108 protein-coding genes, 2 tRNA genes and 2 pseudogenes (2 of these 112 running past the window's edge) are annotated in these 111880 nt (G+C 68.2%); 57 read left to right on the plus strand and 55 right to left on the minus strand.

Annotated elements, in window-relative coordinates:
* Window positions 1-13, plus strand: the end of a protein-coding gene (locus tag ABJD39_RS09790) for a DUF7385 family protein (protein ID WP_348607765.1). 233 nt of this gene lie to the left of the window's left edge; only the last 13 of its 246 coding nucleotides appear in the window; its start codon lies off the left edge, out of view; it ends in the stop codon at window positions 11-13.
* 51 nt (window positions 14-64) lie between these two features.
* Here the strand turns inward: ABJD39_RS09790 and ABJD39_RS09795 are convergent, their stop codons facing one another.
* The 4 genes from ABJD39_RS09795 to ABJD39_RS09810 are packed head-to-tail and all read right to left on the minus strand — an operon-like array spanning window position 65 to window position 3046.
* Window positions 65-1036 (minus strand): D-2-hydroxyacid dehydrogenase, encoded by a 972-nt coding sequence (locus ABJD39_RS09795; RefSeq protein ID WP_348607768.1) that lies wholly within the window; start codon window positions 1034-1036, stop codon window positions 65-67.
* 48 nt (window positions 1037-1084) lie between these two features.
* Window positions 1085-1507 (minus strand): peptide-methionine (R)-S-oxide reductase MsrB, encoded by a 423-nt coding sequence (gene msrB, locus ABJD39_RS09800; RefSeq protein ID WP_348607771.1) that lies wholly within the window; start codon window positions 1505-1507, stop codon window positions 1085-1087.
* Window positions 1508-1548: 41 nt separating this feature from the next.
* Window positions 1549-2355 carry an aldo/keto reductase gene (locus ABJD39_RS09805; RefSeq protein ID WP_348607774.1) on the minus strand — a complete coding sequence of 269 codons (807 nt, stop codon included), beginning with the start codon at window positions 2353-2355 and terminating at the stop codon, window positions 1549-1551.
* A 37-nt stretch (window positions 2356-2392) separates the two neighbouring features.
* Window positions 2393-3046 (minus strand): HAD family hydrolase, encoded by a 654-nt coding sequence (locus tag ABJD39_RS09810; RefSeq protein WP_348607777.1) that lies wholly within the window; start codon window positions 3044-3046, stop codon window positions 2393-2395.
* Window positions 3047-3242: 196 nt separating this feature from the next.
* Between ABJD39_RS09810 and ABJD39_RS09815 the strand changes: the two genes are divergently transcribed.
* The 6 genes from ABJD39_RS09815 to ABJD39_RS09840 all read left to right on the plus strand — a co-directional run bounded on the left by ABJD39_RS09815 (window position 3243) and on the right by ABJD39_RS09840 (window position 8317).
* On the plus strand, window positions 3243-4313 hold the full coding sequence (locus ABJD39_RS09815) for an NAD(P)/FAD-dependent oxidoreductase (protein WP_348607780.1): 1071 nt from the start codon (window positions 3243-3245) through the stop codon (window positions 4311-4313).
* 110 nt (window positions 4314-4423) lie between these two features.
* Window positions 4424-5446, plus strand: a complete 1023-nt coding sequence (locus ABJD39_RS09820; protein WP_348607783.1) for a beta-ribofuranosylaminobenzene 5'-phosphate synthase family protein — start codon at window positions 4424-4426, stop codon at window positions 5444-5446.
* Window positions 5447-5470: 24 nt separating this feature from the next.
* On the plus strand, window positions 5471-6307 hold the full coding sequence (locus ABJD39_RS09825; RefSeq protein ID WP_348607786.1) for an RAD55 family ATPase: 837 nt from the start codon (window positions 5471-5473) through the stop codon (window positions 6305-6307).
* A 94-nt stretch (window positions 6308-6401) separates the two neighbouring features.
* Complete coding sequence (locus ABJD39_RS09830) at window positions 6402-7229, plus strand: CopG family transcriptional regulator (protein ID WP_348607789.1); 828 nt, start codon at window positions 6402-6404, stop codon at window positions 7227-7229.
* Window positions 7230-7961, plus strand: coding sequence for a hypothetical protein (locus ABJD39_RS09835; RefSeq protein ID WP_348607792.1), 732 nt, complete (start codon window positions 7230-7232; stop codon window positions 7959-7961). It abuts the gene before it with no gap.
* Window positions 7962-7993: 32 nt separating this feature from the next.
* A complete protein-coding gene (locus ABJD39_RS09840; protein WP_348607795.1) occupies window positions 7994-8317 on the plus strand; it encodes a transcription factor S in 324 nt (107 codons plus the stop codon).
* Window positions 8318-8400: 83 nt separating this feature from the next.
* Here ABJD39_RS09840 and ABJD39_RS09845 read toward each other — a convergent pair whose 3' ends face one another.
* Window positions 8401-9399 carry a hypothetical protein gene (locus ABJD39_RS09845; protein ID WP_348607798.1) on the minus strand — a complete coding sequence of 333 codons (999 nt, stop codon included), beginning with the start codon at window positions 9397-9399 and terminating at the stop codon, window positions 8401-8403.
* 191 nt (window positions 9400-9590) lie between these two features.
* On the opposite strand from ABJD39_RS09845, the gene ABJD39_RS09850 reads away from it, so the two are divergent.
* A complete protein-coding gene (locus ABJD39_RS09850) occupies window positions 9591-10010 on the plus strand; it encodes a hypothetical protein (protein ID WP_348607801.1) in 420 nt (139 codons plus the stop codon).
* Here the strand turns inward: ABJD39_RS09850 and ABJD39_RS09855 are convergent.
* Window positions 9993-10604, minus strand: coding sequence for a dienelactone hydrolase family protein (locus ABJD39_RS09855; RefSeq protein WP_348607804.1), 612 nt, complete (start codon window positions 10602-10604; stop codon window positions 9993-9995). The genes ABJD39_RS09850 and ABJD39_RS09855 overlap by 18 nt on opposite strands.
* Before the next feature lie 91 nt (window positions 10605-10695).
* Between ABJD39_RS09855 and ABJD39_RS09860 the strand changes: the two genes are divergently transcribed.
* Together ABJD39_RS09860 and ABJD39_RS09865 are read left to right on the plus strand one after the other, a co-directional pair.
* Window positions 10696-11523: a PspA/IM30 family protein gene (locus tag ABJD39_RS09860; RefSeq protein WP_348607806.1), complete on the plus strand. Its 828-nt coding sequence runs from the start codon at window positions 10696-10698 to the stop codon at window positions 11521-11523.
* Between the two features lie 184 nt (window positions 11524-11707).
* A complete protein-coding gene (locus ABJD39_RS09865; RefSeq protein ID WP_348607808.1) occupies window positions 11708-12049 on the plus strand; it encodes a ferredoxin in 342 nt (113 codons plus the stop codon).
* A gap of 6 nt (window positions 12050-12055) precedes the next feature.
* Here ABJD39_RS09865 and ABJD39_RS09870 read toward each other — a convergent pair whose 3' ends face one another.
* A complete protein-coding gene (locus tag ABJD39_RS09870) occupies window positions 12056-13702 on the minus strand; it encodes an ABC transporter substrate-binding protein (protein WP_348607811.1) in 1647 nt (548 codons plus the stop codon).
* Window positions 13703-13836: 134 nt separating this feature from the next.
* Here ABJD39_RS09870 and ABJD39_RS09875 point away from each other — a divergent pair.
* Window positions 13837-13921, plus strand: a tRNA-Leu gene (locus ABJD39_RS09875).
* A gap of 310 nt (window positions 13922-14231) precedes the next feature.
* Here the strand turns inward: ABJD39_RS09875 and ABJD39_RS09880 are convergent.
* Both ABJD39_RS09880 and ABJD39_RS09885 read right to left on the minus strand, forming a co-directional pair.
* On the minus strand, window positions 14232-14750 hold the full coding sequence (locus ABJD39_RS09880) for a cytochrome b N-terminal domain-containing protein (protein WP_348607814.1): 519 nt from the start codon (window positions 14748-14750) through the stop codon (window positions 14232-14234).
* Between the two features lie 109 nt (window positions 14751-14859).
* Window positions 14860-15229, minus strand: a pseudogene (locus ABJD39_RS09885) (tautomerase).
* 86 nt (window positions 15230-15315) lie between these two features.
* On the opposite strand from ABJD39_RS09885, the gene ABJD39_RS09890 reads away from it, so the two are divergent.
* Window positions 15316-15504, plus strand: coding sequence for a hypothetical protein (locus tag ABJD39_RS09890; protein ID WP_348607817.1), 189 nt, complete (start codon window positions 15316-15318; stop codon window positions 15502-15504).
* 308 nt (window positions 15505-15812) lie between these two features.
* Here ABJD39_RS09890 and ABJD39_RS09895 read toward each other — a convergent pair whose 3' ends face one another.
* Both ABJD39_RS09895 and ABJD39_RS09900 read right to left on the minus strand, forming a co-directional pair.
* The gene (locus tag ABJD39_RS09895; RefSeq protein ID WP_348607820.1) at window positions 15813-17165 is read right to left on the minus strand and encodes an LLM class flavin-dependent oxidoreductase; all 1353 of its coding nucleotides are present in this window, start codon (window positions 17163-17165) and stop codon (window positions 15813-15815) included.
* 102 nt (window positions 17166-17267) lie between these two features.
* The gene (locus tag ABJD39_RS09900; RefSeq protein ID WP_348607822.1) at window positions 17268-17840 is read right to left on the minus strand and encodes a hypothetical protein; all 573 of its coding nucleotides are present in this window, start codon (window positions 17838-17840) and stop codon (window positions 17268-17270) included.
* 677 nt (window positions 17841-18517) lie between these two features.
* Here ABJD39_RS09900 and ABJD39_RS09905 point away from each other — a divergent pair.
* On the plus strand, window positions 18518-19543 hold the full coding sequence (locus tag ABJD39_RS09905; protein WP_348607825.1) for a DUF1611 domain-containing protein: 1026 nt from the start codon (window positions 18518-18520) through the stop codon (window positions 19541-19543).
* Entirely contained in the window at window positions 19540-20610 is a 1071-nt protein-coding gene (locus ABJD39_RS09910; RefSeq protein WP_348607826.1) for a dipeptide epimerase, read from the plus strand. The genes ABJD39_RS09905 and ABJD39_RS09910 overlap by 4 nt, the downstream gene beginning before the upstream one ends.
* A 108-nt stretch (window positions 20611-20718) precedes the next feature.
* On the opposite strand, the gene ahbB is transcribed toward ABJD39_RS09910, so the two are convergent.
* Complete coding sequence (gene ahbB, locus ABJD39_RS09915) at window positions 20719-21795, minus strand: siroheme decarboxylase subunit beta (RefSeq protein ID WP_348607827.1); 1077 nt, start codon at window positions 21793-21795, stop codon at window positions 20719-20721.
* A 125-nt stretch (window positions 21796-21920) separates the two neighbouring features.
* Here ahbB and ABJD39_RS09920 point away from each other — a divergent pair, with 125 nt between their 5' ends.
* Together ABJD39_RS09920 and ABJD39_RS09925 are read left to right on the plus strand one after the other, a co-directional pair.
* The gene (locus ABJD39_RS09920; RefSeq protein WP_348607828.1) at window positions 21921-23030 is read left to right on the plus strand and encodes an anthranilate phosphoribosyltransferase; all 1110 of its coding nucleotides are present in this window, start codon (window positions 21921-21923) and stop codon (window positions 23028-23030) included.
* Window positions 23031-23154: 124 nt separating this feature from the next.
* Window positions 23155-23679: a hypothetical protein gene (locus ABJD39_RS09925; RefSeq protein ID WP_348607831.1), complete on the plus strand. Its 525-nt coding sequence runs from the start codon at window positions 23155-23157 to the stop codon at window positions 23677-23679.
* A gap of 24 nt (window positions 23680-23703) precedes the next feature.
* On the opposite strand, the gene ABJD39_RS09930 is transcribed toward ABJD39_RS09925, so the two are convergent.
* Window positions 23704-24708, minus strand: a complete 1005-nt coding sequence (locus ABJD39_RS09930; RefSeq protein WP_348607833.1) for a succinylglutamate desuccinylase/aspartoacylase family protein — start codon at window positions 24706-24708, stop codon at window positions 23704-23706.
* Between the two features lie 157 nt (window positions 24709-24865).
* On the opposite strand from ABJD39_RS09930, the gene ABJD39_RS09935 reads away from it, so the two are divergent.
* Window positions 24866-25417, plus strand: a complete 552-nt coding sequence (locus ABJD39_RS09935) for a peptidylprolyl isomerase (RefSeq protein WP_431357843.1) — start codon at window positions 24866-24868, stop codon at window positions 25415-25417.
* Window positions 25418-25516: 99 nt separating this feature from the next.
* Here ABJD39_RS09935 and ABJD39_RS09940 read toward each other — a convergent pair whose 3' ends face one another.
* The 7 genes from ABJD39_RS09940 to ABJD39_RS09970 form a co-directional block, all read right to left on the minus strand.
* A complete protein-coding gene (locus ABJD39_RS09940) occupies window positions 25517-26821 on the minus strand; it encodes a hypothetical protein (protein ID WP_348607836.1) in 1305 nt (434 codons plus the stop codon).
* Window positions 26822-26876: 55 nt separating this feature from the next.
* A complete protein-coding gene (gene trpG, locus ABJD39_RS09945; RefSeq protein WP_348607839.1) occupies window positions 26877-27470 on the minus strand; it encodes an anthranilate synthase component II in 594 nt (197 codons plus the stop codon).
* A complete protein-coding gene (trpE, locus tag ABJD39_RS09950) occupies window positions 27467-29203 on the minus strand; it encodes an anthranilate synthase component I (protein ID WP_348607841.1) in 1737 nt (578 codons plus the stop codon). The genes trpG and trpE overlap by 4 nt, the downstream gene beginning before the upstream one ends.
* Window positions 29200-29859 carry a phosphoribosylanthranilate isomerase gene (locus tag ABJD39_RS09955; protein ID WP_348607845.1) on the minus strand — a complete coding sequence of 220 codons (660 nt, stop codon included), beginning with the start codon at window positions 29857-29859 and terminating at the stop codon, window positions 29200-29202. The genes trpE and ABJD39_RS09955 overlap by 4 nt, the downstream gene beginning before the upstream one ends.
* Window positions 29859-30851 carry an anthranilate phosphoribosyltransferase gene (gene trpD / locus ABJD39_RS09960; RefSeq protein WP_431357880.1) on the minus strand — a complete coding sequence of 331 codons (993 nt, stop codon included), beginning with the start codon at window positions 30849-30851 and terminating at the stop codon, window positions 29859-29861. Before trpD ends, ABJD39_RS09955 begins: the two co-directional genes overlap by 1 nt.
* A gap of 162 nt (window positions 30852-31013) precedes the next feature.
* A complete protein-coding gene (locus tag ABJD39_RS09965) occupies window positions 31014-31400 on the minus strand; it encodes a hypothetical protein (RefSeq protein ID WP_431357844.1) in 387 nt (128 codons plus the stop codon).
* Between the two features lie 111 nt (window positions 31401-31511).
* A complete protein-coding gene (locus ABJD39_RS09970) occupies window positions 31512-32402 on the minus strand; it encodes a ubiquinol-cytochrome c reductase iron-sulfur subunit (protein ID WP_348607850.1) in 891 nt (296 codons plus the stop codon).
* 427 nt (window positions 32403-32829) lie between these two features.
* Here ABJD39_RS09970 and ppc point away from each other — a divergent pair, with 427 nt between their 5' ends.
* Window positions 32830-35532 (plus strand): phosphoenolpyruvate carboxylase, encoded by a 2703-nt coding sequence (gene ppc / locus ABJD39_RS09975; RefSeq protein ID WP_348607852.1) that lies wholly within the window; start codon window positions 32830-32832, stop codon window positions 35530-35532.
* Window positions 35533-35562: 30 nt separating this feature from the next.
* Here the strand turns inward: ppc and ABJD39_RS09980 are convergent, their stop codons facing one another.
* The gene (locus ABJD39_RS09980) at window positions 35563-35802 is read right to left on the minus strand and encodes a hypothetical protein (protein ID WP_348607855.1); all 240 of its coding nucleotides are present in this window, start codon (window positions 35800-35802) and stop codon (window positions 35563-35565) included.
* Between the two features lie 182 nt (window positions 35803-35984).
* Window positions 35985-36791: an aldo/keto reductase gene (locus tag ABJD39_RS09985; RefSeq protein ID WP_348607857.1), complete on the minus strand. Its 807-nt coding sequence runs from the start codon at window positions 36789-36791 to the stop codon at window positions 35985-35987.
* Between the two features lie 253 nt (window positions 36792-37044).
* Between ABJD39_RS09985 and ABJD39_RS09990 the strand changes: the two genes are divergently transcribed.
* The 3 genes from ABJD39_RS09990 (at window position 37045) to ABJD39_RS10000 (ending at window position 39941) form a co-directional block, all read left to right on the plus strand.
* Entirely contained in the window at window positions 37045-37419 is a 375-nt protein-coding gene (locus tag ABJD39_RS09990; protein ID WP_348607859.1) for a DUF5802 family protein, read from the plus strand.
* A gap of 121 nt (window positions 37420-37540) precedes the next feature.
* A complete protein-coding gene (locus ABJD39_RS09995; RefSeq protein ID WP_348607861.1) occupies window positions 37541-38446 on the plus strand; it encodes a Vms1/Ankzf1 family peptidyl-tRNA hydrolase in 906 nt (301 codons plus the stop codon).
* Between the two features lie 412 nt (window positions 38447-38858).
* Window positions 38859-39941: a class I SAM-dependent methyltransferase gene (locus ABJD39_RS10000; protein WP_348607864.1), complete on the plus strand. Its 1083-nt coding sequence runs from the start codon at window positions 38859-38861 to the stop codon at window positions 39939-39941.
* A gap of 38 nt (window positions 39942-39979) precedes the next feature.
* Here ABJD39_RS10000 and ABJD39_RS10005 read toward each other — a convergent pair whose 3' ends face one another.
* Entirely contained in the window at window positions 39980-41233 is a 1254-nt protein-coding gene (locus ABJD39_RS10005; protein ID WP_348607866.1) for a carboxylate--amine ligase, read from the minus strand.
* Between the two features lie 165 nt (window positions 41234-41398).
* On the opposite strand from ABJD39_RS10005, the gene ABJD39_RS10010 reads away from it, so the two are divergent.
* The gene (locus ABJD39_RS10010) at window positions 41399-41971 is read left to right on the plus strand and encodes a DUF5813 family protein (RefSeq protein ID WP_348607869.1); all 573 of its coding nucleotides are present in this window, start codon (window positions 41399-41401) and stop codon (window positions 41969-41971) included.
* Between the two features lie 48 nt (window positions 41972-42019).
* Here ABJD39_RS10010 and ABJD39_RS10015 read toward each other — a convergent pair whose 3' ends face one another.
* Both ABJD39_RS10015 and ABJD39_RS10020 read right to left on the minus strand, forming a co-directional pair.
* Entirely contained in the window at window positions 42020-42250 is a 231-nt protein-coding gene (locus ABJD39_RS10015) for an Lrp/AsnC family transcriptional regulator (RefSeq protein ID WP_348607871.1), read from the minus strand.
* Window positions 42251-42955: a potassium channel family protein gene (locus ABJD39_RS10020; RefSeq protein WP_348607874.1), complete on the minus strand. Its 705-nt coding sequence runs from the start codon at window positions 42953-42955 to the stop codon at window positions 42251-42253.
* 82 nt (window positions 42956-43037) lie between these two features.
* On the opposite strand from ABJD39_RS10020, the gene ABJD39_RS10025 reads away from it, so the two are divergent.
* Entirely contained in the window at window positions 43038-43274 is a 237-nt protein-coding gene (locus ABJD39_RS10025; RefSeq protein WP_348607876.1) for an Lrp/AsnC family transcriptional regulator, read from the plus strand.
* A gap of 68 nt (window positions 43275-43342) precedes the next feature.
* Here ABJD39_RS10025 and ABJD39_RS10030 read toward each other — a convergent pair whose 3' ends face one another.
* The gene (locus ABJD39_RS10030; protein ID WP_348613629.1) at window positions 43343-44392 is read right to left on the minus strand and encodes a thiamine pyrophosphate-dependent enzyme; all 1050 of its coding nucleotides are present in this window, start codon (window positions 44390-44392) and stop codon (window positions 43343-43345) included.
* Window positions 44393-44520: 128 nt separating this feature from the next.
* On the opposite strand from ABJD39_RS10030, the gene ABJD39_RS10035 reads away from it, so the two are divergent.
* Window positions 44521-44835: a hypothetical protein gene (locus ABJD39_RS10035; RefSeq protein ID WP_222913454.1), complete on the plus strand. Its 315-nt coding sequence runs from the start codon at window positions 44521-44523 to the stop codon at window positions 44833-44835.
* Between the two features lie 39 nt (window positions 44836-44874).
* Here ABJD39_RS10035 and ABJD39_RS10040 read toward each other — a convergent pair whose 3' ends face one another.
* From ABJD39_RS10040 to ABJD39_RS10050, 3 genes are all read right to left on the minus strand, one after another.
* Window positions 44875-45774 carry a DUF7537 family lipoprotein gene (locus ABJD39_RS10040; RefSeq protein ID WP_348607879.1) on the minus strand — a complete coding sequence of 300 codons (900 nt, stop codon included), beginning with the start codon at window positions 45772-45774 and terminating at the stop codon, window positions 44875-44877.
* A gap of 81 nt (window positions 45775-45855) precedes the next feature.
* Window positions 45856-46464: a dTMP kinase gene (gene tmk / locus ABJD39_RS10045; protein WP_348607881.1), complete on the minus strand. Its 609-nt coding sequence runs from the start codon at window positions 46462-46464 to the stop codon at window positions 45856-45858.
* A 77-nt stretch (window positions 46465-46541) separates the two neighbouring features.
* Window positions 46542-46751, minus strand: coding sequence for a hypothetical protein (locus tag ABJD39_RS10050; protein ID WP_348607884.1), 210 nt, complete (start codon window positions 46749-46751; stop codon window positions 46542-46544).
* Between the two features lie 475 nt (window positions 46752-47226).
* Between ABJD39_RS10050 and ABJD39_RS10055 the strand changes: the two genes are divergently transcribed.
* Together ABJD39_RS10055 and ABJD39_RS10060 are read left to right on the plus strand one after the other, a co-directional pair.
* The gene (locus tag ABJD39_RS10055) at window positions 47227-50388 is read left to right on the plus strand and encodes an adenosylcobalamin-dependent ribonucleoside-diphosphate reductase (RefSeq protein ID WP_348607887.1); all 3162 of its coding nucleotides are present in this window, start codon (window positions 47227-47229) and stop codon (window positions 50386-50388) included.
* A gap of 92 nt (window positions 50389-50480) precedes the next feature.
* Entirely contained in the window at window positions 50481-51359 is an 879-nt protein-coding gene (locus ABJD39_RS10060) for an alpha/beta fold hydrolase (RefSeq protein WP_348607890.1), read from the plus strand.
* A gap of 80 nt (window positions 51360-51439) precedes the next feature.
* Here the strand turns inward: ABJD39_RS10060 and ABJD39_RS10065 are convergent, their stop codons facing one another.
* A complete protein-coding gene (locus ABJD39_RS10065; RefSeq protein ID WP_348607893.1) occupies window positions 51440-53275 on the minus strand; it encodes a histidine kinase N-terminal 7TM domain-containing protein in 1836 nt (611 codons plus the stop codon).
* 383 nt (window positions 53276-53658) lie between these two features.
* Between ABJD39_RS10065 and ABJD39_RS10070 the strand changes: the two genes are divergently transcribed.
* From ABJD39_RS10070 to ABJD39_RS10095, 6 genes are all read left to right on the plus strand, one after another.
* Complete coding sequence (locus tag ABJD39_RS10070) at window positions 53659-54657, plus strand: hypothetical protein (protein ID WP_348607895.1); 999 nt, start codon at window positions 53659-53661, stop codon at window positions 54655-54657.
* Window positions 54658-54941: 284 nt separating this feature from the next.
* Complete coding sequence (locus tag ABJD39_RS10075) at window positions 54942-55295, plus strand: hypothetical protein (protein ID WP_348607898.1); 354 nt, start codon at window positions 54942-54944, stop codon at window positions 55293-55295.
* Window positions 55296-55687: 392 nt separating this feature from the next.
* Entirely contained in the window at window positions 55688-56161 is a 474-nt protein-coding gene (locus tag ABJD39_RS10080; RefSeq protein ID WP_348607900.1) for a hypothetical protein, read from the plus strand.
* Window positions 56162-56472: 311 nt separating this feature from the next.
* On the plus strand, window positions 56473-56655 hold the full coding sequence (locus ABJD39_RS10085; protein ID WP_348613732.1) for a hypothetical protein: 183 nt from the start codon (window positions 56473-56475) through the stop codon (window positions 56653-56655).
* A gap of 230 nt (window positions 56656-56885) precedes the next feature.
* On the plus strand, window positions 56886-58682 hold the full coding sequence (gene ilvD, locus ABJD39_RS10090; RefSeq protein ID WP_348607903.1) for a dihydroxy-acid dehydratase: 1797 nt from the start codon (window positions 56886-56888) through the stop codon (window positions 58680-58682).
* Window positions 58683-58798: 116 nt separating this feature from the next.
* Entirely contained in the window at window positions 58799-59719 is a 921-nt protein-coding gene (locus tag ABJD39_RS10095; RefSeq protein ID WP_348607905.1) for a class I SAM-dependent methyltransferase, read from the plus strand.
* A gap of 38 nt (window positions 59720-59757) precedes the next feature.
* On the opposite strand, the gene ABJD39_RS10100 is transcribed toward ABJD39_RS10095, so the two are convergent.
* From ABJD39_RS10100 to ABJD39_RS10110, 3 genes are all read right to left on the minus strand, one after another.
* Window positions 59758-61008, minus strand: a complete 1251-nt coding sequence (locus ABJD39_RS10100; RefSeq protein ID WP_348607908.1) for a lycopene cyclase domain-containing protein — start codon at window positions 61006-61008, stop codon at window positions 59758-59760.
* Window positions 61009-61108: 100 nt separating this feature from the next.
* Window positions 61109-62311, minus strand: a complete 1203-nt coding sequence (locus ABJD39_RS10105; RefSeq protein ID WP_348607911.1) for a hypothetical protein — start codon at window positions 62309-62311, stop codon at window positions 61109-61111.
* 1243 nt (window positions 62312-63554) lie between these two features.
* Entirely contained in the window at window positions 63555-63959 is a 405-nt protein-coding gene (locus ABJD39_RS10110) for a hypothetical protein (protein ID WP_348607915.1), read from the minus strand.
* A 309-nt stretch (window positions 63960-64268) separates the two neighbouring features.
* On the opposite strand from ABJD39_RS10110, the gene ABJD39_RS10115 reads away from it, so the two are divergent.
* Complete coding sequence (locus ABJD39_RS10115; RefSeq protein ID WP_348607918.1) at window positions 64269-65129, plus strand: hypothetical protein; 861 nt, start codon at window positions 64269-64271, stop codon at window positions 65127-65129.
* Window positions 65130-65509: 380 nt separating this feature from the next.
* Here the strand turns inward: ABJD39_RS10115 and ABJD39_RS10120 are convergent, their stop codons facing one another.
* The 9 genes from ABJD39_RS10120 to ABJD39_RS10160 form a co-directional block, all read right to left on the minus strand.
* Window positions 65510-65791 (minus strand): hypothetical protein, encoded by a 282-nt coding sequence (locus ABJD39_RS10120; RefSeq protein ID WP_348607921.1) that lies wholly within the window; start codon window positions 65789-65791, stop codon window positions 65510-65512.
* 345 nt (window positions 65792-66136) lie between these two features.
* Window positions 66137-66207: transfer RNA gene (locus tag ABJD39_RS10125), tRNA-Pro, on the minus strand.
* 91 nt (window positions 66208-66298) lie between these two features.
* Window positions 66299-67408, minus strand: a complete 1110-nt coding sequence (locus tag ABJD39_RS10130; protein ID WP_348607923.1) for a succinylglutamate desuccinylase/aspartoacylase family protein — start codon at window positions 67406-67408, stop codon at window positions 66299-66301.
* Window positions 67409-67470: 62 nt separating this feature from the next.
* Window positions 67471-68373 carry an RNA-guided pseudouridylation complex pseudouridine synthase subunit Cbf5 gene (locus tag ABJD39_RS10135; RefSeq protein WP_348613630.1) on the minus strand — a complete coding sequence of 301 codons (903 nt, stop codon included), beginning with the start codon at window positions 68371-68373 and terminating at the stop codon, window positions 67471-67473.
* Complete coding sequence (gene cmk, locus ABJD39_RS10140) at window positions 68373-68951, minus strand: (d)CMP kinase (protein ID WP_348607926.1); 579 nt, start codon at window positions 68949-68951, stop codon at window positions 68373-68375. The genes ABJD39_RS10135 and cmk overlap by 1 nt, the downstream gene beginning before the upstream one ends.
* 130 nt (window positions 68952-69081) lie before the next feature.
* Window positions 69082-69879 (minus strand): helix-turn-helix transcriptional regulator, encoded by a 798-nt coding sequence (locus ABJD39_RS10145; protein ID WP_348607928.1) that lies wholly within the window; start codon window positions 69877-69879, stop codon window positions 69082-69084.
* A 333-nt stretch (window positions 69880-70212) separates the two neighbouring features.
* Entirely contained in the window at window positions 70213-70836 is a 624-nt protein-coding gene (locus ABJD39_RS10150; protein ID WP_348607931.1) for a MogA/MoaB family molybdenum cofactor biosynthesis protein, read from the minus strand.
* A 45-nt stretch (window positions 70837-70881) separates the two neighbouring features.
* Window positions 70882-71343, minus strand: a complete 462-nt coding sequence (locus ABJD39_RS10155) for a hypothetical protein (RefSeq protein ID WP_348607934.1) — start codon at window positions 71341-71343, stop codon at window positions 70882-70884.
* Window positions 71344-71389: 46 nt separating this feature from the next.
* Complete coding sequence (locus ABJD39_RS10160) at window positions 71390-71566, minus strand: helix-turn-helix transcriptional regulator (RefSeq protein ID WP_431357881.1); 177 nt, start codon at window positions 71564-71566, stop codon at window positions 71390-71392.
* A gap of 211 nt (window positions 71567-71777) precedes the next feature.
* Here ABJD39_RS10160 and ABJD39_RS10165 point away from each other — a divergent pair, with 211 nt between their 5' ends.
* From ABJD39_RS10165 to ABJD39_RS10175, 3 genes are all read left to right on the plus strand, one after another.
* Window positions 71778-72818, plus strand: coding sequence for a zinc-binding dehydrogenase (locus ABJD39_RS10165; protein WP_348607937.1), 1041 nt, complete (start codon window positions 71778-71780; stop codon window positions 72816-72818).
* A complete protein-coding gene (locus ABJD39_RS10170; protein WP_348607940.1) occupies window positions 72808-73155 on the plus strand; it encodes a hypothetical protein in 348 nt (115 codons plus the stop codon). The genes ABJD39_RS10165 and ABJD39_RS10170 overlap by 11 nt, the downstream gene beginning before the upstream one ends.
* Before the next feature lie 65 nt (window positions 73156-73220).
* The gene (locus ABJD39_RS10175; protein WP_348607943.1) at window positions 73221-74123 is read left to right on the plus strand and encodes an alpha/beta fold hydrolase; all 903 of its coding nucleotides are present in this window, start codon (window positions 73221-73223) and stop codon (window positions 74121-74123) included.
* Between the two features lie 231 nt (window positions 74124-74354).
* On the opposite strand, the pseudogene ABJD39_RS10180 reads toward ABJD39_RS10175, so the two are convergent.
* Window positions 74355-76031 (minus strand): annotated as a pseudogene (locus tag ABJD39_RS10180) (ABC1 kinase family protein); the annotation flags it as partial.
* Window positions 76032-76036: 5 nt separating this feature from the next.
* The gene (locus tag ABJD39_RS10185) at window positions 76037-76399 is read right to left on the minus strand and encodes an Hsp20/alpha crystallin family protein (protein ID WP_348607946.1); all 363 of its coding nucleotides are present in this window, start codon (window positions 76397-76399) and stop codon (window positions 76037-76039) included.
* Window positions 76400-76506: 107 nt separating this feature from the next.
* On the opposite strand from ABJD39_RS10185, the gene ABJD39_RS10190 reads away from it, so the two are divergent.
* From ABJD39_RS10190 to ABJD39_RS10200, 3 genes are all read left to right on the plus strand, one after another.
* Entirely contained in the window at window positions 76507-76761 is a 255-nt protein-coding gene (locus ABJD39_RS10190; RefSeq protein ID WP_348607949.1) for a hypothetical protein, read from the plus strand.
* A 70-nt stretch (window positions 76762-76831) separates the two neighbouring features.
* Window positions 76832-78088: a molybdopterin molybdotransferase MoeA gene (locus ABJD39_RS10195; protein WP_348607952.1), complete on the plus strand. Its 1257-nt coding sequence runs from the start codon at window positions 76832-76834 to the stop codon at window positions 78086-78088.
* Window positions 78085-80034 carry a molybdopterin biosynthesis protein gene (locus ABJD39_RS10200; protein ID WP_348607955.1) on the plus strand — a complete coding sequence of 650 codons (1950 nt, stop codon included), beginning with the start codon at window positions 78085-78087 and terminating at the stop codon, window positions 80032-80034. The genes ABJD39_RS10195 and ABJD39_RS10200 overlap by 4 nt, the downstream gene beginning before the upstream one ends.
* A 70-nt stretch (window positions 80035-80104) precedes the next feature.
* Here ABJD39_RS10200 and ABJD39_RS10205 read toward each other — a convergent pair whose 3' ends face one another.
* Complete coding sequence (locus ABJD39_RS10205; protein ID WP_348607956.1) at window positions 80105-81166, minus strand: PhoU domain-containing protein; 1062 nt, start codon at window positions 81164-81166, stop codon at window positions 80105-80107.
* 281 nt (window positions 81167-81447) lie between these two features.
* On the opposite strand from ABJD39_RS10205, the gene ABJD39_RS10210 reads away from it, so the two are divergent.
* From ABJD39_RS10210 to pstB, 4 genes are all read left to right on the plus strand, one after another.
* Entirely contained in the window at window positions 81448-82488 is a 1041-nt protein-coding gene (locus ABJD39_RS10210; RefSeq protein WP_348607957.1) for a PstS family phosphate ABC transporter substrate-binding protein, read from the plus strand.
* Between the two features lie 70 nt (window positions 82489-82558).
* Window positions 82559-83518 (plus strand): phosphate ABC transporter permease subunit PstC, encoded by a 960-nt coding sequence (pstC, locus tag ABJD39_RS10215; protein WP_348607960.1) that lies wholly within the window; start codon window positions 82559-82561, stop codon window positions 83516-83518.
* 1 nt (window position 83519) lies between these two features.
* On the plus strand, window positions 83520-85175 hold the full coding sequence (gene pstA / locus ABJD39_RS10220) for a phosphate ABC transporter permease PstA (protein ID WP_348607963.1): 1656 nt from the start codon (window positions 83520-83522) through the stop codon (window positions 85173-85175).
* A 9-nt stretch (window positions 85176-85184) separates the two neighbouring features.
* Window positions 85185-86075 (plus strand): phosphate ABC transporter ATP-binding protein PstB, encoded by an 891-nt coding sequence (pstB, locus tag ABJD39_RS10225; RefSeq protein ID WP_431357845.1) that lies wholly within the window; start codon window positions 85185-85187, stop codon window positions 86073-86075.
* A gap of 100 nt (window positions 86076-86175) precedes the next feature.
* On the opposite strand, the gene ABJD39_RS10230 is transcribed toward pstB, so the two are convergent.
* Window positions 86176-87261, minus strand: coding sequence for a hypothetical protein (locus tag ABJD39_RS10230; protein ID WP_348607966.1), 1086 nt, complete (start codon window positions 87259-87261; stop codon window positions 86176-86178).
* 175 nt (window positions 87262-87436) lie between these two features.
* Between ABJD39_RS10230 and phoU the strand changes: the two genes are divergently transcribed.
* Both phoU and ABJD39_RS10240 read left to right on the plus strand, forming a co-directional pair.
* On the plus strand, window positions 87437-88108 hold the full coding sequence (phoU, locus tag ABJD39_RS10235) for a phosphate signaling complex protein PhoU (RefSeq protein ID WP_348607968.1): 672 nt from the start codon (window positions 87437-87439) through the stop codon (window positions 88106-88108).
* A gap of 410 nt (window positions 88109-88518) precedes the next feature.
* Window positions 88519-88986 carry an SPW repeat domain-containing protein gene (locus ABJD39_RS10240; protein ID WP_348607970.1) on the plus strand — a complete coding sequence of 156 codons (468 nt, stop codon included), beginning with the start codon at window positions 88519-88521 and terminating at the stop codon, window positions 88984-88986.
* 37 nt (window positions 88987-89023) lie between these two features.
* On the opposite strand, the gene ABJD39_RS10245 is transcribed toward ABJD39_RS10240, so the two are convergent.
* Both ABJD39_RS10245 and ABJD39_RS10250 read right to left on the minus strand, forming a co-directional pair.
* The gene (locus ABJD39_RS10245; RefSeq protein ID WP_348607973.1) at window positions 89024-89275 is read right to left on the minus strand and encodes a hypothetical protein; all 252 of its coding nucleotides are present in this window, start codon (window positions 89273-89275) and stop codon (window positions 89024-89026) included.
* A 511-nt stretch (window positions 89276-89786) separates the two neighbouring features.
* Window positions 89787-92012: a CDC48 family AAA ATPase gene (locus ABJD39_RS10250; RefSeq protein WP_348607976.1), complete on the minus strand. Its 2226-nt coding sequence runs from the start codon at window positions 92010-92012 to the stop codon at window positions 89787-89789.
* 273 nt (window positions 92013-92285) lie between these two features.
* Between ABJD39_RS10250 and larC the strand changes: the two genes are divergently transcribed.
* Together larC and ABJD39_RS10260 are read left to right on the plus strand one after the other, a co-directional pair.
* Window positions 92286-93689: a nickel pincer cofactor biosynthesis protein LarC gene (gene larC / locus ABJD39_RS10255; RefSeq protein ID WP_348607979.1), complete on the plus strand. Its 1404-nt coding sequence runs from the start codon at window positions 92286-92288 to the stop codon at window positions 93687-93689.
* Window positions 93689-93856 carry a hypothetical protein gene (locus tag ABJD39_RS10260; RefSeq protein WP_348607982.1) on the plus strand — a complete coding sequence of 56 codons (168 nt, stop codon included), beginning with the start codon at window positions 93689-93691 and terminating at the stop codon, window positions 93854-93856. Before larC ends, ABJD39_RS10260 begins: the two co-directional genes overlap by 1 nt.
* Window positions 93857-93934: 78 nt before the next feature.
* Here the strand turns inward: ABJD39_RS10260 and ABJD39_RS10265 are convergent, their stop codons facing one another.
* Window positions 93935-94675, minus strand: a complete 741-nt coding sequence (locus tag ABJD39_RS10265; protein ID WP_348607985.1) for a hypothetical protein — start codon at window positions 94673-94675, stop codon at window positions 93935-93937.
* Window positions 94676-94835: 160 nt separating this feature from the next.
* Between ABJD39_RS10265 and ABJD39_RS10270 the strand changes: the two genes are divergently transcribed.
* The 3 genes from ABJD39_RS10270 (at window position 94836) to ABJD39_RS10280 (ending at window position 98595) form a co-directional block, all read left to right on the plus strand.
* Complete coding sequence (locus ABJD39_RS10270; RefSeq protein WP_348607988.1) at window positions 94836-97274, plus strand: methyl-accepting chemotaxis protein; 2439 nt, start codon at window positions 94836-94838, stop codon at window positions 97272-97274.
* Window positions 97275-97330: 56 nt separating this feature from the next.
* Entirely contained in the window at window positions 97331-98023 is a 693-nt protein-coding gene (gene radB, locus ABJD39_RS10275) for a DNA repair and recombination protein RadB (protein ID WP_348607991.1), read from the plus strand.
* A 197-nt stretch (window positions 98024-98220) separates the two neighbouring features.
* Window positions 98221-98595, plus strand: a complete 375-nt coding sequence (locus tag ABJD39_RS10280) for a 30S ribosomal protein S8e (RefSeq protein WP_348607994.1) — start codon at window positions 98221-98223, stop codon at window positions 98593-98595.
* Window positions 98596-98757: 162 nt separating this feature from the next.
* On the opposite strand, the gene ABJD39_RS10285 is transcribed toward ABJD39_RS10280, so the two are convergent.
* The 5 genes from ABJD39_RS10285 to pyrG all read right to left on the minus strand — a co-directional run bounded on the left by ABJD39_RS10285 (window position 98758) and on the right by pyrG (window position 103719).
* On the minus strand, window positions 98758-99093 hold the full coding sequence (locus tag ABJD39_RS10285) for a cupin domain-containing protein (RefSeq protein ID WP_348607997.1): 336 nt from the start codon (window positions 99091-99093) through the stop codon (window positions 98758-98760).
* A gap of 389 nt (window positions 99094-99482) precedes the next feature.
* Window positions 99483-100412, minus strand: coding sequence for a hypothetical protein (locus tag ABJD39_RS10290; protein ID WP_348608000.1), 930 nt, complete (start codon window positions 100410-100412; stop codon window positions 99483-99485).
* 221 nt (window positions 100413-100633) lie between these two features.
* A complete protein-coding gene (locus ABJD39_RS10295) occupies window positions 100634-100969 on the minus strand; it encodes a DUF7126 family protein (protein WP_348608003.1) in 336 nt (111 codons plus the stop codon).
* Between the two features lie 150 nt (window positions 100970-101119).
* Complete coding sequence (gene guaA, locus ABJD39_RS10300; protein ID WP_348608006.1) at window positions 101120-102037, minus strand: glutamine-hydrolyzing GMP synthase; 918 nt, start codon at window positions 102035-102037, stop codon at window positions 101120-101122.
* Window positions 102037-103719: a glutamine hydrolyzing CTP synthase gene (gene pyrG, locus ABJD39_RS10305; protein ID WP_348608009.1), complete on the minus strand. Its 1683-nt coding sequence runs from the start codon at window positions 103717-103719 to the stop codon at window positions 102037-102039. The genes guaA and pyrG overlap by 1 nt, the downstream gene beginning before the upstream one ends.
* Before the next feature lie 133 nt (window positions 103720-103852).
* Here pyrG and ABJD39_RS10310 point away from each other — a divergent pair, with 133 nt between their 5' ends.
* The 4 genes from ABJD39_RS10310 to cofC all read left to right on the plus strand — a co-directional run bounded on the left by ABJD39_RS10310 (window position 103853) and on the right by cofC (window position 107754).
* The gene (locus ABJD39_RS10310; RefSeq protein WP_348608011.1) at window positions 103853-104788 is read left to right on the plus strand and encodes a complex I NDUFA9 subunit family protein; all 936 of its coding nucleotides are present in this window, start codon (window positions 103853-103855) and stop codon (window positions 104786-104788) included.
* 312 nt (window positions 104789-105100) lie between these two features.
* Window positions 105101-106282, plus strand: a complete 1182-nt coding sequence (locus ABJD39_RS10315; RefSeq protein ID WP_348608014.1) for a tubulin/FtsZ family protein — start codon at window positions 105101-105103, stop codon at window positions 106280-106282.
* Window positions 106251-107042, plus strand: coding sequence for a hypothetical protein (locus tag ABJD39_RS10320; RefSeq protein ID WP_348608017.1), 792 nt, complete (start codon window positions 106251-106253; stop codon window positions 107040-107042). The genes ABJD39_RS10315 and ABJD39_RS10320 overlap by 32 nt, the downstream gene beginning before the upstream one ends.
* 22 nt (window positions 107043-107064) lie before the next feature.
* The gene (gene cofC / locus ABJD39_RS10325) at window positions 107065-107754 is read left to right on the plus strand and encodes a 2-phospho-L-lactate guanylyltransferase (RefSeq protein WP_348608019.1); all 690 of its coding nucleotides are present in this window, start codon (window positions 107065-107067) and stop codon (window positions 107752-107754) included.
* Window positions 107755-107793: 39 nt separating this feature from the next.
* Here the strand turns inward: cofC and ABJD39_RS10330 are convergent, their stop codons facing one another.
* Window positions 107794-108462, minus strand: a complete 669-nt coding sequence (locus ABJD39_RS10330; RefSeq protein ID WP_348608022.1) for an alpha/beta hydrolase — start codon at window positions 108460-108462, stop codon at window positions 107794-107796.
* A gap of 462 nt (window positions 108463-108924) precedes the next feature.
* Between ABJD39_RS10330 and cofG the strand changes: the two genes are divergently transcribed.
* The 3 genes from cofG to uppS form a co-directional block, all read left to right on the plus strand.
* Window positions 108925-110070 (plus strand): 7,8-didemethyl-8-hydroxy-5-deazariboflavin synthase subunit CofG, encoded by a 1146-nt coding sequence (gene cofG, locus ABJD39_RS10335; protein WP_348608024.1) that lies wholly within the window; start codon window positions 108925-108927, stop codon window positions 110068-110070.
* Window positions 110071-110202: 132 nt separating this feature from the next.
* Window positions 110203-111141 carry a mechanosensitive ion channel family protein gene (locus tag ABJD39_RS10340; RefSeq protein ID WP_348608027.1) on the plus strand — a complete coding sequence of 313 codons (939 nt, stop codon included), beginning with the start codon at window positions 110203-110205 and terminating at the stop codon, window positions 111139-111141.
* Between the two features lie 99 nt (window positions 111142-111240).
* Window positions 111241-111880, plus strand: the 5' portion of a protein-coding gene (gene uppS / locus ABJD39_RS10345) for a polyprenyl diphosphate synthase (protein ID WP_348613632.1). The gene runs 296 nt beyond the window's last position; only the first 640 of its 936 coding nucleotides appear in the window; its start codon is at window positions 111241-111243; its stop codon lies beyond the right edge, outside the window.

Below are 111880 nucleotides of genomic sequence, written 5' to 3' on the forward strand. Positions count from 1 at the left end.
CATGACGCACTGAGCGGGCGCCCGCGGAGAGGGCCCTCGCGATCCAATTCGCCACCCCGGCGCCTCACACCACCCGGTTTCGCATCCCGTCCGGGTCGCCCTCGGCGAGACGGCGGTAGTTCTCTGCGATTATCTCACTCCACCGCTCGGTCTTGTGCGGGGTGCTCCCGGCCATGTGTGGCGTCACGATGACGTTCGAGAGGTCCCACAGCCGCGAATCCGTCGGCAGCGGCTCCTCCTCGAACACGTCGAGGGCGGCGCCGCGGATCAGGTGCGACCGCAGCGCCCCGACGAGCGCGTCCTGATCGCACACCTCGCCGCGGGCGACGTTGACGAGCACGCCGTCGCCGCCGAGGAGGCGCAACTCGTCGCCGCCGATCAGCCCCTCGGTCTCGTCGGTGAGCGGGCACGCGAGCACGAGGTAGTCGGCGGCGAGGCACACCTCGTGGAGGTCCTCGGGTCCCCGGGATTCGTCGACGACCGCCGGCATCGAGTCGAGGTCGCGCTTCACGCCCCACACGTCCATCCCGAACGCGGTCGCGAGTTCGGCCACGCGGGTGCCGATGGCGCCGACGCCGACGATCCCCACGGTCTTGCCGCGCAACTCGCCGCCCTCGCGGCGCTCCCAGCGCGATTCCGCCTGCTGGCGAGCGAGCGCGTGGAGGTCGCGCTCGAAGCTCAGCAGGTAGCCGAGCACCTGCTCGCCGATCGGTTCGGCGTGGACGCCCGCCGAGTTGGTAAGCGCGACCCCCCGGTCGGCGAGATCGTCCACCGGGAGGTAGTCGGTGCCCGAGGACAGCGCCTGCACCCACCGCAGGGAGTCGGCACGGTCGAGCAGGTTCTCGGGGAGTCGACCGACGACGAGCCCGTCGGCGTCGGTGACGTGCTCGTCGGTCTCGGCGGGCGTCGCCGCGGCGACGACGCGGTCGGCCGGGAGCCCGGCGTCGACGAGGCGGTCGCGGAGGTCGGCGCTACGGTCGGGGCCGACGGTGTGTGCGAGCAGGAGGGCGGGCTGGTCGGCGAACTCGTCGGTCATATCGACCGCCTCGCTCGCTCGCGAGAAAAGGTCCGCGGTGACTTCCGCTTACTCCTCGGGCTCGAAGTCCAGCGCCACGGAGTTGATACAGAACCGCTCGCCAGTCGGCTCCGGTCCGTCCTGGAAGACGTGGCCGAGGTGGCCGTCGCAGGTGGCGCACTTCACCTCGACGCGGGACATCCCGTGGCGATCGTCGTCCTCCAGCGTCACCGTCGACTCGTCGGCGGCGTAGAAGCTGGGCCAGCCGCAGCCGGAGTCGTACTTCGTCTCGGACTCGAAGATGACGGTGCCACAGCCCGCGCACTTGTAGACGCCGTCGTCCTTCCGATCGACGTGCTCGCCGGAGAAGCGCGCCTCCGTGCCGCGCTCGCGGAGGATCTCGTACTCCTCCTCGCTCAGTCGCTCGCGCCACTCCTCGTCGCTGTCGGGGACTTCCTCGGGCTCAGGGGTCGCGTCGGCTGAGTCACTCATACCGGGGGAAGGACGTCGAGACGCATGAACCCACGGTCGATTCACTCCGGAAACAGTTCTTCCTCGCGCTCGACCCCGTCGATCCGCTCGTGGTCCTCGGCATCGAGGTCGAGATCAGCCGCCGCGAGGTTCGCGCGCAGGTGACGCTCGCTCGACGCCTTCGGGATCGTGACGACGCCCTCCTTGTCGGTGAGCCACGCGATGCTCACCGCCTCCGGCGTCGCGTCGTGTTTCTCGGCGACCGCACGCACCGCCTCGATCTCCCGGACGCGGCCGCCGGCGAGCGGCGAGTACGCGACCAGCGGGTAGCCGTGCCCGACCGCGTGCTCGCGGAGCGCGGGACGCTGAAACAGGGGGTGGTACTCGGTCTGGTGGGCCGCGAGCGGGGCGTCGAGCAGATCGATCGTCCCGTCGAGTTCGTCGCGTTCGAAGTTCGAGACGCCGACGTGGCCGACGAGGCCGTCGTCGACCAGTTCGTCGAACGCCGCCAGCGTGCCCGCCGGATCGTAGCCGCCCTTCGGCCGGTGGACGTACAACAGGTCCACCGCGTCGAGGCCGAGCCGGTTCAGGCTGGCCCCCGTCGAGGGGCGCACGTCGTCGGGCGCGAGGCGGTCGATCCACGTTTTCGTCGCGACGGTCACGTCCTCGCGGGCGACGACGCCCGCCTCGGCGGCCTCGGCGGCCGCGGCGAGCCCCGCGCCGACGGTCGCCTCGTTCTCGTACACCTGCGCGGTATCGAGGTGTCGGTAGCCCAGCCGCAGCGCCGTTTCGACCGCGCGGGCGCCCTCGTCGCCGTCGAGACCCATCGTGCCGAGGCCGACGGGCGGGAGATCGATAGCCGTGTCCATACGCGGAGATCGGGGGGCGGCGGGAAAGCGTCGACGGTCAGTTACTGATCGCCTGGAGGTCCGCGAGCCCGTCGATGTCGTACGTCGGCGTGACCGAGAGCGTCCAGTCCTCACGGTGCGGGCGGCGGATGAACGCCGAGTCGATCCCGGCGTTGTCGGCCGCCTCGATGTCGGACTCGTTGTCGCCGACGAACAGCGCCGTCTCGGCGTCCAGGTCCGCGAGCGCGCGGTCGATGTAGTGACTGTTGGGCTTCTTGTGCCGGAGGCTCTCGACGGTCGGCTCGCGACCGTAGGCGGTGTCGAAGAGGTCGGCGACCCCGAAGTGATCGAGCAGGAACTCCACCGTCTCGTGTTGGTTCGAGGAGACGATGCCCTTCGGCGTAGAGAGATCACGTAACACGTCGATGTCGTCGTACAGGCGCTTGTTGCCCGCGCGGACCTCGCGGCGCTGGGCCTCGAACGCCGTCCGGTCGCGCATCGCCCAGAACTCCCGCGGCGTGAGGTCGTAGGTGTCGCACACCTCCTCGACCTGTCCGGGCGAGACGCCGACGACCATCGACTCGACGTGCTCCGGGTCGGGATCGGCCACCGAGAGCGCGTCGAAGGCGTCCCAGGCGGCCTCGTGGAGCACGTCGTAGTGGGTGCGCCCCACGAGCACCCCGTCGTTGTCGAAGACGATCGCGTCGTACATGCCGGTTACTGGCGCGTCATTGGGGATAAGCGTTTCACCCGGCTGTCGAGTGGGTCCCACGGGAACGCCACCCACGGCGGTCGTTCGTCGTCGCTGCTCGTTCGTCGGCGCTGCCACTCGCTTGTCGCCGCCTCGTCGGCGCCACTCGCTCGTTCGATCGCCCGCAAGCGATACGGACCCGGCGTCCCTGTACACGGTGATGGCACCCATCGGCATCGTCGGCGCCGGCCTCGCGGGCGCCGGCGCGGCGTACGCGCTCCGGTCGACCGATCACGACGTGACGATCCTGGAGAAGTCCCGCGGCGTCGGCGGACGGGCGGCGACGCGGCGGCGCGACGGCTGCCGGTACGACCACGGCGCCAACTACGTGAAACTCCCCGACCAGCGGACCGGCGACCTGATCCGCGACCTCGGGGAGGACGGCCTCGTCGACATCGAGGAACCGGTGTGGACGTTCGGTGCCGACGGCGAGATCACCCCCGGCGACGGCGACGACGAGCACAAGTACACCTGGGAGGCGGGGGTCACCCAGTTCGCCAAGCGGCTGCTCGCCGAGACCGACGCCGAGGTGCGAACGACGACGCGAGCCGAATCGATCGTCCGAGACGGGACCGCCGACGGCGACGGCGCGTGGACGGTCACGGACACCGACGGCGATGACCACGGTCCGTTCGACGCGCTGTTGCTCACCCCGCCGGCGCCCCAGACCGCCGACCTGCTCTCGGCGACGGAGTGGTCGGACGACAGCGGCACGCTCGCGGACCTGCACACGGCCGTCGAGGCGACCGAGTTCCGCACGGTGCGGACGCTCGTGTTGCACTACCCCTTCGAACTCGACGTGCCGTGGTACGGGCTCGTCGACGTGGACAAGGCCCACGAGATCGGCTGGCTCTCGCGCGAGGAGTGCAAGCGCGGGCACGTCCCCGACGGCGAGGGGCTGCTGATCGTGCAGATGAGCCCGGAGTGGTCGACCGCCCACTACGACGACCCGCTCGAGGAGGCGACCGACGCGGCAGCGACGCTCGCGGCCGATCTCGTCGGCGACGACCGGCTCACGGAGCCGGACTGGGTCGACGATCAGGGCTGGCGCTACGCGCTCCCGAACGAGGAACTCGACGGCGACGGCGCCACCGACGCCGACGCGGTCGCCGCCGCCGAGGACGCGGGGCTGTTCCTCGCCGGCGACTGGGTCGCCGGCCGCGGCCGCGTCGCCGCGGCGCTGTGGAACGGGACCGACGCCGGCGAGTCGATCGCCGAGCGACTGTAAGGGGATCCGGCCTGCGTCGAGTGCGGGCAACCACTGCCGCCGACAGCGTCCGTATTATCCGCTGTCGAAACCGACACGTCCTCGTCACCCGGATCGCGATCAGAGACCCGATGTCGGACGACGCCACTCCCGAGCGCTCGGATCGCGGCCACTCCGTCACGGTCGAGTCCGGCGCGCGCCTGCATTTCGGCTTCGCCAACCTCTCGCTGGCGCACGAGCGGCTCTACGGCGCCGTCGGCGTCGCCCTCGACGCGCCCCGCGTCCGGCTGCGCGTCGCGCCCGCTGTCGCCGCCGAGAGTGATCACGCCGCCGTCCGCGGCTACGCCGAGCGCGCGTGCGACCTGCTCGGCGTCGACGGCGCCCGCGTCGCCGTCGAGTCGGAGCTCCCGCGCCACATGGGCCTGGGGAGCGGGACCCAGCTCGCGCTCGCCACGCTCGCGGGCGTCGCCGGCGCGCACGGGCGCGACCCGGCGGTGCGAGAGCGCGCGCCCGCGCTGGGGCGGGGTGGCCGCTCGGGCGTCGGTGTCGCGACGTTCGAGGACGGCGGCTTCGTCCTCGACGCCGGCCATCCGACCGGTCGGTTCACCACCGACCGCCCCGCCGACGGCGACTGGCGCGTTCCAGCGGTGGCCGCACGCCACCGCGTGCCCGACGACTGGCGCTTCCTCCTCGTCGTCCCCGACGCCGACCCCGGCCGCGCGGGCGACGCCGAGGACTCCGCCATCCGACGCGCGGTCGAGGACGCCGACCCCGCCGTCGCCGACCGCGTCGCCGGCGCGATCCAGCGCCGCCTGCTCCCCGCGATCGCGGAGGGATCGGCCGAGCGCTTCGGCACCGCCGTCGAGGACATCGGCCGGCTCAACGGCGCGTGGTTCGCGGACGAGCAGGGTGGCGTCTATCGCCCGCCGGTCGGCGACGTGGTCGCCGAGTTGAACGACGCGCCGGCGGTGTACGGCGCCGGGCAGTCGTCGTGGGGGCCGACCGTCTACGGCGTCACCGACGGCGGACACGTCGGGGAAGCGCGCGAGGCCGGGGAGGACGCGCTCGCGGCCGCCGGCGTCGACGGCGACGTGCGAGTCGTGGGGCCGCGGAACCGCGGCGCCGAGATACGCGCCGACCGGCACAACGCCTAAGCGCGCGCCCGAGCGAGGGGAGGCATGGATCGGATCCCGTTCGGCGTCGCCCAACTCGACTCGGTGTTGGGCGGCGGCGCCCCTGTGGGCAGCGTCGTGCTCGTCGCCGGCGAGTCCGGCGCCGGCGCCCGGGAGTTCGCCTACACGAGCGCCGCGATGAACGCGCTCGCCCGCGTCGACGAGGAGATGTTCGACCTCTACTACGGCGACCTGGACGACGCGGCGGCGGTCCCGTCGGAGGTCCACTACCTCTCGTTCACCACCGACGCCGACTACATCGAACGCGAACTGCGCTACACGATGGCCGACGAGATCGTCGACGCCGCCGTCGACGGGATCGAGTTCGCCGACCTCTCACCGGAGTACTTCCAGCTGTCGCCTATCCCGCGCGAGTGGTACATGGGTGCCACCAGCAGCATCCACGACCTCGGAAGAGCCGGCAATCGCGACGGCGTTCTCTCGGCGTTCGGCGAGTACCTGACGGACAACGCTGCCGGCAACCTCGTCGTGATCGACGCCGTCACCGACCTCGTCGGCGCCTCCGGGGGCGAGGTCGAGTGGGAGGACGTGGCGATGCTCGTCCGCGGGCTCGCGAAGGCGGTCCACTCGTGGGGCGGGCTGCTGATCGCGCTCGTCAACACCGACGCGATCACCGACCGACAGCTCGGCCAACTCGTCGACGGCAGCAGCGGGACACTCCAGTTCAGCTGGGAGTCCGGCGGTTCGAAGCGCGCACGGACGATGGTCGTCCGGGAGTTCCGTGGCGTGCTCTCCCAGCTCGAGTCGGAGAACATCGTGCGGTTCGAGACCGAGATCCACGACGGCGGCCTCGACATCAGCGACGTGCGGAAGATCCGGTGACGGCCTCCATCGACGTCGAGAATGTCACTCCCCTGTACTATCCTCGATATTCGGGCCGGTACTATTTACCTGCACACGGTCTACGTGGGGGTAGATGGATGGAGAGCAGGTCGAGGAGCTCCCGGATGTTCTCCGTGAGTGGGTCGTGGCCCACGCCGAGGAGACGGGCCGATCGCGCGAGGAGGTGCTGGCTCGGGCGGTCACGCTCGCGCGGCTGCTCGACGAGCACGGCGACGATCTCCCGGACCCGGCCTCGATCGGTTCCGAGACGGTCGATCACGAGGAGATCGCCGGGCGGGTCGTCGACCTGAACGCCCGCGTCGACGAACTGGACCGGGAGCTCGACGAGAAGATCGACGATATCCGCTCGCGGGTGATCCAGGTCAAACGCGAGACCGACACGAAGGCCGACGCCGACCACGATCACCCGGCGCTTCGGGAGGCGGCCGAGTCGGTCGAGGACCTGAGCGCGGCCGTCGACGCGCTCCGCGCGGACCTCTCGGAGCTCGAGGAGACGTTCGAAACCGGGTTCGCGAACTACGAGGAGGTGCTGGAGTACCTCACGGACACCACCGACGAGCACACCGAGAAGCTCTCCCGGCTCGCGGCCGTGCTCTCCGACGTTCGAAGCCGCGTCTCGACGCTCGAATCGCGCGAGGCGCGCCGGCTCGCGGCCGCCGACCTCAAACGGCAGGCCAACCGGCTCGGGATCGCGACGGCCGACTGCGACAGCTGCGGCGAGACGGTTCGGCTCGGACTGTTGTCGAGCCCGGAGTGTCCCCACTGTGGGAGCACGTTCGAGACGGTCGAGCCGAGCTCGGGATTCTTCGGATCGCCGTCGCTCACGGTCGGCTCGCGTCCCGCGCTGGAAGGTGAAACGATCGACGAACAGGAGTCGCAGGCGATCTTCGAGGAGGAGTAGATGGCCGACGATCCCGACACCGACGGCAACGCTCGCGACGAGGCGGATGCGGATACGGAGGGGTCGCCGCGTGTACAGAACCCGTTCGGGCGGGACGACCAGCCCGATGAGGATCGGAACCGGAGCACCGATCGCGAGGCCGGTGACGCGAGCGACGGAACCGACGTGGATGACGGGACCCCAGACCGTCGCCGCGACGCCCCGCTGGGCGATCTCGCCAGGCGCGTCGGCAAGCGCAGCCGGGATCGCGACGCACGAGACGACCGCGACCCGTTCGAGGAGGTCAACGTCGGCGACATCGACACCGAGAAACTGTGGGAGTCGCTCGACGCCGGGGGGACCGACCGGTCGGATGCGGACGGCCTCGGCCAATACGACCCGCCCGAGGAGGCGGCTCGGCGTGTCGAGGAGACTGCAACACGTAACGTCCGTCCCGAGTACGTGCTCGACAAGCGGGAGTACTGCCAGCGCTGTCCGTACCTTTCGGCGCCGCCGGACGTGACATGTGGCCACGAAGACACCGACATCCTCGAGGTCGTCGACGGCGAGCACTTCCGCGTCCGCGGGTGCCCGATGGTAACCACCGACGGCAAGCCGAACTTTGCCGCCGGCGGCGACGCGAACCCGGATACTGCGGCGGCCGGGACGGCAGTGTCGACTGAAACAGCTGAGGCTCCCGAGACGACCGGCACGAGTGCCCCCGCGGATTCGTCGACCGTCGACGACGCGTAAGCCATACCGGTGCAGACCGAGTACGGTCTGTCATGCAGTTTTGCGACGAGTGCGGCTCGATGATGCGCACCGAGGACGGCGTGATGCTCTGTTCCTCCTGCGGCGCCACCGCCGAGCGCGACGAGGAGCGCGCCGCCGAGTTCGTCTCGACCGAAGCCCAGACCCACGACGACGTGATCGAGACCGAGGAGGGCGCGAACTTCGAGGGGAAGCCCACCTCCGACGACGTGATCTGCGACGAGTGTGGCCACACTGTCGCGTGGTACACGATCAAACAGACCGGCGCCGCCGACGAGCCGCCGACGCGGTTCTTCAAGTGCAAGGAGTGTGGCTACCGCTGGCGGGAGTACAACTGATCCGAGAAACGTTCGGGCGCAGTCTCTCTGTGAGACCCAGCACAAACTGTGATGTCGACTGAGAACTGAGTGTCTTGAACTATTCAGTTATCGAAGTTACAGCGATCGAGCGCTTCTTTCGCTTTCTCGGTCTCTGTGCTTGCACGACTATCGTTACCGTTGTTTAGTGCAGCGCAGGCTTCTCGAAGGTGTCTTGCACCGTCTTTGAGCGCCCCTCCGTAACACGTGAGTTCGATGAAAGTCGTTTTCATCGAGTCGGGAACAGTGTTCTCCCGATCTTTGAACGTGGTCTCGCTGGTGGTGAAGTGATCGACGGATCTGTCGTAGCTACTCTCCGCATCCGCATACTGATCGTTTTCAATTTGGGTCGTTGCCTCTTCGAAGTCAACTAGTCCAAGAGAGAGTTGGCGAATTCCCGATGCAAGGGCACTTAGGGCCGGTAGTACCTCGTCCACGGCCGTCAGTTCAGTCTTTATCGACTCAACCTCTACCTCGCTGACCTCGTCAAGGAGCTCTGTATCTAGCTGTTCCTGACGGTCCTGTACAACAGTCAATATGTCATCGGATTCAGACAGTGTGCTCTCTGCTGTTTCGAGTTGCTCAGCCGCCTCGGAGTACCGCTCCGATCGGAAATACGAGAATCCACTCGTTGTCTGCGTGTACGCTTCTGCAAACACGTCGAGGAACTCGGCCATTTTCCGTGCGAACGAGATGTATCCTCGGGCAGCGCTGATCTTCTCCTGTTGCGGGGCGCTCGCGTGTTTCTCGGCTTGATCGAGTTCTTCTGAAGCCGTGTCGAGATAGTCATAGATCGTTTCGGGTTCGAAATCGAGGCCACTGCCGCTTTCGACTTCTGAATCCTTGAACTTCTCACTCTGGGTCGAGATCTCTTCACCTGCACGCTGGAGGGCCTTTCCAGCGAGTTCCATGTGTTCTGCTGCCTTTTGCTCCTCGCTTGATGTCGATGTACTGCGAGTTATTCCCGTGTTCGTTCCGTCTCCGGTCGAACCTCCCGTACATCCCGCTACTGCTACCGTCGAAATAACCGAAGAAACCGCTCCGATATACTGTCGTCGTTGCATATCGTATTTAAATCCATCTCTCCATATAATGATGCTGACTCAAAAATCGGTTCAGATAACTCGTGACAAACGGCCGGATTTTCGCTGCTCCGTGCAGTTCGATCAGGGTGTGAGTTGAACTGAATACGGCTACCGCTGGCGGGAGTACAACTGACGACGGGATTTTTATCGCTGCTTCGAGAGGGCCCGGTATGACCCTCCACGACCGCGTCCGCGACCGGCTCAGACCGTGGCACGCGCTCATGCTGGCGGTGTTTCTCGCGGGTACCGGCCTCCAGCTCGCCGGGGGCGCCGAGCCGTTCCTCGCGGTGCTCTCGGGGCTGTTCGGGCTGGTGGTCTTCCAGTTCACCGTCGGCAACGTCTGGGCGTCGGCCGTCGAGTACCGCAACGCCGGCGGCGCCTGGAGCGACGCCCCGTTCCTCGCGCCGTTCGCGCTCGCCGTGCTCGCGGCGGCGGCGGCCTACGCCGCCACCCGAAGCCTCGCCGGAGCGGCCAGCGCCGCCTTCTGGGCGTTCGTCCTCGCCCTCGCGGCCACTTCGGTCGTCGTCAACCTCGTCGTCGGCTACCGCAGGGACGACGCGGACGCCGACGGGTTACAGCGCGTCGAGTAGCCACTCCCCCACGGCATCGCCCACCTTCCCCGCCTGCCCGACGAAGAAGTGGTCGGCGGAGAACTCCCGGAGGGCAACGTCGAGTTCCCGCGCGCGCTCGACCACCGGCTCCCAGTCGGCGGTGTCGTCGCGGGTCGCGTACACCACCTGCGCGGGACAGTCGATGTCGTCCATCGCCGCCACGGCGTCCAGATCTGACGTGAGTCGCGCGGTCGGCGCGAGCGCGGAGACGGCGTCGACGTCGCCCTCCGATCCAACCAGCAGCGCCAGAGATCCGCCGAAGCTGAAGCCGAACAGGCCGACGCGGTCGTAGCGCTCGCGCGCCCACGCGACGGCGTTGCGGGCGTCGGCGCGTTCGCCGTACCCTTCGTCCCAGTCGCCGTAGTCGAAGCGGAGGCAGTCGACGCCGCCGGCGGTCAGGACCGCCGAGACCGCCTGGAGGCGTTCGTCGCCGCGGTGGCCGCGGTGCTGCGGGTGGGGCGGGCACGCGACGACGCAGGCGTCGGCCCGGGCGTGTCCGGTTCCCCCCGCGTCGCCCGCGCGGTCGAGCGAGCCCCGAACGTCGCGGCCGCCGGGAACGAGTACGTCGGTCATGCGTTCGGCTGCGGTCGCTCGGCTGAAAACGGTAGCGGGTGGACCGCTCTCGCGGGTGAGATTTATACGGCCAGTTCACTTACTCCGGGCCATGGGAATCCTCTCTCGCGCCTCCTACGTCATCCGCTCGAAGTTCAACGCGATCCTCAACCGGGCGGAGGACCCGTCGGAGTCGCTCGACTACAGCTACGAGCAGATGCGCGACCAGCTCCAGGACGTGAAACAGGGCATCGCGGACCTCACCACTCAGAAGAAGCGCCTGGAGATCCAGAAGCGCCGGCTGGAGGAGAACGTCGAGAAGCACAACGAGCAGGCGCGCGAGGCCGTCCAGCAGGACCGCGACGACCTCGCGCGCAAGGCGCTGGAGAAGAAGAAGTCGAAGATGAACCAGATCGAGGACCTGGAGACCCAGATCGCTGAACTCCAGAACACCCAGGACCAACTGGTCGACAAGAAGGACGAGCTCCAGAGCCGCATCGAGGGGTTCCGTACGAAGAAGGAGACGATGAAGGCGCGCTACGAGGCCGCGGAGGCCTCGACCCGCGTCTCGGAGGCGATGTCCGGCGTCGGCGACGAGATGGGCGACGTGGCCCGCTCGATCGAGCGCGCCGAGGAGCGCACCGAGGAGATGGAGGCGCGCTCGCAGGCGATGGACGAACTGCAGGACACCGGCGCGTTCGACGACGCCCTCTCCGACGAGGACGAGATCGACCGGGAGCTCAGCTCCGGCCGCACGGACCGCGAGGTCGACGCCGAGCTTGAGACGCTGCGGGCGGAACTCGGGAAGGATTCGGCCGACGACGGCGGCGACGGCGACGCGGCCGACGCCGCGACGGAGTCCGACGACCTCGTCGACGAGGAGGTCGAGGCGGAGCTGGAAGAGCTCCAGCAAGAGGAGGACGCCGACGCCTCGAAGTAACGACAGTCGTTCCAGCCCCCTTTTCGCCCTTCGCTCCGCTCCAGCCCGCGTCGACACGCTGTCGATCGGCCCGTTCATCCTCCGGGAGACGGACGAGCTGTCGGAGGTCGAGTGGGACGACTGAGCCGCCGCACGGCCGGACCGGCACCGACAGACGAAAGTCGCCCCGGGCGGAAGGGTCGGTATGAGCGATCTCGACGCGGAGGTACAGACCGCCAGCGACGTCGGCGGCGACGGACCGCCGGTGGAGGAGAAGCCGTACAAGATCATTTTCGAGGCCAACGCCTGCTTCGGCGCGGGCAAGTGCGCGGAGGTCGCGGACAACTGGGAGATGGATATCACGAGCGGCATGGCGAAGCCGAAGTCGTACTACGTCGGCGATGACGAACTCGAGGAGAACCTCCGCGCGGCGGAGGTGTGCCCCGCAAAGAAGGACGTCGGCTGTATCCACGTCGTCGACCGCCGGACCGACGAGGAACTGGCGCCGGATCCAAACGGCGACGGGACGCTGAGTGTCGACTGGTGAGGGCGCTCAGTCGTTCAGGCTGACGGTGTCCTCCCCGGCCAGTCGCGGGTTGATCCCGGCGACGGTGTGGGGACGGAAGCCCTCGACGGTGTCCCGAACGCCGAAGCTGTTCTTGAGGTTGTACGCGGGAAGGTGCGCGCGGTCCTCCAGTATCGTCGTCGTCGCCTCCGTGTAGAGCCGGTTGCGCTCCTCACGGTCGGCCGACTGCCGTGCTTGGGTCAACTTGTCTGCGACCTCCTCGTTGCGGTAGTAACAGCCGTTGGTCTCGCTCTCCACCTCGGGGTGGAACATGTAGTAGAGGTAGCCGTCGGGGTCGAACTCGTCGACCCAGCCGAGCGTGTACATGTTGTAGTCGTCCTCGTCGCCGGTGGAGTACTTGTCGAGGAACGCCCCCCAGTCCAGCCGCTGGACCTCGACGTTGCTCCAGCCGGCTTCCTGGAGCCCGTTGCCGACCGAGACGCCGATCTGTTCGCGCTTGTCGTCCGGCGGGACGATGATCTTCCAGGAGTAGTCCTTGGGGACGCCGGCCTCCTCCAGGAGTTGGGCGGCCATGTCGACGTCCTTGTCGTGGGCGATGTCGGCCCACTCGTCGGTCGGGAAGTCCCAGGCGTCGGTGACCGTCTCGGGCATCGGCGCGGTCAGGCGCGTGCCCGCCGGCTCGATGTAGTTCTGGACGGCCTGATCCATCGAGACCGCGTAGTCGATGGCCTCCCGGACCTTCGGGTCGGCGGTGGGGCCCTCGTTGCAGTTGAACGAGAGGTAGTAGTAGCCCAGTCCCTGGCGTTCCGCGATGGAGGAGCCCTCCTGACCCTCAACGGTCGAGTACAGCTTCGGCGGCACCGTCTGGACGATGTCGAACTCGCCGTTCTTCAGCGTCGTCACCCGCGTCGTCGGTTCCTCGACGGGGCTGAAGACCGCGCCCTCGAGGCTCGGCGCGTCCCCGTGGTACTCGTCCCAGCGCTCCATGACGACCTCGTCGCCCTCGGTGGCCGACTCCAGCGTGAACGGTCCGGAGCCGACGGGGTCCCGGTTGAAGGACTCCTTGTTCTCCTCGCGGTACGCCTTCGGCACCGGCGCCCACGCGAGCTTGTGCCGGAACGGTCCGAAGGGGAACTTCAGGTCGAACTGGACCGTCCGGTCGTCGACGACGGTGATGGAGTCGATCATTGTGAACTCCGACCCGTTGTTGGTCTCCTCACGTCCCGGCGCGAGGAAGGAGTACTTCACGTCCTCGGCGGTGATCGGCTCGCCGTTGTGGAACGTGACCCCATCGCGGAGTTCGACGACGTACTGCGTGGCGTCGTCGTTGACCTCGGGGTCGCCGGCGGCGAGCTGCGGGACGAGCTCGGTCCCCTCGCCGTACGTGTAGAGGCTGTCGAAGATCTGTTCGACGACCTGCAGCGAGGGAACGTCGTTGGCCTTCAGCGGGTCGAAGTCCAGCGGCGACTTCGACTGCGCGAAGTTCAGCGTCCCGCCGCCGGTCGTCGCGGTGGTCGATACGCCGTCGCTCGTCCCGGCCGCGTCGGTCTCGGACTCGCCGCCGCCCGACCCGCCGGTACAGCCGGCGAGGCCGACCGCGCTCGCGGTGCCGGCGCCGGCGAGGACTCGCCGTCGTGTGATCGCGTCCAGCGTTTCGTCGGTGTTGTCGCTCACGTCGGCAACAACGTTTCGGGGCACCTATTCATCCGTCGTTCGCCGCAGCGCTGTCCTCGACCTCGGAGGTGCAGCAAATATCTCCGTCGGGCGACCGAAATTCACTTGCACCGTCCGGCGAAACGACGACCCGCGCGAGGGTGGCTGAGCTTGGCCAAAGGCGGCGGACTTAAGATCCGCTCCCTCAGGGGTTCAAGGGTTCAAATCCCTTCCCTCGCATGAGTGGGGCCGAAGGCCCGGAATCGTTCCGGGAGGATTTGAAGCAGGGAGTGACGCGAACTCCGCGAGCGGAACGACCGTGGTTCAAATCCCTTCCCTCGCAGTCGCGACGAACGTCGTTTCAATCGCCATAGCCACAGTACGAGCGGCCAGTGAACAGCTGTCTTGCCGTATTCGCCGTCGCCGGCGGGTACTCTCTACCGTACTCGAGATCTGGAGGCCAAAACCAATCGATATGCGGTCCGACGTGCCGGCGGTTTTGCGGGTCGTGTCGCACGATCGGGTCCCAACAGAGTCCTCGAAGTAGTTCTCACGCGGGACTCGCCTCGACATGTCCCCGTAGCACCGCCCCCGCTCGCCCGAGAACCGCGACCACGGCGACGGCGACGATGGCGTAGTGGATCCGGAACGCGTGCTCCAGCGTCGCCTCCGAGAGGGTGAATCCGCCGAACAGCGCCCTCGCCACCGGCTCGCCGACGAGGGGAACCGACAGCGCCAGTTCGACGCCGGCCTGCCCGAGGACGAACGACAGTTGCGTCCACGGAAGCAACAGCCCGGTGTACGCGTACAGGGCGGCGAGCGGGACTGCGACCGCGGCAGCAAGGCCGGCAGCGGGACTGCCGGACGCGACGGCGTGTGTGACGGCGATGAGCGCGGCGAGGCCGGCGGCGAGCGCCAGCGCGGTCCGGGTCGCCTCGCCGAGCGGCGGCGGGATCAGGCGGGCGAGCGACGCGAGATCGGCGGCGACGGCCACGGCGACGACGACGAGAAGGGCCGGTTCGAGCGCGTCCGCGGAGTCACTGCTGGGGCGTCTGTCGGAGGGCATCATCGCGGCATTCGTTCTCCCGGTGGGTAGTGATTTCGGGGAACCAGCCGGCCGAAGGATCGGCGCGTGACCCTCCCGACCGGGCGCAGTCCGACGATCTCGTGGCGACGCGTTACCCCTCCCAGTCGCCGCCAACGCGGTCGTACCCCATCATTTCCTCGCCCGTGTGGTCGGTGAAGGTCGCCTTGGGGTTCGGCTCGGGAACGCCCACTCGTCGGTCAGATACGCCACCGCCGCGAGCGCGAACGCTCGCTTCAACTCGAACGGGCGCCCCTCACGGATGTCCGCGTCGAGGAACACGAGCGGCCCTCGACTGCCCGACCCATATGGAGGTCCGCCGGGTCGCGTTCGCGGATCGTGACCGCGACGTGACCGGCCGTCGTCTCCATGTGCTCGGTGTACAGGTCCGTGACGGCCGCCGCGAGCGCGTTCTTCTCGGCGGCCGTCGGTTCGGCGTCCGTGTCGAACTGGAGGTGTGGCACGTCCGGATGCTGTTCGGACTCTCTCCCGTTCCGGCGACTCCGGAGCGACCCCAAGCGGTTTCCGTTTCTAATGAGATGTAATTACCATGCTTCCGGCAGACGGGCCGTCGCGTCCGGACGTGGTCCTCGCGGTCATCGGCGCGAGCCTGCTCGCGGCCGTCCTCGCGACGACGACGCTCGGCGTGCCGTTCCGGCTGACGGCGCCCGCGGGGTCGGCGGCCGGCGGGCTGGCCATCGTCGACAGCGTGTTCCGTAATCCGCCGACCGACGGATAACGAACTGAGTCGACGGCTCGACGGGGTTGCATGCGGCAGCATTCGCAGTCACACAGCAGCGGCTCGAACCTGTGAAACGTGGGAGGAACGCGCGCCGGTGAAAAGAGCGGCGCGCGTTCCGCCCTGAATTGGTCCCCGCTGACGCTTCGGCCCTCCAGACGAAGCGTCACCTGAGACAAACGGGTGCGGGTACTTAACCATGTTGGCGCCGGCTGTACCGTCCCTGACCGAAACCGGTGGTTGTGCGGCGCGTACGCCTCCGCGATGGGGATCTCGATCGTTTCGACCAGCGCACGGTTCGATTTACCTCACTGCCGTGCGGGATGCGACGAGGAAAGTCGCGACTCATTGCCGAGGAGTCGCTCGCGGAGGGTCTCCCCCGCGGTCGGCTCCGCGAGGAGATCTCGCGCGCGCAGTTCCGGCACGAGAAGATCGACCACGTCGTCGAGGCTCCCGGTGCGAAGCACCTCCTTCACGTTGAACCCGTCGACGCCCACTTCCTCGTGCCAGTACTGCAGTTCGTCGGCCACCTGTTCGGGCGTCCCCGCGACGACCGGCGAGGTGGTGCCCAGCCCCGAGAACTGCGCGACCTCGCGGACGGTCCAGTCCCGATCCGGGTCGGATCTCGTGAAGGCGTTCATCGTTCCCTGGATCGCGTCGGTCTCGATGTGCTCGATCTTCTGATCCGGATCGAGCTCCGAGAGATCCATGTCGAGAAAGCCCGACAGCAGCGCGAGCGTCGCCTCCACGTCGACCGTCTCCAGCAGGCGCTCGTACTTCGCCTCGGCGGCCGCTTCGGTCTCGGCGACGACGGGGACGACACCCGGGAAGAACGCGAGGTCGTCGGGATCCCTGCCGAGGTCGGCGGCCCGCTCGCGCAGGTCGTCCATGTACTCGCGGACGCCGTGCTCGGTGGGCTGCGAGCAGAACACCGCCTCCGCGTTGGCGGCGGCGAAGTCGCGCCCGCGGTCGGAGGAGCCCGCCTGGAAGATAACGGGACTGCGCTGCGGCGACGGTTCGCAGCCGTGCGGGCCGGGTACGTCGAAGAACTCGCCCTCGTGGTCGATCTCGTGGACCTTCGCCGGGTCGCTGAAGGTACCAGACTCGCGGTCTCGGACGACCGCGTCGTCGTCCCACGAGTCCTCCCACAGCGCGTAGCAGACGTCCATGAACTCGTCGGCGCGGTCGTACCGTGTCCCCTTGTCCATCCGCTCGTCGAGGCCGAGGTTCGCCGCCGCCGACTCCAGATACGAGGTGACGACGTTGAACGCGACGCGGCCGTCGGTGAGGTGATCGAGCGTGGAGAACTCCCGGGCGAGCTGGTACGGGTGGGTGTAGGTGGTCGACTTCGTGACCGCGAACCCGAGCGAATCCGTCACCTCGGCCATCGCGGGCACGAGGTAGCCGGGATCGTTCGAGGGGGTCTGGACCGCGTGCTCGATGGCCGTCTCGCGGTCGCCGCCGTACACGTCGTAGATGCCGCGCACGTCCGCGAAGAAGACGGCCGCGAAGCCGCCGCGTTCGGCGGTTCTCGCTACGTCGGTCCAGTACTCCCTGTCTTTGTACTCGGCGGAGCGGTCCGCCGGGTGGGTCCAGGAGCCGGGGGAGACGTGCTCCACGGAGTTCATCGTGAAGAGGTTGAGATGGATGCCGTCGCTCATTACGTGATCGCTGGTTCGCTAGCCGGGTAAGGGTCGGTGAAATCGGCCGGCTGTGCCTGTATTCGGGACGACCGTGTCCGGGACTCGACGGTAACTGGAGGGTCAATCGCTCCCGCTCCAAACCAGGCTCAGCACGTACACGACTACGGTTGCGAGGAACACTGCGCTAACGACGGAGGGGACTGCACCAGTAAGGATGTTGTTTGCAAAAACCTCTGTATCTATCACTCCGATCACAGCCAATATCTGAACGGCGAATCCGATAGCGATCCCAACCATCCCGACGTTAGTTTTCACCGACTCTTCTGCACGGTACCTGATCCGTTTTTTAGTACTCTGTTCCCCTCCGATCACGGTTCCAGCGAGTGACTCTGGTGTGTGGAGGGCTGGGATAGCTAATGAGATACTGGCGACCGAACTTAGCAGGAGGCCATATATTATCGGAGGTAGGACGTGGAGGATATCGTAACAAGCGGTGAGGAGCAGTATTTTCACAAGTATTCGAATATTGTCACCTCCGTGTTTGCGGTACTCCTGCGCTAAGATCGATTCTGCAACATCAATATCTGCTTCGTTCGTGTCCTCGAAATCTCCAAGATCGGCATTCAAGTTCGGCAGGATCCACTTTTTAATTCGCTTTTCTTGTGCCGATAGTTCGGGCTGTTCCAGTCGCATCACATGCTGACCAAACTGTACATCTAATTGGTTCTTATCCTGATATATTGAATTACACCAATTCCCGATCCGTGTATAAGCGGATGGCTGGCCGCTGTCGTCCTGACAGAGAACACAACCGTGAAATCCCCCGGACGGCTCGTGGCCTGCGACTCGCTGCGCTCCTCGCTCGCTTCGCTCGCTGTGGTGCTTGCGTCGCCTCGGCTCACGACCCGCCCGGCCCCTTTCAGTCCCGCCCGGCGGCACTGCAGCCTCTCCCTCCCCAGCCGACTCACTCGGCTTCGCCTCGCTCGTCCCTCGCGCGCGTCCGCCGCGAACGGAGTCGCGGCGGCGCGCGCCACCGCGGGTCGTACACACCGTGTGGAGGACTCCGGTGTTCGGCCCGTCCGACCGACGGGCGGGACTGAAAGGGGCCGTGGCTGTGCGGGAAGCCCGACGATGCAAGCACTGGAGCGGAGTGAGCGAAGCGAACGGAGCGGGGAGCGCAGCGAGTCGCGCGAGCGCACAGCCACGGGGGCTTTCGCGGTCATCACAACGATCGTCACGGCCGCTGAGCCCGCCGAATCGCTGCCGTTGTGGCCGACAGCCGGACCTACGAGCTCGCTCACGACCCACAGTATCCGGCTGATCCGACCGCGTGGGTCCGATTTATGCCCCGCGGTCGCGCACGCTCCACCATGACCGATCGCGTCGCCGTTCTCGCCCACGAGAAGTTTCCGGACCGCTCGAAGACCGCCAACGGCGTGCTCCGGTACGCCGACTACGAGGTCGCGGCCGTCCTCGACCGCGACCGCCCCGGCGAGCGCGTCGCCGACCACCTACCGGACGTGCCCGATGCACCGATCGTCGAGTCGTTCGCGGACGTCCCCGGCGACGTGGACGCACTGATCGTCGGTATCGCGCCCATCGGCGGCGGCTTCGACGAGTCGTGGCGCCCGGACGTACGCGCGGCCATCGAGGCGGGGTGCGACGTGATCTCGGGCCTCCACTACTTCCTCAACGACGACGCGGAGTTCGCCGAACTCGCGGCCGAACACGGCGTCGAGCTCCGGGACGTCCGGAAGCCCCACGACGACCTCACCGTCGCAGGGGGACGCTCGGACGAGGTGAGCGCGGACGTTGTCTTGACCGTCGGGACCGACTGCTCGGTGGGGAAGATGACCGCGACGATGGAGATCGTCGAGGCCGCCCGCGAGGACGGGATCGACGCCTGTGCGATCCCGACCGGCCAGACCGGGATCATGATCGAGGGGTGGGGCAACCCCGTCGACCGCGTCGTCTCGGACTTCACCGCCGGCGCCGTCGAGGAGATGATCCTCGAGAAGGGCGACGAGCACGACCTGCTCGTCGTCGAGGGACAAGGAACCATCATCCACCCCGCGTACTCGGCGGTCACCTGCGGCATCCTCCACGGCGCGATGGCGGACAAACTGGTCCTGTGTCACGCCGCCGGCCGGGAGGCGATCCACGGCTACGAGGACACCGCCCTCCCGCCTCTCGAGGAGTACATCGACCTCTACGAGTCGCTGTCGGCGCCCGTCCACGAGACCGAGGTCGTCGCCGGCGCGCTCAACACCGTCGACCTCGACGACGACGCGGCCGCCCGGGACGCGGTCGAGGGGTTCGCCGACGAGATCGACGCGCCCGCGACGGACCTCATCCGCTTCGGCGCCGACGAGATCGTGGAGGCGATCCGCGAATGACTCCCTCGCTTTCGACCTCGTTCGAGCGCGTCTCGCTCCCGCTGGAACACGAGTTCACCATCTCGCGCGGGTCCACCACCGCCGCCGAGAACGTGATCGTTCGCGTCGAGGACGGGGGCGGCATGACCGGCGTCGGCGCGGCCGCCCCGTCCGCCCACTACGGCGAGACGGCCGGGACGGTCGAGGCGGTCCTCCCGGATCTCCTCGCCGAGGTCGAAGCCGTCGGCGACCCGCACGCCCTCGCGGAGATCGAGGATCGAATGCAACACGTCGTCGCCGACAATCCCGCCGCCCGGTGTGCGGTGAGCATCGCGCTCCACGACCTCGCGGCGAAACGGCTCGGCGTGCCCCTCTACCGACTATGGGGGCTCGATCCCACGGAGGCGCCGACCTCCTCGTACACCATCGGGATCGACGACACCGACGTGATGCGCGAGAAGACGTCGGCCGCCGTCGAGGCGGGCTACTCGACCCTCAAGCTGAAGCTCGGCACCGACCGCGACCGCGAGGTCGTCGAGGCCGTTCGCGAGGAGGCGCCGGACGCCACCCTCCGCGTCGACGCCAACGAGGCGTGGACGCCCCGCGAGACCGCCCGCAAGAGCGAGTGGCTCGCGGATCTGGGCGTCGAGTTCATCGAGCAGCCGCTTCCCGCGAGCGATCCAGCGGGGCTGAAAGACGCGTTCGAGCGCTCGGTCCTCCCGATCGCCGCGGACGAGTCGTGCGTCACGCTCGCGGACGTTCCGCGGATCGCGGACCGCTGCGACATCGCGAACCTGAAGCTGATGAAGTGCGGCGGCCTGCTGGAGGCCAAGCGGATGATCCATGCGGCCCGTGCGCACGGGCTGGAAGTGATGCTCGGCTGTATGGTGGAGTCGAACGCCGCCATCGCCGCCGGCTGTCACCTCGGGCCGCTGCTGGACTACGCCGACCTGGACGGGAGTCTGTTGCTGGCGGAGGATGCGGACCCGTTCGATGGCGTGCCGATGCCGGAGGGGCGGATCGACCTGGCCGCGGTCGACCGGCCGGGGACGGGCGCGGTCGACCGAGCGAGCGGAGCGAGCGAGTGAGACCGCGGGTAACGGCGGAGCGGTCTCGTACCGTTCCGCCCACGAACGGGCGCGGTCGAAGGGCCCACGAACGGGCGCGGTGGACGGTAACGCGGTTACCGTCCGCGACTACTCCCCGACCAGTTCCTCGTACTGCGCACCGGTCTGCTTCAGCGTCGCCGTCGAGTACAGCCGCTCGTGGCCGAACGGGAGATGGTCGGCGGCGAGTTCGTCGATCTTGAGGTCGACGGCGTCGGCCTCGCGGCCGTGGACCATCGTGAAGAGGTTGTACTCCCAGTCCTGCTCGGGCCGGCGCGGCCGGTGGTAACACAGCGTCACGTACGGGAGTTCGCCCACGGACTCCCCCAACTCGTCGAGGCGGTCGTCGGGCACGTCCCACACGACCATGCAGTTGTTCCGGAAGCCGGTGACGATGTGGTTGACGACGCAGCCGATGCGCTTGATGCAGCCGTCCGCCAGCAGGCGCTCGATCGCCGCGAGCACGTCGTCCACGTCGGCGTCGACCGCCTCGGCCACGTCGCGGTACGGCGTCGCCGACAGCGGGAACCCGTCCTGGATCTCGACGAGCAGCGCACGATCCAACTCGGAGAGGTCGCCGGTCGCGTTCTCGGAGATCCGGGTCGCCCCGGCGTCCGTCGACTCCAGGGATTCTCTCGCGAACGCGTCGTCGTTCCAGACGGGGAACTCCAGGTCGATGTAGTAGTCCGTCAGCATCGGGAGGTTCAGCACCTCGCAGCCGGTCCGCTCCTCGATATCCGTGAGGATCCGGTCGCGCGTCTCCCGGCTGGCGGCGGTGACGACGAACCACTGGTTCCACTCGTGGTCGCGGCGGTAGTTGTGGTTCACCTGGCGGTAGCCGTTGATCACCTCCGCGATCTCGTCGAAGCGGTCCTCGGGCGCCGAGACGGCCGCCAACGTCGACGAGCCGATCACCGGCGGGTTGAGCACCGCGCCGAACCGGCGGAACACGCCGCGCTCGCGGAGCCGTTTCACCCGATCGAGCGCCTCGTCCTCGTCGATCCCGAGTTCATCGCCAACGATCCGGAACGGCCGCTCCGCGACGGGGAAGCCGCTCTGGTAGTCGTCGATCAGTCGTGCGTCGACGTCGTCGAGACCGGCGCGCCAGTCGTCGACCGCGTTCGTGTTCGCCTCCGCATCCGCGCCATCGCCCTCGGCGCCACTCATTGCCCGTCGTAGGGACCGGCGGAACCTACCGGTTTCGCTCGCCGCCGGCGCTGATCCCTCGGAACCGACCTCGGTCTCTGCGAGCAACCGGGTGGTTTTTGCGGCGAACGCCCCTCGGATCCGGTATGGCGAAGGCGACCACCGAGGAGGACGAGACGTTCGGCGAGTGGCCGCTCAAGCGGCTCATGACCGAGGTCTGCGGCTCCGGGCCGAAGTCGGCCGACGACATGACCCGCGCGCAGGCGACCGAGGCCATGCGCCGGATCTTTGCGGGTGAGCCCGACCACACGACGTTGGGGGCCTTCTGGCTGGCGAACCGCTGGAAGCGAAACAACCCCGAGGAACTGGCCGCGTACGTCGACGAGATGTGTTCGCGCGTCGAGTACGCCGAGCCCGAGGTCGACCCCGTCGACTGTGGCGCCAACTACGACGGCAAAGGCGAGACGGCGATCCTCGGCGCCGCCGCGGGCATCGTCGCCGCCGGCGCCGGTACGCCCGTGGTGGTCCACTCGGGCGACCGCGTGCCCACCCAGAAGCAGGACGCCTACAAGCACGTGCTCGACGAACTGGGGATCGCGACCGAGCTGACACCGCGCGACTCCGCCGAGATGGTCGACGAGACCGGCTTCGGCTTCTACTACCAGCCGGCGTTCAACCCCGCGATCGACGACCTGTGGGAGCGCCGCGACATGGTGGGCGTGCGGTCGTTCGTCAACACGATCGAGACGCTCGCGAACCCCGCGGGCGCCTCGACGCACCTCGGCTCGTTCTACCACCTCGCGTTCGCGAGGAAGGTCGTCGACACGTTCGCCGAGAGCGAGTTCCACGACCTCGACCGCGTCATCATGTTCCAGGGGATGGAGGGGTACGACGACATCCGCCCCGGCTACACCAAGGTCGCGGAATGGAACGCGGGGGGCGACGCCGCCGGCGAGGACGGTAGCAAGAGCGACTCGTTCACCGACTACGAGATCGAGACGCCGGAGTACGGCATGGACTTCGAGGAGGCGGATCTGGAAGTCGACGACGTGGCCGTCGACTCGGCGACGCTCACCGAAGAGGTCGTCGCGGGCGAGCGCGACGACCACTGGCGCGACGCGGTCGCGCTCAACGCGGCGTTCCGCATCTACGCCCGCGACGACGTCGACAGCATCGAGGAGGGGCTGGAGGCGGCCCGGGCCGCCATCGACGACGGCTCCGCGGCGGCGGTCCTCGACGACCTCCGCGCGTTCTGAGGAGCGCGGTTACCCGGGATGACGACCGTCACGCGGCGGAGTCGGCGACCGCCACGCGGCCGTTCTCACGGCTGAGACGCGGCGGGGCACGCTTTTGTACCGCGCCCGCACCCCTCCACGCAGTATGGCCGTGGGACCGGCGAACCTCTACCAGCTGTTCTTCCTCGCGGCCAGCGCCGTGGTCGTCCTGCTCGCGCTGTCGACGTACGTTCTCGGCAGGCTGATCGGCCACGACCGTGCGCTCGGTGCGATGCTCGCGCTCGTCGCCGTCTTCACTGGCGTCGGCGCGGGCTTCGGCCTGCCGCCGGACGCCGCGGCGCTCCCGCTCGCGCTCGGGTTCGCGTTCCTGTACGTCCCGGTCGGCGTCGGCGGCCTGCTCGCGAAGGGCGTGTCGGTGGCGCCGTGGCGGGAGGTGTGTCGCCTCCTCATCGGCGGCTGGATGGCCGCGCTCGTGGTCGCGCTCGTCACGCAGGCCGCCGGCGCGTCGCTGCCGGCGCTCATCGGCTGGACGCCCGGCCTGCTGGGCGTGGAGTGGTACGTCGGCTTCCTCGGGTATATGGCGCTGCTCGGTATCGTTGCCGGCGGCCTCACGCTCGCTCTGCTGAAGCGGGGCGACGGCGAGGCGTCGCCCGTCGCCGCCGGCGGCTGAGTCGTCCCGACCGGGTTCCCTAGCTTATTCGATCTCCCGCTCCTCGTCGTCGAGCCGGATCGCGATCCCGACGAGCGTCTGGCCCGCCGTGACGGTCGCCTCGCGGGCGACCGAGTAGACGACGCCCGAGCGGTCGGCGGTCGCCTCCTGGCACACCTCGTAGGTCGTCGGGTCGTACACCTCGCCGACGTACTTCCCCTCGACGACCTCGTCGCCGATGGCGAGGTCGGCGGCCGCGCGGAACAGCCCGGACGCGTCCGCGGTCACTCGACCGAGGTGGTTGCGCGCGCGGGTGCCGTCCCACGCCGGAACGTCCTCGTGGTCGTCGAGGACGCCCGCGTGCCGGAGCGCGCGCTTCGTGCCCTCGACGCCGGTCTCGATCGCGTCGTCGACGAGTTCCTTGTTGTGCGCGAGTTCGGGCGTGATGCTCGGGATCCCTTCCCGCGTCGCGGCGACGCGGAGCTTCCCGCCGAAGTTCCGGCTCGCCCACTCCTCGTCGGCGTCCTCGCCCGCGGTCTCCGCGAGCAGGAGGTCCGTGCCGAACGCCTCCGCGAGGGCGCGACACTCCGCGTCGCCGCGGAGATACACCGTGTGGGTGAGCATGTCGCGGCTTCCGGTGTGCAGGTCGACGATGAAGTCCGCGTCGCCGGCGTACTCCCACAGCGTCGCGGCCATGCGTTCGTGGAGGGTGCCGTCGGGGTCGCCGGGCCAACAGCGGTTCATGTTCGGGTTCACCGAGTCGTACGCCTCCGGCGTCGTGTACGAGACCGTGTCGAACGTGAGCGGGTCCGCGACGGGAACGACGTGGACGGTGCCCGAGAGGTCGGCGTCGACGAGTTCGTCGTGGAGCTGGCGACACACCGCGGCGCCGTTGATCTCGCGGCCGTGCTGGGCCGCCTGCACGTAGACGGTCGGAGTGTCGTCGCCGGCGGGCTCGTCCTCGGGTGCGTACGTGTGGACGGTCGTCTCGATGGCGACGCCCGACGGGAGGCGCGCGAGCGTGACGCGCTCGGCTTCGTGGTCGGCCATGGCGGGACTTCCGCGGCCGGCGGCTTGTAGCTGTGGCTCGCCGGCCCGTGAGCGGACGCCGATCGGACTGGCGACTGGCGACTGGCGAACGGACCCCGATCCGACCACCGCCGCCGAAGTCGAACGACTTTCCCCCCTCGACGGTCTGGGAGGTAGTATGAGCGACGACCTGCCGCACGTCACGCTGCACACGAACCACGGCGACATCGAGATCGAACTGTACGCCGACCGCGCGCCCCGGACGGTCGAGAACTTCCTCAACCTCGCGGAGCACGACCCCGCCGCCGGCGAGGAGCCCGCCGTCGCGACGACGACGTGGGAGGACCCCGAGTCGGGCGAGATCCGCGGCGACTCCCTGTTCGAGGGCGTCGTCTTCCACCGGATCATCTCCGACTTCATGATCCAGGGCGGCGACCCGACCGGCACGGGCCGCGGCGGCCCCGGCTACGAGTTCGACGACGAGTTCCACGACGACCTCACGCACGACGGCCCCGGCGTCCTCTCGATGGCGAACTCCGGTCCGAACACGAACGGCTCGCAGTTCTTCATCACGCTGGCGGCCCAGCCCCACCTCGACGGCAAGCACGCGGTCTTCGGCAAGGTCGTCGACGGGATGGACGTGGTCGAGGAGATCGGCTCCCTTCCGACCGGTCGCAACGACGAACCCCGCGAGGACGTGAAGATCGAGGGCGTCACCGTCGACCGGTAAGACGGCTCTGACGTTCTGACGGCACCGCCGGCGCCGGCGCGATACCGGCGTCGACATCGACCGGCGGTAACGCGGGCTGTCGCGCACCGCTGACGCAACTCACTCCGCCGCGACGAACCGCTCGTACACCCGCGGATACTCCTTCAGTTTCATCCGACCGATCAGCGCGTAGCAGTAGGCGTCGACGCGGTCGCGCCAGATCGGCCGCTCGTAGCTTCCGGAAAAGCCGACCTCGGCCACGTCGATGTCCTCGCCCGCTCGCTCGGTCAGGATCGACAGCAACGGTGAGGGCGACTCCCCGACGACGCGTCGGAACCGCTTCATCGCCGCGCGCTTCTCGCGGACGACGTGCCCCGAATCGAACGACCGGGGACCGCCGGGGTCCATCACCAGCGCGTCGACCGCGCGGTCGTGCGCGCGCCGCTGAGCCAGTGCCTGCCCGGCTTCGACGGCGTTCACGAGCGCGAGATCCTCGTCCCAGTCGGCGACGAGGTAGTCGGCGTCGTAACACCACATCGAGAGCTTCCAGCGGGCCGTGTAGTAGGGTCCGGGTCCGTGTTCGTCCTCGATCGCTTCGATCTCCGCGCGCAGATCACCTCGGCTCGGGAACTCGTCGATCGCCGCGCGAAACCGCCCGTCGAGCCGCTCGATCCGGTCCGCCCACGGTTCGCCGTCGCCGTCGCTGTCGTCGCCGATGAGCTCCTCGAGCTGATCGCGGTAGTGCTCGGCGTCGCGGACGCGCTGGGCGGCCTGCCGGTTGCCGGCGTGGATCGACCCGATGTCCCGAGCGTCGTACTCCCGGTCGCGGTCCGGATCGCGCTCGTTGGCGTCGAACCGAACGAGCCGGATCCGCCGCTCGATCTCGTGGTACCAGCCGAGGTCGCGGCCGGGGTCGACGACGCGGTACCCGTCGATCTCGTCGAGGAGCCGGTCCGCGCGCTCGCGGATCGACTCGCCGCGCTCGGCGAGGTGTTCGGGGTCGCCCTCGGGGCGATCGAGCCGCGCGAGCGCGATACCGACCTCCTCGGCCGCGAACTGCATCCCGCCGGTGGCGTAGAACGTCGCCTCGCGGTACTTGTCCGCCCGGAGCGACTCGCGAGCGCTCTCCAGCCAGCCGCCGGCGCCGCCGAACCGCTCGTCGGTGTCGAGTTCGTCCCACAGATCGCGGCCGCGCTCGACCTCGGCGGCCAGTCGCTCGACGGCGTCGCGGGCGTGCGCCTCGCTCACCGGCGGGTGCCAGCGGTGGTCGGTCGGGTCCGGGAGCCACTTCGACGCCTGGTCGGTCACGGGGTCGGGGAGAGCAGTCGGGGCGACCGCGCCGACGCCGACGGTGGCGCCGGCGATGGCGGCGCCGGCGCCCGCGAGGAGGGCGCGCCTGCTCGGGGAGGGGAGGTCGGGGACCATACCGCGTGGTGCTCACTGTCGGCTGAAATGTCTTGTTGTGCCGGGCGCGCACGGCCTACACGCCGCGCAGGAAGTTCTCGATCACGTCGTGCCCCACCGCAGTCAGCACCGACTCCGGGTGGAACTGCACCGCCTCGATCGGATGCTCGCGGTGGCGCACGCCCATCACCAGCTCCTCGCCCTCGTGGTCGGTCGTCGCCGTGACGACGAAACAGTCGGGCACCTCGGTGGCGATCAGCGAGTGGTAGCGGCCCGCCCGGAAGCCCTGCTCCAGCCCGGCGAACACGCCCTTCCCGTCGTGATCGACGGGGAACGCCTTCCCGTGGATCGGCTCGGGCGCGTGGCCAACGGCGCCGCCGTACTCGTAGACGGCCGCCTCCAGGCCGAGGCAGACGCCGAGGGTGGGAATCTCGGGCGACAGTTCCCGGAGCACGGCCATCGTCACGCCCACGTCGCGGTCGTTCTTCGGATGCCCCGGTCCCGGCGAGATGAGCAGCGCGTCGGGGTCTGTGTCACGGACCTCCTCCAGCGTCGCGGCGTTCTTCAGCACCGTGATGTCCGGCGACTCGCCGTCGATCCGGAGGTCCGAGACGTACTCCACGAGGTTGTACGTGAACGAGTCGTAGTTGTCGACGACGGTGACGTTCACTTCTCCACCTCCGGCGTGTCGGCGGTGTCCGAGTCGTCCGGGTCTCCCGGGTCGTTCGCGGTGGCGTCGGTGTCGATCCGGATCCGGTCGACGGCATCGAGCACGCCGGCCATCTTCTGTTCGGTCTCCTCGTACTCGCTGGCGGGGTCGGAATCGGCGACGACGCCGGCGCCCGCACGGACGATGAGTTCGTCGGAGTCCGACCCGTCGACGCCGCTCCGCGGCACTCCGTGTTCCACCGTCGCCGTCCGGATCACGATGGCGAAGTCGGCGTCGTCGGTCCACGAGTAGTAACCGACGCCGCCGCCGTACACGCCCCGCGGCTCCAACTCCAGATCGTCGATGAGTTCCATCGCGCGCACCTTCGGCGCGCCCGTCAGGGTGCCGGCGGGGAACGTCGCCCGCGTCGCGTCGAAGGCGTCCGCGTCGCTCGCGAGCGTGCCGGTCACGGTCGACTCGATGTGCTGGACGTGGCTGTACTTCAGGACGTTCATGAACTCCTCGACGCGGACGCTGCCGGCCTCGCTCACCCGGCGCACGTCGTTGCGCGCGAGATCCACGAGCATAGTGTGTTCGGCGCGCTCCTTCCCGTCCGCCAGCAGTTCGCCCGCCAGCTTCCGGTCCTCGACGGGCGAGGCGCCCCGGCGGATGGTCCCCGCAATGGGGTTGGAGACGACGCGGTCGCCGTCGACGGAGACGAGCGTCTCCGGGGAGGCGCCGATCACCGAGCGGTCGCCGTGGCGCAGCAGGTACATGTACGGCGAGGGGTTCACCGCCCGCAGCGACTCGTACAGGCCGAGGTCGTCGACCTCGCCCTCCAGCGTCCGCGTCCGGGAGATGACGCCCTGGTACACCTCGCCGTCGAGGACGGCCTCCTTCGTCTCGCGGACGGCGTCCTCGTACTCCTCGCGCGGGCCGGCGGTCTCGCGGTCGACGCGGACGCCGCCCGCCTCGGGCGGGTCGGCGTCGCGCAGCGTCGCCGCCACGTCGGCGGCCTCGGCGGCGAGGTCGTCGTACACCGCGCCGGCCTCGTCGCCGGGACCGACGATCGGCGTGAACACCAGCGAGACGCTCCCCTCGCGGTCGTCGAACGCGAGCGTCCGGGTGGTGAGCACGAACTCCGCGTCCGGCACCACCGGATCGGGGCGGTCGACGCCGACCTCCTCCAGCCAGAGGTCGTACACCGCGTCGTACGCGAGAAAGCCCACGAGGCCCCCGTCGAGCGTCTGCCGGTCGTTGTCGGGGAAGCCGACGCGCTCCACGTCCGGGAGGGCCGCGCGCACGCGGTCGACCGTGTCCCCGGCGTCGGGGCCGCGAACGTCGACGTAGTCGGCGGCCGGTCCCAACCGCTCCAGGTCGGTGCCGTCCGGGCCGACCGTGATCACGGCTTCGGGGTCGTAGCCGACGAACGAGTAGCGCGCGTGGCGATCGGCGGTGCCGTCGGCGCCGCCGTCGCTCTTCGCGTCCGAGCCGTCACTTCGGGTGGCGCCGCGGCCGCGCGAACTCGGGGCGAACGCGCCGTCGGGGTCGCTGGAGGCGACCTTCTCGGCGCTCTCCAGCAGGAACGAGTGGTCCGACCGGTCCGAGAGCGCGGCGTACGCGGTCAGCGGCTCCGCGTCGATGTCCAACTCGGCGGTCGCGTGGACCACACACGGGCCGTCGACGCCGTCGACGAGGTCGACGAACGCCTCGCGCGAGCGCGAGAGCGGCGAGCCGCCGTGCTCGCGAGTCACTCGTACACCTCCTCGGCCTCGCCGAGCGCGCGCCCGGCATTGCGGACGAACCGTGAGACTGCGGCGTGGTCCTTCGCTCCGGGGGAGCGCTCGACGCCGCTGGCCACGTCGACGGCGAACGGCTCGACCGTCGCAGCGGCCTCGGAGACGTTCTCGGGAGTCAGCCCCCCGGCGAGCACGACCGGCGAGACGAGTTCGCGACGCAGTTCCGCGGCGGCCTCCCAGTCGCCCGTGTTCCCGGTGCCGCCGCCGCCGTCCTCGTCGGTGGAGTCGACCAGCAGGGCGTCGGCGGCCTCGTCGAGTTCCCTCGCCCGTTCGGGTTCGTCGTAGTCGACGACCGGGACCACCTTCGTCTCCGTCTCCGCGCGGATGTAGCCGATCTCGTCGGGCGAGAACTCCCCGTGGAGCTGGACCACGTCCGGCGTCACCGTGCGAACCGCGTCGACGGCGTCCTCGGACGTCTCGGGCATCGTCACGAGCACCGTCGTGAGAAACGGCGGCGCCGTCGAGGTCAACTCGGCGGCCTGCGCGAGGTCGACCTCGCGGGGCGTATCGACCGACACCTCCGAGATGACGCCGACCGCGTCGGCGCCGGCGTCGGCGACCGCGCGGAGGTCGGCGCCGTTGGTGACGCCGCAGATCTTCACGCGGACCATCAGCTCCGCAGCGCCTCGAAGGTCTCGGCGGCGTCACCCTCGTCGATCGCGTTCGCGGCGACGGCGACGCCCTCCTCGATCGAGTCGGCGAGGCCGGCGACGTATATCGCGGCGCCCGCGTTCGCGAGGATCACGTCCCGCTTCGGGCCGGTCACGTCGCCGCGGACGATCCCCGTCAGGTCCTCGGCGTTCTCCTCGGGCGTGCCGCCGGCGATGTCGGCGACGGGCGCGCGGTCGAGGCCGAGGTCGTCGGGGGTGAGCGTGAACTCGGTGACCTCGTCGCCGTCGACCTCGGCGACCGTCGTCGGCCCGTGGAGGGCGATCTCGTCCATGCCGTCGCCGTGGACGACGAGCGCGCGCTCCACGTCCATGTGGGTGAGCGACTCGGCGATCACGGGGACGAGGTCGGGGTCGTACACCCCCAATACCTGCGCGTCAGCGCCCGCGGGGTTCGTCAGCGGCCCGAGGACGTTGAAGATCGTGCGCATTCCCAGCTCCTTGCGCGGACCGATGACCGCCTTCATCGCGGGGTGGAACACCGTCGCGAGCATGAAGCCGATGCCGTCGCGCTCGATGGCTTCCTCGACGGCCGGCGGCTCGGCGTCGACGTCGACGCCCGCCACCTCCAGCACGTCCGCGGAGCCCGACGACGACGACACGGAGTAGTTGCCGTGCTTGGCGACGGTGACGCCCGCGCCGGCGGCGACGATCGCCGACGTGGTCGAGACGTTGATCGTGTTGTGGTCGTCGCCGCCGGTGCCGCAGGTGTCGACGAGCGGCTCCCGGTCGGGGTCGATCGTCCGAGCCGCCTCGCGCATCCCCTGCGCGAACCCGGCGATCTCCGCCTCGGTCTCGCCCTTCGCGCGCAACGCCGCGAGCAACGCGCCGATCTGCGCCTCGGTCGCCCCCTCGAACACCGCCGTCGACGCCTCACGCGCCTCCGATACGGTCAGGTCCTCCCCCTCGGTCACGCGTTCGATGTGATCTTGTATACTCATTGTGAATCACCGTTGTCGGTGTTGGTCGTACAATGTACGAATGTGTGCATCCCAATAAGGCTGTCGCGGGCGACGACGCCGGCGGAGGATCGACGTGGCGGTCGCTCCCCGTCGTGCCGCTCCGGAGAACGTCGGGGCGTCGGCGCCGCGACCGCGCTACTCGCCGGCGTCCGGTCGGTCCGTCGGAAGGGTTTCGACCTCGCCGGCGAGGCGGGCGGCGTCGGCCGCCACCGTCTCGTAGTCGACGCCGGCCTCATCGGCGACCGTTCGGAGGTGGGAGGCGAGCAGCGCGAGCGTCTCCAGTCCGGCCTGTTCCCCCTGGCTGCGGCGCGCCGCCGTCGAGTTCACCTGGTCGCCGCGGATCACGCCGACGTGCACCGCAGTGATCTCGTCGCCGTCGGGGTGGTCGAGAAGCGCCCGCGCCCTCGCCAGTTCCCGCTCGAAGGTGCTGTCGCCGTCCGTCACGTCCGCCGCACGCGACCCGTCGGTCGTCGCGTCGCTCTCGCCGTCGCGGTCGGTCGGATCGTCGATATCCTCGCTCACGACTGTCGAGTGGTGGAGCGAACCGAAAAGCTGTCGGGTGGGGCGTGGTCGCGGACGCGGGTCGGAGGGACGGTCGCTTCGGGGACGGAGCCGCCGGCGGCGACGGACTGCTTATCCGTCGGGACGCGGGCGTGCGGTGAACAGCGTCGGAACGATGCTGAACGGCTCGTACACCGACTGGTGACACGGGCAGTACACCTCGTTCGCGGCGTTGAACTTCGTGCCGCCTTCCGCCTTGAACGCGGGGACACAACAGAAGTGGGTACACTTGTTGAGCCACGCGATGACGCCCTGGGAGGTCGACGCCTGAAGCCACTGCTGGACGTTGGACGGAACGGTGTACGGCTCGTCCTGGTCCGGGGCGGGCGCTTGCCCGTTCTCCGCGAGCTGCTCGATAACTGTCGACCGGAGGACGCTCACGGGAATGGTGTCCTCGCTGTCCTGCGAGCGCCAGTTGGCGGTGCCCGGCTTGCCGACGCCGTCGACACCGATCCCGTTGCCCCACGTCTCGTAGTCGTCGAACATGTCGATGTTGAGCGCGGTGCCCGCCTCGAGTTCGGTTTGCCACTCGAAGCCGGGGGAGCCGCCGACGTAGAACACGTTGTCCGACTCGTACTGCGGCTGGATCCCCTCGTACGTCTCGACACCGCAGTACTGGAACCACTCGGAGGAGTACGTCATCCCGCCGAGGTCCATCTCGGCGACGTTGACCGTGCGGCCGCCCTCCTGGATCGTTTCCACCTCGGGCCAGACTCCCTTGATCGTTCCGTCGCTTTGGATCTCAACGGGAACCTGCGGCATGCCGCGCGGCGCCGGACCTGCGGTGTTCTCGATGGCCATCGCCTCGGTGGCACCCCCACCGGCCCCCGGAGAGGTAGTGAGGCTGTTGACGGCAGCCGACCCGGTGGCCCCGACGCCCGCGAGGGCCGCTCCGCCCACGACGCCCTTGACGAACCGGCGACGACCGGACTCGCCGGGGTACTTGTCGTCGTCTGCGCTCATAGCTCCCTCTCGGTAGGCGCCACGCAAAAGCCTGACGAAAGGGTGAACCCGGCCGTCTCCCGTCGATTCTGCCGCACGCCGCCCGGAGCGGTCACCCCTGACGATTCACCGCCGACCCGAACCCGCGGCCCCCTTGCCTCCGACGGACACGGACCACTCGGGAGCGCTCCATACCGCTCATAGCGAGGCTCTTGTCGCATCCGATGCATCGACCGAACGGCGCCCGCGTCGTGCCGACTCGGGTCGCCGGTTTCGTGTCCACATCCCTCCGGGCGATACAGCCACCCGCGGGGGACCTTCGAACCGTTCGCCGCCGAGCGGAGCGTCAGCCGAGCTGGCACCGGTAATTTACTCGATCATGAAGGAAATTCTCGCAATATTGCCCCCTATCGGGAGGGTTGTTCCGTATCCCCGCGCATGAGAGTGTATGTCATTCGATGCGCGGGATGTCGGTCGCGACATCCGCGAGCTGGCCGCGCTGCTCGGCGAAGTGCTCGAGCGGCAGACGTCGAGGAACGCGTTCGACGCCGTCGAGGAGGTCCGCCGCGCCTCGATCGACTACCGTCGCGGCGACGCGCCGTCTCGCGATCCGGTTCACGAGCGTCTCTCCGGGCTGGATACGGAGACGACGCGCACTGTCGCGCGGGCGTACGCGGCGTACTTCGAACTGGTCAACGTCGCCGAGGAGCGCGAGCGGGTCCGCGCGATCCGCCGGGGCCGCGCGGAGGGCGACCTGGGGGACGGGCTCGACCGCACCGCCGAAGCGCTCGCCGAGGTCGACGCCGACACCGCCCAACAAGTACTGGAGGACGTCCGCGTCGTGCCGACGTTCACCGCCCACCCGACGGAGGCGCGCCGGAAGACGGTGAAAGCGAAACTCCGCCGGGTCGCGGAGATCCTCCGCGATCTCGACGAGCGGCGCCTCACCGACGGGGAGCTCGACGGGTTGGACCGCGACCTGGAGTCGGAAGTCGAGACGTTGTGGTCGACGCGACAGGTCCGCCCGCGACGACCCACTCCGACCGACGAGGCGCGCGACGTGCGCTGGTATCTGGAGCACACGCTGTTCGACGTGGCCGCCGAGGCCGAGGCCGCGCTGACCGACCGCGTGGTCGAGGCACATCCGGATCTGGACGCGAGCGACACGGCCGACGCGGCGGGCACGCTCGACTTCCGCTCGTGGGCCGGCTCCGACCGCGACGGCAACCCCTTCGTCACGCCGGAGGTGACGAGCGAGACGCTGGAGGCCCAGCGCGAGGCCGTGCTCGACCGATACGTCGACGCCCTGACGGACGTGCGAGGCGCCCTCAGCCACGAGGGCGAGCGTCTCGACCACACCGACGAGTTCGAGGCGCGCGTCGCCGTCGACCGTGAGGCGGTGCCGGCGGTCGCCGCCGACGCCGACGAGCGCTACCCCGAGGAGCCGTACCGCCGCGCGGTGACGGCGATCCGCGCCCGCGTCGAGCGCGTCGACGATCTTCGCCCCGGCGGATACGACGACCCCGACGAACTCGTCGCCTCGCTGCGGGCGCTTGCGGCCGACCTACGCGCGAACGGGCACGAGACGACCGCCGCAGAACGGGTCGATCCGCTGGTACGGCGCGTCGAGACGTTCGGCTTCTCGCTCGCCGCCCTCGATCTGCGGGACCACCGCGAAAACCACACCGAGACGGTCGCGGACGTGCTCGCGCGCGAGGGCCTCGAGTACGAGGCGATGGACGAGGACGAGCGCGTCGCCGTCCTCACGGAGTCGGTCATCGACGACTCGATCGGCAGTCTCGACGCCACCGACGAGCTCTCGGAGACGAGCGAGCGCGTCTGTCGGCGGTTCCGCGCGCTGGCCGACTGGCACCGCGAGTACGGCGAGGAGGCGATCGACGCCTACTGCATCTCGATGACCGAGGAACCCTCGCACGTCCTCGAAGTGCTGTACCTCGCTGACCTGGCGGGCGTCGTCGATCTCCCGGACCACTGTGGCCTCGACGTGGTGCCGCTGCTGGAAACGGCGTCGGCGCTGGCGAACGCCCGGGACATCTTCGATACGCTCGTCAACAACGACGCCTACGGCGCGGCGCTCGACGCTCGCGGCACCCTCCAGGAGGTGATGCTCGGCTACTCCGACTCCAACAAGGAGAACGGCCCGCTGGCGGCCGCGTGGGACCTCCACCAGAACGCCCGCCGGCTCGCGGAGGTCGCCGACGATCTGGGCGTCGAGCTTCGCCTCTTCCACGGCCGCGGCGGCTCCATCTCCCGCGGCGGCGGCCCGATGAACGAAGCGATGCTCGCGCTGCCGCCCGAGACGGCGACCGGCGAGATCAAATTCACCGAACAGGGGGAGGCGATCGCCGAGAAGTTCGCCAACCCCCGCGTCGCCGAGCGCGAACTGGAACAGATGCTCGACGCGCAGGTCCGTGCCCGCCTCCGCGCGCTCCAGGGGAACGCACAGGAGGTCCACGACGAGTGGGAGACGGCGATGGACGTCGCCGGCGAGGGCGCCCGCACGGCCTATCAGGACCTGCTGGAGACGGAGGGATTCGTCGAGTTCTTCGAGACGGCGACGCCGATCACCGTCATCGAGGACCTCAACATGGGCTCGCGGCCGGCCTCTCGGTCGGGCGAACGCACCGTCGAGGACCTGCGCGCGATCCCGTGGGTGTTCTCGTGGACCCAGAGCCGCGCGATCCTCCCCGGCTGGTTCTCCACCGCCTCGGGGCTCGACGCGTATCTGAATGACGGCGGCGACCTCGACACGCTCCGGGAGATGTACGAGGAGTGGCCGTTCTTCCGGACGACGATCGACCACGTCGCGCTGTCGCTGGCGCGCACGGAACTGGAGATCGCCGCCGAGTACGCCGACCTCGCGCCAGAACACCTCCGCGAGGAGTTCTTCCCGCGCATCGAGGCGGAGTACGAGCGCGCCGTCGAGTTGGTCCGCGAGATCACCGGCCACGACGAGTTGGTCCGTCGCGAGTGGCTCTCCGAGAGCCTCCAGCGCCGCAATCCCTACGTCGACCCGCTGAACCTCCTGCAGGTGGACCTGCTCTCGCGGACCCACCTCACCGAGGCCGAGGAGCGCACGCTGCGGCTTACGGTGAAAGGCATCGCGGCCGGGATGAAGAACACGGGATAGGAACGGCTCCGACCGCGGGGTTCGACCCGCTCACCGCTTCAGTACGCCCAGCGCCGTGCGCACCGCGTCGCCGCCGAACAGCGCGACCGCCGCGGCGACGACGACCACCGACACCGCCGCCCAGACGATCCCCGGCGACGGCTCGACGGTCGCGAACCGCACGAGTGCGCCGCCAAGTACCGTGAACACCACCGCGACCGCCAGCAGCTGTCGGGACACCGGACCGACCGGCTCGGGCCGTTCGCCGTCCTCGTCGGGGGTGCGTCGCATCGTATCCGGACGGTGGCGTCGTTCGAAGTTAACTATCGTCCTTGTCCGGAGTGAAAGTAAAACGGGGCCGGGACCCGGCTACGCCCCGGCAACGAAGCGAGAGTCGGCGGGAGCGGATCGACGGAGGATAGGTGGATCGACGGAGGGTGGGTGGATCGGCAGAGGACCGTCGGAGCGACTGCTCAGGCGTCGACCTGGTTCCAGGGCGCCTCCTCGAAGTCGACGATGCGGTGTTCCTCGTCGAGGTCGTCGATGATCCCGACCTCCTCCGCAGTCAGCTCCAGTTCCGTCGCCGCGAGGTTGTCGCGGATGTGGTCCTCGCTGGTCGCCTTCGGGATGGCGGCGAGTTCGTCGTGGGCGAGCAGCCACGCGATCGACACCTGTGCGGGGGTGGCGTCGTGGGCCTCGGCGATCTCGGCGATCTCGTCGATGTCGGCCACCTGGTTGCGCGCGATCGGGCAGTAGGCGACGAGCCAGTGGCCGTCCTCGCGGGCGTACTCGCGGAGTTCGTCCTGCTGGAGCTTCGGGTGACACTCGACCTGGTGGGCGAAGATATCCACGTCGAGGTGCTCACGCGCCTCGTCCAGTTGGTCGGGGCGGAAGTTCGAGAGGCCGACGCGGTCGACCGTGCCCTCGGCGACGAGGTCGTTCAGCGCGCGGGCCGTCTCGGGGGCATCGTAGCTGTTGATCGGCCAGTGGACGTACAGCAGGTCGATGGAGTCGACGCCGAGGCGCGCGGCGGACTCGTGGGCGGTGTCGTAGGCGTCGTCGTAGCTCAGGTTGTCCGTCTTGAGCTTCGTCGCGACGAACAGCTCCTCGGGATCGCGGCCGGCGGCCTCGATCCCCGCTCGGACGAGCGCCTCGTTCTGGTACCCCTGCGCGGTGTCGATCGCGTCATACCCCGCCTCGACGGCGGTCGCGACGCTCTCGACGCACTGCGGGCCGGTGAGCTGGTACGTTCCGAGACCGAACCGCTGGAAGTCGGACATATCCGTTCGTTCGGGGCAGCATCCCTCAAGGCGTCGGTGTCGGCGCGTGCCGCCGGCTCACGGGCGGACCAAATCAGATCGGACCGGGTCGAGCCGGGTCGAACTGGACCAGCCGGAATCGAACCAGATCGGGGCGCTCGCACCCCATCCCGATTTTCGCCCGGCGAGAACCGGGCTCGCTCGGAATGCGGTCCGACTTAATGGTTCGTGCTAACACTTAACATGGCAGGGGTCCGCATATCGGGTGTACCGCATGTTCGAACGGTTCTCACACGGCTACTACCTGGGCGAAATGTACGTGCAGCCCAGTGGAAGCGACAGCGCGGCGGCGATCAAACGGGCGGACCACGAGCACGTGAACGAACAACTGTACGGTGACGAGGAGGGGATCACCCGACTCGACAACCCGCTCGTGATGAAAGTCGGGACCAAGCACTTCCCGGTCGTCGGCGACGACGACGTTCCGTCGGGAACGCTCGCGCTTCCCGAGGCCGCGGTGCCGGAGGACCTCAAGTTCCGCCTGCCGGGCCGCAGCGAGGTGTTCCTCGCGAACGCCGAGCGCGCACAGGACCTGATCCGGTTCACCGGCTGGGAGGGCGACACCGGCGACCCCGCGGAGTACGCCTGACGCCTGAGCGGCGAGTCGCGCGCCGCGGCGGCGTCCGACGACGAGCAGCAACGGCCGTTGGCGCCCGCGTCGCCGGCCGATCCCCGCACCGTTTTTGCCCCGGGGGCGCGCCGTCTCGCGTATGATCGATCGACTCCTCGGCAGGAGGCGCCTGAAGGAGCGCATCGCCGAGTTGGAGGGGGAGCGCGACGACGCGGTCGCGCACATGGAGGCCGAGGAGCGGCGCCGCGGCGAGGCCGCGCGCAAGCGCCAGGAGGCCGAAAAACGCGTCAACGAGTTGGAGACGCGGGTGACGGAGTTGGAGGACCGACTGGAACGCGCGGCCGCGGAGGACGCCGAGCGGTCCGTCGACTTCCGCCGCGTCGAGACGCTTCGCCCCGGCCGCCGCGACGAGGTGCTCGCGCGCCTCCGGAGCCTGGAAACCGAACCGGAGGGCGCGCTCTCGGCGTTCGTCGCCGACGACGGCGACGTTCCCGACCCGGTCGCGGAGGCGCTCGGCGACCGCGCGTCGCTCGTACGGCGTGCGGCTCCGACGCTGGTGTTCGCCGACGACGCGGGGTTGGTGTCGTGCGCGCTCGCGCCGGCGCTCGACCCCGATCCGTTCTGCGAGTGGGCGGACTCGTTTCGGGTCGAGGACGGCTGGTTCCGGCCGACGGGGCGGTTCGCGTTCGGGCTCGTCCGCTCGGACACGTTCGGACTGGGAGTGTACGAGGGCGACGAGCGCGTCGACCTGCGGACGGTCCGGACGGACGTGATGGACGAGCACGACAAGGGCGGCTTCTCGCAGGCGCGCTACGAGCGGCTTCGCGAGGAGCAGATCGACGAGCACCTCGACGAGTGCCGCGAGGCGCTGGCGGGACTGCCGGGGGATCTCGACCGGGTAGTGCTCGTCGGCGACCGCGGCGTGGTGAAGCGGCTGGCGGAGTATGGGGACCACACCGCCGCCAGCGACGCGACCGGGAGCCCGAAGGCGGCGCTGGAGGAGGCGTTCTCGGAGTTCTGGACGGCGACGTTACGGTTGATCTGAGCACCGGTCCGTCGACCCGCCGGTGCTCGGACGGGACCCCTCCTCTCCGGTGGATAGAGAGTATCTATTCGTCGTATCGGTCGAGTGTGCTTCGATTTCGGGTTATCGATGTGAGCGTGCGGAATTGGACCAAGGACACGAAGTACTGACGGGTAGATACCGCCGAATAACATTAATAATAGTTATGTTTATCGAGATGGCAGTCGATGATTCATCCGGAGGTGGGCTGAGGTGGCACAACCACGGACTCGATAATGAAGTAGAGCGGTCGATCGCCGGTTCATCGTTCAATCGGATGACAAAGACGAATCGGTCGAATCGGCAGACGATCACATGCACGACGTCCACGGGAGGGACTACACGGACGATGAGCACCGAAGTGAACACCTGAAAACCGTGTAGAGACGAAACCATGACAACTGAAACCCGAGCGGAATCTGACCCGATCAACGAACAGAAACTAGCCGAACTCGTAGAGACATCGCTTGTCGACCTCGGCGCGACGGTCCATGCCTCGCTGGCCGTAATCGGTGATGAACTCGGTCTGTATGCGGCACTGGACGAGGCTGGGCCGCTTCCGTCCGCCGAATTGGCCCGGAAAACGGATACCGCAGAGCGCTACGTCCGCGAATGGCTACGCGCGCAGGCCGCTGGCGGGTACGTTACCTACGACCCCGAGACCGACCGCTACGAGCTCTCCCCTGAGCAGGCGTACGTTTTAGCCAACAAGGAGAGCCCGGTGTTCATGCCGGGCGCGTTCCAGCTGGTGGCGTCGGCGGCCCGGATCGAACCTGAACTCCGCGAAGCGTTTCGAACGGGCGAGGGCATCGGCTGGCACGAACACGACGAGGACGTATTTCACGGCACCGAACGCTTCTTCGGGCCGTCCTACGGGTCCTACCTGCTCGACTGGATCGAGGCCCTCGACGGAGTCGATGAGAAGCTGAAAGCGGGCGGACGGATCGCCGACGTGGGCTGTGGCCACGGCGCTCCGACGATCCGGATGGCTGAGGCGTACCCCAACTCGACGGTGATCGGGATCGACTACCACGAGGAATCGATCGCGGTGGCACGCGAGCGGGCGGAAACTGCGGGTGTCGCCGACCGCGTCGACTTCGAGGCGGCGACCGCGAGGGAGTACGACGGAACTGACTACGACCTCGTAACGATGTTCAACTGCTTCCACGATATGGGCGATCCCGTCGGGGTGGCGGCCCACGTCCGGGAGACGCTCGGCGAAGATGGTGCGTGGATGATCGTCGAACCGTACGCCGAAGACCGGGTCGAAGACAACCTCACCCCGTTCGGTCGCCTCGCGTACTCGATCTCGACTGTGGCCTGTACGCCGAACTCGCTGAGTCAGGAGGTCGGCTACGGGCTCGGCGCACAGGCCGGAGAGGAACAGACCCGTGAGGTCGTCACCGAAGGTGGATTCACCCGCTTCCGCCGGGCGGCAGAGACACCAACCAGTCTGGTCTTCGAAGCGAAGCCGTAATCCGGGAAGGTCGTTCGCGGAGCCCCCGACCGCGGACCTCAACAGGAGCAGTAGTAGTCGCGGTCGGTGAACTCCCCGGTCAGGTACTTCACCGCGGGCGCCGGGTCGCTCGGGCGGTAGAGCCCGGTCGTCAGCTCCCCCTCGTGTTCGAACTCGCCCGAGAACAGGCTCGCCCAGTCGTCGTCGGAGAGCACGTCCCAGAACGCCTCGTCGGTGAGGCACCGCTGAACGTAGTCCGGGAGGTACACCCAGCGCGCGTCCCGCGGGCCGTCGACCGCCGCCTCCGCCTCGTACTCGGCGTCGTCGACGGCGTCGGCGTAGGCGGCCATCGGGAGGTTCGCGCCGGCCGCGACGGGCATCGAGATCCACTTCCACGGGCGCGTGTTCACGTCGAGCAGCACGTACCGTTCGCGGTCGGCGTCGTACACGAACTCGGCCTCGCTGATACCGTGGTATCCCGTCTCCTCCAGTACCGCGAGGGCGTGCTCGCGGACAGCCGGTTCCTCGACGCGCTCGACAAGACAGGAGGTCCCGAACGCGGGGAACCGGACGGCGGCGTTGCCGACGACGGCGAGCGGGTCGCGGTCGGCGGGGTCCGGGGGCATGTAGCTCGCGAGCGAGGTGTCGCGCCCGACCTCGACGTTCACCTTCTCCTGTGCGAGCACCGTCGCGCCGTGCTCCTCGGCCTCGGCGACCAGGTCCGCGAACTCCTCTCGGTCGGCCACCTCGATGACGTTCGTCCCGAACGCCTCCTCGAACTTCCGCTTGTGCGCGGGCTTGACGACGAACGGGAACGAGAGGGTCTCGGCGATCTCCTCGACCCCGTGCTCGCCGACCTCGTAGGTCTCGGGGTACGGTACCCCCAGATCCTCACACAGCGCGTAGAGGTTCGCCTTGTCGAGCACGCGCTCGACGCCCGCGAGATCCGAGAACGGGAGGCGGACGCCCGCGGGCTCCGTCTCGGCGAACCCGCGCACCCACTCGTCCATGCAGGCGAACGCGACCGGCTCGTGATCGAGCACGTCGGCGATCCGCTCGACGTCCGCGCGGAAGCCGTCGGCGTCGTCCAGCGGGTAGGTGACCAGGCCGGCGTAGTCGACCGCCTCGGAGGGCGGGGCGAGCCCGGAATCGGTGCGATCCAGTGCGATCACCGGCACGTCGTGCGCCGAGAGCGCGCGGGCGACGCTCACGCCGGTGATGTGTGCGTTGGCGACCAGCGCGGGCGGGCGGTCGAAGTCGGCGCCCGCCAGCGCCGCGACGAGCGCGTCGGTGTCGTGGAACGTCTCGGCCATGCGCGGCCGTTCGAGCGAGCGAGGTAAAGGCCCGCGTTCGGCGGCGTCGACTGCCGGCGCCGGCGACGAACCCGGCGGTGCCACCGTCGTTCGGACGCGGCGGCGCCGGTTGGTTCCGGTGCCGCGAGCGCGCCGCTTATCCGAGCGCCGACCCTCCGAACGGACATGAGCGACACCGACGACGGGTCCGCCGACGACGCTGATGCCGTCGGCGACGCCGCCACTGACGACCCCGCCCTCCCCGGACGCGTCCGACGCGCCGCCCGCGATCACGACGCCGTCGACGACGACGGCCCGGACGGCACGCTCGCGGTCACCTCCACGCCGTTCGACGCCGCGGTCGCCGTCGCGGAGGCCGAGGACGGTCGCGTCGAGTTCGACGTAACCGTCTCCGTGCCGACCCTCTCGGCCGTCGTCGAGGACGAGGTCGCGGACGTGGTCGAGGACGGCTGGCTCGACACCTTCGAGCGCCGGATCGCGGCCGTCGGCGACGTGACCGCCGCCGGCCACGATCTCGATCCGACCGTCGAGCGCGACGGGGACGAGGTGACGGTTACGGGGTCGATCCGGGACGTGAACGAGCGTCGCGGGCTGAACGACGCGGTCGCTCTCGTCGACTTCGTCGAGGGCACCTACGTCCAGGGCGTGATCCCGGGCTACGAGTACGGCGAGCCCGTGACGGGGCTCATCGGCCGCGCGCGTGCGGCCGGCGGCGACGACGGCGACGGCGTGTTCTGAGGCAGGTCGGGGACCTCGGGACAGTCCCTGAACCCGGGTACTCGACGATCACCCCATCGAGATGTACGTCTGCGTGTCCTCCACGCCGGAGATCCCCTGGATCCCATCGGCAGCGACGAGCTTCACGTCGGTCGGGTCCGCCACGTCGACCTTGACGACGAAGTCCTTGTCGCCGGCGACGATGTGCGCCTCGGCGACGCCGTCGAGGTCGAGGATCGCGTCACGGATGCGGTCGGCGTCGCCGGAGGCGGCTTTCACCATCACGTACGCGACGACCATTCAGGCACCACCCCCCGCGCTCGCGGCCGAGGCGAGCGTCTCGCCGGCGTCGTCGCCGACCAACAGTTGCCGTACGTCGTCGAGCACGTCGAAGTCCGCGAGGACGGCGACGCGGTCGCCCGTCTCGAGGGAGTTGTCGGGCAGCGGGATCCCCATCGGTTCGTCGTGTTTGCCGAACGCCAGCAGCCGCGCGTTCGCGGGCAACTCGACCTCCGAGAGCGTGTATCCGCGCATCGGCGACTCTCCGGGGATCGTGAACAGCAGCACCTGGAGATGCTCGGCGATGTCGGCGATGGCCCGGATGTTGCCGCCCAGCAGCGCGTTCTTCGCGCCGATGGCGCCCAGCCGCTCGGGATAGATGATCTCGTCGACCTCGTCGGCGTACTTCTGGTAGATCTCCTCGCGGTAGTCCTCGTCGATGCGCATCACGGTGCGACAGCCGTGGTGCTTCGCGATCATGCACGCCGCGAAGTTCGCGTTCAGGTCGCTCGTTAGCGCCCCGACGGCGTCCGCGCGCTCGACGGCCGCCTTCGCCAGCACGTCCTCGCGCGAGCCGTCGCCCTCGACGACGCTGAAGCCGTCGGCTCGGCCCCGGTCCGCTCGGTCGGTGTCGCGCTCGACGAGCGTCACGTCGTGGCCCTCCTCGCGGAGCACCCGCGCCGTACGGAGTCCGACGCGACCCGCTCCGATAACGATGAAACGCATATGCTATCAATTACCACGGGGCAATATAACGCTACCTCCGCCTCGCAGGAACGCTTTTTACTGTGGTACATGTTCACACACTATGGTTCACGCGTTCGTGATGGTGAAGGTGAGCGGGGACGCGGACACGCCGGGCGTCGCCGACGCGATCTCCGAGATCGAGACTGTGATCGAGGCGCACGTGGTCGCCGGCGACTTCGACGTGGTCGCGGAAGTCGACGCGCCCGACATGTACACCGTCCTCGACACCGTCGCCGACGCGGTCCGCGGCGTCGACGGCGTCACCGACACCCGGACGTACGTGTCGATGACGGAGTAGCCGGCACGGCACCGATCGAACGGCGCGGGCACAGCGTGAGCGGCGAGACTCGGGAGAAGCGGACGGGGCTATCGATCCAGTTCGTACGTCTCGGGGTGCTCGTCGGCGGCCGCGCGGGCAGCCTCGCGCTGTCGGCGTACGTCCGCGGGGAGGTCCTCGGACAGCGAATCGAACATGTCCTCGGGCACCGGTCGCGGCACGGCCTCGGCGGTCTCGACGGCCTCGGCGAGTTCGTCGTTCGCCTCCTCGGTGACCTCCTCGAGGAAGCCGTCGTCGACGATCCCCTGATCGCGACACCACTCGGCGAACCGGTCGAGCGGGTCGCGCAGGCGCCACGCCGGGAGGTCCGGGTCGCCGTCGCGGTACTGGCTCGGATCGTCGGCGGTGGTGTGGGCGCCCTGACGGTACGTCAGCGCCTCCACGAGCACCGGGTCGCCGTCGCGGGCGCTCGCGAGCGCGTCCTCGACGACCGCTCGCGTGGCGAGCGGGTCGTTGCCGTCGACCCGGACGCCCTCGATACCGTAGGCGTCGGCCTTGACCGCGATCGACTCGCTGGCGGTCTGGCGCTCCCTCGGCAGCGAGATGGCCCAGCCGTTGTTCTCACAGAAGAAGACGGTCGGGGCGTCGAACACGCCCGCGAAGTTCAGCCCCTCGTGGAAGTCCCCCTCCGAGGTCGCGCCGTCGCCGAAGCAGACCAGACTCGCCCAGTCCTCGTCCGCGTAGGTCGCCGCCATCCCCGCGCCGGCGGCGTGCGGGATCTGGCTGGCGATGGGCACCGCCTGCGGGAAGACCGGCACGTCGTGGTCGGAGTGGTACTCGGGGAAGCCGCGCCGAAACAGCAGGATGTCGCTCATCGGGACGCCACGGGCGATCTGGAGGGCGTTCGAGCGATAGGTGGGGAACAGGTGGTCCTCCTCGCGCATCGCGTGGGCGGCGCCGACCTGCGCGGCCTCCTGTCCCTCGAACGGCGGGTAGCCGCTCATCCACCCGCGCCGCTGGAGGGCGAGCGCGCGCTCGTCGAACCGGCGGGTGCGGACGATGTCGCGCAGGGCCGCGCGGGCGTCCTCGGCGTCGAAGCGCGTCCCGTCGAGGTCGCGCGCCCCGACGATCCGCGTCACGTCGTCGCTCATGGCCCCACCTGTCGCGGCATCCGGCATAAATTGCGGCGGGACGGCGGCGTGCCCACCGCCAGGCGGCGACTCGCCGCCCCCGACAGGCCAAAGAGCGCCCGACCCCAAGGCGGGGTATGGTCTCTGCGCTCGCGCTCGTGCTCACCGTCGTCGCGCTCGCGGTGAACACGCTCGTCGTCGCGGTGCTCTCGCGCTTCTTCCGGATCCGGCTGAAGACGCAGTGGGGGTGGGTGACGTACACGATGCTCGTCTCGCCGGTCGTCCTGGTCGTGCTCGGGCTCGTGCAGGGGTCGGTGATCCCGCCCCTGTTCGAGGGAGCCGCCGGCCTCTTCCTCGCCGTCTTCGTCGGTGTTCCGCTCGCGCTCGGGTTCACGATCGACCTGCTGTACGTGCCGCCGCCCGAGGAGTACGACCTGCCGGCGGCGGAGTAGCCGCCCGATCTCCCCACCCTCTCGGCGCGAGCGTGTCGGTCAGGGTGAGGTCTGGCTCTCCGTTTCAGTTTCCGTTTCCGTTTCCGTCCCCCCCTCTTCCTGCCCTTCCCCTTCCTCCTCCGCGTCGAGGGCCTCGTCGACCCACGCCGGCGGCGCCGCGTCGGTGTCGCCGGTCGTCACGCGGAACCGCTCGACGACGGTCGCGGTGACCGACTCGTTTCCGGATCCGTACGTCGCAGTGTAGCGAACCTCGTATCCGCGGACGATGCCCTCCTCGGTGACGTACGCCGTGACGCTGAAGTTCTCAACCCGGTTCCCGTTCCGATCGAGCCGTTCGTGTTCGGCGGCGAGCACGAACAGCCGCTCGCCGGCGACGGCGACCGTACCGGTGAGCCGAACGTCCGTCCCGTCGAACGCGGCGAGCACCTGTTCCTCCCCGCTGTCGTCGGTGCTGGCGACCGTCGGCGGCTCGCCCGGAACCGCCCGATAGCTGACGGCGCCGTCGTCGTCGACCGTCCGCAGCGCCGTGACGCTCCCGTTCGTCCAGAACGCGAACGCCCGGATCGGCGGACTGTCTTCTCCCGGGAGGCTCCCGTTTCGGACGTAGTCACCACCGAGCCGGCTGCCCGCGTGCTCGATGACGCTGTGGCGCGTCGAGAGGACCGTCCCGTTCGCCGCGACGACGGTCCGCCGGAACCGGACGGTCGAGTTCACGTCGCGAAGCGTTCGGTCGTGACTCGCCGCGAGCGTCGTCACGTCGACGGAATCGGCGGTGACGCCGGGCGGATTGCTCGGCTCGGGCGTCGGCGTCGGCGACGCGGTCGGCGTGGTCGCGAGCGCGGGATTCACCGTCCGGCCGCCGTCGCCGCCGGCTCCGGCACCGCAGCCGGCGAGGAGGACGGCGACCGCGACCGCGAGCGTGAGGACGGGGCGTCGCATACCTCCGGCACGGGCGCGCGGCGAATAAGTGCAGATGGTGCCGGCGATCGGCCCGGATCCGGGATCGAGGACGGCGCCCGGTCAGCGGTCGCGGTGGTCGCCGTGTGCCTCGACGAGCCGCTCGACGGTGTCCTCCACGGCGTCGAGCACCTCCTCGGGCGAGCGGCCGGCGTCGACGCGGACGAACCGCTCGGGCTCGGCGTCGATCAGCCGTTCGTAGTTCGACTGCACTTCCGCGAGGAACGAGACGCGCTCGTACTTGTCGGTCGCGCCGGCGCGCGCGGCCGCGGTCTCCGGGTCGACGTCGAGGTAGATCGTCGCGTCCGGCTCGCGAGTGAACGCGCCGTGGATACCGCGGATGTATTCGAGCGGACGCTGGAGGTCGGAGTCGGCCAGAGTTGCGGCCTGATACGCGTACCGCGAGTCGGTGTATCGGTCGGAGATCACCAGGTCGCCGTCGGCCAGCGCCGGGCGAACCTCCCGCGAGAGGTGGTCAGCGTGGTCGGCGATGTAGAGGAACAGCTCGGCCAGCGGGTCGGCGTCGTCCTCGGCGATCGACCGGTAGACCGCGTCGCCGTACCATGAGTCGGTCGGCTCGCGGGTGAACGTCGCGTCGGGGTAGACGTGCCGGAGGGCCTCCCAGGCGGTGGTCTTCCCGCTCCCGTCGAGCCCTTCGAGCGTGAGGAGCATCTGTCGGTTCGTGGTGCTCACGCCGGGGGCTTACCGCTTGCGTGTCGCTCGCCGCGATCGGACAGCTGTTCGACGGCTCACAGGAGGAACGTCGTCACGAGGAGGAACACTCCGACGGCGAACGCCGCGATCAGTGCCAGCCGCCAGGCGATGCTGAGGACGATCCGCCCGACGAACAGGACGACCAGAAAGCCGACCAGCGCGAGGAAGACGGTTCCGAGCGTCGAGTCGAGCGGTCCGGGAAGCTGGAGCAGCGCGGTCGATGCGGCGAGCGCGAGGGAACTCATGGCGGTCACGACCTCGCCTACTCACCCGGACGTGGTATCCCTTTCCCCACGTGTCTGCCGGTTTTCATCCACCTGGAGACCGAATCGAACGGTCGACGCCGTACCGCCGTCGCGCCGACTCGCTCCGACGATCGGTCGCGAATGCACGAACGTGTGTGGACACGATTGTGCCCGGTTGCGCCGTCCGTCGGTTTCCCGATCCGCTCCGATCGTTGACCACTTCCACTCCGCTCTGAACATCCTTATACCGCCGCTCGTACAACGTTGATACGGACCCGATCAACCGGGCTCAGGCTCATATCGATAAGCCACGCCTACATCAAGCACGGTTGAATTAGTACAAGCCTACCGGAATCCGCGCCGTTTATCAGCGTGGGTCCGGTACCGAACGTCCGTCCGAAACCACAATGGAACGCCACGATATCCACACCGACGTCTGCCGATCTGTCGGCGAAGAACGGGGGGAGCGCGACGAATGAGTCGCGCCGACCTCGACGCCGACGAACTCGAACTGCCGATCAAACGAACCGAGGGGGACACGCTGCGGGACCGGCTCACCTCCAACGCCTACGACAACATCCTGCCCGCGCGCTACCTTCGCAAGAACGCGGACGGCGAGCCCATCGAGACGCAGGAGGAACTGTTCGAGCGCGTCGGCCACAACGTCGCGCTCGCGGAGGCCGTCTACGAGGCCGACGAACCCGTCACGGTCACGCCCGACCAGCTCAAGCCCGATCACCCGCGCCGCGACGAACTCGCCGAGGACGTGTTCGGGGCGGGGGTCACGGCCGACGACGAGGACGCCGAGACCGAGCTGACCGTCTACAACGTCAACAAGTTCGCCTACGAGACCGTCGTTCCCGAACTCCCCGACGGCGTCCGCGAGCACGTCGAGGAGACGGCCGACGAGTTCCAGGAGCTGATGGAGCGGCTCTCGTTCATGCCGAACTCGCCGACGCTGATGAACGCCGGCGACGAGCTCCAGCAGCTGTCGGCCTGCTTCGTCGACTCCCCCGCCGACGACATCGACGACATCCATCAGACGGCCAAGGAGGCCGCCCAGGTGTTCCAGTCCGGCGGCGGCATGGGGTACGCGTTCTGGAAGCTCCGCCCGTACGGCGACGCGGTCGGCTCGACCGGCGGCATCGCCTCCGGCCCGATCACGTTCATGCGGACGTTCGACCAGATGTGCGAGACGATCGCGCAGGGCGGCGCGCGCCGCGGCGCCCAGATGGGCGTCATGCGCGTCTCGCACCCGGACGTGATCCAGTTCCTCCACGCGAAGAACAAGGACGTGAGCCTCGCGAACACCCTCCGGCTCAACGACCCCGACGACTTCACGCACACCTCGTTCGCGGACGCGCTGGACGAGGCCCGCGAGCTGATCGACGACGACGGGAAGGTGCCCAAGCACCTCCGCAACGCCGTCGAGGGCCACCTCTCGAACTTCAACATTTCCGTCGGCGTCACCGACGACTTCATGGACGCGCTCGACGCGGGCGAGGAGTTCACGTTCACCAACCCCCGCACGGAGGAGCCGCACGTCGCCACCCCCGAGACGAAGGAGCTGTACGACATGTTCGGCCTCGGGGAGTACGTCGAGGTCGGCGAGGTGCTGTCGGTGCCCGCCGCCGAGATCTGGGACCAGATCGTCGAGGGCGCCCACGAGAACGGCGAGCCGGGCGTGGTCTACCTCGAACGCATCAACAAGCTCCACAGCTTCGACGTGGAGGAGCACCCCGATCACCGCATCCTCGCGACGAACCCCTGCGGCGAGCAGCCGCTGGAGGAGTACGAGGCGTGCAACCTCGGGCACATCAATCTCTCCACGCTCGCGAACTTGGACGCGCCCGACTGGCGGGTGTGGGTCGAGGAACACGGCGACGAGTACGACTCCGAGTCCGCGGCCGTCGAGGCGTTCCTCGAGGACGCCATCGACTGGGCGGAGTTCGACTACCGCATCGAGATGGGGACGCGCTTCCTCGAGAACGTCGTCACCATGTCGGACTTCCCGGTGCCGAAGATCGAGGAGAAGGTCCGCGACATGCGCAAGATCGGCCTCGGCGTCATGGGGCTCGCACAGCTGTACATCCAGCTGGGCGTCCGCTACGGCTCCGAGACGGGCAACCTGATCGCCGAGGAGCTGATGACCCACATCAACCACGGGTCGAAGGCCGCCAGCCACGACCTGGCGGAGGAGCGCGGTAGCTTCAACGACTGGGAGGACTCGAAGTACGCCGACCCCGTCCGCTACGCCGACTGGTTCGAGCAGTACGTCGGCGAGGACCCCGATGACTGGGCGGACGGCTACCCGATCCGGAACCACAACACGACGACGATCGCGCCGACCGGAACCACCTCGATGGTGGGCAACACCACCGGCGGCTGCGAGCCCATCTACAACGTCGCCTACTACAAGAACGTCTCCGACGACGTGCAGGGCGACGAGATGCTCGTCGAGTTCGACGACTACTTCCTGCGCACCCTGGAGGCGAACGACATCGACGTCGACGCCGTGAAGGAGGAAGCGCAAGAACAGATGGCGACCAACGAGTTCGACGGCGTCGACGGCCTGGAGACGGTGCCGGACGCCATCGGCGAGCTGTTCGTCGTCACCGGCGACCTCGAGGCGAAGGACCACGCGGGCGTGCAGGTGGCCTGCCAGACGGGCGTCGACTCGGCCATCTCGAAGACGGTGAACGCACCCAACGACTCCACGCTGGAGGACGCTCAGGAGGTCTTCGAGTACATCTACGAGCACGGCGGGAAGGGCGTCACCTACTACCGCGACGGCACCCGCTCGAAGCAGGTGCTCACCACGCGCGCGGACAACGCCGACTTCGCTGACGAGAGCGAGGCCGCCGAGGCGCTCGTCGCGCAGATCTCCGAGGTGTTCGGCGGCATCGAGGGCTTCCTCGAGAACGAGGGCGTGCAGGCCGCCCTCGACGAGGAGGTCGCGGACCTGCTCGAAACTGCCGACGAGCGGACGGTCAACATCGACTACACCGAGAAGCGCGCCCGACCGGACTCGCTGCGCGGGGTCACCCAACTCGTCGAGACCGGCTACGGGAAGATGTACATCACCATCAACGAGGACCCCGATACCAGCGAGCCGTTCGAGGTGTTCGCCAACATCGGCCACTCCGGCGGCTTCACCAACTCCTTCACGGAGTCGCTGGCGAAGGTCATCTCGACGGCGCTGCGCTCGGGCGTCGACCCGCGCGAGATCGTCGACGAGTTGCAGGGGACCCGCTCGCCGAAGATCGCCTGGGACAAGGGCGAGCAGATCCAGTCCATCCCGGACGCGATCGGCACGGCGATGCGCCGCTACCTCGACGACGAGGTGGAGAAGGGCTACCCCGAGCAGACGAGCCTCGACGAGGTCGGCGAGGGCGCCGACGCGACCGCTCCCGAATCGGACGGCGGCACAGCGGTTGACTCGCCCGTCGACGCGGGCGCGCCCGGGCCGGAGGACGCCGGCGACGTCGAGGACCGCGTCGGCGAAGCCGACTCGGACGCCGTGGACGAACTCATCGCGAACGGCGAGTCTCCGGAGTGTCCCGACTGCGGCAGCATGACGCTGTACTACTCCGAAGGCTGCAAAACCTGCGAGAGTTGCGGGTGGAGCGAATGTTAAGCCGGGGCTGAGCCCCACCCGCTTCGATTCTCTTTCGCGCGCTACTGGAGACCGAGCAACTGCTATTCTCGTCCGGCGCGTACCGATCGGGCATGTCCACCGTGGAGACGAACGGCGTCGAGACGTACTACGAGCGCCGGGGCGACGGCCCGCCAGTCGTGTTCGTCCACGGCGCGGTCGTCGACCACACCCAGTGGGCGCCGCAGTTCGACGCGCTCGCCGACGAGTACACCGTCGTCGCCTACGACGTACGCGGTCACGGTCGGACGGGCGGATCCGACCGAGAGACCTACACCGTCGACCTGTTCGCGGAGGATCTGGCGGCGCTGATCGACGCGCTCGATCTCGATCGTCCCGTCGTCTGCGGGCTGTCGATGGGCGGGTGCATCGCGATGACGTACGCCTCGCGATGTCCTGACGGGCTCTCCGGACTCGTGCTCGCGGACACGTTCGGTCCCGTGTCGCTCACGCTCGGGGAGCGCCTCCAGCGCGCGTCGCTCCGGTTGACGATCCCGCCGGCACGACTCGTGGGGTACGAACGCGTCGAGCGGGCGATGGTGTGGCTCCGGGAACGCACCGAAGCGGGGATCAGCGGCGACTACGACCGGATCGAGGCGATCCGCGAGACGGGACCGCCGATGTCGACCGCGGAGTTCGCGAAGGTGATCCGCGCGCTGGCGTCGTTCGAGCGGGCGCGCGTCGACCTCGCGTCGATCGCGGTCCCGACGCTCGTGTTGTACGGCGAACACGACGCGGGGTTCGTCCGCCGACAGTCGGCGGTGCTCGGGGCGCTGATTTCCGACGCCGACGTTCTGGAGGTACCAGACGCGGGACACGCGTCGGCCCTCGACGAGCCCGCGTTCGTCACCGGCGAGATCCGCCGCCTCTTGGTACGCGTCGGCACGGTGAACTCCGGGACCGGGTCCGGATCCGGAACTCCGGGCCCGGCAAACGCTGTCGACGACGCGTGAGCACGACCGCCCAGTGGGGCGGCCGACGCGGATCCGCGGCCCTCGTGGCCGGCGGGATGCCCAGATCGGTACTACTCTGGTCAGGGAGTCGGCGCCGCGGGCTGGGTCGACTCGGTTTCCGCAAGCGGGAGCGTCACCGAAACGATCGTTCCGCCCCCGTCTCGGTCGGTCGCGTCGACGGTGCCGCCCGAGATCGTCGTTATGCGATTGATCAGCCACAGGCCGAGTCCGTTCGCGTTCTCCAGCGACGGTTCGGTGCCGACGAGGACCGCCCGATCGTCCGCCGGGATCCCGGGGCCGTCGTCCTCGATACGGAGCTCGACAGTCGAGGTCGCCGGGTCGGCGTCGAGCCGCACGGCGAGTCCGGGTCGATCGTCGTCCGCGTGCTCGATCGCGTTCTCGATCAGGTTGTCGACCACCGAGGGGAACACCGCGACCGCCGAGATCGTGACCGCGTCGTCCGGAAGCGACGTCTCGAGTCGCACCTCGGGCTGTTCGACACGGACCTGTTCACAGCGATCGCGGACCACGGTCGTCAGATCGAACCGCCTGAACTCCGGCTGGCCGTCGGCGAGGGTCTCGGCGAGCGCGGCCTGTTCGACGACCGAGAGCATCCCGTCCGTCCGCCTCGCCAGTACGTCCAGCGCCTCTCTCGCTCCGTCCGAGCGCGAATCGGAGATCTCCTCCTCGAGGAGCGTTAGGTAGCCGTCGATCACCGAGATATCGTTCCGAAGATCGTGTCGCAGTACGCGGTTGAGTACTTCGGCGCGGCGTTCGGCTGCCAGCCGCTCGGTGACGTCCCTGAACACGAGGACCGTCGCGTCCGTCCGATCGAGCGATCCGAGGGAGACCTCGAACGTCCGCGGGCGAGCCGTCGGTTCCGGGTCGCTCCGGCGCTCGCCGTCGGTCGGTCGGTCGTCGGCCGATCCCTGCCGACCGTTCCCTTCGCGCGGCTTCCCGCCACCCTGCGCCGATTCGACCGTCGCGGTGACGGTGGTCGTCCCCGCCATCGGCCGCGCCCGGACTGCCTCGACGAGCGCCGGCTGATCGTGGAACGTCTCGTCGATCGGTCGGCCGACCGGGTCGCCGTCCTCGAACAGCCGGGTCGCCGCCTCGTTGGTCGCTCGGATCGTCCCGTCTGCGTCGACGATCACGACCGGATCCGAGAGGTGATTGACGATGTGGTCCTGTGCGACGGCGATAGAGTCGAGCAGGCGGTATCGAGTGATCGCGACGCCAGTCAGAGCCGTGGTCACCGTGAACATGACCGGCGTGAAATCGATGGGCGGCTCCCCCATGGGGAGGACCAAGATGCTCACGATCCCCGCGAGGGTCGGCAACAGTCCCGCGGCGAGGACGACGAGCCGACGGGAGCGTGTGATCCCGCTCACTCGTCGGCAGCTTCGGGCGAGTCGCCAGAGCACGTAGCCGTTCACCGAGAACGACCACAGCAGGAACGCGAGGAACCCCACCCCCGGCGTCACGTTCGCACGGACGACGGCGTCGCCGACGGCGACGAGGCTCACATCGGAGTAAATCAGCCAGTGAGCCGAATTCGAAACCGCGAGCACCGAGAACGCGAGGGGGACGCCGGAGACGATCGGAAGCCGACGTCGCGTGAGCCAGTGGTCGTCACCGGCGACAGCGAACGCGAACACGGGCCAGGCCGCCCCGACGATGCCGGTCCCGATCCAGAGGACGTTGTTGTACGCGAGTATCTCCGGACGTGTCGTCGCTCGGAGTTGGAGGGCGTATGCCCACGACCACGTCGTCGCACCCACAGCGAGCCCGACGAAGCCGACGACCTCCGGGCCGCCGAGACTCACGCGTCGGCGCCACAGTACGAACAGCAGCATACTGACCGACACGGTTCCTCCGAACAGTAACAGCAGGATGACGTAGGTGACGGGTGACATGGTGGACGGTCCCCGCGTCCGGCTGTCATGGGTTCGAACGTCACCGAACGGCGCCGCCGCGAGCGGGGAGGCTATCAGTCGTCACTCCCGTGCCGGATTTAACAATATCGGGCTCCTATCGAAACCAGTTGCCTCCACACGGTATGTAGTGATTCCCCTGGTACGTCGGTGTGCGAATAGACCAGGCCAGATCGTACGCACCGATCGTACTTCTGTGAGAAAATCCCGCCGTCGAGGGCACGGAGGGTATCCTCGCCCCCAGCATCGTGCGGGCCACCTGATACTCCACCCACAGGATTTTGCCGCTGTGGAACAGTTGTCAAACCAATGAATATACTACCACGGATAGGTCCCCCCAATCCTACCGCTGGGGGAGCGGTGTCATGAGCATCATTACGAGATTCAGCCAGTTGCGTGACTGGTTCCCGATCCCCGATCGGACCACTGGATTCGCCCTGACTCGGTGGGTGTTGCTCGAAGCGGATCGGCTTGCCGTGACTGGAGCGTTGCTCACCGTGGTGTTCGTGACGTTCATGGGGATCTCGACGTTCTGGACCTTCGAGATGCAGACGCTACTGACGGACACCTCCACCGTTCAGACGATCCTCAACACGTTCCTGAGCGGGATGATCCTCCTGGTGTCGATCGTCGTCTCGATCAACTCGATCGTCCTCTCACACGATATGACGTCCGTCCAGAACCAGGAGAACCGGGTACAGGGCGCGTTAAACTTCCGCCGGGAGCTCGGCGAACTGACCGAAACTGGGGAGAACCCGTCCGACCCCACTTCGTTTCTCAAGGTCATGTCTCGGACCATCTCCGACCGCGCAGAGGCACTCACGGGCGATCTGGACGGTATCGAAGAGGATCTCGTCGAGGATCTCGACGAGTATTCCGAGTCGGTTACGACTGCCGCCGAGCGCCTCGGCTCGCTCGACGAGACGTCCGGCGCCGAGTTCGCCGTCCTCTGGAAGGGACTCGGGTTCGACTACGGTCAGCACATCGAGCAGTCGCGGACGATCATCACCTCCCGCGGCGTCTCCCCCGAACACTTCGAGGAGCTTATCGATGCGTTCGAACTGTTCGCCATCGGGAAGGAGTACTTCAAAACGCTGTACTACACGCGGGAGGTGTCGAAGCTGTCCCAGACACTCCTGGTCGTCGCGCTCCCGGCCATCCTGTTCAACGCCTCGACGATCATCGCGATCAACGGGGAGGTTCTCCCCGAGGGGTGGATCCTCGGTATCCCGCCGCTCCAGACGTTCGTAGCCATCGCGTTCACGGTCTCGATCGCCCCCTACCTCGTGTTGACCGCCTATATGCTTCGGCTCTCGACCGTCGCGCGGCTGACTGCCTCCGGCGGGATCTTCTCTTTGAAGTAGCGGCTATCGGGTTCCCCCTCACTGTGGGTGTCCAGGGAATCGATGGGGAGCGGACTCCGGTGGTACAGGCGGTGCTCCGTTCGCTCCTATCATACCGGAACAGCTGTTCTGTCTACCGGCTACACTCCGGAGGACACTCCACAGGTGTCCGGAATCCCGACCGGGTATCCACGAGCGATATCGCGGTTCGGAGGCAGCGCGATCGCATGTGTGTGAACTGTTCTAGGTGACGACCCAACACACGTCGGCGAAGTCCTCATGAGGACAGCCAGTGAAGACGAGGTATGGTAACAGAACTCATCGGGTCGGTAGTCACGTTCATTGTTGCCCTCCTGATCGGAGGGCTCGCGATCTATGTCAGCGCTCGCGTGATCGCGGACGTTGACGACTACAGCCACGCCGTCGTCACCGCGGTCATCGGCGCCATCGCCTGGGCACTGACGTCCTGGATCCCGCTTATCGGCCCCATCATCGCCCTGATCGTGTGGATCGCCGTCATCAACTGGCGGTATCCGGGCGATTGGGTCGAGGCTGTGCTCATCGGCCTGGTCGCGTGGGTGTCGGCGCTCGTCATCCTCTTCGTCCTGAACGCGGTCCTCGGACTGGGGATCGGCGCCTTCGGAATCCCTGGGGTATGATGGTGAAGCTGTGATACCACTCATACAATTCCTCGGAACCGTGTGGACGGTATAGCGGCCGGCGACAGAGCGGGTCGGTCCGTTCTCGGTGGCGTTCCCGTCACCGCCGTCGCCCTCGGTAGACTCGCCTATCTCAGGCCTTGGGTGGCTGAGAACGTTCTCTCGGTGGCACGGGTCGTTGGGGGACCCATTGCGCGTGGAAGTTCGTCTCACCGCGTCCGGAGACGCTGGGACCGGTCCGGAAACCGAACGGTAGTAACGATGTCACAGCGGGGGGACCGTCGAATCTCCCGTCGATCGGGGGTACGGTTATCACGACGAACGACACATGTCTTGATATGACTGATCAACCATCTGACTCGACAGACCGGTCGACCGACATCCAGCGCGATATGGCCACCAGCATCGGACGGCGCGTCCTCCATGGAGGGGTTCGAGGCGTCGTCGGTGGCCTGATCGCGACGACACTCATGACCCTGTACCGGTTCCCGGTCTTTCGCGCACTGCCGCCGACCGCCGACTTCTGGGCGAAATACGTCGGGGGCGGTGACCCGGAAGCGTACCCCGGCACCGGGCTACTCCTGCATTTCCTGTACGGGGGCGCCGCGGGCGGACTGTTCGGTGCCGGAGTCAGTCTGCTGGAGTTCCGGAGCGAACGGCACCGTCATCTCGCCACGATCGGACTCTCCCTCGTGTATGGCCTCGCGCTCTCCGTCCTCGGAACACGGTTCATATTCCGATACCTTCTCGACGAAGAACTGGAGCCGGCCGAAGCGCTGACGTTCCACGTCGGACACGCCGTTTTCGGGCTGACCCTCGGAACGTGGATGAACTCCAAGGAACGGAGTGGTGAGGTATACGAGTGATGACCACAGGGGCCGTCGAGGTTCGATCGCATCCCTCCGTCCGGGAACCTTCGACATCGGACCGCTGACGACGTTGCTACAGGTACCGATGAATGGACTCGTACCCAGTTCGTATGAGTCCACTTTCGCGCAATACCGTCTACCTCGATCCAGCCGGTACGTCCGCTGAGGCGTTCGAATTCTCGCATAGACACGCAGAAAACGAACGCCTCATTCCGAAGGTAACACCGCCGATCGGCAGTCGTGAAAATCGTTTTTCCGAGGGCAAGAAGCGACACCATGCCTAAACACCGCGGATACGTATCATAGCTATGGTATATCAGACCACTATCGGCTGGTCGCTCGTGTCGTCGGGCATCGTGAGTATCGTTCTCTGGCTGATCCCCGGAGACTCTGTCTGGTGGGGTGTCGGTCTCCTCGTCCTTGGACTCATCGTACTCTATATCCGCCGTGACGACGTCCAAGAGGGGTTCTCCGAACTGACTGAGTCTTGAGGTTCTCCTCCGTACCATCCGTCTCAGTAGTGCTTCTTTGAAGGATCGCTACTGCCACTGTACTTATCGGCGCAAGCCAGATCTACCACCAACTGAAGGTTTCAACAGGGCCCACTATCGTCGCCGGCGGCGACCGCGTCGCCGGCGTCGTCCACGAGGTGGCGCTCGTCGCGACAGCAACATCTGTTCGTGTGCGGCAGTTTATCAGGGCGGGGCGCCGACTTCGACGTATGAGCAAGCAGGAGCCGCCACGGTCGGACCGCGACAGCGACGGGGCCGGCGACGCCGCGGCCGACGCGGACGGATTCGCCGGCGAAAAGGACGAGTCCCTCCGGAGCCGCGAGGTGACCGCCGGTGCCGAGCGCGCCCCACATCGGGCGATGTTCCGCGCGATGGGGTACGACGATCAGGATCTCTCTTCCCCGATGGTCGGCATCCCGAATCCCGCCGCCGACATCACGCCGTGCAACGTTCACCTCGACGACGTGGCCGACGCCGCCCGCGAGGGGATCGAGGACGCCGAGGGGATGCCTATCGAGTTCGGGACGGTCACCATCTCCGACGCCATCTCGATGGGGACCGAGGGGATGAAAGCCAGCCTCATCTCCCGGGAGGTGATCGCCGACTCCGTCGAGTTGGTCTCCTTCGGCGAGCGCATGGACGCGCTCGTCACGGTCGCCGGCTGTGACAAGAACCTCCCCGGCATGCTGATGGCGTCGATCCGGACGGATCTCCCGTCGGTGTTCCTGTACGGCGGGTCGATCAAGCCCGGCGAGCACCAAGGTCGCGACGTGACCGTCCAGAACGTTTTCGAGGGCGTCGGTACCTACGCCGAGGGCGACATGAGCGCCGATGAGTTGGACGAGATGGAGCGCCACGCCTGCCCGGGCGCGGGCTCCTGTGGCGGGATGTTCACCGCGAACACGATGGCGAGCATCTCGGAGGCACTCGGGATGGCGCCGCTGGGCTCCGCATCGCCGATGGCCGAGTCCGAAGAGCGGTACGACACCGCCCGGCGTGCGGGCGAACTCGCGCTGGAGTGCGTCGAGCAGGACCGCCGTCCCTCGGACATTCTGAGCAAGGAGTCGTTCGAGAACGCCATCGCGGTGCAGGTCGCGATGGGCGGGTCGACGAACGCCGTGCTCCACCTGCTCGCGCTGGCGGCCGAGGCCGACATCGAGTTGGACATCACGGAGTTCGACGAGATCTCCCGGCGCACCCCGAAGATCGCGAACCTCCAGCCCGGCGGCACCCGCGTCATGCAGGACCTCGACGAGATGGGCGGCGTTCCGGTCGTGATCCGACGCCTGATCGAGGGCGGCTACATGCACGGCGACGCGATGACCGTGACCGGACGGACGATGGCCGAGGAGATCGCCCACCTCGAAGCGGACGGGCAGCTCCCCGCGGACGACGACATCGAGGCGGACTTCCTCTACACCGTCGACGAGCCCTACAGCGAGGAGGGGGCGATCAAGATCCTGACGGGGAACCTCGCGCCCGACGGTGCGGTCCTGAAGGTCACCGGCGACGACGCGTTCCACCACGAGGGACCCGCCCGCGTGTTCGAGGCCGAGGAGGACGCGATGGAGTACGTCCAGTCCGGCGGGATCGAGTCGGGCGACGTGATCGTCATCCGCAACGAGGGGCCCCGCGGCGGCCCCGGAATGCGCGAAATGCTCGGCGTCACCGCCGCCGTCGTCGGCGCGGGCCACGAGGACGACGTGGCGCTGCTCACCGACGGCCGCTTCTCGGGCGCGACACGCGGCCCGATGGTCGGCCACGTCGCCCCCGAGTCGGTCGAGGGCGGGCCGATCGGCCTCGTCGAGGACGGCGACACGGTGACCGTCGACATCCCCGAGCGGGAGCTGTCGGTCGACCTGAGCGACGATGAACTGGCCGCCCGCGCCGACGAGTACGAGGCGCCGGAGCCGCAGTACACCGGCGGCGTGTTCGCGAAGTTCGCCCGCGACTTCGGCAGCGCGGCCAACGGCGCCGTCACGAACCCCAAGGCGAAGCGCGACTGAGCCGGCGCCGGGGGTTCCTCCCGGCGCGGCGGCCGGCCTCGAGCGACGTGTAGCGGATCGACCGGTATCGAGGGCCGCGGAACATCCAAGTGCCGCGCCGGCGACGCCCCCGGCGTATGAGCGGCTGCGACGGCAACGGCAACGGCGACGGCGAATGCGGCGGCGACGACGAATCCGACAGTGGCGGCGTCTCGGGCCCGGATCTGTCGGCACGGTTCGAGGCGAACCGCGAGCACTGGGAGCGGATGGTCGAGCCGGTGTCGGTCGCCGACGGCACGGCCGAGATCGAGGCGTTCCTCGACGGGGAGTCGGCGCTGCTCCCGGTCCAGCGCCGGGAGGTGGGCGACGTGACCGGCGACCGCCTGCTGGACCTGCAGTGCTCGATCGGCACGCGGACGCTGTCATGGGTGCGGGCGGGAGCGACGGTGACGGGTGTGGACATCTCCGCCGAGAGCGTCCGGGTGGCCCGCGAACTCGCGGCGGCGGCGGGGATCGCCGACGACGCGACGTTCGTTCGCTCGAACGTGTACGACCTCCCCGAGGCGATCCCCGAACCGCCCGACCGTGGCTACGACACCGTCGTCAGCAACTTCGGCGTGCTGTGTTGGCTTCCCGATCTGGAACGGTGGGCCGAGGTCGTCGCGGAGTCGCTCGCGCCGGGCGGAACGGTCCACCTCGCGGAACACCACCCGATCGCGACCGCGCTCTCGGACGACCTGGGCGCCGGCGCCGGCGACGGAGACTGTGGCAGCGACAGCGACGGCGGTATCTCCATCGAGCATCCGTACTTCTCGACCGACGAGCCGGTGGCCGACGGCGACACCCACAAGTGGACCCACGGGCTGGGGGAGATCCTGACGGCGCTCGTCGAGGCCGGGATCGACCTCCGGTTCGTCCACGAGCACCCGTTCTCACCGGTTCAACGGTCCGAGTCGATGGTTGAGGACGACCAGGGGCGTTGGCGCTTCGAGGACCACGACCTCCCGCTGCTCGTGACCGTGACGGGGACGCGGCGAGAGTCGGTCGCCGACGGATGAGCCGCCGGACCCCGCGCTAGCAGGCCCGACGGATCGACTCACAGCTCGGTCGTGTCGGGTTCCCGGTTCGCACCCTCGGTGCCGTCGACCGTGTCCGAATCGCGGTCCGCCTTCAACTCTCCCGGACGCGGGTTCACCGTCTCGTGTATTCCGAGCACGAGCGCCGGGACGACGATCATGAACAGGTGCTCCTCCAGGGGGATCGCGAGCACCTCGATCCCCGTCCGCATCGGGATCGAGAACACGCCCACCTCCAGGGTGTACCAGTCCCAGAGGTACGCGATCGGGTAGACGGCGGCCACGGTGCGCGCGGCGCGCCACAGCGCGGCCCTCCCGGCGTGAACGAGCAGCGTCGCCGCCGCCGCGGCGAACAGCGCTTCCGTCGCGAGGTAGGTGTACGGCCCGAGGGCGGTTACGTCCGGAAGCGAGACGCCCGCGCCCGCGAGCGGTCGGAAGAAGACGGCCACGAGCAGCCCCGCGAGAAACAGGTACGCACCTCGGACGAGCAGCATCGTCGCCGTCGTCGCGTCCTTCCGCACCGCGACGGCGCCGACTGCGCCGAACGCGAGGCTCGCGGCGGGCGCGCTCGGCGGCAACACCCCGGAGAGGGTCAACGGGACGACCGCGAACAGCCCGGTACCGAGGGCGGCGAGCGCGAGCCGTCTGGCCCGCTCTGGACCGACCGCGACCGCGACGGTCCGCTTGCCGATCGAGCGGTCGTAGTCGTAATCCTGGGTGTCGTCGACGATCTTCACGCCCGCGAGCGTGACGACGAGAACGAGCGCCAGCGCCAGCGGCGCGACCGCCAGCGACCCGGTCTGGGCGGCGTAGCCGCCGATGAGACACAGGGCGATTCCGACGGGGTACCCGAGGGTTGTCGTCACCGGATTAGTGTCGAACTGCGGGGCGTGGAGGTAGCCGATGAGCCACATCGGCGCGGCGAGTGCGACGGCTAGCGGGGTCGACACCAGGACGAGCGCCGTGAGGCATGCGAGAAACCCCGCCGTCGCACCCGCGAGGCCGAGGCGACAGCCGCGCTCGGTCATCGGGTGATCGTCGTCCTCGCCGCGGCGGTGGAAGTCGACGTACCCGTCCTTCACGTGGGCGGTGTAGACAGCGAAGAACGCGGCGGCGGCGTACACCAGCGCGACGACCGGATCGAAATCGCCGGCCAACGCGGCCCCGACCAGCGCCGTCGCCACCGGCGGGAGCATGAACACGGGGTGGACCTGTGAGGCGTACGCTCGCGCGGCGGCCGCCGGACCGCGCCCGTGACGGACGATAGCCATGAGATCTCATGGCACTATTCGTGAATAAACCATCCGTCGGATATCGCGATCCGACGTTCGAGTGATCACGGCGAAGGCGCCGCCCGGAGAGGACGGCCGGTCAGCACCGGTCCCGCAGGAGGAGAGTACCGGCCAGGAGGCCGAACGATCCGACTGCGACGATCGACTGCGGCGGGAACTCGCCGGGTTGTCCCGAGAGGTCGGCGTTCGACGACGAGCCGCAGGTCTCGACCGTCCCGCTGGATTCGTTGTCGTACGAGAACGTGCAAGTGGGGGTTCCCGCTTTGACGATCGCGCCGGAGACCTCGTACGTCGAGGACGTCCACTCGGCCTCCACGGGTTCGCTCGAGTCGCCGTCCTTGAACGCGGTCGCTGCCATCGTCGTGCCGTCGTCGTCGCCCTCGGCAGCGAACGAGCTTCCGGTCCACTCCCACCGCACGAACCGGGTCCCGCCGTTGGGGCACTCTTCGGATCCGCTTCCACCAACGTCATCCTCTGCGTTCGGATCCTGCGTGCAGAGGATGACGTAGCTGATCGCGAACCGATTGTCGGGAGTGTCTGTTGGCGTCGGTGTGTCTGTGGGAGTCGGAGTGTGAGTCTCAGTGGGGGTGTCAGTCGGTGTCGGTGTAGCCGGTGGCTCCGCCTCCTCGACCGAACACCGTCCGTTGACAATGTAGCCCGCGCCCGAGTTGTTCGTCCCGTAGGCGGGGGCACCGACGAAGATGTCCTCTCGCTCGTCGCCCGACGTGTCGTTGACGCCGACGACGGCCCAGCCGGCGCGGTCACCGGCCGATTCGCCGGTGAAGGTGGCGTCCGCGTCCGCGAGACTCCGCGCCCCGTCCGGCTGTCCGCCGTACACGAGGTAGGCGGCGCCCGCGTTCTCGCCGTTCGTATCGTTGAACGGAGCGCCGACGAGGACGTCGTCGCGGTCGTCGCAGTTCACGTCGCCGGATCCGGCGGCGGCGACATCCCAGCCGGCCCTGTCACCGGCGCTGACGCCCCCGAGTGTCACGCGGGCCTCCTCGAGGGACTCGTTGTCGTCGATGGGGCCGGTCACGAGGTATGCGGCGCCGGAGTTGTTCCCGTTCGAGTCGTTGTACGGGGCGCCGACGACGATGTCGTCGTACCCGTCGGCGTCCGTGTCGCCCGCACTCGCGACCGACCACCCGGCCAGATCGCCTTCTCCGACCCCGGAGAGCTGGTTACCGCCGGTGACGGACGTCTCCGAGTCACCGTCCGCATCGAGGACGTAGACCGCCCCCGCGTCCGGCTCGACCGAATCGTTCGACGGTGCTCCGATCAACAGCTCCGGGTTACCGTCCCCGTCCGTGTCTCCCGCGCTTGCGACGTCGAATCCCGCGAGGTCACCCGCGCCGGCACCGAAGAAGGTGCGATCGGCTGCGTCGGCCAGTGACTGTGGCTCCGCGGGGGAGTCACCGCTGTCCGCGAGCGCGTCACGGACGAGGTAGACTGCCCCCGCGTTCGGCCCTGCCCCGCTGTCGTTTTGCGGGGCGCCGACGAGCAGCGTGTCCGTCTCTGTATCCGGTTCCGTCGAGGGAATCGAGTGAACTCATTTAGTCCGCCGTCCGCTGCTGCCTGAACGCGTCCTACTGCATGATGCGCTGAGCAGCGAACCGCTCGACAACATCGGTTTCTTCAGGGATCGGAACGCACCCGTCGTCGACCGCGGCGACCAGCTCCTCGAACTTAGGTAGGGTGAGGGGTTCTCTTGTCCACACCATCGCTGACAGTAAAACGAGTTTCCAGCGAGACGTAAATACGGCCCATGCGGACCCCCAAACGCCGGTTGACTTTGACAGTCCCCCGTCTCTGTAAAATCACTTTCTGACAGTAGATCCAGAGACAGAAGATCGCTAAGAACAGTGGATAGAGTCATCGCAGGGGCTTGCCACTTTGGTAACTCGATCTCAACAGTACCACTGTTTGCTGGGCATTTTTGTATTTATGCCCGGTCCGGGTCACGCATGTCGGGACCCGAATTCTGACTGACGCCAACTACTAGTGTGAAGGTCATGAGCGCTAACAGCCCCGCCACGGCAAGAAAGAAACTTGCGACGCCGATCGTGACTAGGAGCGTCATCCCAAGTAATTCGCCGCCGATCGCGGCAAGGAGAGAGAATACACTGAGTCCGAGCAATCGGTCCTGTGATCTTGTAGTCATACAAGACTCTCGGAACTGGACGGGGTTAAGCCACGCCCGACTCCTGTCGTTATGTCTCACGCTGCCACACATCATTGACCAAGAGTGTCCGACACTCATGTGTAGCGGTCAGTACCTGCGGAAAATCGGCAGTAGAACCACCCGAGTGAGGAACTGATACTTGTGGGTGTAGAGAGTACCCTCGCGGGGATTCAATTCTACGGGTGAACGTTCTCGTACTGATCAAAGTGCTCCTACGAGAAACGGAGACCTGTTCAGCGGCTCTTTCACCGAGTAACCACCACCTGATCAACGTCGAATCGAGATTCGCCATCTCGGTTGGTGCTGAGTACAGAGAGTGAGCGTATCGAGAAGCAGAGTGTGCTTAGCTGGGAGCGGGCCCCCGATAGTAGTGAAAGAGCAGTTGTGCCATAGGCATCGCCCAACTAAACGCAATTACAAACTGAAGCATCGTCCCAAGATGCTGTTGGGGGATACTCAGCCAGAGGACGATTGTTGCCACGCAGATACAGACGAGCGTGACGACCACCGCCGTCACGTTGTTAACATCTCGGAGGTCAACGTTGGCCAGTCCAACGGTCGCTATGATTCCGAAAATCACTCCCAATCCGACTGCCGCTATCGTTGTCTCCAGCGAGACGATTCGACGGGCAGGCTCAAGGAATAGTAGCCACGGAGTCCCTACGAGCGCAATCACGAACGACCGAAAAGCACGTGCTCGTCCATCAGCACCGTGCAACGGGTTCGTCTCGAAGAGGGTCTGGTTCATAAGATGAATTGGAATGGTGCGAGCATATCTGTTCCCCATCCCCAACTAAACGCACCTTGACATTCGCAACTCTACTTACCGGTTGTTTCGAGAATTAGTGACCGAGAACGGCGGAGAGTCGGTCAGCGGGAAGTACAGACGAACCACTATCCGCTACGTACAGGGTATTGATCTAGCTGGCGGGGCTCAGAAAGCGTGTTTCTGTGCGTCTATTTAAGCACCGCATTACTATATATCACTACGAGACAATTTAATCGCCCAAGTCATCGGAAAGAGCTCGCTACACGCCACTATCACGTGAGGCAATCTATGACACATAGCATCTGCACAGCGGACGCGGACGAGATGCTGCCCTACTTTCAGCGCCTGGGGAAAACGTTGCTGGCCCCCAATATCGAACCACGAGCTAGACTCGAACAATTGTTTGAAACCGAAACCGGCGAATTTGACTTGGATTTGGGATTTCTGACGCAGGTCGATCTCGAAAACGAGACACAACGCTTCGAAGTCGTGTATGGCTCCCACGAGATCCTCAGATCAGGTATCACTGCTCCACTCTCCAAAGCTTACTGTCGGAAAACTATCAAAGATCCGGAAGGGACAATGGCCGTTAGTGATGCTCTCGCTGAAGGATGGGAAGACGATTTAGCATATGAAACATTCGAGTTGGGAACCTACCTCGGGACGACAGTCTCGATTGACGATGAACTCTATGGAACGCTCTGTTTTGCGGACACCGACGTCCGTGATGACCCAATCGACGACAAAGAGAAAGCGCTTGTCGAGATGCTCAGCAAGTGGTTAGAATACACAAGAGATCACTGGGACGAGCCACTGCTTCGGGAGACTCGTATCGATACTATCGAGGGACGCACCGTTTCTTCGGACGCCATCGATTCGATGATGAGTGCACTCGTAAGTCGCACAAGGCGAGTTGTTCTTATGACCCTGTTAGACACCACTGAGACCAGTACCGCCACTCTCGAACTACAGCTAAACCACGAGAACGCCCGAATACACCTGTACCATAGTCAGTTACCCAGATTAGCCGACGCCGGATACATCGAGTGGGACGATGATACGGATACCATCTCCAAGGGGCCGAAGTTCCCCGAGGTGGAACCACTCGTTCAACTGTTGAAAGAGTATAATACGGCGCTCTCCGAGTAGACCGATTGCTTGACTTTCTGTCGATTCTGACAGAGTGTGTGTCGGTTAGTAAGCAATCCGAGTTAGCGGCTATTTTATCGGTTCTTGACTCAAATTTTTCATGCGCCCCAAGGGGCGGTTCGCGTGCAGTCCGGAGTGTGGAGGCTGTGGTCTGTTGATGGGGTGGCCTTAGCCACACCCCTAAGCGGGAACGGAACCCCCCGGGTTCGGTTCGAGCGCGAAGAGCGGTCCTCGAGTCCGGCGATCGGCGTTCGAGAACTCCAAACGAAACGGAGGTACGGGCTGAATCGGCCGGAAATCGGCCGTTTTCGGGGGTGCAGAAGAAAGTCATCACTACCCGTCGGCCCCCGCTCACCGGGAACCGACGGGGCAACTACAGGCTACCCGCCGCGGAGCTCGAGGAGCCGGGCGGCGTCTATCGCCTGTCGCTTCCGCCGGTCGGACCGACGGAACAGAACGGTAGCGTGTTTGAACGCGTCCGGATCACGGTCGGCGTCGATCCAGTAGCGGAGTCCCTGGCGAAGTTCGGAGATTACCTCAGCGTAGCCGTACTTCCCGGCAGGATCGAACTCGCCGAGTCGGAGCTTCTTGACCGCTTGACCGCGGGAGCCAGTCTCGCAGTCGTGCGCAGCGAGCCACGTCCGGAGCGCGCTCGTCGTCACTCGATTTCGCGCGAGCCACCGCTTGAGCGAACAACGGCGTGAGCGGCGAAGTAGGGATCGGGCCCGCCGGAGAAGTTGAGCTGCATGGCGAATTCGTGCCAAGCCGGCGAGACAGCTCTCATTCGTCCACCTCCGCGATCGCCGCACGGACCTCAGCGTCGGTGGTTTCAGCGGTAGGGTGCGGTATCCGGTCGCCGGTCGCGGCGTTGTAGAGTCGCGACGCACGGACGAACGGTCCGCTCACTTTCCTTCACCTCTATTTGGTAAATTGAAATCAGATAAACGAGTATAATGGCTCGTTACTGGGCTTAAATGCCAGTAATCGGAAGACAGCAGTTTGAGAAGTGGGACCGCCGAGATTCGAACTCAGGTCCTACGGACCCCATCCGCAGAGGATACCACTACCCTACGGTCCCGCACTCGGGTAAAAACGAGCGTCGGGGTTAAGCGCTTCGTTTCATCGAGGCTGCGTCGTCGTGCGATCACACGGCACGGAGTCGAAAGTGCTTATTCGTCGTCGTCCTGATCTCTCGGGACTACTAGGTCACCGTCGTCGCGGACGGCCATGCTAGCCACCGGGTTCCCCTCGTAGACGGCCAACCCCTCGGCGCGGCCGATCACGTAGCCGTCGTGCTCGCTTTCGACGGTTTCGACGACGTCGCCGTGAGGCGTTACCACCTCGGCGACGGCGTCGCCCGACTCCATCGTTTCGCCGACGGCGACGCGGTGACGCAGTAGGCCAGCCTCCTCGACACGCGGGCCGACGAACCGCCGCACGGGGTACTCGACCGGCGCGTCCGGGACGCTCGCCCCCGCCTCGACGACTCCTGCGGGCCTCGCGTCAAGAAGTCCGAATTCGACCGCGGCGGCGACGATCCCGGCAACGCAGGCCGCGCGGGCGTCCTCTTCGACGACGCTGTGACCGCCCAGCTCGGCGGTGACGGCGGGGATCCCGGCCGTGTTGAGCGCCGCGCCGGCGGTCGAGCGCTGGAGCGACTGCTCGACGTACTCCTCGGCGGGATACTCGGTGAGCACCGGAAACCCGAGCGCCGTCGCGAGACGGTCGAGGTCCTCGGCCAGTGTTTCGGCCTCCGCCTCGGTCCGCTCCTCGCCGTACAGCACCCGGTCGCGGATGGTGAACGGTATCGACCCGATCTGCGCGGTGTGGCAGTCGACGAGCAGATCCGCGGAGTCGGTCAATGCGTCGAACAGTCGTGTGTCGATGCGCTCCTGCGTCTCGGGCGGGCGCGAGTCCTCGCGTTCGGTGTCCGGAAAGTGGCGGTTTGGGTCGTCCTCCCCGTAGTAGGAGGTACGCTCGTTTCGCCGCAGCCCCGCGGGGTTGACGACGGGGACGACGACAACTGCGCCCGCGATGTCCTCCGCTCCGACCGCATCGGCGAACGTCGCGGCCGCGTCCTGCGCGACGGCGACGCCGGTGGCCTCGTCGCCGTGGACGCCGCCCGTCACCCAGAGCACGGGGCCGTCGGCGGCGCCGTTGATCACGGTGACGGGGAGTCGTTCGCTTCCACCGGTTGGGAGGTCAGTCGCGTGGATCCAGCCGTCCGCACGCTCGGCGGGGGCGGCGCTCGCGGAGCCGACATCGAGTACGTCGTTCACGCCCGTGTCTGGCTCCCCCCGGGCGAAAAATCCCCGAGCACCGGCAGTCGGTGCGGACGCGTTCAGACCAGCACGCGTTCCAACTCGACGACCTCGCCGGACTCCGCGTCCGGGTCGCCGACGAGCGTCCCGAGACATACCGCCGAGCCGTTCGGCGTGTAGCACGCGAGCAGGTCGCCCTCGGCGGGGTCGCCCGCGCCGACCTCGCCGGTCGCGACCACGCCGGGCGCGTACACCGGCGCGCCGTTTGCGATCTCACGGGCCGCCGACTCGGCGATCGTGAGCGACGGGAGCCCGGTCAGCGCCGCTTCGGCCGGGCGAAGCACCTCCCGAAGCGGCGACTCGTCGTGGTCGCCGTCCGTGGTGTCCTCGCCCTCCGCGAAGGCGACGCCGTCGACGAGGTCGTGCAGGGTGTGGAGGTCGCGGTCGTCGAACGGGTCGGTCGCGGTGCGTCGGAGGTGACCCATGTGGCCGCCCGTGCCGAGCGCGAGGCCGATGTCGTGACACAGCTTCCGGATGTACGTCCCCGACTCACAGCGGACCCGGAGCAGGACCTGTCGGTCCGTGCGGTCGAGCACGTCGAGGTCGTACACCTCGCGGGTTCGCAGTTTCCGCTTGACCGCGGACTTGCGCGGCGGCTTCTGGTACACCTCGGCCTCGAACTCGCTGACGACACGGTCGAGGTCGGTCGGGGCCGTGCCGTGGAGTTCCAACACGGCGACGTACTCCTTGGCGCCCTTGAGGAACACCTGCGCCATCCGGGTCGCGTCGCCCGTCAGGGTCGGCAGACAGCCGGTCACCTTCGGGTCGAGCGTGCCCGAGTGGGCCGCGCGGTCGACGCCCAGGATATCGCGGACCCAGCCGGCGACCTGGTGGGCCGACGGCCCCGCGGGCTTGTCGAGGTTGACGACGCCGAACGCGCACAGGTCGTCGACGGATCGCTCCTCGGGCGCCGGACGCATGATCAGAAGTCGTAGTCGACGCCCTCGACGGGGATCTTCCCCTCGTCGGTGTCGGGGTCGTACGAATCGATGGCGGTCGTGAGCATTCCGAGCATCCCCTCCGGCGACCAGCGGGCCGTGTTGTACACCAGATCGTAGATGCTCAGGTCGTCGATGTGGATGTTGTAGTACTCGCGGTAGCGCTTCGCCTCGCTGCTCTCGCGGCGACGCGTCTCCTCGATCACCTGATCCAGCGGCTTGTCCTCGCGGTCGACGATCCGCTCACAGCGGACGTCGAGGGGCGCGTCGAGCCAGATGCGGAGGTCCGCGTGATCGCCCGCGAGCCATCCCGCGAGGCGCGATTCCAGCAGTACGTCGTCGCGCTCGACGGCGACGGCACGCAGACGACGGTCGAGGTCGCGGTCGATCTGGTCGTCCTCCTCGGCGAGCTCGTTGAACTCGACGGGCGTCATGTCGCGCTCGGCGGCGAGTTCCCGGAAGATGTCGCCGCCGGAGACGTGTTCGAGGTCGAACGCCTCCGCGAGCGCGGCGGCGGTGGTGCTCTTCCCGCTACCCGGCGGGCCGGAGACCGTTAGCAACATAACGATACTCGGCTCGTCGCGGTCAAAAAGGCGTCCATGTTCCCGCGGTGTGTGCCGCGCTCGCGTGGATCTCCCACGTTCGCGGTTCCCGCGCTTACTCGGCGCCGCGGGTGCCGTTCGGCCGGTCTCCTCAGCCGTCGAGCACCGTCTCGGGCGTCACCGGTTCGGCGTCCGAACGGGCCCGATCGAAGCGCTCGCGAGCCCAGTCAACGGCTTCCGGGTCGTCGTTGATCGCCACGCCGCCGACGCCGGTGTCGGTGTAGACGACGATCCCGGCCTCGTCGTCGCGGTCGTCGTGCGCGGCGATCCACAGGCCGAAGGCGATCTCCATGGGCGCACAGAAGAACTCGATCGTCCCCTCGCGGAGGTCGGCGGCGAACCGCTCCGGCCGGTGTTCGATCAGATGCTCCAACACCGTGGGCGTGACGACCATCTCCGGCACCGCGCCGCCGGCGGTCGCCTCCGCGTCGAACGTGTCGAGGTGGCCCGACAGTGCGGCGGGCGCGACGCCGTACACCTCATCGGCCGTCCGGACCGATTCGAACAACCGCTCGACGACGCCGTCGGGGAGACTGGGGTCCGGCCGGTTCACGGACGCTTCGGCGAGAAAGCGGGCGTCGAGTTCGGTGTCGTCGGGGAGTGCCTCGAACAGCGGTTCGCCTCGTTCGAGGCCGTCGAGGCGCGCGCGATAGCGGTCGCGCTCGGTCAGGGCCCGCACGCCGATGGCGGTCGCACGCACACCCCCGTCGACGCGCTCGACGAGCCCCGCGTCGACGAGTTCGCGCACGCCGCGATCGAGCGTCGTCCGCGGCACCCCGAGCTCGTCGACGAGTCGCCGTTTCCGGACGGGGCCGTCGCACAGCGCCGCGAGGACGTCACGGCGCTTCGCGAGTACGCGCGCGACCTCTGCCGTGTCAGCGGTCGTCATTCATCGGGACAACGGACGGGCGGCTGTTGTGTGTTCCGCTTACCGGGCTGTTCACCGGACAGTGGGAAGATCTCCGGACGGTGAAGTAATACGGGGCGCTCCGGTAGCGTGAGCTGCCCCGAATCCGGTCTCCGACTGCTCGGCCCTCCACGCCGCGACAGCGGAGCGGATCCTCATCGCCCCGCCGTCGTCACCGACGCTTTTCCGCTCTGCCGTCACCGGGATCCTCCCGCTCCGCCGTGGTTCCGAGACGCTCGTTCGGTCGCGGTGCTCCGCTCGCGGGTCGCCTTCGCTCCCCGCTCGCGTCGAGGGCTCGCTTCGCTCGCCCTCGCATCACTCGCGTCTCGCCAACCCCGCGAGATGCCCCGCCTCCTCCACGATGATCTCCTCGATCCCGAGCCGCGCGGCGTTCTCGCTCCCGGGGAGACAGAACACGGGGACACCGCCGGCGACGCCGGCGGTCGCGCGCGTTCCGACGACCATCGTCCCGACATCATCGCGGCTCATCGACCGAAACAGCTCTCCGAATCCCGGGAGTTCCTTATTGAGCAGCGGCGTCACCGCCTCGACGGTCACGTCGTCGGGGGTGACGCCTGTGCCGCCGGTCGTCACGACGCAGTCCACGTCGTCGCGGTCGACGAGGCGATTGACGGTCCCCTGCACGCCGTCGAAGTCGTCGTTGACGACCTCGCGGACGACCACCTCGTCGCCCGCCGCCTCGACGGCCGCTTCGATGGTGTCGCCGGCGGTGTCGTCCTCGTGCCCTCGCGACGAAGATACCGTGACGACCGCGTACCTGAGCTGTTCGACGTCGTGGGCGTGGTGCTCGTGGTCGTCGTGCGCGTGGGCACCTCCGGTCTCGTGGCTGTCGCCGTGACCGCCGTGTTCGTGGTGTTGGCCGTCGCCGTGGTCATGGCCGTGATCGTGCGCTTCCTCGTGATCGTGGCTATCGTTCATGGCGACGCCTACCGGCCGCGAGCGCTTCAACCCCGGGCCCGCGGGTCACCCGCCCGTGGCAGCGTCGGCGACGAGTCGAACCCCGACGGCAAGGCCGCCCAGCGCGCCGGCGACGAGCCCGCCCACGAGAAGCCCGACGCCCAGGACCCACACCGTGACGGAGACCATTCCCGAGGTGAGAAACGCGAGGCCGAACGAGAACCCGAGGCCGAGCACGGCGGCGGCGGCCCCGCCGGCGACGAGCCGGTACGTGCTCGGGCGGTCGGCGAGGGGCCCGACGCGGAGCCGACCGTCGCCCGCCGGGAGCCCGTAGCCGACGACGGTGACGACGCCGGCGACGACCGCGCCGAGGACGGCGATGGCGAATCCGAACGCCGCGGGGAGGCCGTCGCCCGTCTCGGGCGGCGGCGGGAGGTCGAAGACGAACGCCGCGACGGCGACGAATCCGGCGAGACCGACGGTGACGACTCCGACGCGGAGGGCGGCGAGGAGGCGGGACCGATCCATTGGCGACGTTCGATGGGGCTCAAGAATGGGTTTTGTGGTGGCTTCCCTACGTCGCGCTGTCGCCGTCCGGGTCGAACAGGTCCTCGATCCGGCACTCGAAGAACTCCGCGAGCGTGAACGCCAACTCCAGCGACGGGTCGTACCGCCCGCGTTCGATGCTGTTGATCGTCTGCCGGGTGACGCCGACGAACGGCGGGGCATCGTAGACGTTCAGCCCGCTCAACGTTCGCGCGCCGGACGCGCCGAGCACGAGGGTCACCGCGGCCACGACCAGCGTGACGGTGCTCGCATGGCGCTCCAGTTCGGCGTCCCGTTCGTCGAACAGCGTCACGGGACTGAACTGCCACACCGCGAGGAAGCCGACGATCCCGACCCGTTCCGGCTCGCCGATTGGGGAAGGGTTTACTCCCCACGCGTGGCAGGTGGGACCACGCATGAAGGCAGTCCAGTTCTCGGAGCATGGCGACCGCGACGTGATCGAGTACGGCGACTTCCCGGACCCCGAGCCCGCTCGGGGGGAGGTGATCATCGACGTGAAGGCGGGCGCGCTCAACCACCTCGACATCTGGACCCGAAAGGGGCTGCCGGGGGTCGACCTGGAGATGCCGCACATCCCCGGTTCCGACGCGGCGGGCGTCGTCACCGAGGTCGGCGAGGGCGTCACCCGGTTCGAGCCGGGCGACCACGTCGCCGTCTCCGCGGGCGTCTCCTGCGGGGAGTGTGAGTTCTGCCGCCACGGCGAGGAGTCACAGTGTGTCCGCTTCTCGATCATCGGCGAGCACCAACGCGGCGTCCACTCGGAACTGGCGGCCGTCCCGCAGGACAACCTCGTCCCCGTCCCCGAGCACGTCGACTGGGAGGTCGCCGGTTCCTCCTCGCTCGTGTTCCAGACGGCCTGGCGGATGCTGCTGTCGCAGGGGGAACTCGCGCCCGGCGAGAAGATCCTCGTCCTCGGCGCCTCCGGCGGCGTCGGCCACGCGGCGGTGCAGATCGCGGACTACGTCGGCGCGGAGGTGTACGCGACCGCCTCCACCGAGGAGAAGCTGGGGTACGCCGAGGAGTTAGGCGCCGAGCACGTCATCAACTACGAGGAGGACGACTTCGCGAGCGAGATCCGCGATCTGACGGGGCGCCGCGGCGTCGACATGGTCGTCGACCACATCGGCGCGGCGACGTGGCACGACTCGCTGAAGAGCCTCGCGAAGGGCGGCCGGATCGTCACCTGCGGGGCGACGACCGGCGGACGCCCGGAGACGGACATCAACCGCATCTTCTGGAACCAGCTGAAGGTGATCGGCTCGACGATGGCGACGCCGGGCGAGGTCGACGACGTGCTCGAACTCGTCTGGGACGGCACCTTCGAGCCGCGGATCCGTGAGACGCTTCCCATGAGCGAGGCGGCGCGCGCACACGAGATGATCGAAAATCGAGAGGGCTTTGGCAAGGTGGTGGTTAGACCCGACAGTGAGCTCTGAGGGATCGAACGCCAACGCGAACACCGACCCGAACGCAGACGCGGACCGCACGCGGGTCGTCAACACCGGCGACGGGTACGAACGCGTCGACGACGCCGATCCGGACGACGAGCCCCCCACCGACGCGGACGCGGATGGCCTCGGACGCGCCGGCTGGGTGCTCGTGGCCGTCGTCGTTATCGCCTTCCTCGTCGTCCCCGGGATCATCTACGTTCGCCCGACTGCGCCGGGGGAGCTCGGCTTCCGCTTCCTCGCGGCGATGCTCGTGCTCCCGTTTCTCCCGGCGCTCCTGCTGGGCGTGACGGCGGTGTGGAGCCTCGTCGCCGGCGGGGAGTGACTGCCGGATCACGGCCGCCTCCGGCCGGTACGTTTTGGCCCGCCGAGCGCGTACGGTCAACCGACATGACAACCTCGCTCAGCGCGGCCACCGAACCGGAACGGCTCCCGCCGGACGTCCCGGGCGAGTCGACGTTCGTCGAGGCGAACGGCCGGACGTTCCACGTCGTCGAGGCCGGTCCCGAAGACGGCGAACTGGTCCTGCTGCTCCACGGCTTTCCCGAGTTCTGGTACGGCTGGCGCGATCAGATCCGGCCGCTCGTCAACGAGGGATACCGGGTCGTCGTCCCGGACCAGCGTGGCTACAACCGTAGCGAGCGTCCCGGCCGCGTCCGCGACTACCGGATCGAGGCGCTCTCGGCCGACGTGACCGGCCTGATCGACGCGTACGACCGCGAGACGGCCGCGGTCGTCGGCCACGACTGGGGCGGCGTCGTCGGCTGGTGGACGGCGCTGCACTCCCCCGAGCGACTGTCGTCCTTCGTTGCCGTCAACGCGCCTCACCCGACCGTGATCCGGCGGACGCTGTCCGGGGACCCAGTCCAACTCCTCCGGTCGAGCTACGCGCTGTTCTTTCAGGTACCGAAGGTGCCGGAAGCGCTGACGCGAGCGGCGAACTGGCGGCTCCCCGTGCGGATGATGCGCGAGTCCTCGATGCCGGGCACGTTCTCGACGGCCGACTTCGACCGCTACCGCGCGGCTTGGCGCCGCGACGGCGCGTTCACCGCGATGCTGAACTGGTATCGCGCGGCCGCCCGGCGACGACCGACACCCGAGACCGACGAGGTCACGGTTCCCACCCGACTGATCTGGGGGGTTCACGATCAGTTCCTCAAGCACCGCATGGCGTACGACTCCGTCGAGTACTGCGCCGACGGTCGGATCACGAATATCCACGAGGCGACCCACTGGATCCAACACGAACAGCCGGTAAAAGTCGCCGACGCGATCGTCAAGGAACTCTCCTGAACGGGACGTTTGGGGACCGAACGACGAGCGAGGCGACTACTCCGTCCGTTCGTCGTCGACGCCGATCGCGACGCCGCCGTCGTCGTCCCAGTCGCGGCGGTCGCGGGCGGCGTCGCCTCGATGGCTCTCCCCCGCCGTATCGGCGCCGGCGTCCTCGCCGCCGGCCTGATTCACCGCGCCGGGCATCATCGCGCCGCTGTCGCCCGATCCGTCGTCACCGCCCTCCGCGGACTGGCGCTCCCGCATGCTCTGTCGGGTGAACTGCGGCTGGGCCTTGATCCCGCCCTTCTCCTTCGTGAACGAGCGGTACAGGAAGAACACCATCGGCAGCGTGGCCACGACGATCCCGATCGAGAGGTACACGTCGAGCGTGCTCGACCCGAACGAGTAGATGATCGCCGCCGAGAGCCCGCCGACCGCGGTGAGCACGGAGTAGGCGATCCGCTGGGCAAGCCGATCGAGGACGTGGTTGCCGTCCTCCAGGGTGACGTTGACCGCGAGGTCGTCGCGCTGGACGGTGTCGAGCACGTCGTCGAACTTCGGCGGGACCGTGAACAGCGCGCGCGCGGTGTCGCGCGTCTGCGTCGCCGCCTCGCCCGCGAGCCGGCGGGCCGTGTCCTCCAGATACCCCTCCTCCGAGAGGTAGTCGGTCGCGACCTCGATGAAGTCGAAGTCCGGGTCGAGGGTGACGCAGACGCCCTCGACGACCGTCGCCACCCGGAGCACGAGCGCCATGTTCTGGGGCAGCCGCAGCGGGAAGTCGTAGATCGTCGACTCCACCTGCTCGATCACCTGCTGGACGCGGTACTGTTCGATGTCCTCGCCGCGCACGTCCGCGATGGCCAACTCCATCACGTCGGCCATCACCTGTCGGTCCGCCTCCGGCGACAACGTTCCCATCTCGACGAGCGCGTCGAGGATCGCGTTGATGTTCTGGTTCGCGACGGCGATGTAGAAGTCGATGATCTTCTCTTGAATGAACGGGTCGACGCGACCTGACATCCCGAAGTCGTAGAAGATGATCTGTCCCTCCGGGGTGACCGATAGGTTGCCCGGGTGGGGGTCCGCATGGAAGACGCCGTCCTCGGCGATCATCTGGAGGTAGGCGCGCTGGAGCGTCGTCGCCAGCTCGGTGCGGTCGATCCCCATCGCGTCGAGCGCGGCGGTGTCGGAGATCTTCGTACCGGGCAGGTACTCCATCGTGAGCACGCGCGGCCCCGACGCTGCGGCGACGGGCTCGGGGATCACGACCCGGTCGCTGTCCTCGAAGTTCGCCCGGATCTCCCGAAGCACGCGCTGCTCGCGCGAGTAGTCCATCTCCTGATGGATCGTCTTGTCGAACTCCTCGGCGAGGTTGTCCAGCGAGAACGCCTGTCCCTGGCCGACGAACCGCGTGAGCAGCGGCACCGACCACTTGATGATCCGGAGGTCGGCCTCGACCAGTTCCTCGATCCCGGGTCGGCGGACCTTCACCGCGACCTCCTGTCCGTCGTAGGTGCCGACGTACACCTGCCCGAGGCTGGCGCCCGAAATGGGCTCGGTGTCGAACTCGTCGAACACCTCCTCGACGGGGCCGAGTTCGTCCTCGATGACGAGCCGTGACTCCGCCCACGGCGCCGGCGGCACGTCGTCTTGGAGCGAGGACAGCACTTCGATGTACGCCGCCGGGAGCACGTCCGGACGGGTCGAGAGGATCTGCCCGAGCTTGATGAACGTCGGCCCGAGGGTGAGCAGCGTATCGAGTAGCACCTCCGCCCGCCGAAGCCGCATCTCACGGGTCACCTTGCGGGACCCGCCCACGACGATGAACCGCTTCCGGTCGCGAAGGAGCGCCCAGATCAGCGGCAGGAACCGATAGATGACGAGGGGGAACCGTCGGTACGCGCGCAGTGATACCAGCGTCACCACCCGGGTTACGCGTCCGCGTCCGTGACGGTGATCTCGTGTTCGGGAGCGGCGGATCGCTTGGGGAGCCGAACCGAGAGTACCCCTCGCTCCATCTCCGCCTCGCTCCCCTCGTGGGTCGCATCCGGCGGCAGCGGGATCTCGGCGTCGAGGAACAGCGGGCGGTCCTCCTCGACGTAGCTGTACTCGCGATCGGGCGCCTTCTCCCGGCGGGCCTCGACGTGTAGTCGGCCGCGTTCAAGGCTGATATCGGTGGTTTCCGCGCTCGCACCGGGCAGATCGATCACGAGGAGGTACGAGTCGTCACTCTCCAACAGGTCGGCGAACACCGGCTCGGGGAGATCCTGGAGCGCCTCGCGTAGCTTCGACATGGACGGGGTAACGAGCGGCGCGTCGAAAAATGCCGCGGTGGCGGCGGAGCCTGTGCGTGTGAGTCTCTCCCGCGCGTTTTTTGTACGCGCGGCCGGTTCACCCGCGTATGGGAGAGGGGATCGAGGACACGGACGGAACAGACGCGATCGATCCCGCGGCCGCGGCGATGGGCGCAACCGGGGTTCCGGTGCGGGTCGAACCGGACGCCGCCGTGGTGTCCGTTGAGGCGCCGGTGCCGCCGGATCTACACGAGGACGCGGCGCCGGCGATCCGTCCGATGGCGGCGGTCCGAGCGGTCGGCAGTCGCCTCCGGCGGCTGGTACCTCGTGACGGGCGGTCGGGCTCCGATCGGGACACCTGATGCGGTTACGCGCCTGACATCCACCTCGACGACTGGCGGCCTTTTTACTCCGGACCCGCAAGGGTCGGGTATGAGCCACGACCGCACACGCGCCGGCTTCAAGGACCGGACCCGAGTCGCCGACGCGCGCGAGCGCCTCCTCGCGGCCGCCGCCCCGCACGGCCGGACGGAGACGGTGCCGCTGACGGCCGCCGACGGGCGAGCCGTCGCCGACGCGACGACGGCGCCGACGCCGGTACCGGGGTACGACCGCGCCGCGATGGACGGGTGGGCCGTCCGCGCGGCGGACACGTTCGGCGCCTCCGCGCGCTCGCCGTCCGTGCTGTTCGCCGAGGAGGGAGAGGCCGGCTCCGAGGGGGCGGTCCGGGTCCACACGGGAAGCGAACTGCCGACGGGCGCGGACGCGGTGGTCAAGATCGAGCAGGTCACCGAGGTCGGCGACGAGGTCGAGGTGTTCGACGCCGTCGCCGAGGGCGAGAACGTCGGCCCGACCGGGGAGGACGTCGCCGAGGGGCAGACGCTGTACGAGCCGCCCCACCGCCTCCGACCGTCGGATCTCGGCCTCCTGAAGTCCGTCGGCATCGACGAGGTCGAGGTCGCCGAGCGCCCCCGTGTCTCGGTGATCCCGACCGGCGAGGAACTGGTGCAGGCCGATCCCGACCCCGGCGAGGTGATCGAAACGAACGGGCTCACCGTCTCCCGGCTCGCCGAGCGCTGGGGCGGCGACGCTACCTACCGCGAGGTCGTCACCGACGACGAGGACGCCCTCCGCGAGGCGGTCGAGCGCGACCTCGATCACGACGTGGTCGTCACGACCGGCGGGTCGTCGGTAGGCGAGCGTGACCTGATCCCCGAGGTGATCGACGAGATCGGCGAGGTGCTGGTCCACGGCGTCGCCCTCAAGCCGGGCCATCCCGTCGCGCTCGGGGTCGTCGAGGAGACGCCGGTTATCATGCTGCCGGGCTACCCGGTCGCGTGCATCGTCAACGCCGTTCAGTTCCTCCGGCCCGCGATCCGCGAGATCGGCTCGCTCCCGCACGACCCGCACCCGACGCGCCGGGCGACGCTGACGCGGAAGGTGTCCTCAGAGCCCGGCGTGCGGACGTTCGCGCGGGTGAAACTGGACCCGACTGACGACGACGACAGGGCCGACGGCGACACGGGCGGCGACGACCCCGCCATCGAGGCGACGCCGACGCGCGCGTCCGGCTCGGGGATGCTCTCGTCGGTCGCGCTTGCGGACGGCTGGGTCGTCGTCCCCGAATCCCGAGAGGGACTCGACGCCGGCGAGCCGGTCGACGTGGAGCTGTGGGAGGTGAACGAATGAGCGACCGACGCGAGTTCCGCGACCTCGCGGAGCCCCAGGAGGCCCACGAGGCCATCGCGTCGCTGGACTTGGCGCCGGAGCCCGAGACCGTACCGCTTCGCGAGGCGCGCGGCCGGGTACTCGCCGAGCGGATCGACGCCGAGTTGGACGTGCCGGGGTTCGACCGGGCGTCGATGGACGGCTACGCGGTCCGAGCGCGCGACACCTTCGGCGCCGACGAGGTCGACCCCGCGACGCTGGAGCTGGTCGGCGCCGTCCACGCCGGCGCTGAGCCCGACGTGACCGTCGAGCCGGGCACCTGCGCGGAGATCTCCACGGGCGCCGTGATGCCCGACGGCGCCGACGCCGTGGTGATGGTCGAGCGGACCAGCGAGGTCGAGGGCGAACGCGGCGACGACGGCGACGCGGACGCCATCGAGATCCGAACGTCCGTGGCCCCCGGCGACCACGTGATGTTCGCGGGCGCGGACATCGCCGCCGGCGGCCGGGCGCTGGGTCCCGGCACGGAGATCACGCCCCGCGAGATCGGCTTGCTGTCGGCGCTGGGTGTCGACGAGGTGCCCGTGCGCGGAACGCCGACGGTCGGGATCGTCTCCACCGGCGACGAACTCGTTCGCCCCGGCGGCGACCTGCACAGCGAGCGCGGGCAGATCTACGACGTGAACAGCTACACGATCGCCGCCGGCGTCGAGGAGGCCGGCGGCGAGGCGGTCCTCTACCCCCACGCCGGCGACGACTACGACGAGATGGAACGCCTGCTCGTCGAGGCCAGCGAGGAGTGCGACCTCGTGCTCTCGTCGGGCTCCACCTCGGCCTCCGCGGTCGACGTGATCTACCGGGTGATCGAGGAGCGCGGCGACCTTCTCCTCCACGGCGTCTCGGTCAAGCCCGGCAAACCGATGCTCGTGGGTCGGGTGGGTGAGTCCGCCTACGTCGGCCTCCCGGGATACCCCGTTTCGGCGTTGACCATCTTCCGGACGTTCGTCGCGCCCGCGGTGCGCGAGGCGGCCGGGAAGCCGGAGCCGCGGACCGCCACCGTGACCGGCCGGATGGCCGTCGAGGAACGCTACTCGGAGGGACGGATGCGGCTCATGCCGGCCGGACTGGTTCACGACGGCGACGGCGAGACGCTCGTGTACCCCGTCGACAAGGGCTCGGGCGCGACGACGAGCCTCGTCGAGGCAGACGGCGTCGTCGTCGTCGACCCGGACACCGAGTACCTCGCGGCGGGCGAGTCCGTCGAGGTGCAGTTGTTCTCGCCGGACGTGCGCGCGCCGACGCTGTTCGCCGTCGGCGAGGACGACCCCGCGCTCTCCCGGCTGCTCGACCGCGTCGACCGCCCGCGGCACCTCGCGCTCGGCTCGCGGGAGGGGCTGCGTCGCCTCCGCGACGGCGTCCCCGACGCCGCCGTCGTCGCCGGCGAGCCCGGCCGCGACCCGGTCGCCGCGCCGGACCCCACCGCCGACGACGAGCCGGTCCCGGCCGAGATGATCGGCGAGTGGACCCGCGAGTGGGGACTGATCGTGCCCGCCGACAACCCGGAGGAGGTGACGGGTCTGGCGGATCTGGTCGACCGGGATCTCCGATTCGTGAACCGGGACTCGAACGCGGGCCTGCGGACGACGCTCGCGAACGCGCTGGCCGATCTGGCCGACGAGCGCGGGACGACCCGCCGGGAGGTCACCGAGGCGATCGACGGCTTCGACCGCGCGGTGCGGGCCCACGAGTCGCCCGCGCGGCGCGTGCTCGCGGGCGACGCGGACGCGGGGCTGGGACTTCGAGCGACGGCCGAACGGCTCGAAACGGGGTTCGTCTCGCTGGGGACCGAGCCGGTCCGGGTCCACGCGAACCCCGCACGCGTCGACAAGCCCGGCGTGCGGCGGCTGCGCGAGGCGGTCGCCGACGGCAACGACGTGTTCGACGCGCTCGCCGGCTACGAGCACTGATCGATCGGGGTCGAGAACGAAAACGCGGTCCGTCGGGTACGACGAACACGCCGTCGCCGTCGGACGGGTCCTACGGCGTCGGTGCGGCCTTCTGGAGGGCGGTCTCGGCGATGTTGCCGCCGTAGTCGGCAGAGCGGGACACCGAGTCGACGATGAGCCCGAGCAGTTGCGCCCGGGCGGGGTCGAGTTCCCTGAGTAGCTCGTCGATCTCGCGGGCGCGCTGGTCGACGCCGAGGACGGCGCCGCGGGCCTCGTTCGCCAACTCGGTTGCCTCGGCGCTGTCGTCGGCGAACAGCGCCGTCATCGCGCGGTCGACCACTTCGCGGGCGTCCTCATCGAGCGCCTGCAGCGCCTCGTTGAACTCCGCCGGGAGCACCTCGTCGACGCCGTTCTCCGGGGTCGGGACCTCGCCGCCCACGGCGTCGGCCGCCTCGCTCCCCAGCAGCTCCAGGGTGAGGTGGGCGATCTTCGTCGCGTGGTCGGCGACCCGTTCGAGCTGGCGCGCGCTGGAGTGGTAGTCGAAGCACACCTCCCGCGAGAGGCCGATGTCCTCGGCGGCCTTCGGGGTCCGCAGCGTCGACCGGAAGATGCGCGAGACGACCATGTACAGGCGGTCCACGTCGTCGTCGCGCTGGATCACGTCCAGCGCCATGTCCTCGTCGCCGGTGGTGAGCGCGTCCACCGCGTCCTCCAGCATGGAGACGGCGATGAGCCGCATCCGCGTCACCGCGTTGTGGATCGACAGCTCCGAGGAGTCGAGCAGATCGCGGATGACGACGCGGTCGCGCGTCTCCTCCAGTACCTCCAGGCCGACGAGGCTCTGGACGGAGTCGCGGATGGTGCGTCGCTGGTCGTTGGTGATCCGGGGCGCCTCCAGGGCGATGATGTCGAACCCGGAGACGTACATCGTCATTACCGCGCGCGTGAGCTGGTCGCCCTCCAGCTCACCGATGTCGAGGGTTCCCTCCGTCCGTTCCTCCTCGCTTACCGGGGTGAGAAACAGGGAGTCGCCCTCGGGGTAGAACTCCACTTCTGTGCCCGCGCTGACGCCGTTGTCCGTCGCCCACTCCTTCGGAATGGAGACGGTGTACGTCGACCCGCCCGTCACCTGCACCTTCCGTGTCTCTACCATCCTCGACTGATCGGGTCGAACCGCTGTTAAATCCACCGATGATCTATATATCTAGCTTCAACTATCGCCAAGAGGATCATGATATTTGGGGTAGATAACAATTATATGACTGTCTCGGTAGATCGGAACCTACGAATGGTGGCGTTAATAGCGGTATGGGGGCTTCTAAGTGCTGAATCCGGCCGAACGACGAACAGCGAATCCCGATCACACGTTCCCACAGTATATCTATATATTTCTCATAGTAGGGTACTTACGTATCTCCCGACTTCGATCAGGTGATGACGGATCAATCCGAATCCGCGACGCGGCGTGCCTTCGTGACTGCTGCGGGAACGGCCGGCGTCCTCGGTCTGGCCGGCTGTACGAGCAACCCCGACTCGGGCGGCTCCGGCGGAGATTCGGGCGGCTCCGGCGGCGACTCGGGCGGCTCCGGCGGCGACTCGGACCAGCTCTCGGGCGACATCGACATCGCGGGCTCCTCGACTGTATTCCCGCTGGCGACCGCCTTCGGGGAGATGTTCCAGAAGGAGCACTCCGAGGTCAACATCAACGTCCAGTCGACGGGCTCGGGCGGCGGGTTCGCGAACTTCTTCTGTCCCGGCGAGACGGACTTCAACAACGCCTCCCGGCCGATCCAGCCCGACGAGGAGGAGGCGTGCGCCGACAACGGCGTCGAGCCCGTCGAGCTGACGGTCGCGACGGACGCCCTGACGGTCATCGTCAACAACGACGCCGACTTCCTCGACTCGATGACCGTCGAGGAGCTTCGGACGCTGTGGTCCGCGGAGGCCCAGCCCGAGACGTGGAGCGAGGTCAACTCCGACTGGCCCGACGAGGAGATCGAGCTGTACGGTCCCTCCGACGCCTCGGGGACGTACGACTACTTCATCGAGTCGATCATCGGCGAGGAGGGCCCGGGCCACCGCCAGGACTACTCCGCCACCGAGCAGGACCGCACCATCATGCAGGGCGTTCAGGGCTCGGAGTTCGCCGTGGGCTACCTCGGATTCGCCTACTACAGCCAGAACATGGACTCGGTGAAGGCGGTCGCCATCGACGACGGCGACGGCCCCGTCGAGCCGTCGCTGGAGACGGCGAAGTCCGGCGAGTACACCCCGCTGGCGCGTCCGCTGTTCACCTACCCCGCGAAGTCCTCGCTCGCCGAGGACCACATCGCGGAGTTCGCCCGCTACTTCGTAGAGAACACGACTAACGAGGAGGTCGTCGCCAACGACGTCGGCTACGTCCCGCTCGACGACGACCAGCAGGCCGAACAGCTGGACAAACTGGAGACCGCCATCGAGGAAGCCAACGCGTAACTCCTGTCACCCGCGCGACGGACGCACGAACGGAGAAATTTTTCATCCCCCCACACGACCCACAACCTGAATGAGCACCGACGACATCGTGGACGACCTCACCCGGGACACGCAGAACTCTCCCGAAGAACTCCTGACGCGGTCGTTCTTCTTCCTCTGTGCGGTGCTCTCGATCGTCACCACGGTGAGCATCGTCGTCCTCCTCGTCACCGAGGCGGCCAAGTTCTTCTCGATCACCGCGCCGCTGATGGGCATCGAGGGACCGACCGCCTCGATCGTCGACTTCCTCACCGGGACGACCTGGCAGATCGGAAATCGGGAGTTCGGCGTGCTCGCGCTCGTGTCCGCGACGCTGATGATCACCATCGGCTCGGCCGTCATCGCGCTTCCGCTGGGAGTCGCGACGGCCATCTACCTCAGCGAGTACGCCGCCGAGCGCCACCGCGCGTTCCTGAAGCCGGCGCTGGAGGTGCTCGCCGGCATCCCGACGGTCGTCTACGGCTTCTTCGCGCTCATCTACATCACGCCCGCGATCAAGACGGTGCTCCCTGAGACCGGGACGTTCAACCTCCTCTCGGCGAGCATCGTGGTCGGCATCATGATCATCCCGATGGTCGCGTCGATCAGCGAGGACGCGATGTCGGCGGTGCCCGACGAACTGCGACAGGCGGGCTACGGGATGGGCGCGACCAAGTTCGACGTGTCGACCGGCATCGTCGTCCCGGCGGCGCTGTCGGGCATCTTCTCGTCGTTCATCCTCGCGCTCTCGCGAGCCATCGGCGAGACGATGGCCGTCACCGTCGCCGCGGGCTCGCAGGCGAAGTTCCTCAATCCCATCGACCCGACGGCGTATCAGGAGGGCGCGCTCCCGATGACCGCGGCGATGGTCCAACTCCTGCTCGGAGACATCACCGGCGGGGGGCTCGCGTACCGGAGCCTCTTCGCCATCGGGCTGACGCTGTTCGTCATCACCCTCGTCATGAACATCATCAGCGACCTGATCGCACAGCGGTACCGCGAGGAGTACTGAGATGGCGACCGACACACATACCGGTGACATCGAGAGTTTCGGAACGGTAAACAAGACCGTCGGGACCGTTTTCAAGTACGTCCTGCTGGCGGCGACGCTGTTCGGGCTCGTCGTGCTCGGCGCGCTCCTCGTGTACGTCGCCAACGACGCCATCCAGCCGCTGACCGCCGACCCCGGCTGGCACCTCACGTTCCTCCTCACGCTCGTACTCCCGACGCTCGGGGTCGGCGCGTTCCTCTACCGACGCAATGTCGACGCCCTCCGGTTCGGCGCGATGACGGTCGGCATGACCGTCGTGACGCTCATGTTCGCCGGCGGCGTCGGGATGATCTTCGTCGACATCCTCTCGCCGTTCGTCTTCCTCGCGTACGCGATCGCGCTGGCGCTCCCGTTCGCGCTCGTGCTCGCGCTCCAACGGCGGGCACGAGAGATCCCGTTTCTCACGCGGGTGGGCGCGACGACGCTCGCGTTCTACGTCTCACTGTTCGGCCTCCCCGGTCCCGTCGGAACGGTCGCCGGGGTTCCCACCGTCGTGCCTGGGGTCCCCACGCTGATCCAGTCGATCCCGACGATCCCGCTGGACTGGATGTCGCTCACGGTCACCCTCGGCCTCGTCGTCGCCGGGATCGTCGGCGTCTACGCCGCCCGGCTCCGTGACCGACGCGCCGGCGCGGTCGCCGGCGCCGCGGCCCTCATCGCGATCGCCGGCGCGGGCGCACTCGGCCCCGCGGTGGGTGTCACGCCCGTTCCTGCGGTGGTGCTCGCGTCAGTGGCCTTTGTGCCGACGGTCGCGTACGCCGCCGGCGGCGCTGTCTCGCGTCCCAGCGAGCGGGTCGGCCTGCTCGTACCCGCCGTCGTCATCGGCGGCGCCCTCGTCGGCGAGGTCGCCGTCGGCGCGCTCGGGTTCGCCGGGCCGCAGTCGTGGGTCGACTGGCAGTTCCTCACGAGTTCACACAGCCGAAACGCCGTCGACGCCGGACTGTACCCCGCGATCGCCGGCTCGATCCTCCTGATGGGGACGGTCGCGCTCCTCTCGTTCCCGCTCGGCGTCGGCGCTGCGGTGTATCTGGAGGAGTACGCCCCGGACAACCGCTTCACCCGGTTCATCGACGTGAATATCTCCAACCTCGCCGGAGTTCCTTCCGTCGTGTACGGGCTGCTCGGGCTGGGCGTGTTCGTCACGTATCTCGGGCGCTCGACGGGGACCGTCCTCATCGGCGGCGCGACGCTGGCGCTGCTCATCCTCCCGATCGTCATCATCTCCTCGCGGGAGGCGATCCGGAGCGTCCCCTCCGAGATGCGAGAGGCCTCCTACGGGATGGGCGCGACGAAGTGGCAGACCGTCCGGCGGGTCGTGCTCCCGCGGGCGTTCCCCGGGATCCTCACCGGGACCATCCTCGCGCTCGGCCGAGCGATCGGCGAGACCGCCCCGCTCATCATGATCGGGGCGCCGAGCGTTCTGTTCTCGCTGCCGACCGGCTTCACCTCGAAGGTGAGCGCCATGCCGCTGCAGGTGTTCGCGTGGTCGAGCCTGTTCGCCAGCGAGGACTTCTACACCAAGGCCGTCCCCGCGGGCGTCGTGGTGCTCGTGAGCGTCCTGCTGGCGATGAACTCGATCGCGATCGTCCTGCGAAACAAGTATCAGAGTGAGCAGTAATCCATAATCATGACTGACGGACACGGACCGGCCGACGATAGAATGGAGCCCGACGGCGGCGAAACGACCACAAGCGATCCGTCGACGGAGATGTCGATCCAGACGGACGTCAGCGAAAGCGTGAGCGCCAACGACCACGGGCGAGAGGCGGAGACGCTCGTCGAGGCGCGAAACGTGAGCGTCTACTACAACGACGACCGCGCGCTCAACGACATCTCCATGGAGATCCCGGAGAAGCGCGTCACCGCGATGATCGGGCCCTCGGGCTGCGGCAAGTCGACGTTCCTCCGGTGTATCAACCGGATGAACGACATGATCGACGCCGCCCGCGTCGAGGGCGAGCTCTTCCTCCGCGGGAAGAACGTCTACGACGCCGACGTGGACCCGGTCGCGCTCCGTCGCCGCGTCGGGATGGTGTTCCAGAAACCGAACCCGTTCCCCAAGTCCATCTACGACAACGTCGCGTACGGCCTGGAGATCCAGGGCGCCGACGGCGACTACGACGAGATCGTCGAGGAGTCGCTCAAGCGCGCCGCCCTGTGGGACGAGGTGAAGGACCAACTCGACGAGTCCGGACTCGATCTCTCGGGCGGACAACAGCAGCGCCTCTGCATCGCACGGGCCATCGCGCCCGACCCGGAAGTCATCCTGATGGACGAGCCCGCCTCGGCGCTGGACCCCGTCGCGACCTCGAAGATCGAGGACCTCATCGACGATCTCGCCGAGGAGTACACGGTCGTCATCGTCACCCACAACATGCAGCAGGCGGCCCGCATCTCCGACAAGACCGCGGTGTTTCTCACCGGCGGCGAACTGGTCGAGTTCGACGACACCGACAAGATCTTCGAGAACCCGGAGTCCCAGCGCGTCGAGGACTACATCACCGGCAAGTTCGGGTAACGCCGCCCGGTTCGGCTCTCCGGCCGGTTGCGGTTCGGTGTCCGTTCTCTGTCGTCCGTTCTCCGCCTCCGCTCACACAGTTCTCCGACCGTCACGCCGTTCAGCGAGCGCTATCGACGGCTCGCGATCCGACCTCGATGCCGCCGTCGTTCCCGAGGCGGACGACGAGCGACCCGCGAGCGGGGCAGCGCACGAACGACCGCCGGACCGTTTCTCCCCCGTCGCCGCGGGTCGCCGTGACGGTGAACGCCCCAGCGGGCGGGACGGCCGTCTGTACCCGAACAGTCGCGTTCGCGGCCGGGTAGACGGTCCGGTCGAGCACTCGCTCCCCGTCGGCGTGGACAGTAACGTCAACGACGGCGTCGGCGTCGGTCACGTTCTCGACGAGCACGTCACGGATCAGGAGATCACACACCAGCCGCGGTGGCTCTCCGATCAGACAGTACAGCGGGCCGTCCTCGGGCGGGCGCCACCCGCGGCGGTCGTCGCCCGCGTCGGTCTCGACGGAGACGGCTATCCGCCCCCGCGGAACCGACAACGGGAGCGGGACGCGCGACCCGGGTGGCACACGGAGGTCCACGCCTGCGGCGCCGTCGCCGTCGGAGGCGGTTATCCGGAGACGTCCGCCGTCGTCCGGCGCATCGACGACGAGCAGGGCGGCAGCGGTCCCGCTTGCGGACGCGACGAGCCCACCGGTCGACCCCTCGACGAACGACTGCGTCGCCGACCGCGGGTAGATATCGCGGACGCTCACGCCGCCGTCGAGGTCGATACCCAGGTCGTCGCCGCCGGGCCCGGGCGCCCAGTCGACCGTCCGCCGGCGGTTGTCGGCGGTCCGAACCGACACGGTGTACGGACGCGCGACACCCAGCACGTCGGCGAGGACGGTTCGGCCGACCGGGGGAACGCGGACCGTCCGGGCGAGCACGTCAGTTTCGCCCTCGTTGACCCGGAGCGTGACCCACTCGGATCTGACGAGCCGGTTCGAGACGACCACCGAGCGGGGACGGTCGAGCGCATCGGCGTCGCCGACGCCGTAGGCGGTCGGCTCGGGCGACGGCGTCGATGAAGCTGTCGGCGTCGCCCGCAACGCGGGGTTGACCGTCCGGCCGCCGGCATCGCTCCCCGGAGACGAACAGCCGGCAAGCGCCGCGGCACCCGCGAGCAGGAACGACCGACGGAACACGGCGGTCGTAGGGGCGACACCGGCATAACGTCGGCGGCGACGGGGCGAACGGACCCGGATGGCAGGGACTGTGCTCGGGACCGCTCGGAACCGCTCAGGAGCGTTGGGGTGAGCTCTGTACACGAACCAGCCCACGAACACAAACCCTTACGACCTGCGCGGAGGGATCGTGAGTATGGCACGGAAACAGTATCAGGAACGCCTCGAGGAGCTCCGCGAGGACGTGCTCTACATGAGCGAGATCGTCGCCGAGCGCCTGCGCATGGGGATGGACGCCCTCGCTACGAAGGACGAGGAACTCGCTCACCGGGTCATCGACGAGGACGCCGAGGTGAACCAGCTGTATCTCGAACTGGAGCAGGACTGTGTCGACCTCCTTGCGCTCCAGCAGCCGGTCGCGGGCGACCTGCGATTCATCGCGGCGACGTTCAAGATCATCACCGACCTCGAGCGTATCGGCGACCTCGCGACCAACCTCGGCGAGTACAGCCTCCAGGCCGAGCGCGACGTGTTCCCCGACGTGGACGTCCAGCGCATCGGCGAGGCGACCTTGGAGATGCTCGACGACGCGATGACCGCCTACGCCGAGGAGGACTCGGAGGCGTGCTACGGTGTCGCCACGGACGACGACGACGTCGACCAACTGTGCGAGGACGCGAGCGCCGCAGTCATGCGGGAACTCCTCGAACGTGAGGGTGTCACCGAGGAGGACATCGACGACATGATGACGGACGTCTCTCGGCTCCTGCTCACGATCCGTGACCTCGAGCGCGTCGGCGACCACGCGGTCAACATCGCCGCTCGGACGCTGTACATGGTCGAGAACGACGACGAGCTCATCTACTGAACCTCTTTTCCGTCGAGGAGTTCCTCGGCCGCCTTCGGGAACCCCCGATGATACCCGTCAGGACACGCTACAAGCGGAAGTGATCGCCCAGTATTCACTCAAAACTATTTTTTGAGGAAGTGAGTGACACCGGAACGAGTCCGCTGAACAACGGTACCGATCCCGAATAACCGAGAAATGGGTAGTACAGGTGCTCGAAGTTTTACGGAGATCCTGGTCTATCAGAATACAACTACTGAATAGAGACGACTTGTTTCGTCGATACCGACGGATGCCCACTAGTAGTCCATCACGATCTATTTGGTGTGACTTTGTGTGACTTTCTAACTTTACGCGTGAAGGCCCACCTATCCATGCAGAGAATCATGAGTAACAACAGAGCGAATTCCGATGACAGGCGAAGCAACGAAATGGACATGGACACGGACCGTCACGATGAACGCGCTGACCACGGTCACGATGAACGCGCTGACCACGGAGCGAATCCGAGTGAACGTGGCAAATGGCTCTCGGCGCTGATCGCACTTCTGGGAGCCTGGATGATCGTACAGGCTCTCCTATTAGAGCTCACCGCAGCCCAGTTCTGGAACGACATTCTAATCGGTGCACTCCTGGTCGGCGTCGGGGGGTACAACTACTCGCGGCGAGCGGACGAGCGGTTCGCGAATACCGCGGTTTCCCTGATCGCCGTCGCAGCCGGGCTTTGGTTGATTGCGGCACCGTTCGTGCTGGGTGCCGACACCGGACTCACCGAGACGGCCAATGAGCTTGGGTTCTACAACGACATCGCCGTCGGGTTGCTTGCGGTGGGCCTCGGCGCCTACAGCGCATACCAGGCCCGGGACCACCAGGAGGACACTCGCCGGACAAACGCCTAAAAACGGCTCCCTTTCTCGCGATATTTGGCAGTACTCGCTAGAGCCACTGTCGGGAGAGCCGTTGTTGCCGGTAGACCGCGAGTTGGTACTGGGCCAGTAGTACCGAGCAAGCGATCGCTAGCGCCACGAAGGCCCCGATGAATAACAGCGACCCCCCGTGCAGAACCCCGTTGAGCAACTGCAGGAGCGCGAACACCGGAAGACTGAACGTTAAAAGGCCGGTCCGAATCGGGAACTCCCGGGCCATTCGAATGAACATGTCTATCTCGCTCGCCACGTTATCGTTCATTGTTCTACTTGGTAGCCCCAGTAGAAGGATGCTTATAGCCGCTTCGAACGACAGTAGGGCAGAGTTTCTACGGAGTCCCGTGGGAGACCCGCATAGAACTCAGCGATGTGAACAGCGAGACCGCGGATCGGTGAACCTACCCCGTCCGTTCTGGGCATTCAGCACGGCTCTGTGGATCTTCCCGATCTCTGGTGGCATCTGCGGCGATACGTTCGCACATCCACTGAGCGGCTATTTCACTCGTCACCCACCGAAATAGAGTTCAAACCAAACGGGTACCGGATCAGAATTCGAGTAAGAAGCTGTGGTTGCGGTTCGCACCAGCGATTGGACCGCGAGTGAGCCAGTCGGTAGGCTGGCGAACGAGCGGAAGTTTTAGCATCATCAGACACCTCCGGCGTCTGGTTTGTAGTCAGAACACTTCGCGTTTTGACGACATGAACGGGGTTTCATCGGGGGTTCCCGCAAGTCGCGGGAGGCGACTGAGGAACCCCCCATCAGAAGAGAGGTTCTATTGGAAGCCAACCCGTCCGCTGCGGTCCGAGCGGAGGCTGTCGGTACCGCCGCCCTTGAACTGCTCTTCGATGTCGGCGTAGTAGCTCATGATCTCATCGGAGATGGTCGGCCGGACCGTCTCCATCGCCTGCTCGAAGTGGCGCATGTTGACCTCCTCGGCGTCGTCGTCCTCGCGCAGCGCCTGGATAGCGGCCTCGCGGCCGATCGACTCCAGATCGGATCCGACGTAGCCGTCGGTACGTTCGGCGAGTTCGCGCAGGCTCACGTCGGCGCTCAGCGGCGTGTCGTCGGTATGGATCTTGAGGATCTGCTCGCGGCCCTCCTCGTCGGGCTGGCCGATCATCACGAGCCGGTCGAACCGCCCCGAGCGGATGAGCGCCGGGTCGATCATGTCCGGTCGGTTCGTCGCGCCGATCACCATCACGTTCTCCATCTCCTCGAGGCCGTCGAGTTCGGTCAGGAGCTGATTGACGACGCGCTCGGAGACGTTGTTCCCCATATCCTGGCCCCTGCTGGGGGCCAGCGAGTCGAGCTCGTCGAAGAAGATGATCGTCGGGGCCACCTGTCGGGCCTTCCGGAACGTCTGGCGGATCGCCTTCTCGGACTCGCCGACCCACTTCGAGAGCAGCTGCGGCCCCCGCACCGAGATGAAGTTCGCGTTCGTCTCGTTGGCGACGGCCTTCGCCATCAGCGTCTTCCCGGTTCCGGGCGGGCCGTACAAGAGCACCCCCTTCGGGGCTTCGACCCCCATCCGCTCGAACTTCTCGGGCGTCCGCAGCGGCCACTCGACCGCCTCTTTCACCTGTTGTTGGGCCTCGTCGAGGCCGCCGACGTCCTCCCACGTGACCTTCGGGAGTTCGACGAGCACCTCCCGCATCGCCGAGGGTTCCACTTCGGAAAGCGCGCCCTGGAAGTCGTCGCGCTTGACGATCATCCGGTCGATGAGACTCGGCGGGATGTCCTCCTCGTCGAGTTCGATCTCCGGGAGGTAGCGCCGCAGCGCCTTCATCGCGGCCTCCTTCGTGAGGCTCTCGATGTCGGCGCCGACGAACCCGTGGGTCTCGTCGGCCAGGCGGTCGAGGCCAACGTCGTCCGACAGCGGCATGCCGCGGGTGTGGATCTGGAGGATCTCCTTGCGGCCGACCTCGTCGGGGACGCCGATCTCGATCTCGCGGTCGAAGCGACCGGGGCGCCGGAGGGCCGGATCGACGCTGTCGACGCGGTTCGTCGCGGCGATGACGATCACCTGTCCGCGTGTCTCCAGCCCGTCCATCATCGTGAGGAGCTGGGCGACGACGCGGCGCTCGACTTCGCCGGTCACGTCCTCGCGCTTGGGCGCGATGGAGTCCAACTCGTCGATGAAGATGATCGAGGGTGACTCGTCTTTCGCGTCCTCGAATATCTCCCGGAGCTGTTGCTCGGACTCCCCGTAGTATTTCGAGATGATCTCGGGGCCGGCGATGGAGAAGAAGCTCGCGGAGGTCTCGTTGGCGACGGCCTTCGCCAGCAGCGTCTTCCCGGTGCCGGGCGGACCGTGCAGGAGGACGCCCTGCGGGGGCTCGATCCCCAGTTTCTTGAAGATCTGGGGGTGTTTCATCGGCAGCTCGACCATCTCACGGACGCGCTGGATCTCCTGTTGGAGGCCGCCGATGTCCTCGTAGGTGATCCCGCCGCCGGTCTTCTCGAACCCGGAGATCGGTTCCTCCCGGAGTTCGACCTCGGTGTCCTCGGTGATGAGACAGACGCCCTCGGGCTCGGTGTCGACGGCGATGAGCGGGATCGCCTGCCCCGGCGAGCGCATGAACGGGTGGTTCGTGCTCGACATCACCGGGACGATGTCGCGCTCGACGACCGGGCGCTTGAGGATCTGACGTTTCACCATCCCGGCGGCGTCGGAGCCGAACTGTACCGACGCCTCCTCGGGCGGCGCGAGCGTCAACTTCTCGGCCTTCTTCGCCTCGGCCTTCCGGATCGTGACGCGCTCGCCGATACCGACGTCGGCGTTCTGGCGCGTGAACCCGTCGATGCGGACGGTGTCCGTGTTCCAGTCCTGCCGGTCGGCGCGCCACACCTTCGCGGCGGTGGTCTCGGCCCCCTCGATCTCGATGATGTCGCCCGGAGAGAGCTTTAGGTGCAGCAGGGTGTCCGGGTCGAGGCGGGCGATCCCCCGGCCGGAGTCGTTCGGGTACGCCTTCGCGACTTCGAGTTGGACTTCATTCATGATGGATTGACTGGTGTTCGTTCCAAGTACGTCCGTCCGGACGGCTGTTAAGCCCTCCGTTGCGTGCCGTGGCGCCGGAACGTGGGAATTCCGGGCCGACGTCGGGGACGCAGGACGTGCTAATCTACCGCAAAACACGGGTCCCGGCCTGAAAACACCACCGCCGACAGCGACCGATTCGGGGGAGCGGTCGACGGGCCGAGTGCGTGATCGTCGGGCCCGTCAGGGCGCCGTGGCGGTAGCGACTTCACGCCGCGGGGCGATCGGTCGACCATGCAAACGATCGCGTTCGACGGCCGGATGGGCGCCGCCGGAGACATGATCCTCGGCGCGCTCGTCGCCGCCGGGGCCGACCCCGACGTACTCGCGCCCGTGGAAGACGCCCTGCCGGTCCGCTACGAGTTCGAACCGACCGAGCGAAACGGCATCGCGAGCACCCGCGCCCGGGTCCGACACCTCGGCAGTGACCACGATCACGACGATGGCGACGGTCACGATCACGACCACAGCCACGATCAGCACGACCACAGTCACGACAGCGACGACAACGGCCACAGCCACGCCCACGACGGAGATGACAACGGTCACAGTCACGACCACGATCACAACGCGGAGGGGAAGGGCCCCCAGCGCACGTACGCCGAGGTCGTCGAGGTCGTCGAGGGGATGGACCTCCCGGAGTCGGTCCGGACCGACGCGCTCGCGACGTTCGAGATCCTCGGCGAGGCGGAGTCGTCGGTCCACGGCACGGATCTGGAAGGTACCCACTTCCACGAGGTGGGCGCCGACGACGCCATCGCCGACGTGGTCGGCGCGTGCCTGCTGTTCGACGACCTCGACGCCGACCGCGTCGTGACGACGCCGCTTTCGACGGGCGACGGCGAGGTCGACTTCAGCCACGGCGTCTACCCGGTTCCGGTGCCGGCCGTCGTCGAGATCGCAGAGCGGGCCGACTGGTCACTGCGCGGCGGCCCGGTCGACACCGAGTTGCTCACGCCGACGGGCGCGGCGATCCTCGCGCACTACGCGGAGGGCGTCGAGCGGCTCCCGTCGCTGCGGATCGAGGCGTCGGGGTACGGCGCCGGCGGGTGGACGTTCCCCGACCGGCCGAACGTGCTCCGGGCGGTCGTCGGCGAGGCCGAGCGCGGCGGACTCGTCCGCGACGACGTGGCCGTGCTGGAGACGAACCTCGACGACGCGGCGCCGGAGCTGCTCGGCGGCCTCCAGGAACTGCTCGCCGAGGCGGGCGCCCGCGACGTGTCGGTCCTTCCGGCGACGATGAAGAAGTCGCGCCCCGGCCACCTCGTGAAGGTGATCTGCAAGCCCGAGGACGCCGACCGCGTCGCCCGCCGCCTCGCCGAGGAGACCGGGACGCTCGGCGTCCGCGAGGGCGGGGCGAGCCACCGATGGATCGCCGACCGGCGCTTCGAGACGGCCGAACTTCAGCTCGGTGGGGACGGCGCCACCCACGAGATCCCGGTGAAGATCGCCAGCAACGCCGACGGCGACGTGTACGACGTGAGCGCCGAGTACGACGACGCGGCGGCGGCCGCACGCGAGGCCGGCGTCCCGGTGCGCGAGGCGCTCCGGCGCGCGGAGGTGGTCGTCCGTGACCGGCTGGAAGACGACGCGACGGCCGGGATGGAGGCTCGCTCGGCGGACGACATCGCGGAGTGATGAGCGACGGGAGCCGCTACACGTGCGACGACTGCGGGACCGCGTTTCGGCTGTCGGAGGCGACGCGAACCGAGACGATGGGCGATCTCGACCCCGAGGCGTGGCAGACGCTGTGCTGCCCGACGTGTGGCGCGCGAGTGAAGACCGTGTTCGTCGGTCGGGAGTAATCCGGTCCACTTCCACCTGTCGGCGGTCGGGCGTCGCGCTGTTCGGCGCCAGTCGGGCGTCGCACTGTTCGGCGACGGTCAGCCGTCGCGCTGTTCGGCGATGGCCTCCGCGATCGTCAACTCGCCGAGGGCGACCTCGCGAGCCAACTCCTCGCTCACGGTGAGATCGCCCGCAGAACGGTCACGCGACTCGTTTTTGATCCGTTGGATCTCCCCCGCCGTCGGCTCGACCGCGCGCGTCTCGACGGGGTCCCCTTCCATGCGGGCGATGTTGACCGCGGCGAGCACGTCGGCCATTCCCTTCCCGCCGGCGCCGCGGCCGAGCGTCGGCGTCGTCCCCGACTCGTCGACGAGTTCGACGGAGACGCCCTCTAGTTCGTTCACGATCCGCGCGCTCCGGAGGCGGTCCCCGTCGCCCACGCGCACCAGCGCGTCCGGCTCGTCGTCGATCTCCGCGATCACGGTGTCGACGGCGTCGCCCAGCGGGACGTGGTACGCGGCGATCACGGTCTCGCCCGACAGCACCGCGATACCCGGCCGCTCGCCCGGGTCGACGCCGACGACGGTCCGACCGTCGCCCCCGCGGAGCCCGCCGAGCGCCTCCTCGACGCCGTCGCGGACGCGGTCGGCGGTCGTGGTGACGTGCTCGACAGGCTCCTCGCGGAAGCTGAGGCCGTCGTGTGGCGCCGAGATGACGACCGCCGCGTGCTCGGGGAGGTCGGCGTCGGGCTCGCGGGTGGTGAACGTCGCGCCGCGCTCGCGGAGCTCGGCGACCGCGGCGTGATACAGGGCGAAATCGTCGGTGACGACTACGATCACTCGCCCCTCTGTACGGCGCTCGGCGGCTTGACGGTGACGCCGGCGGGGTGGTGATGGCGCCGACGGCTTGACGTCCATGCCGACCGCCACTGCGACCGATTCTCCGCCGTGATACCTGCGGGGCTACTGTTAACCGTGGGATCGAGAAGGTCGAAATGAGATGACGGATCGTTCCGAGCGTTCGGTCGGTGCCCGGCTGGTTCCGGACGTGATACGTCGCGGGATCGTTCGCAAGTTCGCGACGGTGCTGTTCGTGTTGATCCTCGCGACGGGGGGAGTCGGCGCATACGCCGTCTCCTCGACGACCGCGGACCTTCAGGAGAACGTCAGGAACGACCTGACGACGGTGACGGCGTCGGAGGCCGACGGGCTCTCCGAGTGGATGAGCCAGCGGAGCACGGCCGTGCGGATGATCTCCGAGTATCAGGACGTTCGCGAGGGGAACTCCGCGAAGCTCCGGCCGGTGTTCACCACGGAGCTTCGCGCCCTCCCGAACGACGTGCACTCGATCCACTACGTCGACACGGACGAGGAGACCGTACTCGCGTCCAGCGACTCGGAGCTCGAGGGCGCGTCGCTCGCGGAGGCGTCGCTGGCGTGGACGCCGGCGGTGACCCCCGCGTCCGCCGACCGGACGGCCACGTCGTCGGTGTATCGGACGAACGACGGGCCGATGATCGGGTTCGTCAGCGCGGTGCCCTCCGCCCCCGACCGCGCCGTGGTGCTCGTCGCCGACACCGGGGCCATCGGTGAGGGGTTCTCCACGCCCGTCGAGGGCGGATTCGTCCGCGTCGTCGACCGAAACGGCATCGTGGTGATGGCGGACGACCCGGACGCGATCAGCCAGTCGTACCTCGGCGCCACCGGCGAATCGTTCCAGTACGCGCTCGACGGCAACGAGGTCGTCACCGAGGACGCGGCGGTCGAGGACGCGCTGAACCGCGACCTCGTCGTCTCGTACGCCCGCGTCCCGGCTACGTCGTGGGTGATGGCCGTGCACGTCCCGGCCGACGGCGCGTACGCGGTCGCCGACGGCGTCCGACGGAACATCCTCCTGCTTGTCGCCACCGCTCTCGTCGGGTTCGTGGTCGCGGGCGTGCTCATCGCCAAGCCGACCGGCGACGCGCTCGACGACCTCAGCGACCGCGCCAGAGCGCTGGGATCGGGCGATCTCGACGTGTCCGTCTCGACGGCGCGGATCGACGAGATCGGCACGCTGTACGGTTCATTCGGCGACATGCGCGACGACCTGAACGACCGGATCGACCAGGCGCGAACCGAACGCGAACGGGCCGCCGACGCGAAAGCGGAGGCGGAGGCGCTGGCCGACTCCCTGGAGCGCCGCGCGAACGAGTACGGCGACGCGATGGCGCGATGTGCCGACGGCGACCTCACGGTCAGGCTCGACGAGGACGCCGACAACGAGGCACTCGAGGAGATCGCCGGCGCGTTCAACCGAATGGTCGACGATCTCGAGGACACCGTCGGCACCGTCCGCGCGTTCGCCGACGAGACCGACGAGCGCGCCGTGGCCGTCGCCGCCGGCGCCGACCAGATCGAGGACGCGAGCGCCTCGGTCAGCCGCGCGATGACCGACGTCGCCGGCGCCAGCGACGAGCAGGCCGAGCGACTGGGCGAGGTCAGCGGCGAGATGAGCGGCCTCTCGGCGACCGTCGAGGAGATCGCCGCGACCGCCGCGGACGTGTCCGCGCTCTCGGCGGAAGCCGCCGACAGCGCCGACGAGGCGGGTGACGCCGCCGAGAACGCCCTCGACGCGTTCACCGCGGTTGCGGATCGAACCGACCGGACCGCCGACGAGGTGGACCGGGTCGCCGACGAGATGGCCGAGATCACCGAGGTCGTCGACCTGATCGACGGGATCGCCGAGCAGACGAACCTCCTCGCGCTCAACGCGTCGATCGAGGCCGCCAGGGCCGGGGAGGAGGGCGACGGCTTCGCCGTCGTCGCCGACGAGGTGAAGACGCTCGCCGAGGAGACGAGCGACGCGACCGACGAGATCGCCGCCCGGATCGAGACGCTGCGGGAGGCGTCGACGGCGGCTGCCGACGACATGGCGGCGACCCAGGACGTCGTCGACGACGGCGTCGAGGTCGTCGAGGAGGCGCTCGACGCCGTGGAGACGGTCGGCGAACGGATCGACGACGCGAACGACGGCGTCGAATCGATCGACGCGGCCACCGACGATCAGGCGGCGACCACCGAGGAGGTCGTGACGATGGCCGAGGAGGTGGCGGAGATCGGTGAGGGCACCAGCGCCGATGTCGACAGCGCCGCCGCGTCGGCGGAGGAGCAGACGGCCGCCGTCTCCGAGGTGAGCGAGTCCGCCGAGGCGCTCTCCGCCCGTGTCGAGGAACTCCGCGGGGTCGCCGCTCGGTTCGACGTCTCCGAGGAGGCGGACGGCGGGGACGCCGTCTGGGACGGCGACGATGCAGAGATCGGGACGGCCGACGATGATCTCGGGACGGCCGACGAGCCCACCGTCGGCACCGGCGACGCGGGCGACTCCGGCGTCGCGATGGCGGACGGCGACGGCTTCGAGTACGTCGCCGACCGCGGCGCCGCCGCCGGCGACGACTGACCGCGGTCCGCCCCGTACTCGGGAGGTTTTTGCGTGATGACGACCCACGACTGCCCGTGTCCGAGTTCCTCACGACCGGCAGTGACGCCGTCGACGACCTCCTCGGCGGCGGCATCGAGCGCGGCGTCGTCACCCAACTGTACGGCCCGCCGGCGTCGGGGAAGACGAACCTCGCGCTGACAGCGGCCGTCGAGGTCGCCGCCGCCGGCGGCTCGGTCCTCTATATCGACACCGAGGACCTCTCGATGACCCGGTTTCGCGACATCGCGGAGGCCCGATCCGACGAGCCGGTCGAGCAGGTCGCCGGTCGACTCGTCGTGAGCGAGGTCATGAGCTTCAAGGAGCAGGGCGAGGCGGTGAAGGACGCCTCGGAGTTGGCCGACGGCGTCGACCTGATCGTTCTCGACTCCGCGACCGGGTTCTACCGGCTGGAGCGCACGGAGGACTCCCGCGGCGGCGAGTCAGTGCGCGAGGTCGCGCGCCACGTGACCCATCTGCTGTCGCTGGCGCGCAAGCACGACCTCGCGGTGGTGATCACGAACCAGGTGTTCACCGACCCCGACGCCGACCGCGACCGTCCACTCGGCGGCAACACCCTCGAGCACTGGACGGGCGTCGTCCTCCGGCTGGAGCGCTTCCGCGGGGGCAACCGTCGGGCGACGCTGGAGAAACATCGCTCGCAGCCGGCCGGCGAGTCCGCCCGCTTCCGGATAACCGACACCGGCGTCGAGGACGCCGACGAACGGTAGATCGGTCGCGAGTACGGACGAGAGCGAGCGCGAACGGTGTATCACGGTCGCGAGCTCATCTCGGCCGGATTCGTCTCGGACGGATTGGGCTCGCCCGAATCCGCCTCGACCGGTTGTCGTCGCCGCCGCGGACGGCCGCGAGGGGCCGTGAGGTTCGATTCGAGCGATTCAAGTAGCCGCACGGGGTTTCACCTGCTATGAAAGACCAGAGCGGACGCAGGAAGCGGAAGCGGACCGGCGGCCTTCGACGCCCCTCCAGCAACAAGAAGCGACACGAACTCGGCCGCGAGCCCGCCGAGACGACCGTCGGCGAGCCGCGGTTCCGCGTCATCGACTCGCGCGGCACTAACGAGAAGATCCGAGCGCTCTCGACGGACGTCGCGCAGGTCGCCACCGGCGGCGAGACCGTCGAGGCCGAGATCGAGAACGTCGAGGAGAACCCCTCGAACGTGAACTACGTCCGCCGGAACATCATCACGAAGGGCGCCGTCATCGAAACCAGCGAGGGCGATGCGCGCGTCACCTCGCGACCGGGCCAGACGGGCCAGGTCAACGCCGTTCTCATCGAGTAACGTCGCCGACGCTGTTTTCGGCAGTCTCTGTCGCGGTAGCGACCGCGCCGCTCAGCGGTACCAGAGCCCAGCGTAGGTGACGGGGACCGCGAGAACCGGATGCCTCCGTAGGTGTCGAGGGCGACTGCCACGATCGCGAGCAGCAGACGTGTTTTCGACCGATCAGCCGCTCCCGGGGAGCGGACAGAGGCTCGCGGTGAACGCGACTACTTCGCCGGTCTCGTTTCGCGCGCCGTGAACGTCGCCGCGCTCGTGCAGCACGACTCCCGGCGCGGCGACCGCTTCGGTTTCGTCGTCGCGGACGACCGTCACCTCGCCGTCGAGCACGTGGAAGACGTTCGTGCTGTCGGCGTGCTCATGCGGGTCGAGTTCGGCGCCGGGACCGAGCGCGAACAGCTTCACGAGCACGTCGTCGGTGACGACGAGTTCGGCGGTCTCGACGGCTCCCTCGTCAGGGTCGAGCTCGTCGAGCGCGTCCGCGAGGAGATCGAGTGCCATACGATGTCGTTTCGTCCGGACAGTAAAAGCGATCTGGAGCGTACGGTGGCGGAACGCTCCCGGGCGACGCCGCGTTCGTGGGAACCCGTCCTGTTCCGTTCCGTTCCGTTCGATGGCGGCGCGGCGCCGCCGCAGATCGGCGATTCGACCGCGGCCGACCCGGCGAGGTCGACCCGGTCGTCGGCCGTCCCGTCGTGCCTCTCTCATCCCGGTCCGGGGGTACGGGGACCCCCAGTCGCGTGTGTCAGTCGTGCCGGCGATAGCGCGCGATCGCGCGGCGGCCGGTCCCCGAAGGAACCGTCCGTCCGCGCGGTCGTCGTTCGGAACGCGCTCGCCGCAGAGCGCGTCGATCGAGCGCCGGTCACTGCAGCGTGACCGGAGACTACCGCTTATCGATCGTTGCCGTTGCTGCGGGCGTCGTCGTCGTCATCCTCACCGTCCTCCTCTTCGTCGTCGTCGTCATCCTCATCGTCCTCCTCTTCGTCGTCGTCGTCATCGTCGCCCTCCTCTTCGTCGTCCTCCTCGTCGGCCTCGTTCTCGTCATCGTCGTCGCTGTTCGGACCGACGTCCTCGGGCGGACCGCGCCGATCGTCGTCGTCGGTCTCGTTCTCGTCATCGTCGTCGTTCGGGCCGACGTCCTCGGGCGGACCACGCCGGTCGTCGTCGGTCTCGTTTTCGTCGTCACCGTCGGGACCGACGTCCGCGGGCGGACCGCGCTCGCCGTCAGGGCCGTTTCCGGCGGCGGCGCTGACTGCCTCTCCGAGCGTGCTCGCGTTCGTCTCGCCGCTCAGGAACGCGTTGACGGCCGAGAGCACGGCCTTCGCGTTGTCGGAGGCGTCGGCGGGCAGGCCGATCGCGGGGCCGCGCCGGTCGGTCTCGTTCTCGTCAGTCTCGTTCGTCTCGGTCTCGTTCGCCTCCTCCTCGTCGGTCTCGGCCTCGAACTCGGCCTCCTCGACGGTCACGGAGCCGTTCTCGAACGCGAGCTCGATCTCGCCGGAGACGTTCTCGCCGGTCACGTCGAGTTCGACCTCCTCGGTGTCGGAGGCGTTCACGTCGAACGCGACGGAGCCGTTCGCGTCGGTGGTGCCGACGGGCGTGTCGTCACGGACGACCGACAGCCCGTCGACGCCGCTTCCGTTGGCGGTCACGCTGAGCGTGACCGTCCCGTTCTCGTAGGACGCGTCGGCCTCGTACTCGTCGACGGACGCGTCGGTCGCGGCGACCGTCGCCCCTGTTCCGGTACTCGTCGCGGCAGCGCCCATGCCGGCGCTCACGAGGAGCGTCGCCAGGGCGACCGCGAGCAGCTTTGTCGCGTTCATCACGACTGTCGCCTGTCGTTCCGTGGTAAAGAAGGGGGCAAACGGCAAACTCGAATTCCCGGGTTTGAAGCGCTGTAAAGCCGAATTAACTCCGATTAACCGACGGTGGCGGTGTGTTCGCGGCGGCGCCGGCAGGATCGAACGATCGGAGGAGCGTCGTCGGTTGCGGCGGTTCGCGCGCGTCGATCAACCAGTGGCTTGCGGGTGACCGGCAGCCCGGTTCACGCGCCGGCGACGAGCTCGTCGGCGACGACCGCGGCCGAGAGCAGCTCCGGGTCGATCGCCAGATCGGCCTGCCCCCTCGCGAACTCCGGCAGCGACTCGGTCGCGTAGACGACCGCCCGCACGTCGGGGTTGCGTTCCTTCGCGACGGCGATCCCCGTCGCCTCCGCGGTGTCCGTGAGGACGAACAGCGCCGCGTCGTCGATGCCGGCGGCCTCGAGGGTGCCGCCGGTGACGGCGCCGTCGATGCGCGAAACCGTCACGTCGAGCGATTCGAGTTCGTCGCCGAGGTCCTCTGAATCGGGACCGGCGACGACGGCGGAGAGATCGGTCATTGTCGGTTCGAGTCGGCTGGACGGGATAAGCTTCGTGTCTCGTCGATCCGCGGTGAGTGTTCGGCGGCGACGTTTCGCACGAGCGCCCTAGCGGGGACGGTCGAGAGCGTGGCTGCTGAACCAGTGAACAGAGATGGAACGGGAAGCCGGTTACTCGTACTCGATGGTCGCCGGCGGCTTGTGCGTCACGTCGTACACGACGCGCGCGACGGTGTCGTTCTCGCCGGTGATCCGCGATTGGATCCGCTGAAGCGTCTCCCACGGGAGGTTCTGCGCCCGCGCGGTCATGCCGTCGCGTGACTCCACCGAGCGCACGGAGACGACCCAGCCGTGAACGCGGTTGTCACCCTTCACGCCGGTCGCCTTGCCGATGACGGCGGCGAACGCCTGCCAGGGGTCGTGCTCTTCGACCTCCTCCTCGACGACGTGGTTCGCGTCGCGGGCCACCTCGAGCTTCTCCTCGCTGATCTCGCCGATGATGCGGACGGCGAGGCCGGGGCCGGGGAACGGCATGCGCTCGGAGATGACGGCCTCCAGATCGAGCGCGCGGGCGACCTCGCGGACCTCGTCCTTGTAGAGGTCGCGGACCGGCTCGACGATGCCCTCGAAGTCGACCACGTCGGGCAGGCCGCCGACGTTGTGGTGGGACTTGATGTTCCCCTCGCTCTCGATGCGGTCGGGGTAGATCGTCCCCTGCACGAGGTACTCGGCGTCCGTCTCTTTCGCCTCGCGCTCGAACTCCCGGATGAACTGCTCGCCGATGACGTGGCGCTTCTCCTCGGGGTCGGTGACGCCCGCGAGGGCGTCGAGGAAGCGGTCCTGCGCGTCGACGACTTCCAGCGACTCCATGAAGGAGAACGTCTCTCGGATCCCCTCCGTCTCGCCCTTGCGCATCAGCCCGGTGTCGACGTACACCGGTGTGAGCTGATCGCCGATCGCACGGTACGCCAGCGCGGCGGCGACCGACGAGTCGACGCCGCCCGAGAGGGCGATGATCGCGTTCGCGTCGCCCACGGCCTCCCGGATCTCGGTCGTCGCCTCGTCGATGAACTCCTCGACGTTCACCATCAGGCGGTCACCTCCTCGTCGGCGACGGCGTCGCGGTCGTCCGTCGACTCCGCCCCGTCCGGATCCGTCTCGTCGAGCACCGCATCGAGCAGGCCGACGAACGGCGGCGAGGCGCGGTCGGGCCGCGAGCGGAACTCGGGGTGGAACTGCGTGCCGACGAAGTACGGGTGATCGTCACGTTCGAGTATCTCCATACGCGGTCCCGCGTGACCCGAGAAGACGAGTCCGTCGGTCTCCAGGTCGTCGATGTAGTTCGGGTTCACCTCGTAGCGGTGGCGGTGGCGCTCAGTACAGGAGTCGGCGCCGTAGATTCGCTCGGCGATCGTGTCCGGTTCGATCTCCGTCTCGTGGGCGCCCAGCCGCATCGTGCCGCCCATGTCCTCCTCGTCGTGCTGGTCGGGTAGGAGGTCGATGACGGGGTAGGGCGTCTCCGGCTCGAACTCCGCGGAGTCGGCGTCGGTCCAGCCGAGGACGTTGCGCGCGTGCTCGACGACCGCCATCTGGAAGCCGAGACACAGGCCCAGGAAGGGAACGTCGTGCTCGCGGGCGTAGCGGACGGCCTCCACCTTCCCGTCGGTGCCGCGGGAGCCGAAGCCGCCGGGGACGACGACGCCGTCGGCGGACTCCAGGCGGTCGCGGTGGGCACCGTCGGCCTCGTCGGCGGCGACCCAGACGACGTTCACGTCGACGCCGTGCTCCAAGCCGGCGTGCTTGAGTGCCTCGTGGACGCTCATGTACGCGTCCTCCAGATCGTACTTGCCGACGAGCGCGATGTCGACCTCGCCGGTGCGCTCGCGCGTGACGAGGTCGCGCCAGGTGTTCTCGCGCTCGGCGGGCGGCAGCGCCTCGTCGGTGAGTTCCAGCCGCTCCATCACGTGCTCGTCGAGCCCCTCCTCCTCGACGGTGAGCGGGACGTGATACACGTCGTCCACGTCGGGGTTCGAGAAGACGGCCTCGGTGGGCACGTCACAGAAGAGCGCGATCTTCTCTTTCGTCTCGGGGTCGAGTTCGTCGTCACAGCGGCCCACCAGGATGTCCGGCTGGAGGCCGATCGAGCGCAGCTCCTTCACCGAGTGCTGGGTGGGCTTGGTCTTCTGCTCGCCGTTCTTCGAGTACGGGACGAGGGTGACGTGGGTAAAGAGAATGTCCTCGTCGTCCTCCTCGTGGGCGAACTGTCGGAGCGCCTCGAGGTAGGGCATCCCCTCGATGTCGCCGACTGTGCCGCCGATCTCGACGAGGCAGACGTCGCTTCCCTCGGCGGCCTCGCGGATGCGACGCTTGATGTCGTCGGTGACGTGCGGGATGACCTGGACGGTTTTTCCGAGATAGTCGCCGGCACGCTCCTTCTCGATGACGTGCTGGTACGTCTTCCCAGTCGTGATGTTGTGGTCGGAGGTCATGTCGACCCCGAGGAAGCGCTCGTAGTTCCCCAGGTCGAGGTCGACCTCTCCGCCGTCCTTGAGGACGTACACCTCGCCGTGCTGGTACGGGTTCATCGTCCCGGCGTCGACGTTCAGGTACGGGTCGATCTTGACGGCGGTCACGTCGAAGCCGGCGTTGGCCAGCAGCCGCCCCGTCGAGGCGGCGGTGATCCCCTTCCCCAGGCCGGACATCACCCCGCCCGTGACGAAAATGAACTTGCGACCCAGCGAGGGGTCGTACTCCGTCTGTTCAGTCGGCATACTGTGGGTGCGGTAGGCCCGTGGAAAACCGTTTCGGAGCCGCCGCTATCCGTCCGTGTCGCGACCCGGTTCCGCCCGCGAGGACGCCGGTCGCGACCGCACCTTTAGGTTGGTTCCGCCCCTGTGTGAGTGCATGCGCGTAGTCGTCGCCGGCGGCACCGGCTTCATCGGGACGCACCTGTGTACGGAACTCGACCAGCGTGGGCACGATGTCGTGGCGATCGCACGCGACCCCACCGGCGCGGGACTCCCGGACGGGGTCATCACCAAAGTTGGTGACGTGACCGACCGCGACTCGCTCGCGGGCGCCGTCGCGGACGCCGACGCGGTCGTGAACCTCGTCGCGCTGTCGCCGCTGTTCAAGCCCGACGGCGGCGACGAACTGCACGAGCGGATCCACCTCCGGGGGACGGAGAACCTCATCGCAGCCGCCGAGGACGCCGACGTCGACCGGTTCGTCCAGATGTCCGCGCTCGGCGCGGACCCGGACGGGACGACCCACTACATCCGCGCGAAGGGGCATGCGGAGGCGGCCGTCCGCGAGAGCGATATCGAGCACGTGATCGCCCGTCCGTCGGTCGTCTTCGGCGACGGGGGCGAGTTCGTCTACTTCACGAAGCGACTGAAGGAGATCTTCGCTCCCGGCGTTCCGGTGTACCCGCTGCCCGGCGGCGGCCGGAACCGCTTCCAGCCGATCTGGGTCGGCGACCTCGTTCCGATGCTCGCCGACGCCGTCGTCGCCCCCGAGCACGCCGACCGGACGTACGAGTTCGGCGGCCCCGACGTGCTCACGCTCCGGGAGATCTCCGAGAAGGTGTTCGAATCGGAGGGGCGATCGATCACCGTCGTCCCGCTCCCGATGGGGCTGGCGAAGGTCGGGCTCTCCGTGCTGGGGTCGGTTGGCTTCCCCATGGGACGCGATCAGTACCGGTCGCTGCAGTTCGACAACGTCGTCTCCGAGAACGACGTCGGCGCGTTCGGCGTTGCCGAGACCGACCTGAAGACGTTCGACGAGTATCTGCGCGGCGTGACAACTACAGACGAGGCGGACGCGACTGCCGCCGCCTGACCGATTCGAGCCCGTCGGCGATCCGCGCGCGAGCCACGATTCGGCGGTCGTTCGGCCGACCCCGCCTCCAGTAGTTGGCGGCCGTTCGGCCGACCTCGCCTCCACCCGGGCTCGTCCGGTTGGAATAAATAACTGTGTCATACGGCAGTCCCGTTCGCAGACCTGTTACTATCTTTATACCTCGGCGATCGTATTCCAGTACTGCGATTTTCGACCGAACGAGCGTCGCTCAGACTCTCGTCAGTGATAGCCCCATCAGAAGGTTTATAATCGCTCTCTCTCTGAATCAGGCTTAATGAGGAGGGGAGACGCATGAAACTGGCACTCATCGGATTCGGTCAGGCGGGGGGAAAAATCGTCGATAAGTTCGTCCAATACGACCAGCGCACGGGCAGTGACATCGTGCGGGCGGCGGTCGCGGTCAACACGGCCAAGGCGGACCTCATGGGGCTCGAGGAGATCCCGAAGGACCAGCGGGTACTCATCGGACAGTCCCGTGTCAAGGGCCACGGCGTCGGCGCGGACAACGAACTCGGCGCGGAGGTCGCCGAGGAGGACATCGACGAGGTGCAGGGAGCCATCGACTCGATCCCGGTCCACGAGGTCGACGCGTTCCTCGTCATCGCCGGGCTCGGCGGCGGCACCGGATCCGGGGGAGCGCCGGTGCTCGCGAAGCACCTGAAGCGCATCTACACCGAGCCCGTCTACGGACTGGGCGTGCTGCCCGGCTCCGACGAGGGGGGAATCTACACGCTCAACGCCGCGCGCTCGTTCCAGACGTTCGTCCGTGAGGTGGACAACCTCATGGTGTTCGACAACGACGCGTGGCGCAAGACCGGGGAGTCCGTCTCCGGCGGCTACGACGAGATCAACGAGGAGATCGTCAAGCGGTTCGGCATCCTGTTCGGCGCCGGCGAGATCGACCAAGGCCAGGAGGTCGCCGAGTCCGTCGTCGACTCCTCGGAGATAATCAACACGCTCTCCGGCGGCGGCGTCTCGACGGTCGGCTACGCCAGCGAGGAGGTCGAGGAGAGCGCCGGCGGCGGCGGGTTGCTGTCGCGGCTCACCGGCGAAGCCGGCGACGACGATCTCGACACCGCCCACACGACCAACCGGATCACCTCGCTCGTGCGCAAGGCGGCGCTGGGTCGACTCACGCTCCCGTGTGAGATCGAGGGAGCCGAGCGCGCGCTGCTCGTCATGGCCGGTCCGCCCCAGCACCTCAACCGCAAGGGGATCGAGCGCGGTCGCAAGTGGCTCGAAGAGCAGACCGGCTCGATGGAGGTCCGCGGGGGCGACTACCCCGTCAGCGGCTCCGGGTTCGTCGCGAGCGTGATCCTGCTGTCGGGCGTCACGAACGTCCCGCGGATCAAGGAGCTCCAGCAGGTCGCCATCGAGGCCCAGGACAACATCGACGACATCCAGCAGGAGAGCCAGGACAACCTCGACACCCTCATCAGCGATGACGAGGACGAACTTGAGTCGCTGTTCTGAGCTCACTGCGGTCCTCGCTGTTCTCGTCCTCCTGTTCGCGGCGGCGGCGCCGGCGGCGGCGGTGTCCGTCCAGGAGACCGACGTGCCCGACAGCGGCGAGGTGGACTCGCAGGTGACGGCCACGGTGACGCTGACGGAGCTGTACGACACCTACGAGACGTGGCAGCTCGCCGGCCAGACGGGGCTGCAGGACGTCACGTGGACGGTGACGCTCCTGAACCAGGCCGGCAATCAGGTACGCCAGGAGTCGTACGACGGGCAGAACTTCTCGGGGGCGACCGTCGACATCGACGAGGGGACCGCCGAGGTCCGCGTCCGGGTGACCGGGACGGTACCGACCGTCGAGGCGTACAGCTACGACCCGCAGCAGTCGTTCACGCTGCTCGCGCTCGATCAGACCCGGGAGGGTGGCACCTCGAACGAGCTGACGAACCAGTCGGCGACCCACTACACGAGCGAGAGCCGTGAGGCGCGCGAGGCGATGGAGTCGGCCCGGACGGCGATCGACGCCGCCGGCAACCCCGACACCGCCGAGGAGTCGTTCGACAGCGCGGTGAACGCCTACGAGGCCGGCAACTTCGACAACGCGGTCACGCTGGCCGAGCGTGCCGAAACCGAGGCGAACCAGTCCGAGAGTAGCCAGCAGCGCACCCAGCTCATCATGTACGGTGTTGCCGGACTGGTCGTGCTCGGCGTCCTCGCCGGTGGCGTCGTGCTGTTCCTGCGGAACCGCGGGGACGGCTACGACAAGCTCGGCTGACGCCGTTCGCTCGCTTTTCCCCGTGCCCGACACCGTCGACGCGCTCGTTCCGTTCTCTCCCGATCGTCCGAAGACCCGGCTCTCGGACACCCTCGACCCCGAGGAGCGACGCGCGTTCGCCGAGGCCATGCTGTCGGACGTGCTCGCGGCGCTCGGCGGGGCGGGGTTCGAACCGCGACTGCTCACTACCGAGCCCACCGGCCGCGACGTGCCCGAGACGGTCGACGACCGGCCGCTCACCGAGGCGGTGAACGCCGCGCTCGACGCGCACGACGCCGGCCCCGATTCGCCGCTGGCGGTCGTGATGGCCGATCTGGCGCTGGCGACGCCCCGGGCGCTCGCGCGCCTGCGAGGGACCGTCGGTGCCAGTGGTGGTGACGGCGCAGTCGCTGCCGACGGCGCCGGCGCCGCCGACGTGGCCATCGCGCCGGGTCGCGGCGGCGGAACGAACGCGCTGCTCGTTCGCCACCCCGAGTTCCGCGTCGACTACCACGGCGCGTCGTACCTCGACCACCTGCGTGTGGCTCGCGATATCGGCGCGAGCGTCCGCGAGGTGGACTCCCGACGGCTGGCGACCGATATCGACGAGCGCGCGGATCTGACGGAGGTGCTGCTCGCGGGCGACGGCGCCGCCCGCGACTGGCTCGTGGATGCTGGATTCGGACTGGACGCCGGCGGCGGCCGGGTGTCGGTCGAACGGCTGCGAAAATAGGGGCTGTCGCCCGGGACGAGACCGCCCCGACTCGTCCGCCTACTCGCCCGCGGGTTCGAGGCTCGCGACCATCTCCTTCGCGGCGGCGAGTTCGTCCTCGTTGACGCCGTGGCCCATCCCCTCGTAGATGCGCTCGTCGACCTCGGCGCCCAGACCCGAGAGCACCTCGGTCGTCTCCTTCACGCGCTCCAGCGGGATGTGCGGGTCAACGTCCGAGCAGCCGAGGAAGACCGGCGTGCCGTCGAGGTCGCCGTCGTACTCGCGGGGCGTCCCCTCGGGGCCGATCAGCCCCCCGGAGAAGCCGACGAGGCCGCCATATCGCCGTGCGTTGCGCGCGACCCACTCCGAGGAGAGGCACGCGCCCTGCGAGAAGCCGAGCAGGAGCACGCGCTCATGGCCGACGGCGTCGGCCGCCGCGTCGACGACGCTGCCGACGAAGTCGAGCGCGGAGTCGAGGTGCGGCTGGTTCTCGCTCGTCTCTTCCATGAACGAGTGGGGGTACCAGGTGTTGCGGCTGGCCGACGGGGCGAGGTACGCCACGTCGTCGGTACCGAACTCGCCGGCCATCCCGAGGATGCTGCGGGCGGTCGCGCCGCGGCCGTGGACCATCACGACCACCGCCGTCGCCTCGTCTAGGTCGGCGCCGGCGTGGCGAACGGGCTGGCCGCCGTGGGGGCCGTCGACCCCGCTGGTGTCGATGTCAGTCATCGCTCGCTCACTCGGTCGCGTGCGGGGTATCGGTTGTGGTGGCGGATCCGGGTCGTGGGTGGTGGCGGATCCGGGCCGTGGGTTGTGGCGGATCCGGGTCGTGGGTGGTGGCGGATCCGGGCCGTGGGTTGTGGCGGATCCGAGTCGTGGATCGCCCATGGAGGTCGTTGATGGCGTGTGGTTCGGTTCGACTCGTCGCCGTCCGCGGACGTGAGTCACGCCGGCTCGGCTCCCCGGTTCTGTCGGCCGATCGGGTGCAGGAATCGTCACGTTGCAGCCACTTCCTCCCCAGCCGATTCACTCGGCCGCTCGCTCCGCTCACGGCCTCGTTCATCCCTCGCGCGTGTTCGGCGGGCACACAGGCCCGCCGCCGCGCGCCACGTGGTTGGTTCGCTCGTCGCCCGTTCACCCGTCCCGTCGACGACCGACTCGTTTTTGCCCCTCGGTCGGAGAGTTCCCGGCGTGTTCCCCGGGGCCGAGGAGTACGGCATCGACATCGCGGTCGCCGACCGCGAGGTCGAGCGGCTGTTGTCGGTCACGCCAGACGACGTCGCCGCGGCGCCGGAACTCACGTTCGCCCGGAACGTGTTCGTCCCGCTGACGACCGCCTGCCGGTACACCTGCACGTACTGCACCTACTACGACGTGCCCGGCGAGGCGAGCCTGCTGTCCCCGGAGGAGGTGCGCGAGCGGTGCCGCGTCGGCGCCGACGCCGGCTGCACGGAGGCGCTGTTCACCTTCGGCGACAAGCCGGACGACCGCTACACCGCGATCCACGACCAGTTGGCGGAGTGGGGCTATGATTCGATCGTCGCGTACCACGAGCGCGCTTGCGAGATCGCCCTGGAGGAGGGGCTGCTCCCGCACTCCAACCCGGGCGACCTCACGGAGGCGGAATTCCGCCGTCTCCGCGACGTGAACGCCTCGATGGGCGTGATGCTGGAGACGACCGCCGACGTGGACGCACACGCCGGAAACAGGCGCAAGACCCCCGGCCAGCGCCTGCACACGATCCGCGCCGCCGGGGAGGCGCGGGTTCCCTTCACGACGGGCATCCTCGTCGGCATCGGCGAGGGATGGCGGGATCGCGCGGAGTCGCTGTTGGCGATCCGTGCGCTCCACGAGCGGTACGACCACGTGCAGGAGGTGATCGTCCAGCCCGTGACGCCCAACGAGCGCTCCGCCTTCGAGGGCCCCTCGACGGCGACGATGCGGCGGGTGACGGCGATGGCCCGGGCCGCGTTGCCCGAGGAGGTGTCGGTGCAGTCGCCGCCGAACCTCGCGCCCGTCGGCGACCTGCTCGACTGTGGCGTCGACGACCTCGGCGGCGTCTCGCCGGTGACGGACGACTACATCAACCCGGAGTACGCGTGGCCCGCCCTCGCCGAGCTCCGCGAGATCGCCGACTCCGGCGGCGTCCCGCTGCACGAACGGCTCCCGACCCACGAGCGCTTCCTGCCCGAGGAGCACCGGCGCGCCGGCTTCGACGGCGAGCCCGCTCCGGGAAGCTGGCTCCACGGGCAGATCCCCGCGGCGCTCGCCGACGGAAGCGTTCACGGGGAACGCTTCCGCGACGTCGCCCGTCGCGACGCCCCGCTGTCGGTGTGAGCCGCAGGCGGGAGCGAAGCCGGGTCGGCCCGAGCCGACGACGCGATCCGCGCGAAATCGATGACGCGATCCGTGTGAGAGCCGCCGGCGCCAGCAGACTCTTCACTCGTCCGACCATGCCGGGATTCGTACATGTACGGCGTGACATCGACGGTCGCGGCGATCGCTTTGCAGATCGACACCGCGGCAGTCGTCGCCCGGCTGGGCGGCTACGCGACGAACGTGATCGGCTTCGTCCTCGGGTTCGTGCTCACCTATCTCCTCGGCAAACTGATCTTGCTCCCGCTCGCCCATCGGGTGCTGAACCGTCGCGGCTTCGATCGCACCGTGCTCAGCCTCGCGGACAGCGTACTGGCCGCGCTGGTGGTGGTACTCGCGATCTCGATCGGGTTCATGGCCGCCGGCTTCCCGCGGTTCCTCACCGCGGTGGCGACGCTGGGCGGCGCGCTCGCGCTGGCGATCGGCTTCGCCGCGCAGGACCTCATCGGCAACTTCGTCGCCGGCGTGTTCATCATCAAGGACAAACCGTTCGAGGTGGGCGACTGGATCGAGTGGAACGACAACGCCGGCCGCGTCGAGGACATCGACCTACGCGTCTCCCGCGTCCGCACCTTCGACAACGAGCGCGTCACCGTCCCGAACAGCGAACTCGCGAACAACGCGATCACCAACCCCGTCGCCTACGACACGCTGCGCCAGAAGTTCGTCTTCGGCATCGGCTACGACGACGATATCGACCACGCGACCGACTGCATCCTCGAGGAGGCCGAGGAGATCGACGGGATCCTCGCCGATCCCGCGCCCTCGGTGCGCGTCACCGAGTTGGGCGACTCGGCAGTCGGGCTCCAGAGCCGCTTTTGGATCGACGAGCCCGACCGCGGCGACTTCGTGCGCGTCCGCTCGGAGTACGTGCAGACGGTGAAGGAGCGCTTCGACGCGGAGGGGATCGACATGCCGTACGTCCACCGCCAGCTCACCGGCGAGGTGGAGGTACTGGAGTCGGTCGCCGGCGACGTGGTCGGACCCGTCGACACGCCGGCGGCGACGGACGGCGAGGGCGACGGCGACTGACGCTGCGTGTCGGTCGCGTGCCGTCCGCGCGTCATCCGTGCGTCGTCCGGTTCCTCGCAAGACACATATCCCTTGGCCGACATACTCTCGATAGTGACTCTGCGCTCGCGCCTCGAAACGCTGTTCGACAGTACCTACGAGCGCGTGCTGCGCCGGGAGATCGGTGACGGCCCGGACCACGTCGCGATCATCCAGGACGGGAACCGCCGGTACGCCCGCAGTCGCGGCGACGACGCGCCCGACGGCCACCGCGCGGGCGCCGATACGACCGAGCGGGTGCTCGACTGGTGTGGCGACCTCGGCGTCGAGGAGCTCACGCTGTACGCCTTCTCGACGGAGAACTTCGACCGGCCGGACGACGAGCTGGACCCGCTGTTCGACCTGCTCGAGGACAAGCTTCGGGAGTTCGCCGACGCCGACCGCGTCCACGAGCAGGGCGTGTGCATCCGCGCGCTCGGCGACGTGGAGCGGCTTCCCGAGCGCGTCCGCGACGCCGTCGAGTACGCCGAGGCGCGCACCGCCGGCCACGACGACTTCACGCTGAACATCGCGCTGGCGTACGGCGGCCGCAACGAGCTGCTCGGGGCGGTCCGGGCGGTCGCCCGCGACGTTGCCGACGGCGATCTGGCGGCCGACGACGTGGGCGTCGCCGAGGTGGAGTCGCGGCTGTACCGCCGGCCCGTCCGCGACGTGGACCTCATCATCAGGACGGGGGGCGACGAGCGCACCTCGAACTTCC

It is taken from the genome of Halobaculum rarum, assembly GCF_040025155.1.
GTDB classification, from domain to species: Archaea; Halobacteriota; Halobacteria; order Halobacteriales; family Haloferacaceae; genus Halobaculum; species Halobaculum rarum.

What these genes read in the sequence shown, in the direction of transcription:
- ABJD39_RS09795 (WP_348607768.1), bottom strand. Translation starts at nt 1,036, where the DNA reads ATGACCGACGAGTTCGCCGACCAGCCCGCCCTCCTGCTCGCACACACC.
- msrB (WP_348607771.1), bottom strand. Translation starts at nt 1,507, where the DNA reads ATGAGTGACTCAGCCGACGCGACCCCTGAGCCCGAGGAAGTCCCCGAC.
- ABJD39_RS09805 (WP_348607774.1), bottom strand. Translation starts at nt 2,355, where the DNA reads ATGGACACGGCTATCGATCTCCCGCCCGTCGGCCTCGGCACGATGGGT.
- ABJD39_RS09810 (WP_348607777.1), bottom strand. Translation starts at nt 3,046, where the DNA reads ATGTACGACGCGATCGTCTTCGACAACGACGGGGTGCTCGTGGGGCGC.
- ABJD39_RS09820 (WP_348607783.1), top strand. Translation starts at nt 4,424, where the DNA reads ATGTCGGACGACGCCACTCCCGAGCGCTCGGATCGCGGCCACTCCGTC.
- ABJD39_RS09825 (WP_348607786.1), top strand. Translation starts at nt 5,471, where the DNA reads ATGGATCGGATCCCGTTCGGCGTCGCCCAACTCGACTCGGTGTTGGGC.
- ABJD39_RS09830 (WP_348607789.1), top strand. Translation starts at nt 6,402, where the DNA reads ATGGATGGAGAGCAGGTCGAGGAGCTCCCGGATGTTCTCCGTGAGTGG.
- ABJD39_RS09835 (WP_348607792.1), top strand. Translation starts at nt 7,230, where the DNA reads ATGGCCGACGATCCCGACACCGACGGCAACGCTCGCGACGAGGCGGAT.
- ABJD39_RS09840 (WP_348607795.1), top strand. Translation starts at nt 7,994, where the DNA reads ATGCAGTTTTGCGACGAGTGCGGCTCGATGATGCGCACCGAGGACGGC.
- ABJD39_RS09845 (WP_348607798.1), bottom strand. Translation starts at nt 9,399, where the DNA reads ATGCAACGACGACAGTATATCGGAGCGGTTTCTTCGGTTATTTCGACG.
- ABJD39_RS09850 (WP_348607801.1), top strand. Translation starts at nt 9,591, where the DNA reads ATGACCCTCCACGACCGCGTCCGCGACCGGCTCAGACCGTGGCACGCG.
- ABJD39_RS09855 (WP_348607804.1), bottom strand. Translation starts at nt 10,604, where the DNA reads ATGACCGACGTACTCGTTCCCGGCGGCCGCGACGTTCGGGGCTCGCTC.
- ABJD39_RS09860 (WP_348607806.1), top strand. Translation starts at nt 10,696, where the DNA reads ATGGGAATCCTCTCTCGCGCCTCCTACGTCATCCGCTCGAAGTTCAAC.
- ABJD39_RS09865 (WP_348607808.1), top strand. Translation starts at nt 11,708, where the DNA reads ATGAGCGATCTCGACGCGGAGGTACAGACCGCCAGCGACGTCGGCGGC.
- ABJD39_RS09880 (WP_348607814.1), bottom strand. Translation starts at nt 14,750, where the DNA reads ATGATGCCCTCCGACAGACGCCCCAGCAGTGACTCCGCGGACGCGCTC.
- ABJD39_RS09890 (WP_348607817.1), top strand. Translation starts at nt 15,316, where the DNA reads ATGCTTCCGGCAGACGGGCCGTCGCGTCCGGACGTGGTCCTCGCGGTC.
- ABJD39_RS09895 (WP_348607820.1), bottom strand. Translation starts at nt 17,165, where the DNA reads ATGAGCGACGGCATCCATCTCAACCTCTTCACGATGAACTCCGTGGAG.
- ABJD39_RS09900 (WP_348607822.1), bottom strand. Translation starts at nt 17,840, where the DNA reads ATGCGACTGGAACAGCCCGAACTATCGGCACAAGAAAAGCGAATTAAA.
- ABJD39_RS09905 (WP_348607825.1), top strand. Translation starts at nt 18,518, where the DNA reads ATGACCGATCGCGTCGCCGTTCTCGCCCACGAGAAGTTTCCGGACCGC.
- ABJD39_RS09910 (WP_348607826.1), top strand. Translation starts at nt 19,540, where the DNA reads ATGACTCCCTCGCTTTCGACCTCGTTCGAGCGCGTCTCGCTCCCGCTG.
- ahbB (WP_348607827.1), bottom strand. Translation starts at nt 21,795, where the DNA reads ATGAGTGGCGCCGAGGGCGATGGCGCGGATGCGGAGGCGAACACGAAC.
- ABJD39_RS09920 (WP_348607828.1), top strand. Translation starts at nt 21,921, where the DNA reads ATGGCGAAGGCGACCACCGAGGAGGACGAGACGTTCGGCGAGTGGCCG.
- ABJD39_RS09925 (WP_348607831.1), top strand. Translation starts at nt 23,155, where the DNA reads ATGGCCGTGGGACCGGCGAACCTCTACCAGCTGTTCTTCCTCGCGGCC.
- ABJD39_RS09930 (WP_348607833.1), bottom strand. Translation starts at nt 24,708, where the DNA reads ATGGCCGACCACGAAGCCGAGCGCGTCACGCTCGCGCGCCTCCCGTCG.
- ABJD39_RS09935 (WP_431357843.1), top strand. Translation starts at nt 24,866, where the DNA reads ATGAGCGACGACCTGCCGCACGTCACGCTGCACACGAACCACGGCGAC.
- ABJD39_RS09940 (WP_348607836.1), bottom strand. Translation starts at nt 26,821, where the DNA reads ATGGTCCCCGACCTCCCCTCCCCGAGCAGGCGCGCCCTCCTCGCGGGC.
- ABJD39_RS09955 (WP_348607845.1), bottom strand. Translation starts at nt 29,859, where the DNA reads ATGGTCCGCGTGAAGATCTGCGGCGTCACCAACGGCGCCGACCTCCGC.
- ABJD39_RS09970 (WP_348607850.1), bottom strand. Translation starts at nt 32,402, where the DNA reads ATGAGCGCAGACGACGACAAGTACCCCGGCGAGTCCGGTCGTCGCCGG.
- ppc (WP_348607852.1), top strand. Translation starts at nt 32,830, where the DNA reads ATGTCATTCGATGCGCGGGATGTCGGTCGCGACATCCGCGAGCTGGCC.
- ABJD39_RS09980 (WP_348607855.1), bottom strand. Translation starts at nt 35,802, where the DNA reads ATGCGACGCACCCCCGACGAGGACGGCGAACGGCCCGAGCCGGTCGGT.
- ABJD39_RS09985 (WP_348607857.1), bottom strand. Translation starts at nt 36,791, where the DNA reads ATGTCCGACTTCCAGCGGTTCGGTCTCGGAACGTACCAGCTCACCGGC.
- ABJD39_RS09990 (WP_348607859.1), top strand. Translation starts at nt 37,045, where the DNA reads ATGTTCGAACGGTTCTCACACGGCTACTACCTGGGCGAAATGTACGTG.
- ABJD39_RS09995 (WP_348607861.1), top strand. Translation starts at nt 37,541, where the DNA reads ATGATCGATCGACTCCTCGGCAGGAGGCGCCTGAAGGAGCGCATCGCC.
- ABJD39_RS10000 (WP_348607864.1), top strand. Translation starts at nt 38,859, where the DNA reads ATGACAACTGAAACCCGAGCGGAATCTGACCCGATCAACGAACAGAAA.
- ABJD39_RS10005 (WP_348607866.1), bottom strand. Translation starts at nt 41,233, where the DNA reads ATGGCCGAGACGTTCCACGACACCGACGCGCTCGTCGCGGCGCTGGCG.
- ABJD39_RS10010 (WP_348607869.1), top strand. Translation starts at nt 41,399, where the DNA reads ATGAGCGACACCGACGACGGGTCCGCCGACGACGCTGATGCCGTCGGC.
- ABJD39_RS10015 (WP_348607871.1), bottom strand. Translation starts at nt 42,250, where the DNA reads ATGGTCGTCGCGTACGTGATGGTGAAAGCCGCCTCCGGCGACGCCGAC.
- ABJD39_RS10020 (WP_348607874.1), bottom strand. Translation starts at nt 42,955, where the DNA reads ATGCGTTTCATCGTTATCGGAGCGGGTCGCGTCGGACTCCGTACGGCG.
- ABJD39_RS10025 (WP_348607876.1), top strand. Translation starts at nt 43,038, where the DNA reads ATGGTTCACGCGTTCGTGATGGTGAAGGTGAGCGGGGACGCGGACACG.
- ABJD39_RS10035 (WP_222913454.1), top strand. Translation starts at nt 44,521, where the DNA reads ATGGTCTCTGCGCTCGCGCTCGTGCTCACCGTCGTCGCGCTCGCGGTG.
- ABJD39_RS10040 (WP_348607879.1), bottom strand. Translation starts at nt 45,774, where the DNA reads ATGCGACGCCCCGTCCTCACGCTCGCGGTCGCGGTCGCCGTCCTCCTC.
- tmk (WP_348607881.1), bottom strand. Translation starts at nt 46,464, where the DNA reads ATGCTCCTCACGCTCGAAGGGCTCGACGGGAGCGGGAAGACCACCGCC.
- ABJD39_RS10050 (WP_348607884.1), bottom strand. Translation starts at nt 46,751, where the DNA reads ATGAGTTCCCTCGCGCTCGCCGCATCGACCGCGCTGCTCCAGCTTCCC.
- ABJD39_RS10055 (WP_348607887.1), top strand. Translation starts at nt 47,227, where the DNA reads ATGAGTCGCGCCGACCTCGACGCCGACGAACTCGAACTGCCGATCAAA.
- ABJD39_RS10060 (WP_348607890.1), top strand. Translation starts at nt 50,481, where the DNA reads ATGTCCACCGTGGAGACGAACGGCGTCGAGACGTACTACGAGCGCCGG.
- ABJD39_RS10065 (WP_348607893.1), bottom strand. Translation starts at nt 53,275, where the DNA reads ATGTCACCCGTCACCTACGTCATCCTGCTGTTACTGTTCGGAGGAACC.
- ABJD39_RS10070 (WP_348607895.1), top strand. Translation starts at nt 53,659, where the DNA reads ATGAGCATCATTACGAGATTCAGCCAGTTGCGTGACTGGTTCCCGATC.
- ABJD39_RS10075 (WP_348607898.1), top strand. Translation starts at nt 54,942, where the DNA reads ATGGTAACAGAACTCATCGGGTCGGTAGTCACGTTCATTGTTGCCCTC.
- ABJD39_RS10080 (WP_348607900.1), top strand. Translation starts at nt 55,688, where the DNA reads ATGGCCACCAGCATCGGACGGCGCGTCCTCCATGGAGGGGTTCGAGGC.
- ABJD39_RS10085 (WP_348613732.1), top strand. Translation starts at nt 56,473, where the DNA reads ATGGTATATCAGACCACTATCGGCTGGTCGCTCGTGTCGTCGGGCATC.
- ilvD (WP_348607903.1), top strand. Translation starts at nt 56,886, where the DNA reads ATGAGCAAGCAGGAGCCGCCACGGTCGGACCGCGACAGCGACGGGGCC.
- ABJD39_RS10095 (WP_348607905.1), top strand. Translation starts at nt 58,799, where the DNA reads ATGAGCGGCTGCGACGGCAACGGCAACGGCGACGGCGAATGCGGCGGC.
- ABJD39_RS10100 (WP_348607908.1), bottom strand. Translation starts at nt 61,008, where the DNA reads ATGGCTATCGTCCGTCACGGGCGCGGTCCGGCGGCCGCCGCGCGAGCG.
- ABJD39_RS10110 (WP_348607915.1), bottom strand. Translation starts at nt 63,959, where the DNA reads ATGAACCAGACCCTCTTCGAGACGAACCCGTTGCACGGTGCTGATGGA.
- ABJD39_RS10115 (WP_348607918.1), top strand. Translation starts at nt 64,269, where the DNA reads ATGACACATAGCATCTGCACAGCGGACGCGGACGAGATGCTGCCCTAC.
- cmk (WP_348607926.1), bottom strand. Translation starts at nt 68,951, where the DNA reads ATGTTGCTAACGGTCTCCGGCCCGCCGGGTAGCGGGAAGAGCACCACC.
- ABJD39_RS10145 (WP_348607928.1), bottom strand. Translation starts at nt 69,879, where the DNA reads ATGACGACCGCTGACACGGCAGAGGTCGCGCGCGTACTCGCGAAGCGC.
- ABJD39_RS10150 (WP_348607931.1), bottom strand. Translation starts at nt 70,836, where the DNA reads ATGAACGATAGCCACGATCACGAGGAAGCGCACGATCACGGCCATGAC.
- ABJD39_RS10155 (WP_348607934.1), bottom strand. Translation starts at nt 71,343, where the DNA reads ATGGATCGGTCCCGCCTCCTCGCCGCCCTCCGCGTCGGAGTCGTCACC.
- ABJD39_RS10165 (WP_348607937.1), top strand. Translation starts at nt 71,778, where the DNA reads ATGAAGGCAGTCCAGTTCTCGGAGCATGGCGACCGCGACGTGATCGAG.
- ABJD39_RS10175 (WP_348607943.1), top strand. Translation starts at nt 73,221, where the DNA reads ATGACAACCTCGCTCAGCGCGGCCACCGAACCGGAACGGCTCCCGCCG.
- ABJD39_RS10185 (WP_348607946.1), bottom strand. Translation starts at nt 76,399, where the DNA reads ATGTCGAAGCTACGCGAGGCGCTCCAGGATCTCCCCGAGCCGGTGTTC.
- ABJD39_RS10190 (WP_348607949.1), top strand. Translation starts at nt 76,507, where the DNA reads ATGGGAGAGGGGATCGAGGACACGGACGGAACAGACGCGATCGATCCC.
- ABJD39_RS10195 (WP_348607952.1), top strand. Translation starts at nt 76,832, where the DNA reads ATGAGCCACGACCGCACACGCGCCGGCTTCAAGGACCGGACCCGAGTC.
- ABJD39_RS10200 (WP_348607955.1), top strand. Translation starts at nt 78,085, where the DNA reads ATGAGCGACCGACGCGAGTTCCGCGACCTCGCGGAGCCCCAGGAGGCC.
- ABJD39_RS10205 (WP_348607956.1), bottom strand. Translation starts at nt 81,166, where the DNA reads ATGGTAGAGACACGGAAGGTGCAGGTGACGGGCGGGTCGACGTACACC.
- ABJD39_RS10210 (WP_348607957.1), top strand. Translation starts at nt 81,448, where the DNA reads ATGACGGATCAATCCGAATCCGCGACGCGGCGTGCCTTCGTGACTGCT.
- pstC (WP_348607960.1), top strand. Translation starts at nt 82,559, where the DNA reads ATGAGCACCGACGACATCGTGGACGACCTCACCCGGGACACGCAGAAC.
- pstA (WP_348607963.1), top strand. Translation starts at nt 83,520, where the DNA reads ATGGCGACCGACACACATACCGGTGACATCGAGAGTTTCGGAACGGTA.
- pstB (WP_431357845.1), top strand. Translation starts at nt 85,185, where the DNA reads ATGACTGACGGACACGGACCGGCCGACGATAGAATGGAGCCCGACGGC.
- phoU (WP_348607968.1), top strand. Translation starts at nt 87,437, where the DNA reads ATGGCACGGAAACAGTATCAGGAACGCCTCGAGGAGCTCCGCGAGGAC.
- ABJD39_RS10240 (WP_348607970.1), top strand. Translation starts at nt 88,519, where the DNA reads ATGGACATGGACACGGACCGTCACGATGAACGCGCTGACCACGGTCAC.
- ABJD39_RS10245 (WP_348607973.1), bottom strand. Translation starts at nt 89,275, where the DNA reads ATGAACGATAACGTGGCGAGCGAGATAGACATGTTCATTCGAATGGCC.
- ABJD39_RS10250 (WP_348607976.1), bottom strand. Translation starts at nt 92,012, where the DNA reads ATGAATGAAGTCCAACTCGAAGTCGCGAAGGCGTACCCGAACGACTCC.
- larC (WP_348607979.1), top strand. Translation starts at nt 92,286, where the DNA reads ATGCAAACGATCGCGTTCGACGGCCGGATGGGCGCCGCCGGAGACATG.
- ABJD39_RS10260 (WP_348607982.1), top strand. Translation starts at nt 93,689, where the DNA reads ATGAGCGACGGGAGCCGCTACACGTGCGACGACTGCGGGACCGCGTTT.
- ABJD39_RS10270 (WP_348607988.1), top strand. Translation starts at nt 94,836, where the DNA reads ATGACGGATCGTTCCGAGCGTTCGGTCGGTGCCCGGCTGGTTCCGGAC.
- ABJD39_RS10280 (WP_348607994.1), top strand. Translation starts at nt 98,221, where the DNA reads ATGAAAGACCAGAGCGGACGCAGGAAGCGGAAGCGGACCGGCGGCCTT.
- ABJD39_RS10285 (WP_348607997.1), bottom strand. Translation starts at nt 99,093, where the DNA reads ATGGCACTCGATCTCCTCGCGGACGCGCTCGACGAGCTCGACCCTGAC.
- ABJD39_RS10290 (WP_348608000.1), bottom strand. Translation starts at nt 100,412, where the DNA reads ATGAACGCGACAAAGCTGCTCGCGGTCGCCCTGGCGACGCTCCTCGTG.
- ABJD39_RS10295 (WP_348608003.1), bottom strand. Translation starts at nt 100,969, where the DNA reads ATGACCGATCTCTCCGCCGTCGTCGCCGGTCCCGATTCAGAGGACCTC.
- guaA (WP_348608006.1), bottom strand. Translation starts at nt 102,037, where the DNA reads ATGGTGAACGTCGAGGAGTTCATCGACGAGGCGACGACCGAGATCCGG.
- pyrG (WP_348608009.1), bottom strand. Translation starts at nt 103,719, where the DNA reads ATGCCGACTGAACAGACGGAGTACGACCCCTCGCTGGGTCGCAAGTTC.
- ABJD39_RS10310 (WP_348608011.1), top strand. Translation starts at nt 103,853, where the DNA reads ATGCGCGTAGTCGTCGCCGGCGGCACCGGCTTCATCGGGACGCACCTG.
- ABJD39_RS10315 (WP_348608014.1), top strand. Translation starts at nt 105,101, where the DNA reads ATGAAACTGGCACTCATCGGATTCGGTCAGGCGGGGGGAAAAATCGTC.
- ABJD39_RS10320 (WP_348608017.1), top strand. Translation starts at nt 106,251, where the DNA reads ATGACGAGGACGAACTTGAGTCGCTGTTCTGAGCTCACTGCGGTCCTC.
- ABJD39_RS10330 (WP_348608022.1), bottom strand. Translation starts at nt 108,462, where the DNA reads ATGACTGACATCGACACCAGCGGGGTCGACGGCCCCCACGGCGGCCAG.
- ABJD39_RS10340 (WP_348608027.1), top strand. Translation starts at nt 110,203, where the DNA reads ATGTACGGCGTGACATCGACGGTCGCGGCGATCGCTTTGCAGATCGAC.